This is a genomic window from Stenotrophomonas sp. WED208, from assembly GCF_040984485.1.
Taxonomy (GTDB): Bacteria; Pseudomonadota; Gammaproteobacteria; order Xanthomonadales; family Xanthomonadaceae; genus Stenotrophomonas; species Stenotrophomonas riyadhensis.
In genome coordinates this window covers 2,768,142-2,878,963 of the sequence record NZ_JAZARB010000001.1, presented here as the reverse complement: position 1 = coordinate 2,878,963, position 110,822 = coordinate 2,768,142, and the positions used below count along the sequence as shown (strand labels likewise).

At 65.7% G+C, this 110,822-nt stretch carries 116 protein-coding genes and 1 other RNA gene (2 of these 117 cut by a window edge); 70 read left to right on the top strand and 47 right to left on the bottom strand.

The annotated features are described in order from the left end of the window. From VPH47_RS12905 to VPH47_RS12880, 6 genes are all read left to right on the top strand, one after another. Positions 1-416, top strand: partial view of a succinate dehydrogenase iron-sulfur subunit gene (locus VPH47_RS12905; RefSeq protein WP_005409079.1) — the 3' portion only. It extends 370 nt beyond the left edge of the window; only the last 416 of its 786 coding nucleotides appear in the window; the start codon falls outside the window, past its left edge; the stop codon is at positions 414-416. A gap of 98 nt (positions 417-514) precedes the next feature. After that, positions 515-763, top strand: coding sequence for a succinate dehydrogenase assembly factor 2 (locus tag VPH47_RS12900; RefSeq protein WP_005409080.1), 249 nt, complete (start codon positions 515-517; stop codon positions 761-763). Further along, on the top strand, positions 714-1,163 hold the full coding sequence (locus VPH47_RS12895) for a hypothetical protein (protein WP_368850987.1): 450 nt from the start codon (positions 714-716) through the stop codon (positions 1,161-1,163). Before VPH47_RS12900 ends, VPH47_RS12895 begins: the two co-directional genes overlap by 50 nt. Positions 1,164-1,186: 23 nt before the next feature. After that, complete coding sequence (locus VPH47_RS12890) at positions 1,187-2,428, top strand: lipoprotein-releasing ABC transporter permease subunit (RefSeq protein WP_368850986.1); 1,242 nt, start codon at positions 1,187-1,189, stop codon at positions 2,426-2,428. After that, positions 2,421-3,134 carry a lipoprotein-releasing ABC transporter ATP-binding protein LolD gene (gene lolD / locus VPH47_RS12885; RefSeq protein WP_014036806.1) on the top strand — a complete coding sequence of 238 codons (714 nt, stop codon included), beginning with the start codon at positions 2,421-2,423 and terminating at the stop codon, positions 3,132-3,134. The genes VPH47_RS12890 and lolD overlap by 8 nt, the downstream gene beginning before the upstream one ends. A 204-nt stretch (positions 3,135-3,338) precedes the next feature. Further along, complete coding sequence (locus VPH47_RS12880; RefSeq protein WP_032128869.1) at positions 3,339-3,788, top strand: DUF6491 family protein; 450 nt, start codon at positions 3,339-3,341, stop codon at positions 3,786-3,788. 38 nt (positions 3,789-3,826) lie between these two features. On the opposite strand, the gene VPH47_RS12875 is transcribed toward VPH47_RS12880, so the two are convergent. From VPH47_RS12875 to ftsY, 3 genes are all read right to left on the bottom strand, one after another. Next, a complete protein-coding gene (locus VPH47_RS12875; RefSeq protein ID WP_004153160.1) occupies positions 3,827-4,096 on the bottom strand; it encodes an oxidative damage protection protein in 270 nt (89 codons plus the stop codon). 5 nt (positions 4,097-4,101) lie between these two features. Further along, positions 4,102-5,226, bottom strand: coding sequence for an A/G-specific adenine glycosylase (gene mutY, locus VPH47_RS12870; protein ID WP_110711929.1), 1,125 nt, complete (start codon positions 5,224-5,226; stop codon positions 4,102-4,104). 82 nt (positions 5,227-5,308) lie between these two features. Further along, on the bottom strand, positions 5,309-6,652 hold the full coding sequence (gene ftsY, locus VPH47_RS12865; protein WP_368850985.1) for a signal recognition particle-docking protein FtsY: 1,344 nt from the start codon (positions 6,650-6,652) through the stop codon (positions 5,309-5,311). A 129-nt stretch (positions 6,653-6,781) separates the two neighbouring features. Between ftsY and VPH47_RS12860 the strand changes: the two genes are divergently transcribed. After that, positions 6,782-7,081 carry a hypothetical protein gene (locus VPH47_RS12860; RefSeq protein WP_368850984.1) on the top strand — a complete coding sequence of 100 codons (300 nt, stop codon included), beginning with the start codon at positions 6,782-6,784 and terminating at the stop codon, positions 7,079-7,081. A gap of 181 nt (positions 7,082-7,262) precedes the next feature. Here the strand turns inward: VPH47_RS12860 and htpG are convergent, their stop codons facing one another. Then, the gene (gene htpG, locus VPH47_RS12855; RefSeq protein WP_368850983.1) at positions 7,263-9,152 is read right to left on the bottom strand and encodes a molecular chaperone HtpG; all 1,890 of its coding nucleotides are present in this window, start codon (positions 9,150-9,152) and stop codon (positions 7,263-7,265) included. A gap of 652 nt (positions 9,153-9,804) precedes the next feature. On the opposite strand from htpG, the gene rsmD reads away from it, so the two are divergent. The 6 genes from rsmD to VPH47_RS12825 all read left to right on the top strand — a co-directional run bounded on the left by rsmD (position 9,805) and on the right by VPH47_RS12825 (position 14,620). Continuing rightward, positions 9,805-10,383 (top strand): 16S rRNA (guanine(966)-N(2))-methyltransferase RsmD, encoded by a 579-nt coding sequence (gene rsmD, locus VPH47_RS12850; RefSeq protein ID WP_049423552.1) that lies wholly within the window; start codon positions 9,805-9,807, stop codon positions 10,381-10,383. A 26-nt stretch (positions 10,384-10,409) separates the two neighbouring features. Then, positions 10,410-10,919 carry a pantetheine-phosphate adenylyltransferase gene (gene coaD, locus VPH47_RS12845; protein ID WP_014036814.1) on the top strand — a complete coding sequence of 170 codons (510 nt, stop codon included), beginning with the start codon at positions 10,410-10,412 and terminating at the stop codon, positions 10,917-10,919. Between the two features lie 60 nt (positions 10,920-10,979). Beyond that, positions 10,980-11,471, top strand: coding sequence for a hypothetical protein (locus VPH47_RS12840; RefSeq protein ID WP_004153167.1), 492 nt, complete (start codon positions 10,980-10,982; stop codon positions 11,469-11,471). Positions 11,472-11,603: 132 nt separating this feature from the next. Then, positions 11,604-11,885: a YfhL family 4Fe-4S dicluster ferredoxin gene (locus tag VPH47_RS12835; RefSeq protein ID WP_004153175.1), complete on the top strand. Its 282-nt coding sequence runs from the start codon at positions 11,604-11,606 to the stop codon at positions 11,883-11,885. Then, positions 11,882-13,612, top strand: a complete 1,731-nt coding sequence (gene ggt, locus VPH47_RS12830; RefSeq protein ID WP_164162395.1) for a gamma-glutamyltransferase — start codon at positions 11,882-11,884, stop codon at positions 13,610-13,612. The genes VPH47_RS12835 and ggt overlap by 4 nt, the downstream gene beginning before the upstream one ends. A gap of 120 nt (positions 13,613-13,732) precedes the next feature. Beyond that, positions 13,733-14,620 carry an MBL fold metallo-hydrolase gene (locus VPH47_RS12825; RefSeq protein WP_110711934.1) on the top strand — a complete coding sequence of 296 codons (888 nt, stop codon included), beginning with the start codon at positions 13,733-13,735 and terminating at the stop codon, positions 14,618-14,620. An 82-nt stretch (positions 14,621-14,702) separates the two neighbouring features. Here the strand turns inward: VPH47_RS12825 and VPH47_RS12820 are convergent, their stop codons facing one another. Then, the gene (locus tag VPH47_RS12820; RefSeq protein ID WP_110711935.1) at positions 14,703-14,996 is read right to left on the bottom strand and encodes a PsiF family protein; all 294 of its coding nucleotides are present in this window, start codon (positions 14,994-14,996) and stop codon (positions 14,703-14,705) included. A gap of 125 nt (positions 14,997-15,121) precedes the next feature. Here VPH47_RS12820 and VPH47_RS12815 point away from each other — a divergent pair, with 125 nt between their 5' ends. Together VPH47_RS12815 and VPH47_RS12810 are read left to right on the top strand one after the other, a co-directional pair. Further along, positions 15,122-15,481: an ArsR/SmtB family transcription factor gene (locus VPH47_RS12815; RefSeq protein ID WP_368851590.1), complete on the top strand. Its 360-nt coding sequence runs from the start codon at positions 15,122-15,124 to the stop codon at positions 15,479-15,481. Continuing rightward, complete coding sequence (locus tag VPH47_RS12810; protein WP_368850982.1) at positions 15,462-15,941, top strand: SRPBCC family protein; 480 nt, start codon at positions 15,462-15,464, stop codon at positions 15,939-15,941. The genes VPH47_RS12815 and VPH47_RS12810 overlap by 20 nt, the downstream gene beginning before the upstream one ends. A gap of 111 nt (positions 15,942-16,052) precedes the next feature. Here the strand turns inward: VPH47_RS12810 and upp are convergent, their stop codons facing one another. Next, on the bottom strand, positions 16,053-16,685 hold the full coding sequence (gene upp / locus VPH47_RS12805; RefSeq protein WP_005409099.1) for a uracil phosphoribosyltransferase: 633 nt from the start codon (positions 16,683-16,685) through the stop codon (positions 16,053-16,055). 167 nt (positions 16,686-16,852) lie between these two features. Here upp and VPH47_RS12800 point away from each other — a divergent pair, with 167 nt between their 5' ends. From VPH47_RS12800 to VPH47_RS12775, 6 genes are all read left to right on the top strand, one after another. Next, positions 16,853-19,435, top strand: coding sequence for a TonB-dependent receptor (locus VPH47_RS12800; RefSeq protein WP_368850981.1), 2,583 nt, complete (start codon positions 16,853-16,855; stop codon positions 19,433-19,435). Further along, on the top strand, positions 19,435-20,550 hold the full coding sequence (locus tag VPH47_RS12795) for a phytase (protein WP_368850980.1): 1,116 nt from the start codon (positions 19,435-19,437) through the stop codon (positions 20,548-20,550). The genes VPH47_RS12800 and VPH47_RS12795 overlap by 1 nt, the downstream gene beginning before the upstream one ends. A gap of 14 nt (positions 20,551-20,564) precedes the next feature. Continuing rightward, on the top strand, positions 20,565-21,914 hold the full coding sequence (locus VPH47_RS12790; protein WP_368851589.1) for a metallophosphoesterase: 1,350 nt from the start codon (positions 20,565-20,567) through the stop codon (positions 21,912-21,914). A gap of 10 nt (positions 21,915-21,924) precedes the next feature. Next, positions 21,925-22,539, top strand: a complete 615-nt coding sequence (locus tag VPH47_RS12785; RefSeq protein WP_368850979.1) for an inorganic diphosphatase — start codon at positions 21,925-21,927, stop codon at positions 22,537-22,539. A gap of 89 nt (positions 22,540-22,628) precedes the next feature. Beyond that, positions 22,629-24,044, top strand: coding sequence for a deoxyribodipyrimidine photo-lyase (locus VPH47_RS12780; RefSeq protein WP_368850977.1), 1,416 nt, complete (start codon positions 22,629-22,631; stop codon positions 24,042-24,044). Positions 24,045-24,183: 139 nt separating this feature from the next. Further along, entirely contained in the window at positions 24,184-24,879 is a 696-nt protein-coding gene (locus VPH47_RS12775; protein WP_010484399.1) for an OmpA family lipoprotein, read from the top strand. Between the two features lie 177 nt (positions 24,880-25,056). Here the strand turns inward: VPH47_RS12775 and VPH47_RS12770 are convergent, their stop codons facing one another. Further along, a complete protein-coding gene (locus VPH47_RS12770; RefSeq protein ID WP_005409107.1) occupies positions 25,057-26,088 on the bottom strand; it encodes a LysR family transcriptional regulator in 1,032 nt (343 codons plus the stop codon). A gap of 147 nt (positions 26,089-26,235) precedes the next feature. Between VPH47_RS12770 and VPH47_RS12765 the strand changes: the two genes are divergently transcribed. The 6 genes from VPH47_RS12765 to VPH47_RS12740 all read left to right on the top strand — a co-directional run bounded on the left by VPH47_RS12765 (position 26,236) and on the right by VPH47_RS12740 (position 34,050). Next, a complete protein-coding gene (locus VPH47_RS12765) occupies positions 26,236-26,463 on the top strand; it encodes a hypothetical protein (protein WP_110714299.1) in 228 nt (75 codons plus the stop codon). Then, positions 26,460-27,230 (top strand): SDR family NAD(P)-dependent oxidoreductase, encoded by a 771-nt coding sequence (locus tag VPH47_RS12760; protein ID WP_368850976.1) that lies wholly within the window; start codon positions 26,460-26,462, stop codon positions 27,228-27,230. The genes VPH47_RS12765 and VPH47_RS12760 overlap by 4 nt, the downstream gene beginning before the upstream one ends. Positions 27,231-27,321: 91 nt before the next feature. After that, positions 27,322-28,548: an efflux RND transporter periplasmic adaptor subunit gene (locus VPH47_RS12755; protein ID WP_110711943.1), complete on the top strand. Its 1,227-nt coding sequence runs from the start codon at positions 27,322-27,324 to the stop codon at positions 28,546-28,548. 112 nt (positions 28,549-28,660) lie between these two features. Continuing rightward, the gene (locus VPH47_RS12750; protein WP_153855119.1) at positions 28,661-31,831 is read left to right on the top strand and encodes an efflux RND transporter permease subunit; all 3,171 of its coding nucleotides are present in this window, start codon (positions 28,661-28,663) and stop codon (positions 31,829-31,831) included. 63 nt (positions 31,832-31,894) lie between these two features. Beyond that, positions 31,895-32,632: an SDR family oxidoreductase gene (locus VPH47_RS12745; protein ID WP_110711945.1), complete on the top strand. Its 738-nt coding sequence runs from the start codon at positions 31,895-31,897 to the stop codon at positions 32,630-32,632. Continuing rightward, positions 32,626-34,050, top strand: a complete 1,425-nt coding sequence (locus tag VPH47_RS12740; protein WP_110711946.1) for an efflux transporter outer membrane subunit — start codon at positions 32,626-32,628, stop codon at positions 34,048-34,050. The genes VPH47_RS12745 and VPH47_RS12740 overlap by 7 nt, the downstream gene beginning before the upstream one ends. 78 nt (positions 34,051-34,128) lie before the next feature. On the opposite strand, the gene VPH47_RS12735 is transcribed toward VPH47_RS12740, so the two are convergent. Together VPH47_RS12735 and VPH47_RS12730 are read right to left on the bottom strand one after the other, a co-directional pair. Then, positions 34,129-34,605, bottom strand: a complete 477-nt coding sequence (locus tag VPH47_RS12735) for a hypothetical protein (RefSeq protein ID WP_368850975.1) — start codon at positions 34,603-34,605, stop codon at positions 34,129-34,131. Between the two features lie 4 nt (positions 34,606-34,609). Continuing rightward, positions 34,610-35,818, bottom strand: coding sequence for a PAAR domain-containing protein (locus VPH47_RS12730; protein ID WP_350260071.1), 1,209 nt, complete (start codon positions 35,816-35,818; stop codon positions 34,610-34,612). Positions 35,819-36,065: 247 nt separating this feature from the next. On the opposite strand from VPH47_RS12730, the gene VPH47_RS12725 reads away from it, so the two are divergent. Beyond that, on the top strand, positions 36,066-36,329 hold the full coding sequence (locus VPH47_RS12725) for a hypothetical protein (RefSeq protein ID WP_110711949.1): 264 nt from the start codon (positions 36,066-36,068) through the stop codon (positions 36,327-36,329). A gap of 19 nt (positions 36,330-36,348) precedes the next feature. On the opposite strand, the gene VPH47_RS12720 is transcribed toward VPH47_RS12725, so the two are convergent. The 7 genes from VPH47_RS12720 to VPH47_RS12690 all read right to left on the bottom strand — a co-directional run bounded on the left by VPH47_RS12720 (position 36,349) and on the right by VPH47_RS12690 (position 42,690). Next, positions 36,349-37,203, bottom strand: a complete 855-nt coding sequence (locus VPH47_RS12720) for an endonuclease/exonuclease/phosphatase family protein (protein WP_368850973.1) — start codon at positions 37,201-37,203, stop codon at positions 36,349-36,351. Between the two features lie 139 nt (positions 37,204-37,342). Further along, on the bottom strand, positions 37,343-37,588 hold the full coding sequence (locus VPH47_RS12715; RefSeq protein WP_368850972.1) for a hypothetical protein: 246 nt from the start codon (positions 37,586-37,588) through the stop codon (positions 37,343-37,345). A 25-nt stretch (positions 37,589-37,613) separates the two neighbouring features. Beyond that, on the bottom strand, positions 37,614-37,853 hold the full coding sequence (locus VPH47_RS12710; protein ID WP_368850971.1) for a hypothetical protein: 240 nt from the start codon (positions 37,851-37,853) through the stop codon (positions 37,614-37,616). An 87-nt stretch (positions 37,854-37,940) separates the two neighbouring features. Next, positions 37,941-38,645, bottom strand: coding sequence for a PA1136 family autoinducer-binding transcriptional regulator (locus VPH47_RS12705; protein WP_350260074.1), 705 nt, complete (start codon positions 38,643-38,645; stop codon positions 37,941-37,943). 5 nt (positions 38,646-38,650) lie between these two features. After that, positions 38,651-39,523 carry a glyoxalase III HchA gene (gene hchA / locus VPH47_RS12700; RefSeq protein ID WP_110711953.1) on the bottom strand — a complete coding sequence of 291 codons (873 nt, stop codon included), beginning with the start codon at positions 39,521-39,523 and terminating at the stop codon, positions 38,651-38,653. 105 nt (positions 39,524-39,628) lie between these two features. Further along, positions 39,629-40,612 carry a hypothetical protein gene (locus tag VPH47_RS12695; RefSeq protein WP_180854950.1) on the bottom strand — a complete coding sequence of 328 codons (984 nt, stop codon included), beginning with the start codon at positions 40,610-40,612 and terminating at the stop codon, positions 39,629-39,631. A 62-nt stretch (positions 40,613-40,674) separates the two neighbouring features. Further along, on the bottom strand, positions 40,675-42,690 hold the full coding sequence (locus VPH47_RS12690; protein WP_110711955.1) for a triacylglycerol lipase: 2,016 nt from the start codon (positions 42,688-42,690) through the stop codon (positions 40,675-40,677). 153 nt (positions 42,691-42,843) lie between these two features. Here VPH47_RS12690 and VPH47_RS12685 point away from each other — a divergent pair, with 153 nt between their 5' ends. The 3 genes from VPH47_RS12685 to VPH47_RS12675 all read left to right on the top strand — a co-directional run bounded on the left by VPH47_RS12685 (position 42,844) and on the right by VPH47_RS12675 (position 46,617). Then, positions 42,844-43,305 (top strand): isoprenylcysteine carboxylmethyltransferase family protein, encoded by a 462-nt coding sequence (locus VPH47_RS12685; RefSeq protein ID WP_368850970.1) that lies wholly within the window; start codon positions 42,844-42,846, stop codon positions 43,303-43,305. A gap of 392 nt (positions 43,306-43,697) precedes the next feature. Next, positions 43,698-45,602: a hypothetical protein gene (locus VPH47_RS12680; protein WP_368850969.1), complete on the top strand. Its 1,905-nt coding sequence runs from the start codon at positions 43,698-43,700 to the stop codon at positions 45,600-45,602. Positions 45,603-46,134: 532 nt separating this feature from the next. Beyond that, complete coding sequence (locus VPH47_RS12675; RefSeq protein ID WP_368850968.1) at positions 46,135-46,617, top strand: hypothetical protein; 483 nt, start codon at positions 46,135-46,137, stop codon at positions 46,615-46,617. 263 nt (positions 46,618-46,880) lie between these two features. On the opposite strand, the gene VPH47_RS12670 is transcribed toward VPH47_RS12675, so the two are convergent. The 3 genes from VPH47_RS12670 to VPH47_RS12660 form a co-directional block, all read right to left on the bottom strand. Further along, a complete protein-coding gene (locus VPH47_RS12670) occupies positions 46,881-47,099 on the bottom strand; it encodes an AlpA family transcriptional regulator (RefSeq protein ID WP_121503700.1) in 219 nt (72 codons plus the stop codon). Positions 47,100-47,162: 63 nt separating this feature from the next. After that, positions 47,163-47,420 carry a hypothetical protein gene (locus VPH47_RS12665; RefSeq protein WP_368850967.1) on the bottom strand — a complete coding sequence of 86 codons (258 nt, stop codon included), beginning with the start codon at positions 47,418-47,420 and terminating at the stop codon, positions 47,163-47,165. Further along, complete coding sequence (locus VPH47_RS12660) at positions 47,413-47,565, bottom strand: hypothetical protein (RefSeq protein ID WP_171968308.1); 153 nt, start codon at positions 47,563-47,565, stop codon at positions 47,413-47,415. Before VPH47_RS12660 ends, VPH47_RS12665 begins: the two co-directional genes overlap by 8 nt. Before the next feature lie 118 nt (positions 47,566-47,683). On the opposite strand from VPH47_RS12660, the gene VPH47_RS12655 reads away from it, so the two are divergent. Further along, positions 47,684-48,220 carry a hypothetical protein gene (locus tag VPH47_RS12655; RefSeq protein ID WP_368850966.1) on the top strand — a complete coding sequence of 179 codons (537 nt, stop codon included), beginning with the start codon at positions 47,684-47,686 and terminating at the stop codon, positions 48,218-48,220. A gap of 134 nt (positions 48,221-48,354) precedes the next feature. Here VPH47_RS12655 and VPH47_RS12650 read toward each other — a convergent pair whose 3' ends face one another. The 7 genes from VPH47_RS12650 to VPH47_RS12620 all read right to left on the bottom strand — a co-directional run bounded on the left by VPH47_RS12650 (position 48,355) and on the right by VPH47_RS12620 (position 52,595). After that, positions 48,355-48,576 carry a hypothetical protein gene (locus VPH47_RS12650; RefSeq protein ID WP_368850965.1) on the bottom strand — a complete coding sequence of 74 codons (222 nt, stop codon included), beginning with the start codon at positions 48,574-48,576 and terminating at the stop codon, positions 48,355-48,357. Then, positions 48,573-49,352, bottom strand: a complete 780-nt coding sequence (locus tag VPH47_RS12645) for a lambda exonuclease family protein (protein ID WP_368850964.1) — start codon at positions 49,350-49,352, stop codon at positions 48,573-48,575. The genes VPH47_RS12650 and VPH47_RS12645 overlap by 4 nt, the downstream gene beginning before the upstream one ends. Beyond that, the gene (locus VPH47_RS12640) at positions 49,349-50,278 is read right to left on the bottom strand and encodes a recombinase RecT (protein ID WP_368850963.1); all 930 of its coding nucleotides are present in this window, start codon (positions 50,276-50,278) and stop codon (positions 49,349-49,351) included. Before VPH47_RS12640 ends, VPH47_RS12645 begins: the two co-directional genes overlap by 4 nt. A gap of 79 nt (positions 50,279-50,357) precedes the next feature. Then, a complete protein-coding gene (locus tag VPH47_RS12635; RefSeq protein ID WP_368850962.1) occupies positions 50,358-50,507 on the bottom strand; it encodes a hypothetical protein in 150 nt (49 codons plus the stop codon). A 109-nt stretch (positions 50,508-50,616) separates the two neighbouring features. Further along, positions 50,617-50,922: a hypothetical protein gene (locus VPH47_RS12630; protein WP_368850960.1), complete on the bottom strand. Its 306-nt coding sequence runs from the start codon at positions 50,920-50,922 to the stop codon at positions 50,617-50,619. 171 nt (positions 50,923-51,093) lie between these two features. Then, complete coding sequence (locus VPH47_RS12625) at positions 51,094-51,435, bottom strand: hypothetical protein (protein WP_368850959.1); 342 nt, start codon at positions 51,433-51,435, stop codon at positions 51,094-51,096. A 437-nt stretch (positions 51,436-51,872) separates the two neighbouring features. Next, entirely contained in the window at positions 51,873-52,595 is a 723-nt protein-coding gene (locus VPH47_RS12620; protein ID WP_368851588.1) for a helix-turn-helix transcriptional regulator, read from the bottom strand. A gap of 57 nt (positions 52,596-52,652) precedes the next feature. Between VPH47_RS12620 and VPH47_RS12615 the strand changes: the two genes are divergently transcribed. After that, positions 52,653-53,744 (top strand): DnaB-like helicase C-terminal domain-containing protein, encoded by a 1,092-nt coding sequence (locus VPH47_RS12615; protein ID WP_368851587.1) that lies wholly within the window; start codon positions 52,653-52,655, stop codon positions 53,742-53,744. 515 nt (positions 53,745-54,259) lie between these two features. Here VPH47_RS12615 and VPH47_RS12610 read toward each other — a convergent pair. Further along, positions 54,260-54,442, bottom strand: coding sequence for a hypothetical protein (locus tag VPH47_RS12610; RefSeq protein WP_368850958.1), 183 nt, complete (start codon positions 54,440-54,442; stop codon positions 54,260-54,262). A gap of 173 nt (positions 54,443-54,615) precedes the next feature. Continuing rightward, a complete protein-coding gene (locus tag VPH47_RS12605; protein WP_368850957.1) occupies positions 54,616-55,086 on the bottom strand; it encodes a hypothetical protein in 471 nt (156 codons plus the stop codon). A 166-nt stretch (positions 55,087-55,252) separates the two neighbouring features. Here VPH47_RS12605 and VPH47_RS12600 point away from each other — a divergent pair, with 166 nt between their 5' ends. From VPH47_RS12600 to VPH47_RS12540, 13 genes are all read left to right on the top strand, one after another. Then, positions 55,253-56,299, top strand: coding sequence for a hypothetical protein (locus VPH47_RS12600; RefSeq protein WP_368850956.1), 1,047 nt, complete (start codon positions 55,253-55,255; stop codon positions 56,297-56,299). 289 nt (positions 56,300-56,588) lie between these two features. Then, on the top strand, positions 56,589-57,080 hold the full coding sequence (locus VPH47_RS12595) for a glycoside hydrolase family 104 protein (protein WP_368850955.1): 492 nt from the start codon (positions 56,589-56,591) through the stop codon (positions 57,078-57,080). Next, on the top strand, positions 57,077-57,394 hold the full coding sequence (locus VPH47_RS12590) for a hypothetical protein (RefSeq protein ID WP_005412901.1): 318 nt from the start codon (positions 57,077-57,079) through the stop codon (positions 57,392-57,394). The genes VPH47_RS12595 and VPH47_RS12590 overlap by 4 nt, the downstream gene beginning before the upstream one ends. Next, positions 57,391-57,633 carry a hypothetical protein gene (locus VPH47_RS12585; protein WP_368850954.1) on the top strand — a complete coding sequence of 81 codons (243 nt, stop codon included), beginning with the start codon at positions 57,391-57,393 and terminating at the stop codon, positions 57,631-57,633. Before VPH47_RS12590 ends, VPH47_RS12585 begins: the two co-directional genes overlap by 4 nt. Continuing rightward, a complete protein-coding gene (locus VPH47_RS12580) occupies positions 57,620-58,054 on the top strand; it encodes a hypothetical protein (protein ID WP_368850953.1) in 435 nt (144 codons plus the stop codon). Before VPH47_RS12585 ends, VPH47_RS12580 begins: the two co-directional genes overlap by 14 nt. Further along, positions 58,030-58,293, top strand: coding sequence for a hypothetical protein (locus VPH47_RS12575; RefSeq protein ID WP_368850952.1), 264 nt, complete (start codon positions 58,030-58,032; stop codon positions 58,291-58,293). Before VPH47_RS12580 ends, VPH47_RS12575 begins: the two co-directional genes overlap by 25 nt. After that, entirely contained in the window at positions 58,293-58,871 is a 579-nt protein-coding gene (locus tag VPH47_RS12570) for a hypothetical protein (protein ID WP_368850950.1), read from the top strand. Before VPH47_RS12575 ends, VPH47_RS12570 begins: the two co-directional genes overlap by 1 nt. Then, positions 58,871-59,365, top strand: coding sequence for a hypothetical protein (locus VPH47_RS12565; RefSeq protein WP_368850949.1), 495 nt, complete (start codon positions 58,871-58,873; stop codon positions 59,363-59,365). The genes VPH47_RS12570 and VPH47_RS12565 overlap by 1 nt, the downstream gene beginning before the upstream one ends. Beyond that, complete coding sequence (locus VPH47_RS12560; protein ID WP_368850948.1) at positions 59,362-59,964, top strand: family 16 glycoside hydrolase; 603 nt, start codon at positions 59,362-59,364, stop codon at positions 59,962-59,964. The genes VPH47_RS12565 and VPH47_RS12560 overlap by 4 nt, the downstream gene beginning before the upstream one ends. 64 nt (positions 59,965-60,028) lie before the next feature. Beyond that, positions 60,029-61,078 carry an acyltransferase family protein gene (locus tag VPH47_RS12555; protein WP_368850947.1) on the top strand — a complete coding sequence of 350 codons (1,050 nt, stop codon included), beginning with the start codon at positions 60,029-60,031 and terminating at the stop codon, positions 61,076-61,078. A 993-nt stretch (positions 61,079-62,071) separates the two neighbouring features. Continuing rightward, positions 62,072-62,686 carry a hypothetical protein gene (locus VPH47_RS12550; protein ID WP_368850946.1) on the top strand — a complete coding sequence of 205 codons (615 nt, stop codon included), beginning with the start codon at positions 62,072-62,074 and terminating at the stop codon, positions 62,684-62,686. A 156-nt stretch (positions 62,687-62,842) separates the two neighbouring features. After that, entirely contained in the window at positions 62,843-63,433 is a 591-nt protein-coding gene (locus VPH47_RS12545; RefSeq protein WP_368850945.1) for a hypothetical protein, read from the top strand. A gap of 245 nt (positions 63,434-63,678) precedes the next feature. Next, on the top strand, positions 63,679-63,990 hold the full coding sequence (locus tag VPH47_RS12540) for a hypothetical protein (RefSeq protein ID WP_368850944.1): 312 nt from the start codon (positions 63,679-63,681) through the stop codon (positions 63,988-63,990). 3 nt (positions 63,991-63,993) lie between these two features. Here VPH47_RS12540 and VPH47_RS12535 read toward each other — a convergent pair whose 3' ends face one another. Continuing rightward, entirely contained in the window at positions 63,994-65,199 is a 1,206-nt protein-coding gene (locus VPH47_RS12535; protein ID WP_368850943.1) for a tyrosine-type recombinase/integrase, read from the bottom strand. Positions 65,200-65,364: 165 nt separating this feature from the next. Further along, positions 65,365-65,718, bottom strand: a transfer-messenger RNA (tmRNA) gene (gene ssrA, locus VPH47_RS12530). A 219-nt stretch (positions 65,719-65,937) separates the two neighbouring features. Here ssrA and VPH47_RS12525 point away from each other — a divergent pair. Next, on the top strand, positions 65,938-66,510 hold the full coding sequence (locus VPH47_RS12525; RefSeq protein WP_110711985.1) for a hypothetical protein: 573 nt from the start codon (positions 65,938-65,940) through the stop codon (positions 66,508-66,510). A gap of 101 nt (positions 66,511-66,611) precedes the next feature. On the opposite strand, the gene smpB is transcribed toward VPH47_RS12525, so the two are convergent. After that, complete coding sequence (gene smpB, locus VPH47_RS12520) at positions 66,612-67,115, bottom strand: SsrA-binding protein SmpB (protein ID WP_005409231.1); 504 nt, start codon at positions 67,113-67,115, stop codon at positions 66,612-66,614. Positions 67,116-67,172: 57 nt separating this feature from the next. On the opposite strand from smpB, the gene VPH47_RS12515 reads away from it, so the two are divergent. Both VPH47_RS12515 and VPH47_RS12510 read left to right on the top strand, forming a co-directional pair. After that, the gene (locus VPH47_RS12515) at positions 67,173-67,598 is read left to right on the top strand and encodes a type II toxin-antitoxin system RatA family toxin (RefSeq protein ID WP_087922269.1); all 426 of its coding nucleotides are present in this window, start codon (positions 67,173-67,175) and stop codon (positions 67,596-67,598) included. Between the two features lie 3 nt (positions 67,599-67,601). Continuing rightward, entirely contained in the window at positions 67,602-67,859 is a 258-nt protein-coding gene (locus VPH47_RS12510; protein ID WP_368850942.1) for an RnfH family protein, read from the top strand. Positions 67,860-67,895: 36 nt separating this feature from the next. Here the strand turns inward: VPH47_RS12510 and VPH47_RS12505 are convergent, their stop codons facing one another. Beyond that, on the bottom strand, positions 67,896-68,288 hold the full coding sequence (locus tag VPH47_RS12505; RefSeq protein WP_010484453.1) for an outer membrane protein assembly factor BamE: 393 nt from the start codon (positions 68,286-68,288) through the stop codon (positions 67,896-67,898). Between the two features lie 103 nt (positions 68,289-68,391). Between VPH47_RS12505 and fur the strand changes: the two genes are divergently transcribed. Beyond that, the gene (fur, locus tag VPH47_RS12500; protein ID WP_005409235.1) at positions 68,392-68,799 is read left to right on the top strand and encodes a ferric iron uptake transcriptional regulator; all 408 of its coding nucleotides are present in this window, start codon (positions 68,392-68,394) and stop codon (positions 68,797-68,799) included. Between the two features lie 64 nt (positions 68,800-68,863). On the opposite strand, the gene VPH47_RS12495 is transcribed toward fur, so the two are convergent. Beyond that, a complete protein-coding gene (locus VPH47_RS12495; protein WP_368850941.1) occupies positions 68,864-70,129 on the bottom strand; it encodes an SGNH/GDSL hydrolase family protein in 1,266 nt (421 codons plus the stop codon). A 97-nt stretch (positions 70,130-70,226) separates the two neighbouring features. Between VPH47_RS12495 and VPH47_RS12490 the strand changes: the two genes are divergently transcribed. Next, positions 70,227-71,144 (top strand): LysR family transcriptional regulator, encoded by a 918-nt coding sequence (locus VPH47_RS12490; RefSeq protein ID WP_180847159.1) that lies wholly within the window; start codon positions 70,227-70,229, stop codon positions 71,142-71,144. A 110-nt stretch (positions 71,145-71,254) separates the two neighbouring features. Here VPH47_RS12490 and recN read toward each other — a convergent pair whose 3' ends face one another. Continuing rightward, positions 71,255-72,916 carry a DNA repair protein RecN gene (recN, locus tag VPH47_RS12485; protein WP_368850940.1) on the bottom strand — a complete coding sequence of 554 codons (1,662 nt, stop codon included), beginning with the start codon at positions 72,914-72,916 and terminating at the stop codon, positions 71,255-71,257. Between the two features lie 115 nt (positions 72,917-73,031). Between recN and hrcA the strand changes: the two genes are divergently transcribed. The 4 genes from hrcA (at position 73,032) to dnaJ (ending at position 78,062) form a co-directional block, all read left to right on the top strand. Continuing rightward, positions 73,032-74,096 carry a heat-inducible transcriptional repressor HrcA gene (hrcA, locus tag VPH47_RS12480; RefSeq protein WP_107432375.1) on the top strand — a complete coding sequence of 355 codons (1,065 nt, stop codon included), beginning with the start codon at positions 73,032-73,034 and terminating at the stop codon, positions 74,094-74,096. A 63-nt stretch (positions 74,097-74,159) separates the two neighbouring features. Next, positions 74,160-74,675 (top strand): nucleotide exchange factor GrpE, encoded by a 516-nt coding sequence (grpE, locus tag VPH47_RS12475; RefSeq protein ID WP_032128290.1) that lies wholly within the window; start codon positions 74,160-74,162, stop codon positions 74,673-74,675. 182 nt (positions 74,676-74,857) lie between these two features. After that, the gene (dnaK, locus tag VPH47_RS12470; protein ID WP_110711990.1) at positions 74,858-76,783 is read left to right on the top strand and encodes a molecular chaperone DnaK; all 1,926 of its coding nucleotides are present in this window, start codon (positions 74,858-74,860) and stop codon (positions 76,781-76,783) included. A 154-nt stretch (positions 76,784-76,937) separates the two neighbouring features. Beyond that, complete coding sequence (gene dnaJ / locus VPH47_RS12465) at positions 76,938-78,062, top strand: molecular chaperone DnaJ (protein ID WP_110711991.1); 1,125 nt, start codon at positions 76,938-76,940, stop codon at positions 78,060-78,062. Between the two features lie 100 nt (positions 78,063-78,162). Here dnaJ and VPH47_RS12460 read toward each other — a convergent pair whose 3' ends face one another. Further along, a complete protein-coding gene (locus VPH47_RS12460) occupies positions 78,163-78,960 on the bottom strand; it encodes a helix-turn-helix domain-containing protein (RefSeq protein WP_153855038.1) in 798 nt (265 codons plus the stop codon). A 72-nt stretch (positions 78,961-79,032) separates the two neighbouring features. Here VPH47_RS12460 and VPH47_RS12455 point away from each other — a divergent pair, with 72 nt between their 5' ends. The 3 genes from VPH47_RS12455 to VPH47_RS12445 all read left to right on the top strand — a co-directional run bounded on the left by VPH47_RS12455 (position 79,033) and on the right by VPH47_RS12445 (position 82,845). Continuing rightward, a complete protein-coding gene (locus tag VPH47_RS12455; RefSeq protein ID WP_180861022.1) occupies positions 79,033-80,232 on the top strand; it encodes an MFS transporter in 1,200 nt (399 codons plus the stop codon). A gap of 583 nt (positions 80,233-80,815) precedes the next feature. Continuing rightward, positions 80,816-81,724, top strand: coding sequence for a pyridoxal kinase (gene pdxY, locus VPH47_RS12450; RefSeq protein WP_164162759.1), 909 nt, complete (start codon positions 80,816-80,818; stop codon positions 81,722-81,724). After that, positions 81,721-82,845, top strand: coding sequence for a prephenate dehydrogenase (locus tag VPH47_RS12445; protein WP_368850939.1), 1,125 nt, complete (start codon positions 81,721-81,723; stop codon positions 82,843-82,845). Before pdxY ends, VPH47_RS12445 begins: the two co-directional genes overlap by 4 nt. Before the next feature lie 267 nt (positions 82,846-83,112). On the opposite strand, the gene VPH47_RS12440 is transcribed toward VPH47_RS12445, so the two are convergent. From VPH47_RS12440 to VPH47_RS12420, 5 genes are all read right to left on the bottom strand, one after another. Beyond that, the gene (locus VPH47_RS12440) at positions 83,113-83,307 is read right to left on the bottom strand and encodes a hypothetical protein (protein ID WP_049466425.1); all 195 of its coding nucleotides are present in this window, start codon (positions 83,305-83,307) and stop codon (positions 83,113-83,115) included. 69 nt (positions 83,308-83,376) lie between these two features. Then, positions 83,377-85,149 (bottom strand): ABC transporter transmembrane domain-containing protein, encoded by a 1,773-nt coding sequence (locus VPH47_RS12435; RefSeq protein ID WP_164162762.1) that lies wholly within the window; start codon positions 85,147-85,149, stop codon positions 83,377-83,379. Then, complete coding sequence (locus VPH47_RS12430; protein ID WP_110711997.1) at positions 85,142-85,738, bottom strand: YigZ family protein; 597 nt, start codon at positions 85,736-85,738, stop codon at positions 85,142-85,144. The genes VPH47_RS12435 and VPH47_RS12430 overlap by 8 nt, the downstream gene beginning before the upstream one ends. 40 nt (positions 85,739-85,778) lie before the next feature. After that, a complete protein-coding gene (locus tag VPH47_RS12425; protein WP_368850938.1) occupies positions 85,779-86,780 on the bottom strand; it encodes a hypothetical protein in 1,002 nt (333 codons plus the stop codon). Continuing rightward, entirely contained in the window at positions 86,777-87,295 is a 519-nt protein-coding gene (locus VPH47_RS12420; RefSeq protein WP_229298213.1) for an RNA polymerase sigma factor, read from the bottom strand. The genes VPH47_RS12425 and VPH47_RS12420 overlap by 4 nt, the downstream gene beginning before the upstream one ends. 247 nt (positions 87,296-87,542) lie before the next feature. On the opposite strand from VPH47_RS12420, the gene VPH47_RS12415 reads away from it, so the two are divergent. Beyond that, positions 87,543-90,386 carry an EAL domain-containing protein gene (locus VPH47_RS12415; protein ID WP_368850937.1) on the top strand — a complete coding sequence of 948 codons (2,844 nt, stop codon included), beginning with the start codon at positions 87,543-87,545 and terminating at the stop codon, positions 90,384-90,386. A 19-nt stretch (positions 90,387-90,405) separates the two neighbouring features. On the opposite strand, the gene VPH47_RS12410 is transcribed toward VPH47_RS12415, so the two are convergent. After that, complete coding sequence (locus tag VPH47_RS12410; RefSeq protein WP_010484495.1) at positions 90,406-90,999, bottom strand: TIGR00730 family Rossman fold protein; 594 nt, start codon at positions 90,997-90,999, stop codon at positions 90,406-90,408. A gap of 218 nt (positions 91,000-91,217) precedes the next feature. Continuing rightward, positions 91,218-92,714 (bottom strand): aminotransferase class III-fold pyridoxal phosphate-dependent enzyme, encoded by a 1,497-nt coding sequence (locus VPH47_RS12405; protein ID WP_368850935.1) that lies wholly within the window; start codon positions 92,712-92,714, stop codon positions 91,218-91,220. A 210-nt stretch (positions 92,715-92,924) separates the two neighbouring features. Here VPH47_RS12405 and queA point away from each other — a divergent pair, with 210 nt between their 5' ends. The 6 genes from queA to fabV all read left to right on the top strand — a co-directional run bounded on the left by queA (position 92,925) and on the right by fabV (position 100,564). Beyond that, on the top strand, positions 92,925-93,992 hold the full coding sequence (queA, locus tag VPH47_RS12400) for a tRNA preQ1(34) S-adenosylmethionine ribosyltransferase-isomerase QueA (protein WP_110712002.1): 1,068 nt from the start codon (positions 92,925-92,927) through the stop codon (positions 93,990-93,992). Between the two features lie 97 nt (positions 93,993-94,089). Further along, positions 94,090-95,220, top strand: a complete 1,131-nt coding sequence (gene tgt / locus VPH47_RS12395; RefSeq protein ID WP_329811486.1) for a tRNA guanosine(34) transglycosylase Tgt — start codon at positions 94,090-94,092, stop codon at positions 95,218-95,220. Positions 95,221-95,354: 134 nt separating this feature from the next. Then, positions 95,355-95,699, top strand: a complete 345-nt coding sequence (yajC, locus tag VPH47_RS12390; RefSeq protein WP_014036867.1) for a preprotein translocase subunit YajC — start codon at positions 95,355-95,357, stop codon at positions 95,697-95,699. 61 nt (positions 95,700-95,760) lie between these two features. Further along, positions 95,761-97,617 (top strand): protein translocase subunit SecD, encoded by a 1,857-nt coding sequence (gene secD / locus VPH47_RS12385; RefSeq protein ID WP_368850934.1) that lies wholly within the window; start codon positions 95,761-95,763, stop codon positions 97,615-97,617. Between the two features lie 15 nt (positions 97,618-97,632). After that, positions 97,633-98,613, top strand: a complete 981-nt coding sequence (gene secF, locus VPH47_RS12380) for a protein translocase subunit SecF (protein ID WP_368850933.1) — start codon at positions 97,633-97,635, stop codon at positions 98,611-98,613. Positions 98,614-99,304: 691 nt separating this feature from the next. Then, the gene (gene fabV, locus VPH47_RS12375; RefSeq protein WP_368850932.1) at positions 99,305-100,564 is read left to right on the top strand and encodes an enoyl-ACP reductase FabV; all 1,260 of its coding nucleotides are present in this window, start codon (positions 99,305-99,307) and stop codon (positions 100,562-100,564) included. 108 nt (positions 100,565-100,672) lie between these two features. Here the strand turns inward: fabV and VPH47_RS12370 are convergent, their stop codons facing one another. The 3 genes from VPH47_RS12370 to VPH47_RS12360 all read right to left on the bottom strand — a co-directional run bounded on the left by VPH47_RS12370 (position 100,673) and on the right by VPH47_RS12360 (position 104,563). Beyond that, the gene (locus VPH47_RS12370; RefSeq protein WP_164162905.1) at positions 100,673-102,742 is read right to left on the bottom strand and encodes an EAL domain-containing protein; all 2,070 of its coding nucleotides are present in this window, start codon (positions 102,740-102,742) and stop codon (positions 100,673-100,675) included. A 91-nt stretch (positions 102,743-102,833) separates the two neighbouring features. Then, positions 102,834-104,018, bottom strand: coding sequence for an NAD(P)/FAD-dependent oxidoreductase (locus tag VPH47_RS12365; RefSeq protein ID WP_164162906.1), 1,185 nt, complete (start codon positions 104,016-104,018; stop codon positions 102,834-102,836). After that, entirely contained in the window at positions 104,015-104,563 is a 549-nt protein-coding gene (locus VPH47_RS12360) for a YaeQ family protein (RefSeq protein WP_110712007.1), read from the bottom strand. Before VPH47_RS12360 ends, VPH47_RS12365 begins: the two co-directional genes overlap by 4 nt. 123 nt (positions 104,564-104,686) lie before the next feature. On the opposite strand from VPH47_RS12360, the gene VPH47_RS12355 reads away from it, so the two are divergent. Then, the gene (locus VPH47_RS12355; RefSeq protein ID WP_368850931.1) at positions 104,687-105,565 is read left to right on the top strand and encodes a pseudouridine synthase; all 879 of its coding nucleotides are present in this window, start codon (positions 104,687-104,689) and stop codon (positions 105,563-105,565) included. A 6-nt stretch (positions 105,566-105,571) separates the two neighbouring features. Here VPH47_RS12355 and VPH47_RS12350 read toward each other — a convergent pair whose 3' ends face one another. After that, positions 105,572-106,060: a YaiI/YqxD family protein gene (locus VPH47_RS12350; protein WP_368850930.1), complete on the bottom strand. Its 489-nt coding sequence runs from the start codon at positions 106,058-106,060 to the stop codon at positions 105,572-105,574. Between the two features lie 301 nt (positions 106,061-106,361). On the opposite strand from VPH47_RS12350, the gene VPH47_RS12345 reads away from it, so the two are divergent. From VPH47_RS12345 to VPH47_RS12330, 4 genes are all read left to right on the top strand, one after another. Then, the gene (locus tag VPH47_RS12345; protein WP_004153307.1) at positions 106,362-106,571 is read left to right on the top strand and encodes a cold-shock protein; all 210 of its coding nucleotides are present in this window, start codon (positions 106,362-106,364) and stop codon (positions 106,569-106,571) included. A gap of 183 nt (positions 106,572-106,754) precedes the next feature. Further along, entirely contained in the window at positions 106,755-107,444 is a 690-nt protein-coding gene (locus VPH47_RS12340) for a glutathione S-transferase (protein ID WP_153855023.1), read from the top strand. A gap of 32 nt (positions 107,445-107,476) precedes the next feature. Beyond that, positions 107,477-109,042, top strand: coding sequence for a YdiU family protein (locus VPH47_RS12335; protein WP_368850929.1), 1,566 nt, complete (start codon positions 107,477-107,479; stop codon positions 109,040-109,042). Positions 109,043-109,733: 691 nt separating this feature from the next. Further along, a complete protein-coding gene (locus tag VPH47_RS12330) occupies positions 109,734-110,270 on the top strand; it encodes an adenine phosphoribosyltransferase (RefSeq protein WP_032128313.1) in 537 nt (178 codons plus the stop codon). A 174-nt stretch (positions 110,271-110,444) separates the two neighbouring features. Here the strand turns inward: VPH47_RS12330 and dbpA are convergent, their stop codons facing one another. Further along, positions 110,445-110,822 carry the 3' end of an ATP-dependent RNA helicase DbpA gene (dbpA, locus tag VPH47_RS12325; RefSeq protein WP_121503061.1) on the bottom strand. The gene runs 999 nt beyond the window's last position, so 378 of the gene's 1,377 nt are visible here — the last part of the coding sequence; its start codon lies beyond the right edge, outside the window — the gene reads right to left on this strand; its stop codon occupies positions 110,445-110,447.

The following is a 110,822-nucleotide window of genomic DNA, read 5'->3' as shown; positions in this document are numbered from 1 at the left end:
AGGATCTGGTTCCGGACCTGACCCACTTCTACGCGCAGTACGCGTCGATCAAGCCGTGGATCCGCACCCAGACCCCGGCACCGCCGGACCGTGAGCGCCTGCAGTCGCCGGAAGACCGCAAGAAGCTGGACGGCCTGTACGAGTGCATCCTGTGCGCCTGCTGCTCGACCAGCTGCCCGAGCTACTGGTGGAACGGCGAGCGTTACCTTGGCCCGGCGATCCTGCTGCAGGCCTACCGCTGGATCATCGACTCGCGTGATGAGGACACCGGTGCGCGCCTGGACGATCTGGAAGATCCGTTCAAGCTGTACCGCTGCCACACCATCATGAACTGCGCCCGGACCTGCCCGAAGGGCCTGAACCCGGCGCTGGCGATCGCCGAGATCAAGAAGCTGATGATGGAACGCCGCGCCTGATCAGGCCCGGCTGTACCCGGTAGAGCCACGCCACGCGTGGCTTTGCCACCCCAGCAGAGCCACGCCATGCGTGGCTTTGCTGTATCTGGAGAAACACGATGGAAGAAGATGTTCTGCTGAAGAAGCTGCGCTGGCGCTGCCGCCGCGGCATGCGTGAGCTGGATCAGCTGTTCGGCCGTTACCTGGACCACGAGTGGAGCACTGCGCCGACCGAAGAGCGCGAGGTTTTCCTGTTCCTGCTCGACTGCGAGGACGATAAGTTGTGGCGCTGGTTCATGGGCTACGAGGCCTGCCCGCATGCGCACGCGATCCCCCTCATGCAGAAGATCCTCGCCCTCAAGCCTTGAGTGGCGCCCCTCGCGGTTGCAGGCCGCCTCCCAGTTGGCGGTGCTGCTGGCTGCGCCCTGGCTGCTGCGTGCATCGGATCTGCCTTCACGGCTGCTGATGCCCGCGGTGGTGCTGGCCTGGGTCATCGGGTTGGCCGAACTGGCCTGGCGCCAGCGCAGGCCACGCGTGCAGGTGCTTCTGCCGGCACCGCCCGAGCCGCTGCAGGTGGCCGGGCAGGACGCCGATGCACCCCAGCTGGTCGTGCGTGGCCCATGGCTGTTGTTGCTCTGGCGTGAGGATCGGCGCCGCCGGCGTCTGCTGTTCTGGCCGGATGTGCTCGATTCCGGGCAGCGACGTGAACTGCGACTGGCCGTGGCCGCACGTGGCGTTTCCCGTAGGCCCCGGTCGATGGCACCATAAGCTGAATTGACCGGCGTGCCTGCATGTTCAAACCCATTCCCGTGGCCATTGGCCTGCGCTACCTGCGCGCCAAGCGCCGCAACGGCTTCATCTCCTTCATCTCGATGGCATCGATCCTGGGCATCGCGCTCGGCGTCACGGTGCTGATCACCACCCTGGCGGTGATGAGCGGTTTCCAGAAGGAAATCCGCAGCCGCCTGCTGCAGATGACCGCGCACACCACCATCAGCCGCGACGGCGAGCCGATGCCGGACTGGATGCGCGTGGTCGACATCGCCCGCAAGGACCCGCGTGTGGCGGGTGCCGCGCCGTACATCGAGATCCAGTCGATGATCAGCGGCCCGCGCGTGCAGGGCGCAATCATCCAGGGCATCGATCCGGCGCTGGAGCCGAAGGTGTCGGTGATCGACAAGAAGGTCACCAAGGGCAGCTATGACAGCCTCACGCCGGGCAGCTTCAACCTGCTGCTGGGCAAGGAGCTGGCGATCTGGCTGGGCGTCGATGTCGGCGACCAGGTGCTGGTGACCTTCGCCGAAGTGCAGGGCACGCCTGCCGGTGCGGTGCCACGAATGAAACGCTTCACTGTCAGCGGCATCTTCGAGGCCGGCTACAACGAGGTCGATCGCGGCGTTGGCTTTGCCAACATGCAGGACCTGGAGCGCGTGCTGCGCAGCGACGGCGCCACCGGCGTGCGGCTGAAGCTGCACGACATGGACCGCTCGCTGGAAGTGGGCGTGGACCTGGCGCAGAGCCTTGGCGGCGCGTACCGGGTGAGTGACTGGACCCAGCAGAACGCCAACCTCTACCACTCGCTGCGCATGGAGAAGGTGGTGATGGGCATCCTGCTGTCGCTGATCATCGCCATGGGCGCGTTCAACCTGGTGTCCTCGCAGGTGATGCTGGTCACCGACAAGCAGGCCGACATCGCCATCCTGCGCACGCTGGGCTTGACCCCGGGCGGGGTGATGCAGGTGTTCATGGTGCAGGGCTCGCTGATCGGCATCTTCGGCACGCTGGCCGGCCTGATCGGCGGCATCACCCTGACCCTCAACCTGGAACGCATCCTCGGCGCCATCGAAAGCGTGTTCAGCGTCAAGCTGCTGCCGGAGGACGTCTACTACATCACCGGCCTGCCGACCGACATGCAGACCGGCGACGTGGTGGCGATCACCGTGGTCGCGCTGCTGATGAGCTTCCTGGCCACCCTGTATCCCGCCTGGCGGGCAGCACGCACCCAGCCGGCGGAGGCCCTGCGTTATGAATAAGGTCTTCAACCGCGGCGATGAAGTGATCCGTGCCGAAGCACTGGGCAAGACCTACGCCGAAGGACGCATGCAGACCCCGGTGTTCGATGGCCTGGACCTGACCGTGACCGCCGGCGAAACGGTGGCGATCATCGGTGCTTCCGGTGCCGGCAAGAGCACGCTGCTGCACCTGCTGGGTGGCCTGGACATTCCGACCGCGGGTGAGGTTTACGTGACCGGCCAGCGCATGTCAGCGCTGTCGGACACCGCGCGTGGCCTGCTGCGCAACCAGGCGCTGGGCTTCGTCTACCAGTTCCACCACCTGTTGCCTGAGTTCACCGCGCTGGAAAACGTGATGATGCCGGTGCTGCTGGCCGGCACCGCCGTGGCCGAAGCGAGCAGCCGGGCCACCACGCTGCTGGAAGCGGTTGGCCTCGGCCATCGCCTGGACCACAAGCCGGGCGAGCTGTCCGGCGGCGAACGCCAACGTGCCGCGGTGGCACGTGCGCTGGTCAATCATCCGGCCTGCGTGCTCGGCGACGAGCCGACCGGCAACCTGGATGACCGCACCGCGGGCACTGTGTTCGAGCTGATGCTGGAACTCAACCGTGCGCGTCATACCAGCCTGGTGCTGGTCACCCACGACCGCAGCCTGGCGCGGCGCCTGGACCGGGTGCTGGAGCTGCGCGAAGGGCGCCTGCACGCATTGGCCCACGCCGACGTCTGAGGCGCTGGGCCCGCTTTGGTAGAAGCCGACCTTGGTCGGCTGCTCTTGCAGGGCAAGCGCCAACCAAGGTTGGCGACTACCGGAATCCCGAGCCTTGGGCCTGCTTGGGGTGACCGCCGACCGGCTGCTGAATGGGGTACTGGCTTTCGCGCCGGCGTTGTCTGCGCAGGCGCATGATGGCGACAGTTCCCCGAGGAGATCGCCATGAAGACCCCGATCCTGATGGCCGGACTCTGCCTGGCGCTGGCCGCCTGCGCGACCACTGGCCGGCTCAGCTCTGCCGAGAAGCTTGACCTGTACCGCGCCCATGCCGGCGCGCCGCAGAACGACATGCAGTTCTTCGGCAGCCTCAATGGCTGGACCGAACTGGGTGACAGCGCACTGGCGGTGTGGACGCGTCCCAGCGAGGCCTATCTGCTGGAGCTGAGAGGCCCCTGCCAGGACCTGCCGTATGCCACCGCCATCGGCCTGACCAGCCAGATGAACCGTGTTTCGGCGCGTTTCGACAAGGTGCTGGTGCGCGACCCCACCGGCGGCCCGCGCATGCCGTGCTTCATCGACAGCATCCGCAAGCTGGACGTGAAGGCGCTACGCGCCTCCGAGCAGGAGCTGCGCCAGGCGCAGGTGCAGGAGCGCGAGGAAAGCACGAAGTAGCGTGGTAGTGCCGGCGGCTGGCCGGCATTACCTGTGTGTCAGGCTTCCGGGGTGAAGCCGGCTGGCTTTTCCGCGTCCTTCTCGAACAGGAACTTGACCAGTTCGCCTTCAAGGAACGCGCGATGCTCCGGCGTGCGCGGCGACAGGCGGTTCTCGTTGATCAGCATGGTCTGGTGCGCCAGCCACGCAGCCCAGGCCTGCTTGCCGATGTTGTTGAAGATGCGCTGGCCCAGTTCGCCGGGGTAGGGCACGAAGTCCAGGCCCTCGGCATCGCGTTGTTCGTACTGGCAGAAGACGGTTCGGGACATGGCACTCACTCGTGGTTGCGGGATTTCTTGGAGATTCGTTTCGGCGCCTTGATGGTGGCGCCGTCGAGCAGCTTGCGGATCGGTGCCGGCAGGCCCAGCGTGGGCAGCTCGTCGGCGGCAACCCAGCGCAGCGTGGGTTCTTCCACGCGCAGGCCGTGCACCTGCCGCGACAGTACCTGCAGATGCAGCCTGTAGTGGCTGAAGGTGTGCTGCAGTATTGGCAGCTCTTCGGCCTCTTCCAGCGAGCCGTCGACGTGCACGTCGAACCAGTCCTGCAGCACGCTGCCGGCATCGGCCTGCGGCAGCGTCCACAGCTGCGCCCAGATGCCGGTGTCCGGCCGCTTCTGCAGCAGCACGCGCTGCTGGGGGTCGCGCAGCAGCAGGGCCACCGCTTCCCGTTCGGGCAGGGTCTTGCTGGGCTTGGGTGTCGGCAGTTCGGTGGTGCGGCCTTCGCGGCGCGCCACGCAGTCGTCCTGCAGCGGGCAGATCACGCAGGCGGGTCTGGCACGGCTGCACACCGTCGCGCCCAGGTCCATCTGCGCCTGGGTGTAGTCAGCCATGCGCCCATTCGGCACCTGCGCCACGTGCGCCTCGGCGATCGCCCACAGCTGCTTCTCGATGGCCGGCAGCCCGGGGAAACCCTCGATGCCGTGGTAACGGCTGAGCACCCGCTTGACGTTGCCATCGAGGATCGCGAACGGGTCGTTCCAAGCCTGGCTGAGGATCGCACCGGCGGTGCTGCGGCCGATGCCGGGCAGGGCATGCAATGCATCGAAATCACGCGGCAGGTCGCCGTCGTGCAGTTCCACGCAGCGCTTCGCAGCGGCATGCAGGTTGCGTGCGCGGGCGTAGTAGCCGAGCCCGGCCCACTGCGCCATCACCGCGTCGTTGCTGGCGGCGGCGAGGTCGGGCAGGGTCGGGAAGTGCTGCAGGAACCGCTGGAAATACGGGATGACCGTACTCACCTGGGTCTGCTGCAGCATGATTTCCGACAGCCAGACCCGATAGGGGCTGCGCGGGTGCTGCCAGGGCAGGTCGTGGCGGCCGTGGTCGTCGAACCAGTGCAGCAGGCGGGCGACGAAACCGTCTTCCCGGGCAGTCTTGGCGCTGGCGTGCGGCTGGCGGGGCATTGGTGTTCCAGAGAGGCAGCCACCCGTGGGGTGGCTCTACTGGATTGCAGTAGAGCCACGCCATGCGTGGCTGCACGGTGTATCAGGCGCCCAGCGCTTCGGGCAGCAGGGCGTCGACGAAAGCTTCCGGGTCGAACACGCGCAGGTCTTCCGGGCGCTCGCCGATACCGGCGAAACGGATCGGAATGCCGAACTCGCGGGCCAGTGCGAACACCACGCCGCCCTTGGCGGTGCCGTCCAGCTTGGTCACCACCAGGCCGGTCACGTTCACTGCGGCATTGAACTGGCGCAGCTGCGACAGCGCATTCTGGCCAGTGGTGCCGTCGATCACCATCAGCACTTCGTGCGGGGCGGTGGGGTCGATCTTGCCGAGCACGCGGCGGATCTTGCCCAGTTCGTTCATCAGGCCGGATTGGGTGTGCAGGCGGCCGGCGGTATCGGCGATCAGCACCGAGGTGCCACGGGCCTTGCCGGCCTGGAGCGCGTCGAATGCCACCGAAGCGGCATCGGCGTTCTGCCCCTGCGCGACCACGGCCACGCCGTTGCGCTCGCCCCAGGCCTGCAGCTGGGCCACGGCGGCGGCGCGGAAGGTGTCGCCGGCGGCCAGCATCAGGCTGTGGCCATCGTCCTTGAAGCGCTTGGCCAGCTTGCCGATGGTGGTGGTCTTGCCGACGCCGTTGACGCCGACGGTGAGCACCACGAAGGGCTTGGCGTTGCGGTCGATCACCAGCGGCTTGGCCACCGGCTGCAGGATTGCGATCAGCTCGGCGCGCAGCGCGGCCAGCAGCGCATTGGCGTCGGCGAACTCGCGCGATTTCATGCGCTTGCGCAGGCCCTCGACCAGATCGGTGGTGGCACCCACGCCGACGTCGGCGGTGATCAGTGCGGTTTCCAGCTCGTCCAGCAGGTCGTCGTCAAGCTTGGGGTTGCGCGAGAACAGGCCACCGAAGCTGCGCGCGATGACGCTGTTGCGCAGGCGTTCGCGCCAGCCGGGCTTGCCGGCAGGCGCCGGAACGGCGTCGACCGAGGCGGCGGCAGGCAGGTCGTCGGAGACCGGCGCCGGGGTCGGTGCAGGAGCGGGTTCCGGCAGCGGGGCAGGCACCGGCTCGGTGGTTGGGGCAGCGACAGGGGCGACGTCGATCTGCGTGATCGGGGCCGGGGCCGGGGCAATGGGGGCCGGGACGGCCGGGACCACCGGAGCGGGAGCCACCGGGGTGGGTTCGACCATTACCGGGGCGACCGCTGCCGCGGGCGGCTCAGCGGGGGCAGGTGCGGCCGGCGCAGCTACCGGCGCGGGTTCCTTGTCCTCGACCGGCGCGGCCGACGGGAATGCCGCCGCCAGCTCTTCAGCCGAGTAGTGCTGGGTCTTTGGAGCCTCCGTTGCGGGGGCATCCTGGGGCTTCTTGCGGCGGAAAAAACTGAGCATTGGCAAAAGGCGCTGAAATCAGAGGGATATGCTACCACTCGGGCCTGTCGGGCCGATGTGGACTCAAGGTCGCGGCCCACCGGCCGTTAACCGGTCCGAAGGGCTGCGCGAGGCGGCCCGGAGACCGCCATGAACAACGTGATGGGATTCGCCCTCAGCGGGATGCGTGCGGCCCAGCAGGGCGTGCAGGTGGCCGCGCACAACGTGGCCAACCTGGCGACCCCGGATGCCCAGCACCTGCAGTTGCAGCGCAATGCCACCGAGCAGGGTGGGGTGCAGGCTTCGGTGACGTCCACCGGCGCCGATGCCGGCGCGCCGCTGGGTGATCTGCTGGCCGCAAAAGCCGAGGTCGTGGCCTTCGCCGCCAATGCCGCGGTGATCCGCCGCCAGGACCAGATGTTGGGTTCGCTGCTGGATCGCGAGGTCTGAGCCGCCCGGCTTTGGTGGGTGTCAACCTTGGTTGACACGCTCGCCCCCTGGTAGGTGCCAACCTTGGTTGGCACGCTTTTGGGGCGCCAACCAAGGTTGGCCTCTACCCGGGCAGCAGTGCCAACCAAGGTTGGCACCTACCAGAGCATCGCCAAGCGCTGCCCGGCACCCGATCTGTCGATCAGACCGACAGCTCCAGCAGCAGCTTGTTCAGGCGCGCCACGTAGGCACCCGGATCCTTCAGGCTGTCACCGGCGGCCAACGCAGCTTGGTCGAACAGCACCCGGCCGAGGTCGTCGAAACGCGCGCCATCGGCTTCGGCATCGAGCTTGGCGATCAGCGGGTGGCCCGGGTTGATCTCCAGCACCGGCTTGCTGTCCGGCACCTTCTGCCCGCTGGCTTCCAGGATCTGGCGCATCTGCAGGCCCAGGTCCTGTTCGCCGATGGCCAGCACCGCCGGCGAATCGGTCAGGCGGTGCGAGACGCGCACTTCGGCCACGTCGTCGCCCAGCACCGTCTTCAGGCGCTCGACCAAGCCCTGCTTGTCCTTGGCCGCCGCTTCCTGCTCCTGCTTGTCCGCCTCGCTTTCCAGCGCGCCCAGGTCGAGGTCGCCACGGGCGATGTCGACGAAGCCCTTGCCATCGAAATCGGTCAGGTAGCCCATCAGCCACTCGTCGATGCGGTCGGTCAGCAGCAGCACTTCCACGCCCTTCTTGCGGAACACTTCCAGGTGCGGGCTGTTGCGCACCTGGCTGTAGCTCTCGCCGGTCAGGTAGTAGATCTTGTCCTGGCCTTCGGTCATGCGGCCGAGGTAGTCGGCCAGCGACACGGTCTGCGCATCGCCGTCGCCACGGGTGGAGGCGAAGCGCAGCAGGCCGGCCACCTTCTCGCGGTTGTTGTAGTCCTCGGCCGGGCCTTCCTTCAGTACCTGGCCGAATTCCTTCCAGAACGTGGCGTACTGCTCCGGCTTGTCGGTGGCCAGCTTCTCCAGCATGTCCAGCGAGCGCTTGGTCAGCGCCGCCTTCATCGAATCGATGACCGGGCCGGACTGCAGGATCTCGCGCGAGACGTTCAGCGACAGGTCGTTGGAATCGACCACGCCCTTGATGAAGCGCAGGTACAGCGGCAGGAACTGCTCGGCCTGGTCCATCACGAACACGCGCTGCACGTACAGCTTCAGGCCCTTGGGCGCATCGCGGTGGTACAGGTCGAACGGTGCGCGGCCCGGCACGTACAGCAGCGAGGTGTACTCCAGCTTGCCCTCGACCTTGTTGTGGCTCCAGGCCAGCGGATCGCTGTGGTCGTGCGCCACGTGCTTGTAGAACTCGGTGTACTCGGCGTCGCTGATCTCGGTGCGCGGGCGGGTCCACAGCGCGCTGGCGCGGTTGACGGTCTCCCACTCACCGGCGGCGCCTTCTTCGCCCTCCTTCGGCATCTGGATCGGCAGGCCGATGTGGTCCGAGTACTTCTTGAGGATGCTGCGCAGGCGCCAGCCATCGGCGAAGTCGTGCTCGCCGTCCTTCAGGTGCAGCACGATGCGGGTGCCGCGCTCGGCCTTGTCGACGGTGGCGACGTCGAAATCGCCTTCGCCGCGCGAGGTCCAGCGCACGCCTTCGCCTGCAGCCAGGCCGGCGCGGCGCGAGGTCACTTCCACTTCGTCGGCGACGATGAAGGCGCTGTAGAAGCCGACGCCGAACTGGCCGATCAGCTGCGAATCCTTCTTCTGGTCGCCGGACAGCTGGCGCAGGAAGTCGCCGGTGCCGGACTTTGCAATCGTGCCGAGGTGGGCGATGGCTTCGGCGCGGCTCATGCCGATGCCGTTGTCTTCGATGGTGATGGTGTGGGCGGTGGGGTCGAAGCTGACGCGCACGCGCAGTTCGCTGTCGCCTTCCAGCAGGGCGGGCTGGGTCAGGGCCTCGAAACGCAGCTTGTCGGCGGCATCGGCGGCGTTGGAGACCAGCTCGCGCAGGAAGATTTCCTTGTTGGAATACAGCGAGTGGATCATCAGCTGCAGCAGCTGCTTGACTTCGGTCTGGAAGCCAAGGGTTTCGGTCTGGGTGGTCTCGGTCATCGATAAGGCTCCGTGTGCAATGCCGCGCCAGCGCGTGCGGCCTCGCCAAGGGGTATGGCTGATTGTCCCGAAATCAAGGGGTTGTTCTGGCAGGGCTGCGCCCTGCACCCGCAGAAGCCACAGCAACGGCCGAAGCAACAGCAACAGCGGGCATTCCGTGGGATGGCGGGGCGGTGTGGGTTGGCAGGACACGCCGTAAACCCGTCCATGGGGGCTCGATGGCGCCATCCATGGCGCCAACGGTCCTGCCAACCCACACCGCCCCGCCTTCGACAGGTTCACTCGGCTGTTGGTAGGTGTCGACCTTGGTCGACACCTCTGTCAGATATCCAAATAAATCTGGGGTCAGATCCGTTTTCCGCAGGAAAACGGATCTGACCCCAAGATGACGTTCCGACAGCTCGCAGGAAACTGTCGAAGGCGGGGTGGGTCCGGTTGAGGGGGCGTGAGCCGCATGGATGCGGCGACCGAGCTTACATGGACGTACTTGCAGCGCCCCCCTCGACCGGACCCACCCCGCCATCCCAAGGAATGCCCGCTGTTGCTGTTGCTTCGGCCGTTGCCGTGGCTTCGACGGGTGCCGGGCAAAGCCCGGCCGAACTACAATCCCGCTCATGCTGAAATTCTCGAATACCTCCCGCCGGGGGCGCCGATGAGCGGCCGTGGGGGCAATGACGGCCAGGTCCGCATCATCGGCGGGCGCTGGCGCAATACCCGCCTGCCGGTGCCGACCCTGCCGGGCCTGCGGCCCAGCAGCGACCGCGTACGCGAAACCCTGTTCAACTGGCTGATGCCCAGGCTCGGCGGGGCCCGGGTGCTGGATCTGTTCGCCGGAAGCGGCGCGCTGGGCCTGGAGGCGGTCTCGCGTGGTGCCGCCCACGCCACCCTGGTCGAGCGCGATGCCCAGCTGGGGCGTAATCTGACCGCCGCGGTGACCAAGTTGCAGGCCAGCGACCAGATCAGCGTCGTGCAGGCCGATGCCCTGCGCTGGCTGCAGGGCGCGCCCGCGCAGCAGGCCGATCTGGTCTTCATCGACCCACCGTTCGCCGATGGCCTGTGGCAGGACGTGCTGGCCCAGCTGCCCCGGCACCTGGCCGCCGATGCCTGGCTGTACCTGGAATCGCCGGCCGGCCACGTGCCGGTGCTGCCGCCGGACTGGCTGCTGCACCGCGAGGGCGGCACCCGCGAGGTGCGCTTTGCCCTGTACCGCCGCGCCACTGCTACACTTTGACCTCATCTGAACATCTGCATCCGCCCATGACCGTGGCCAACCGCCGCATCGCCGTCTATCCCGGCACGTTCGACCCGATCACCAACGGTCACATCGACCTGGTGAGCCGCGCCGCGCCGTTGTTCGAAAAGGTCGTGGTCGGCGTGGCGCAGAGCCCGTCCAAGGGCCCGGCGCTGCCGCTGGAGCAGCGCGTGCAGCTGGCGCGTGGCGCGCTGGCCCACCACGGCAATGTCGAGGTCATCGGCTTCGATACCCTGCTGGCCCATTTCGTACGCTCGGTCCAGGGCGGGGTACTGCTGCGCGGCCTGCGCGCGGTGTCCGACTTCGAGTACGAGTTCCAGATGGCCAGCATGAACCGCCACCTGATCCCCGAGGTCGAGACCCTGTTCCTGACCCCGGCCGAGCAGCACAGCTTCATTTCGTCCTCGCTTGTCCGCGAGATCGCACGCCTGGGCGGCGACGTGTCCGGTTTTGTGCCGGCCGCGGTGCTCGAAGCCCTGCGCAAGGTCCGCGAAGCGAAGTCGGCACAGTCGTAAGCCCCGCTGTACCCGCACCCCATTACGTACAACACCACGCACCATTCCGGGAGGAAACCCATGAACACCACCATGCGCGCGATGCTGATCGCTTCGTTGGCCCTGGCCTTCACCGCCTGCAAGAAGGAAGAGGCCGCTCCGGTCGACGAGGCCAAGCAGGCCCTGGTCGCTCCGTCCAAGGACGACGATGCAGGCTGGAAGAAGTACCTGCAGGAAGTGGCGATCCAGAACATGGGCAACATCACCAACAGCCCGTTCCTGTACTACCTCTCGCCGGAATCGGATCCGGACTTCCAGGCCAAGTACGAGCGCCAGACCGAGAGCGCGACCCAGGCCGTGGCCCGTGGCGTGCAGCCGGGCAACATGCTGGCCTTCGGTTCGTCGGCCTCGGGCAAGATGGCTGACATGATCCAGGCCGTGTTCAAGGACGTGTCGCCGGATTCGATGAAGGGCGTGCGCGTCGTCTTCATCGGCCAGTCGGCCGACAACGCCCGTGTGCAGGCTGCGATCCAGCCGACCGGTGCCGAGTACATTTTCGTCGAAGCCAAGTAATACCGAGCCATGGCGGCCATGCTGCGGCATGGCCCGGGCGGCGTCCTGCAAGGGCGCCGCTGATGACCTGACCGGCCCGCGCGCCCGCGCTGGCCGGTCCTTTGTCCCAGGGCGCGGGCGAGGAGTATCGCCGTGTCGCTGAAAATCAACGAGCTCTGCGTCAACTGCGACGTATGCGAGCCGGCCTGCCCGAACCAGGCCATTGCGATGGGTGAAACCATCTACGTGATCGACCCTGCGCGCTGCACCGAATGCGTGGGTCATTTCGACGAGCCACAGTGCGTGGTCGTCTGCCCGGTCGAGTGCATCGACCCGGACCCGGAGATCGTGGAAACGGAAGACCAGCTGCTGGCCAAGCTGCGCCAGCTGCAGCACGATCACCCCGAACTCTATGCGGAGCCACCATCCGAATGAAGACGTTGATCGTCCGCCGCCTGTTGCTGCTCGGCCTGCTGCTGAGTCCAATTGCCTGGGCCGACAGCCCGGCCCGTGCCGAGCGCCCCGATGGCGCGGCCATTGCCAGCGGCCACGCGCTGGCCACCCAGGCCGGCATCGATATCCTGGCGCAGGGCGGCAACGCCTTCGACGCCGCGGTGGCGGTATCGTCCACGCTGGCGGTGGTCGAGCCGATCAGTTCCGGCCTGGGCGGTGGCGGCTTCTTCCTGCTGCATGATGCGGCCACCGGCAAGGACGTGATGCTGGACGCGCGCGAGACCGCGCCGGCTGCAGCAACCCCGCAGGCCTTCCTCGACAAGCAGGGCAACCTCGACCGTGACCGCTCGGTCAACGGCGCGTGGTCGGCTGGCATTCCGGGCCTGCCCGCAGCTCTGGTCGAACTGTCGGCCAAGCATGGCAAGCTGCCGCTGTCGGCGTCGCTGCAGCCGGCGATCCGCATCGCGCGCGAAGGTTTCCCGGTGTACGACCGCATGGCCAAGGGCTATGCCTCTCGCCGAGAGGTGATGGAGCGCTATCCCGGCACGCGCGAGGTCTACCTGCGCAATGGCAAGCCGATCGCCACCGGCGACCTGTTCAAGCAGCCGGAGCTGGCACAGACGCTGGAGCGCTTGGCCGCGGGTGGCTTCGATGGCTTCTACAAGGGCCAGACCGGAAAGCTGTTGCTGGCCGGCGTGAAGCAGGCCGGCGGCAAGTGGACCGCCGAAGAGCTGGCCGGCTACCGCGTGAAGCAGCGTGAACCGATCGTGTTCAACTACAACGGCTGGAAGATCACCACCGCACCGCCGCCGTCGTCCGGTGGCATCGCGCTGGCCAGCATGCTGCAGATCCTGGAAGGCTGGGATATCAGGAAGATGGACCCGGCGCACCGCACCCATCTGGTGGTGGAATCGATGCGCCGCGCCTACCGTGACCGCACCTTCTTCCTTGGCGATCCGGACTTCGTGCAGATCCCGCAGAAGGTGCTGACCAGCAAGGACTATGCACAGGGCCTGCGGGCGACCATCCATCCGGAGAAGGCCACGCCCAGCGACCTGCTGTCGGGCAACCCGACGCCGCTGGAAGACGACGAGACCACGCACTTCTCGATCATCGATCGCGACGGCAACCGCGTCGGCGCCACCCAGACCGTCAACCTGCTGTACGGCTCGGGGCTGATTCCCAAGGGCACCGGCGTGCTGCTGAACAATGAGATGGACGACTTCGCGCTGAAGCCGGGTACGCCCAATGCGTTCGGCGTGATGGGCTATGAAGCCAATGCGCCGAAGGCGGGCAAGCGCATGCTCAGCTCGATGACGCCGACCTTCATGGAGAACGCCGACAAGGTGGTGGTGCTGGGCACCCCGGGTGGCAGCCGCATCATCACCATGGTGCTGCTGGGCATCCTCGGCTACGACGACGGCCTGGATGCGCAGCAGGTTGCCGCGCTGCCGCGCTACCACCACCAGTGGCTGCCGGACCTGATCGAAGCCGAGGACGATGCGTTCGACGCGGCGACGGTGAAGCAGCTGCAGGCGATGGGTCACAAGATCGACCTGCCCGGCGATGTCGCCGCAGGCGGCCGTGGGTCCAGTCACGTGTGGGGCAACCTGCAGACCGTGGAATGGGACCGCAAGACGAACACGCTGTTCGGCGGCAGCGATCCCCGGAACCCGGTGGGCAGCGCCCAGGTCGTACCAGCACGCTGATACGGTAGCGTCGGCCGCTGGCCGGCAATCTGGCAGATCCCTGAAACCCCGCCTTTGCCGGCGGGGTTTTCAGTTTCCTTTCTAGCGATTATTTAACGAGCCGGCGCCGATAATCGACACATGAAACTCTGGTCTATTCGTGGAAACTCGCAGCGCCTTGATGGCGGCGCGATGTTCGGCAACGCGCCGCGTGCGTTGTGGGAAAAATGGGCGGCACCTGACGAGCTCAATCGCATCGAGCTGGCCTGCCGTGCGCTGCTTGCCAGCCCGCTGGAAGGCAAGACGGTGCTGTTTGAAACCGGCATCGGTGCATTCTTCGATCCGCGCATGCGCGAGCGCTACGGCGTGCAGGAAAGCCAGCACGTGCTGATCGATTCGCTGCGCGAAGCCGGCTTCGAGCATGAAGACATTGACGTGGTGGTACTCAGCCACCTGCACTTCGATCATGCCGGTGGACTGCTGGCGGCGTGGAGCGAAGGACGCGAGCCGGAACTGCTGTTCCCCAATGCGACCTATGTGGTTGGTGCACAGCACTGGCAGCGCGCTCTGCAGCCGCACCCGCGCGATCGGGCCAGCTTCATTCCGGAGCTGCCTGGGCTGCTACAGGCCAGTGGCCGTCTGGAAGTGGTGGACGGGGAGTACTCGAAGGCGCTCGGCCGCAGCGTGCGCTTCAGCTACAGCGACGGGCATACGCCTGGGTTGATGCTGGCCGAGATCGTCGGTCACGCGCATGCCGGCGAGGGTGCGCACGGTGGCGTGGTGTTCTGTGCCGATCTGATTCCCGGGCGTTCATGGGTGCACGTGCCGATCACCATGGGCTACGACCGCAACGCCGAGCTGCTGATCGACGAGAAGCGGCAGTTCCTTGAAGACAAGCTGGCGCGCAACGTGCGGTTGTTCTTCACCCACGATCCGCAGGTGGCGCTGGCGCAGCTGGGCCGTGACGACAAGGGGCGTTTCGTGACCCTGCACGAACAGGGCGAGCTGAAGGCGCGCGCCCTCGGTTGATGAAAAGGCCGGGCAATGCCCGGCCTTCGTGTGCGGGTAGATCCACGCCATGCGTGGATGGCGTTCTACCCGGACGTGATTGCTACGACGCCTTCAGGCAGCTGCTCATGAAGGTCTTGCGCGCATCACCGGCCAGCTTCTTGGCGCCGGCGTCGGCGTTGCACTTGCGCATGCGTTCCTGCTGTGCATTGACCGGCTTGGCGTCGGCGGCATGGCCACTGAGGCAGGAGCTCTGCGCGGTCTTGTAGGCATCGCCCTTCAATCCCTTGTTCTTGGCCGAGCATTCGGCCATGCGCTGCTGCTGCGGTGTGGTGGCGTTGGCCGCCAGGGGCAGGCTGACCAGCAGGACGGCGGCCAGCAGGAAAGAGGCTTTCATCGGTGTGCTCCAAGCGGTGGCGGGTGCGCGGAGCATTCGCTTCCACACGGCAAGGCCACGTGAAGAATCGCGGTTCGGCCATGACCGCTTGCATCGGCATTCAGATCGGCGTATTACTTAGCCATATGGGTAAGTATGATCCCACCATCCAGGAAATCTTCCACGCGTTGGCCGACCCGACCCGTTGCGCGATCGTGGCCGCGCTGGGGCAGGGGCCGCGCACGGTGTCGATGCTGGCCGAGCCGTTCGAGATGGCCTTGCCCTCGCTGATGAAACATCTGGCCGTGCTGGAACGCAGCGGCGTGGTGCGCAGCCACAAGCAGGGGCGCATACGCACCTGCGAACTGGTGCCGGCGCGGCTGGGCCAGGCCGAGCAATGGCTGGCCGAACAGCGTGCCATGTGGGAGGCGCGCGCCGACCGCATGGTCGATTTCGTCGAATCCCTTCACCGACAGGAGCAGGCCCATGGCCGCAGACGCAGGTAACAACCCCGACACCGATCTGGTCATCAGCCGTGTGCTCAACGCACCGCGCGCCGCCTTGTGGCGTGCGTGGACCGACCCGGAACTGCTGCGCCAGTGGTGGTGCCCGAAGCCCTGGACAACCGAGGTGCGTGCATTCGACCTGCGCCCCGGCGGGGCCTTCCACACCTTCATGCAGGGCCCTGATGGCGGCAGCAGTGACAATCCGGGCAGCTTCCTGGAGATCGTGCCGCAGCAGCGCCTGGTGTTCACCTCGATGCTGGGCGCAGGCTGGCGGCCGCAGTCACCCTGGCTGGGCTTCACCGCCATCATCACCATGGAGGACGAGGGGCCGGGCTGCCGCTACACCGCGCGGGTGATGCATCCGGACAAGGCCCTGCGTGATCAGCATGAGCAGCTGGGCTTCTTCGACGGCTGGAACACCGTCATCGGCCAGCTGGAAGCCTTCGCAGCCGGCCTGTAGGCCGGCATCCGGGATGGGGTCAGAGCCCTTTCTGCGAAAGGGATCCGACCCCCGCGGTGTTGGGGTCAGATCCCTTTCGGCACGAAAGGGCTCTGACCCCGGTTCGGCGGTTCAGCCGACGCGGGTACCGAAGATGCGGTCGCCGGCATCGCCCAGGCCCGGCAGGATGTAACCCTTGTCGTTGAGCTGGGCATCGATGGCCGCGGTGTAGATCTCCACGTCCGGGTGCACAGCCTTGACCGCTTCGATGCCTTCCGGCGCGGCCACCAGGAAGATGCCCTTGATGCGGCGGGCACCGGCCCGCTTGAGCATGTCGATGGTGGCGATCAGGGTGCCGCCGGTGGCCAGCATCGGGTCCAGGATCAGCGCGTCGCGCTCTTCCAGGCGGCCGGTCAGGCGCTCGAAGTAGGGCACTGGCTGCAGGGTTTCCTCATCACGCTGCAGGCCGACCACGCTGACGCGTGCTGCCGGGATCAGCGACAGCACGCCGCTGAGCATGCCCAGGCCGGCGCGCAGGATCGGCACCACGGTGATCTTGGCACCGGCGATGCGCTGCACGGTGACCGGGCCGGCCCAGCCGGGCAGGGTGTGCGGCTCGGTGTCCAGGTCGGCAGTGGCCTCGTAGGCCAGCAGGGTGCCGAGCTCGTTGGCCAGTTCGCGGAAATCCTTGGTGCTGAGCGCGGCATTGCGCATCAGGCCGATCTTGTGCTGCACCAACGGGTGGCGCACTTCGACGATCTTCATGGTCGGGAAGGGGAAAAGGAGAGAGGGCGCCATTTTGCCGGATCGGCGGGCCGAACCCCAAACCGGGCCGTGGCCCTGGTACGCGAAATGTGCAGATGCATGTCATTGCCATGCAACCTTGCGGACATACCGTGCAGACCCATTCTTAACAGGAATGGGGATTCCCAGTGCATATCAAGACTCCGTTGGCCGTTGCCATCACCCTGACCCTGGCGATGGGGGCCGCAGCACCGCTGCAGGCCGCCGGGCAGCAGGCGATTGCCGCCACCGGCGCCGTGGCCGCCGATGCGGTCGATCTGGACCGCATCGAAGTGCGCGCCCAGCTCGAGGCGCAGATCCGTGCGGTCGACCTCAAGCGCAGCAGCAACGCGATCGAAGACGCGGTGTCGTCCGATGCCCTGGGCCAGTACCCGGACAAGAACGTGGCCGAGTCACTGCAGCGCCTGCCGGGCATCAGTGTGACCCGCGACCAGGGCGAAGGCCGCTACGTGGTCGTGCGCGGACTGGATGCCAACCTCAACAGCGTCAGCGTCGACGGCATCGCCATCGGCACCCCGGACAACTCCAGCCGCGCCGCACCGATGGACGTGATCCCGTCCGATTCGACCGAGCGCCTGCGCGTGGTCAAATCGCCGACCCCGGACATGCCGGGTGATGCCATCGGTGGCGCGATCCTGGTCGAGACCGCTTCGGCGTTCGATCGTGATGGCCGCAGCCTGCGCGCCAAGATCGAAGGCAGCCACCAGCAGCTTTCGGGCGAGACCAGCCCGAAGGCCGCCTTCAACTACAGCGAAGTGTTCAACAACACCTTCGGCATCGCCGCCGGCGTGAACTACCAGAAGCGGACGTTCGAATCGGACAACAGCGAAGTGGAATACGGTGATGTCAGCGGCAACAAGGATCTGACCACCACCCGTCCAGGCGAAATCACCGCGCTGAACCTGCAGAACCGCAAGTACGAGATCGAGCGCAAGCGCATCGGCGCCAACCTCAATCTCGACTGGCGCCCGAACGAGGACAGTCGCTACTACCTGCGCACGCTGTACAGCCAGTTCGACGATGCCGAAACCCGCCAGCGCGTGATCTTCAACTTCAACAACGCCGACATGATCGCCACCGGCACCGACCAGTATCGACTGGCCGGCATGCCGAAGGATTCGATCGACAAGCGCATGCGCTACCGCACCAAGGAAGAGAACACCTTTGCCGCCAGCCTCGGTGGCGAGAACACGCTGACCGACGCGGTGCTGGACTACAAGATCGGCTATACCCGCACCGAAGAACGCGTGGACGACGAGATCGAGTCGCGCTTCAAGCTCAACGGCAAGGTCTTCAATGGCACGTTGGACCAGCGCAGCCGCCTGCCCACCTACACCTTCGACAACGACCAGTGGCTGGACAACGCCAACTACAAGTTCGACCGTGTGGTGGCCAAGCCGAAGAAGGTGGACGACGAGGAGCGCAGCGCGCAGGTCAACATCCGCTTCGACGGCGACAACAGCAGCTACAAGTTCGGCCTGCTCGGACGCTGGCGCGACCGTGACGTGAACGTCGATGAGGCGTCGCTGCGCGTGGGCCCGGCGATCAAGCTCAGCGACTGGACCACCGGTTCGCCGGAACACCGCCACGGCCCGATGGGGCAGGGCATGGACTCTTCGGTGATGCGCAGCTACTGGTCGCAGCACAGTGGCGAATACAGCGCCCGTCCGCAGGACGTCGGTGGCAACGCCGCGACGTCTCTGGAAGGCGACTACACCGCGCGCGAAGACGTGTTCGCCAGCTATGCGATGGGCACCTGGGACATCGGTGCGCTGCGCGTGATCGGCGGCGTGCGTGTGGAGAACACCCGCTTCAGCGCCACCGGCAATCGCGTGGACGTGGCCAAGGACGGGCGCTCCTACACCGCGACCCGGGTCACCGCCAGCAAGAGCTACAACAACGTACTGCCGGGGCTGCACCTGCGTTACGACGCCAGCGACGACTGGGTGTTCCGCTTCGCCGCCAACAAGACGGTGGCCCGCCCGGGCTTCGGCGATGCCTCGCCGCGCATTGGCCTGGCCCGCAACGACAATGAAGTGCGCCTGGGCAACCCGGAGCTGGATCCGTACGAGTCAACCAATATCGACCTGTCGGTGGAGAAGTACATCGGCGACAGCGGCATCCTCTCGCTGGGCGTGTTCCACAAGTCGATCGACGGCTACATCGTGCAGGTCCGACAGGGCGGCACCGACGGCATCTACGACGGCCTGCCGGTGGTGACCTCGATCAATGGCGACAAGGCCAAGGTGCGCGGCGCCGAATTCAACTGGCAGCAGCAGCTGTCGTTCCTGCCGGCCGGCTGGGATGGCCTGCTGGTGGGTGCCAGCGGCACCTGGCTGGACACTGATTTCGACCCGGGCCTGGCCAAGCGCGCCGGTGAGGACTTCACCCTGCCGCGTGCCTCGAAGAACGTGTACAGCGCGCACATCGGCTATGAGAAGTACGGACTGAGCACCCGTGTGGCGGCCGTGCACCGCAGTGAGTATCTGGATACCCTTGGTGCCGGCCGTGCCTTCGATATCTTCGTTGCGTCGAACACCCAGCTCGATTTCTCGCTGGACTACAAGTTCACCCCGCGGGTGAGCATGTATTTCGAAGCACAGAACCTGCTGGACAAGCCGCTTGAGCTGTACCAGGGCACGCGCTCGCGCACCCTGCAGATGGAAGAATACGGTCGTACCTACGCGCTCGGCCTGAAGGTGGCACTGTGATGGGGCGTGGCATCACCGTCCTGGCGGTCGCGCTCGCGGCGACCCTGGCCGCCGGCTGCAGGCCGGCGACCAGCAACGATCCGGCCGTGGCCCCCACGGCAGCGAAAGCCGGGGGCGCGCGCACGGTGACCACCATCGCCGAAGCCTTCCTGTCACCGATGACCCCGGCCGACAACATCGACTCGCCGGCGGCCTGGCGCGCGCCGGACGGCGCGCTGTGGCTGATCGCCACCGCCAAGGCCACCGACAAGCTGGTGGTCTACGACGGCAGCACCGGCCAGCACCTGCGTGACGTCGGCAGCAGCGGCACCGCACCGGGGCAGTTCGACCGCCCAAACGGCATCGCGGTGATCGACGACCTGCTGTGGATCGTGGAGCGCGACAATCACCGCGTGCAGGTGCTGAGCCTGCCGAACTTCGCGCCGCTGGCGACGTTCGCTGCGGACGACCTGCGCAAGCCGTACGGGCTGTGGGTCGACCGCTGTGCCGATGGCTACAGCGTCTACGTCACCGATTCCTGGGACAACGGCGAGGATGCGCAGGGGCGTGACATCCTGCCGCCGCTGGCCGAGCTGGACAAGCGCGTACGCCAGTACCACGTGACCCGCGACGGCGCGAAGGTCGAGGCGAAGCTGGTGGCCAGCATCGGCGATACCACCGAAGCCGGTGCGCTGCGCGTGGTCGAGTCGATCTGGGGCGACCCCGAGAACGACCGACTGCTGATCGCCGAAGAGGACGAGAGCTACGCCAGCGAGTTCAAGGTCTACACCCTGGCCGGACGCTTCACCGGCACCACGTTCGGCCGCGACGTGTTCAAGGCGCAGGCCGAAGGCGTGACCCTGCGCACCTGCGGCAAGGACGGCTGGTGGATCACCACCGAGCAGGGCAAGCAACGCAGCGTGTTCCACCTGTTCGACCGGCACACGCTGAAGCCGGTCGGCGCGTTCCAGGGCAACACCGTGGCCAACACCGATGGCATCTGGATGATGCAGCAGCCCAGCACGCGCTTCCCGCACGGTGCGCTGTATGCGGTGCATGACGACCAGGGCGTGGTGGCCTTCGACTGGGAGAGCATCGCCAAGCAGCTCGCGCTGCCGCTGGAGTGTGGCGCATGAGCCGGCAGTGCGTGATGCGCGCGCTGGCGCTGGGCCTGCTGCTGGCGCTGCCGTCGCTGTCGTTTGCGGCGGCAGAGCCGAATACCCAGGTGCCGGCGGGCAGCCGCCACTACGCAGCGACGACGGTGCCGGACCGCATCGTCGCCTCGCCGGCGGTGGATCCCAGCCACGGTTTCGCCGTGGCCTGGCGTACCGATGGCAGCGTGCAGGCGCCGCTGCTGGAAATCGCCCTGGCCGGGGATTCGCCGGCCATCGAGGGCATCCGCCAGGTGCGCGCAACGACCCGCGCGCTGCAGACGGAGAACGGATTGTCGCACCATCATCGTGCCGACATCAGCGGCCTGCAGCCGGACACCCAGTACGTCTACCGCGTGCAGGGCAATGGCAGTTGGAGTGCCTGGAACCAGCTGCGTACGCTGGCCGCGGCCGACCAGCCGCTGACCCTGCTGTATTTCGGTGATACCCAGAACAAGAACGTCAGCCATGTCAGCCGCGTGGTGCGTGCCGCGCAGAAGGCTGCACCGCAGGCGCGCGTGAGCCTGTTCGCCGGTGACCTGGTCAGTGGCGGCGACAACATGGATGACAGCGAGTGGGGCGAGTGGTTTGCCGCCACCGGCTGGCTGGCGCAGGAAACGCTGGTGGCCCCGGCCATCGGCAACCACGAGTACTTCGAGGAATTCGAGGACACCCCGCAGGAGCGCCGCGTGCTGGGCCGGCACTGGCCGATGACCTTCGCGCTGCCGGGCAATGGCGCCGCCGCCGCGCAGCAGACCAGCTACTGGTTCGATGCGCAGGGCGTGCGCGTGGCGGTGGTCGATGGCACCTCGGCACTCGATCTCGGCACGGCCAAGGCGCAGGCACAGTGGCTGGACAAGGTCCTGACCGGCAACCCGCAGCCGTGGACCATCGTATTGCTGCACCAGCCGTTCTACTCGCCGCGCGAAGGGCGCGAGAACGCCGCGCTGCGTGACGTGCTGTTGCCGGTGGTACGCCGCCACAACGTCGATCTGGTGCTGCAGGGCCACGATCACACCTATGGCCGTCGTGGCGAGGGGCAGGCTGCGACGCCGCAGTACGTGGTGACCGTGGCCGGGCCGAAGCAGTACCGCCTTTCCGACGAAGCTCGCAGGACGATGGATCCGGTGGCCGAAGATACCCAGCTGTTCCAGGTGCTGAACATCGACCCGCAACACCTGCGCTATGAAGCACGTACCGTGACCGGCCGTCTCTACGATGCCTTCGAACTGCGCCGTGATGCCAAGGGTGGCAAGCAGCGCACGGAGCTGACCGAAGGCCGCATCACGCCACGCGACTGCCCGCGCGCGCAGACCGCCAAGGGTCGCGCCGACCGTTGCTGGGAATGAAGGGATGCCGATGACCACGTCCCGACGCATCCTTCCTCTCGCTGCCATCGGTGCTGCCCTGCTGCTGCTGGCCAGTGCCGTGGCCGCAGCCGATGCCGTGCTGCATCCGTTCCTGGTCGCCCAGCCGAAGCAGGCCCCGCAGGAGGTGAATCTGGCGGTGGAGATTCCGGCCGGCAGCTTCACCAAGTACGAGATCAAGGAAGACGGTCTGGTGCACGTGGATCGCTTCCAGTCGATGCCGGTGGCCTATCCGGCCAACTACGGCTCGATGCCGCGCACCCTGGCCGGTGACAACGATCCGCTGGATGCGCTGGTGCTGACCCGCGAACCCTTGCACCCAGGCGTGATCGTGCGCTTCCGGCCGATCGGTTACCTGAAGATGATCGATGGCGGCGAGCACGACGAGAAGATCATCGGCGTGCCGACCGACAAGGTCGACCCGACCTACGCCAGCATCCGTGACCTGGCGGATCTGCCGGAGGTCGAGCGCCAGCGCATCGAAGCCTTCTTCCGGGTCTACAAGGACCTGCCGGCCGGGCGCAACCCGGTGCAGCTCAACGGCTGGGGCAATGCCGCCGAAGCCCGCGCGCTGATCAGTGAAGCGATGGAGCGGTTCAAACAGTAGATCCACGCCTTACGTGGATGGCCGCCTGCGCGCATCTCCTTCACCGCCGCTGGCTATCATATCCGCCTTCCACAACGAAGGCGGTGCATGTGTCGGTAGCGTTGGTATGGTTCCGCCGCGATCTGCGGCTGCAGGACAATCCGGCCCTGCAGGCCGCGCTGGACGCGGGCCACGACGTGGTGCCGGTCTACATCCATGCGCCGCACGAGGAAGGCGAGTGGGTGCCTGGCGCGGCCTCCGATGCGTGGCGCCATCGTTCACTGGGCGCATTGGATGCCGACCTGCGCGTGCGCGGTTCGTCGCTGGTGCTGCGCAGTGGTGACAGTCTGCCGACCCTGCAGTTGCTGATCGAGCAGACCGGCGCCCAGGCGGTGTACTGGAACCGCAAGTACGAGCCGGCCACCCAGCCTCGCGACGCCACCATCAAGCGTACGCTGCGCGAGCAGGGCATCGACGCGCAGAGCTGCAATGGCAGCCTGCTGTTCGAGCCGTGGGACATCGCCACCCAGCAGGGCCAGCCGTACAAGGTGTTCACGCCGTACTGGCGCAACGTGCTCAGTCATTGGCGCCTGCCCGCGTTGCAGGCCGCGCCGAAGGCATTGGCGGCGCACACCGCCGACAGCCTCGCATTGGACGAGCTGCGGTTAGCGCCTACGCTGGACTGGGATACCGGCTTCTGGGAGCACTGGCAGCCGGGCGAGGCTGGTGCGCTGGAGGCACTTTCCGTGTTCGAGGACGGCGCGTTGCGCGGTTACCGCGAGCAGCGCGACCTACCTGATCGGGTCGGTACCTCGCGACTGTCGCCGCACCTGCATTTCGGCGAGATCGCGCCGTGGCGCATCGCCCACGCGCTGGAAGGACTGCGCAGTGCCGGCACCGACGCCGACATCGACGGCTATCTGCGCCAGCTCGGCTGGCGTGATTTCGCCTATCACCTGCTGCATCACTTCCCGAAGACGCCGATCGACAACCTCAACCCGCGCTTTGACCGTTTCCCATGGGCCACGCCGAGTGCCGTACAGCTGCACGACTGGCAGCGCGGCAACACCGGTGTGCCGATCGTCGATGCCGGCCTGCGTGAGCTTTGGCACACCGGCTACATGCACAACCGGGTGCGGATGATCGTGGCCAGCTATCTGTGCAAGCACCTGCGCGCGCACTGGTTGCATGGCGCGCGCTGGTTCTGGGACACGCTGGTCGATGCCGACCTGGCCAACAACACGATGGGCTGGCAATGGGTGGCTGGAACCGGTGCCGATGCCGCGCCGTATTTCCGCGTGTTCAATCCGGTCACCCAGGCCGAGAAGTTCGACCCCCAGGCCCGCTACATCAGCCGCTGGGTGCCCGAACTGGCGGCGCTGCCGGTGAAGGCACGCTTCGCGCCCTGGCAGCATCCGCTGCTGCTGGCGGTGCATGCCCCGGGCTATCCGCGCACCCCGTTGGTGGATCTGGCCGCCGGCCGCGATGCCGCGCTGGCTGCCTACCGGCAGTCGGGAGCAGGGTAAAGTGCGGGCTGAGTAATCCGGTCAGTTAGCTGAACGCGGCCCTGTCGGCGTGCCGGATCATCATTCCGGCATCGCATCGGGCTGTTTATTCTCTTTGCGCCCGCAAGCCGCCGGCCGATCGGAAACCAAGGAGAACCCCATGATCCGCAACACCACCCGCAACGTCGCACTGGCCCTGATGAGTGCGGCCGTCCTGTCGGCCTGCGCCACCGGCGGCTCCTATGTGCAGAGTGACCAGTATGGCAACCCGACCGAGCAGCAGAACCGCACCGGCCGCAATGCACTGATCGGCACCGCCATCGGTGTGGCCGCTGGCCTGCTGACGGGCGACAGCGCTACCGAACGCCGTCAGCACGCGCTGATCGGTGCCGGTATCGGCGCACTCAGCGGTGCCGCTGTCGGCCAGTACCAGGATCGCCAGGAACGCGCACTGCGCGAGCGCACCGCCAACACCGGCATCGATGTGCAGCGCCAGGGCGACAACATCATGCTGAACCTGCCGGATGGCATCACCTTCGACTTCGGCAAGTCGACCCTGAAGCCGCAGTTCTACGGCTCGCTCAATGGCGTCGCGGGTACCCTGCGTGACTACAACCAGACCATGATCGAAGTGGTTGGCCACACCGACAGCATCGGCAGCGACGCGGTCAACAACCGCCTGTCCAAGGAACGCGCCGACTCGGTCGCGCAGTACCTGATCGGCCAGGGCGTGCAGAGCGTGCGTATCGAAACGCTGGGCGCCGGCAAGTCGTACCCGATTGCCGACAACAGCACCGATGCCGGCCGCGCCAAGAACCGCCGCGTCGAGATCCGCGTGATTCCCCTGAAGCAGTAACGCGTAGCGTTACGGTTCCGGCGTAGCCGGAACGAAAATGCCGCCCTTGCAGGCGGCATTTTCTGTAGGTGCCGAGCTTGCTCGGCACGCCGATAGCGCTCCCGGTCGCGGCTTCTCCGAACGGCGCCGACCAAGGTCGGCATCTACCAGGAAATTGGCGCACGGCATCGTTGTGGATTACGCCGCCGAAGCCGCGACCTTCTCCAAGATGCGCTTGCCACTGCTTTCCAGCGCGGCGTCTTCCTTTTCCTTCTGCTGCTGCGCCAGCTTCGCGCCCGGGCACTGCGCCAGCATGTAGTTGGCGTCGAAGTTGAGCTTCTCGACCAGGAAGTCGACGAACGCCCGCACCTTCGGCGAGACCAGGCGGCCACCGGCGAACACGGCGTTGAAGTCCACTTCCGGCCCGGTCCAGCCAGCCAGCACACGGCGCACCATGCCCGACTCAACGAACGGCTTGGCCATCACATCGCCGGTCAACAGCAGGCCTTCGCCACACACCAGCGCACCATTGAGCGCGGACATGTCGTTGGCGGTCATCAGCGGGGTGACCGGGAAGTCACGCAGCTCGCCACCGTTCTCGCCCAACTGCCAGGTGAAGCGCGGCGAATTGCCGGTGTGGTACGGCTTGCGCATCGCCAGGATGCGATGGAACTGCAGCTCTTCCGGATGAAGCGGCTCGCCATAGCGCTCGATGTAGGCCGGGCTGGCGAACACCTGCGTGCGCAGGCTGCCGAGCTTGCGCGCCACCAGGTTGGAATCGGGCAGGGCACCCACGCGCAGGGCCAGGTCCGCCTCACCTGCAATCAGGTCCAGCTTCTCGTTGCCCATGTGCATGTCCAAGCGGATCTCTGGATACTGCGCATGGAACTGGCCCAGCAGCGGCGCAATCCAGGTGATGCCGATCGAGTAAGGCACAGTGAAGCGCAGCCAGCCGCGCGGACCGGACTGCAGCTGGCTCACCGCGCTCTCGGCTTCTTCAAGCTCGCGTGCGATGCGCTGGCAGTGCTCGTGATAGATCGAGCCGGCCTCCGTCAGGCCAAGGCGGCGGGTGGTCCGGTGCAGCAGTCGCGCACCCAGGCGGGTTTCCAGCTCCTGCACTTTGCGGCTGACCGTGGTCTTGGGCAGGCCGAGCGATTTGGCAGCGGCAATGAAGCTGCCTTGCTCGACCACTTTGACGAAGATCAGCGTCTCGTTGAGATCGTGGGACATGGTCGGGGATCCTGGACGTCGGGGATGGGACAATCGTGACAGAACGATTGGACCGGGAGCGGGATGATTATTCCCCTTAATCAGGACTAATCAAGTAAAGGTTTGAGGTCTATCGTGGCGCCATTCGTTATTTGGAGCCCGTTCGCCATGAGCCTGCGCAACATTCTTGCCCGTCTCCGGAACGCCGGCCAGAGTACCCTGGACCTGGCGATGACCGTTGAAGCCCGTCCGAGTTCCTTGGTGCACAAGGATTTCCGGGAGTTTACCGCGCCCATGCGTCAACAGCGTGGCGGTGCCATCCGCCTGGTTCCGCACAAGGGTGACCGGCTGCGTCGAATTGGGACTATCCCGGATTTGGGAGGAAATGTCCCGTGAATGGGATACTGACGCCCGAAGTTCTGGTCCTCGGTGGCACCGGTGCCGTGGGCCAGGGCGTGGTCGGCGCCCTGCTGGAGGCCGGCAGCCCGGTGCTGGTGGTCGGGCGCGATCCGGGCCGGTTGGCGGCGCTGCATGAGCAGTTCGCCGATGAGCCGGGCCTGGAAACCGTGCTGGGTTCGCTCAGTGATGATGGCTCGGCGCGGGCACTGGCCGAACGCATCGCGCATCGCCCGCGTCCGCTGGCCGCGGTGATCGCCGCAATGGGCGGCCCTTACCGTCGCGGCCGGGTGACTGACCGCACCGGCGACGAGCTGCTCGGTGCGATGCAGGCCGACCTGATGCCGCACGTGCACGCAGTGCGTCATCTGCTGCCGCTGCTGCAGGACAACGTGCATGCGCGCCGCTACGTGATGATCGGCAGTCCGGCCAATGCCAAGCCATGGGCGGGCTACGGCGAAACCTCGATCACCACTGCCGCGCTGCGTATGTACGCGCAGGTGGTGCACCAGGAAGCCCAGGCACTGGGCGTGCGCGCGCAGATGCTGGAAGTCTGCAGCCCGGTGTGCACCCCAGCCAACGCGGCCAACGCCTGCATCGAGTGGCCCAGCTCGCTGCTGGTCGGTCGCCGCGTGGTCTCGCTGCTCGATGGGTGTCGCGACAACCGCGCCATCGTCCGCTGTGACAGCAGCGATGCCGAACTGCCGCGCGGTCTCCTGCGCCTGGAAATTCCTCCGCTCTGGCGCGACACCGCAGGCGTTGCTTGACCTCGACCATGGTTGAGGTCGCAGTATGCGCCGCCGATTTTTGCAACACGTTCTCATATAGCTGTACCACCCCTCCGTACGGATGCATGCCATGACTTCCCCCAACACCACCCCACATCGTTTCGGCCATCGCATCGCGATGGTCGGCGTGTCGATCCTCGCCGCGGCCGTGCTTGCAGCCTGCAGCGGCGGCCATGCCGAAGAAGCCGGTGCACCGCCGCCGCCGCAGGTCAGTGCCGCGCCGGTACTGGTCAAGCAGGTCAGCCAATGGGACGAGTTCAGCGGCCGCGTCGAAGCGGTACAGAGCGTTGAACTGCGCCCGCGCGTGTCCGGCTACATCGACAAGGTCAACTATGTCGAAGGCCAGGAAGTGAAGAAGGGCGAAGTGCTCTTCACCATCGACGCGCGCAGCTACCAGGCCGAGTACGATCGCGCCGCCGCCGAACTCGCCCGCGCCCGCACCCAGGCGACGCTGGCCCGCAGCGAGTCCGAGCGTGCCAAGCGATTGTCCGAGCAGCAGGCGATCTCCACCGAGACCGCCGAGCAGCGTCGCGCTGCCGCCGACCAGTCCGGTGCCGCCGTGCAGGCGGCGCAGGCTGCGTTGGATGCGGCCCGCCTAAACCTGGAGTTCACCAAGGTGCGTGCACCGATCGACGGCCGCGCCGGCCGCGCGATGGTCACCGCCGGCAACCTGGTCACCGCCGGCGACAGCGCCAGCGTGCTGACCACGCTGGTCTCGCTGGATACCGTGTTCGTCTACTTCGATGCCGACGAAAGCACCTTCCTGCGCTACGCACAGATGGCGCGCAAGGGCGAGCGCCCGAGCGAGCGTGACAGCGACCTGCCGGTGAAGGTCGGCCTGTCCGGTGAAGAGGGCTACCCGCACTCCGGCAAGGTCGACTTCCTCGACAATCAGGTGGCGCGCAGCACCGGCACCATCCGTGTCCGCGCGCTGCTGGACAACGCCGACCGCCAGTTCACCCCGGGCCTGTTCGCCCGTGTGCAGCTGCTCGGCAGCGGCCAGTTCCAGGCGCTGCTGATCGACGACAAGGCCGTGCTGACCGACCAGGACCGCAAGTACGTGTACGTGGTCGACAAGGATGGCAAGGCTCAGCGCCGGGACATCCAGCTCGGCCGCACCGCCGACGGCCTGCGTATCGTCGAGCACGGCCTGGCCGCCGGCGACAAGGTGATCATCGATGGCGTGCAGAAGGTCTTCATGCCGGGCATGCCGGTGCAGGCCAAGGCCGTGGCGATGCAGCCACAGGCTGCGGCGCCGGCACCGGGCCGCGATGCCACCGCCGCCCTGAACCACTGATCCGCGTCCCCGCTTAGCTGCCGGCGCCAGCGGCAGCCTTCCCTGCCTTCGTCATCTCGGCGAGGGGCAGGGAGGCTGTTGCCCGCCGAATGCCTTTCCCAGGAATTCCTCCATGGACTTTTCCCGTTTCTTCATCGACAGGCCGATCTTCGCGGCGGTGCTGTCGATCGTGATCTTCGCCGCAGGCCTGATCACGATTCCGATCCTGCCGATCAGCGAGTACCCGGAAGTGGTGCCGCCGTCGGTGGTCGTGCGCACGGTGTATCCGGGCGCCAACCCCAAGGTCATTGCCGAGACCGTCGCCACGCCGCTTGAAGAGGCGATCAACGGCGTCGAAGGCATGATGTACCTGAAGTCGGTCGCCGGCTCGGACGGCGTGCTGCAGATGACCGTCACCTTCCGCCCGGGCACCGACCCGGACGCTGCGGCGGTGAAGGTGCAGAACCGCGTGGCGCAGGCGCAGGCGCGCCTGCCCGAGGACGTGCGCCGGCAGGGCGTGACCACGCAGAAGCAGTCACCGACCTTCCTGATGGTGGTGCACCTGACCTCGCCGCAAGGCAAGTACGACACCCTGTACCTGCGCAACTATGCCCGCCTGCACGTCAAGGATGCGCTGGCGCGCATTCCGGGCGTGGGCGACGCGCAGATCTTCGGTGGTGGCGACTACGCCATGCGCGCCTGGCTGGACCCGGACAAGGTGGCCTCGCGTGGCCTGACCGCCAGCGACGTGGTGCGTGCGATGCGCGAGCAGAACGTGCAGGTCTCGGCCGGCCAGCTCGGTGCCGAGCCACTGCCGAACAGCCAGTTCCTGACCCTGATCAACGCCCAGGGCCGCCTGAAGACCGAAAAGGAATTCGGCGACATCGTGCTCAAGAGCGGTGTGGACGGCGAGATCGTGCGCCTGTCCGACGTTGCCCGCCTGGAACTGGGCGCCGGCGACTACACCCTGCGCTCGCAGCTGGACGGCAAGAACGCGGTCGGTATCGGTATCTTCCAGTCGCCCGGTGCCAACGCGCTGGAGATCCGTGACCAGGTCATCTCGACGATGGACGAGATGCAGAAGACCATGCCGGCCGACGTGAAGTACGAAGCCGTGTATGACACCACCATCTTCGTGCGCGACTCGATCAAGGCCGTGGTCTCCACGCTGCTGGAAGCGATCGCCCTGGTGGTGCTGGTGGTGATCCTGTTCCTGCAGACCTGGCGTGCGTCGATCATTCCGCTGATCGCGGTGCCGGTGTCGGTGGTCGGTACCTTCGCCGCGCTATACCTGCTGGGCTTCTCGATCAACACGCTGAGCCTGTTCGGACTGGTGCTGGCGATCGGCATCGTGGTCGACGACGCGATCGTGGTGGTGGAGAACGTCGAGCGCAACATCGAGGAAGGCCTGTCGCCCACCGCGGCGGCCCACCAGGCCATGCGTGAGGTGTCCGGCCCGATCGTGGCGATCGCGCTGGTGCTGTGTGCCGTGTTCGTGCCGATGGCGTTCCTGTCGGGTGTCACCGGCCAGTTCTACAAGCAGTTCGCGGTCACCATCGCCATCTCCACGGTGATCTCGGCGATCAACTCGCTGACCCTGTCGCCGGCCCTGGCCGCGCGCCTGCTGAAGGCCCACGGTGCGCCGAAGGACGGCCCGAGCCGCCTGATCGACCGCCTGTTCGGCTGGGTGTTCCGTCCGTTCAACCGCTTCTTCAAGTCCAGCTCGGAGAAGTACGAGCGTGGCGTGGCCCGCATCCTCGGCCGTCGCGGTGCGGTGTTCGTGGTCTACGCGATCCTGCTGGTCGGTACCGGCGTGATCTTCAAGCTGGTGCCGCCGGGCTTCATCCCGACCCAGGACAAGCTGTACCTGATCGCCGGCGTGAAGCTGCCGGAAGGTTCGTCGATCGCGCGTACCGATGAAATGCTGCGCAAGGTTGCCAAGATCGCCCAGGAAACCGATGGCGTGGCCCACACCATCTCGTTCCCGGGTTTGAACGCGCTGCAGTTCACCAACACGCCGAACACCGGTGTGGCGTTCATTCCGCTCAAGCCGTTCGCCGAGCGCCACGGCCGCACCGCCGCGCAGATCAATGCCGAGATCAACCAGAAGATCGCCGGTCTGCAGGAAGGCTTCGCCTTCGCGATGATGCCGCCGCCGATCCTCGGCCTGGGCAACGGCAACGGCTACCAGATGTTCATCGAGGACCGTGGCAACCTGGGTTACGGCGCGCTGCAGAATGCCGTGCAGGCGATGCAGGGAACCGTTGCGCAGACCCCGGGCATGGCCTTCCCGATTTCCAGCTACCAGGCCAATGTGCCGCAGCTGGATGCCGAGGTGGACCGCGTCAAGGCCAAGGCCCAGGGCGTGCAGCTCACCGAGCTGTTCGACACGCTGCAGACCTACCTCGGTTCGGCCTACGTCAACGACTTCAACCAGTTCGGCCGTACCTGGCAGGTGATCGCCCAGGCAGATGGTCCGTTCCGCGAGACGGTCGAGGACATCGGCAAGCTGCGTACCCGCAATGACCGCGGCGAGATGGTGCCGATCGGTTCGATGGTCACCATCAAGCAGACCTTCGGCCCGGACCCGGTGCTGCGCTTCAATGGCTATCCGGCCGCGGACCTGGCCGGTGAAGCCGACCCGCGCCTGCTGTCGTCGGCCGAGGCGATGAACAAGCTGACCGAGATCGCCGGCAAGGTGCTGCCGGTGGGCATGACCACCGAATGGACCGACCTGAGCTACCAGCAGGCAACCCAGGGCAAGGCCGCCTTCATCGTGTTCCCGGTGGCGATCATGCTGGCCTTCCTGGTGCTGGCCGCGCTGTACGAGAGCTGGTCGCTGCCGCTGGCGGTGATCCTGATCGTGCCGATGACCCTGCTGTCCGCGTTGTTCGGCGTGTGGCTGACCGGAGGCGACAACAACGTGTTCGTGCAGGTCGGCCTGGTGGTGCTGATGGGCCTGGCGTGCAAGAACGCGATCCTGATCGTCGAATTCGCCAGAGAGCTGGAGATGGGCGGCAAGGGCATCGTTGAAGCTGCGCTGGAAGCCTGCCGCCTGCGTCTGCGCCCGATCGTGATGACCTCCATCGCGTTCATCGCCGGCACCGTACCGCTGGTGCTGTCGCACGGTGCGGGTGCCGAGGTGCGCTCGGTGACCGGTATCACCGTGTTCGCCGGCATGCTGGGCGTGACCCTGTTCGGCCTGTTCCTCACCCCGGTGTTCTACGTGGCCCTGCGCAAGTTCGTCACCCGCAACGGTGGTGGCCAGCTGGTGCAGCACGGCGAGCCGACCATCCACCACTGACATGGAACCCCGTCGCCGCCGGCCATTGCCGGCGGCGGCTTCCCCCTCACGAGGCAAGAATCCATGAACACCCATCAGAACAAGATCGCGCTGGTCACCGGCGCCACCCGCGGCATCGGCGCCGAGACCGTGCGCCAGCTGGCCCAGGCCGGCGTGCATACGCTGCTGGCCGGCCGCAAGCGCGAAACCGCCGTGGAGCAGGCGCTGAAGCTTCAGGCCGAGGGCCTGCCAGTGGAAGCGCTGCAGCTGGACGTCACCGATGGCGCCAGCATCGCCGAGGCTGTGCAGCAGGTGCGCGAGCGCCATGGCCGTCTCGACATCCTGGTCAACAACGCCGGTGTGCTGCTGGAAAATCCGGCGCAGCGGCCGTCCGAGCAATCGCTGGACACCTGGCGCCGCACCTTCGACACCAACGTCTATGCGCTGGTAGCGGTGACCCAGGCCTTCCTGCCGTTGCTGCAGCAGGCCAAGGCCGGCCGCATCGTGAATGTCTCCAGCATCCTCGGTTCGCAGACCCTGCATGCCGACCCGGCATCAGGCATCTACGATTTCAAGATCCCGGCCTACAACGCTTCCAAGGCCGCGGTGAACAGCTGGACCCTGGCGCTGGCACACGAACTGCGCAGCACGCAGATCAAGGTCAACACCGTGCATCCGGGCTACGTGAAAACCGACATGAACGGTGGCCACGGCGAGATCGAAATCGCCGAGGGCGCGCGCTCCAGCGTGCAGATGGCCCTGGTCGGCCACGAAGGCCCGAACGGCAGCTTCACCTACCTGGGCGAGGTGCTGCCATGGTGATCCGCACATTGGCGATGGCCGTCTCCAGCCTGGTGCTGGCAGGTTGTGTCAGCGTCGGCCCGAACTACAAGGCGCCGGTGCAGGAACCGGTGGTCCTGCAGGGCGCACAGCAGCCGGTGTTCAGCACCACCTCGCCGGTGGCGAGCTGGTGGGCGCAGTTCGATGATCCGGTGCTGGAAGAACTGGTGCACGGTGCACTGTCGGACAACCTGGACCTGCGCGTGGCCGTGGCCCGTGTCAGCCAGGCCCGCGCGGTGTTTGTCGAAAGCCGTTTCGACCAGGCCCCGCACATCACCGCCGGTGGCAGCTACGACCGCCGCAAGCAACCCGATCCGCAGCTGGGTGGGCAGCGGGTGTTCAGTGAAAGCTACCAGCTCGGTTTCGACGCGGGCTGGGAGCTGGATCTGTTCGGCCGCAAGCGCCGTGCTGCAGAAGCCGCGCGCGCCGACCTCGACGCCGAGCAGGCCAACCTGGCCGACGCACAGGTGCTGGTCGCCGCTGAGGTGGCGCGCAACTACTTCGAGCTGCGCGGCACGCAGAAGCGCATCGCCGTGGCCCAGCACACCCTGGTCAACCTGCGTGATACGCAGAAGCTGACCGAGGCACGCTGGGAACTGGGCGCCGGCAGCGAGCTGGACGTGCAGAGCAGCCGGGCTCGCCTGAAGGCGATCGAGGCCGACATTCCATTGCTGGAAGTCGCCGAGACGCAGTCGCGCAACCGACTGGCGGTGCTGCTCGGCCAGCGACCGGAAGTGCTGGCCGAGATGCTCGCGCCGCATGAGGTACCGGCGTTCGCCAAGGCATTGCCGCTGGGCGATACCCGCGAACTGCTGCGCCAGCGCGCCGACGTACGCGTGGCCGAACGTCGCCTGGCCGCTGCCACCGCACGCGTGGGCGTGGCTACCGCCGATCTGTTCCCGCGGTTGTCGCTGTCCGGCTTTGTCGGGTTCCTGGGCGGCGATGCCAGTGGCCTGGTCAATGGCAACAACAAGGCCTGGTCGCTGACGCCGTCGCTGAGCTGGGCGGCCTTTGATTTCGGCACCGTGCGCGCACGCCTGCGTGCCAGCAAGGCCGAGGCCGAGGGCGTGGCCGCACAGTACGAGCAGGCCGTGCTGCTGGCCCTGGAAGACACCGAGAACGCGCTGACCCGCTATTCCAAGCAGCAGGCGCGGCTGGCGATCGTGGTCGAGCAGGCGCAGGCGGCTCGGCGTGCCGAATCGCTGGCGCAGATCCGCTATCGCGAGGGCTCGGAGGACTTCCTGACCCTACTGGATGCGCAGCGTACGCAGTTGGCTGCGGATGATGCGTTGGCCGCGGCCGAATCCGAAGTCAACGTCAGCGTTGTCGGTGTGTACAAGGCGCTGGGTGGCTGGGGGCAGGCGCCGCAGGCGGCGCCGAGCGTCGCGGTCGCGCGCTGAGCGCAACGCTCCGCCAGTAGGCCCTGGGCCGGTACGGGCGAAATGCCGGTGCCGGCCTTCCTGTTGCAGCGATGCGGGTCAGGGGGCCTGCCGCAGCTGGCAGGCGGCAAGGTCCTTCTGGCGCTCGCGTGGGGTATCCCGCAGGGGCAGCACGTGGCGCTGCGCGCCTTCACCCACGACGCAGAACAGGCCGCGGTACCAGCGCCGTGACGGACCCTCCGGGCCGGGTACGGACGCTATCAGCACCACGCCATAGGCTTGGCCGGGCGACAGCGCGACGCTGCGCAGCGCAGGCTGCTCGTCCAGGCGCAGGCAGTGGCCCGGTGCCAGTGTCTGGCCGTCGCCGCCAAGCTCGGCGGTAGCCAGCGGTCGTTCGCGACCAGCGCTGCGCTCGAACAGCTGCAGGTGGTCCACGGTCACTGGCGCACGCTCATCGCCCACCGTCACGCAGGGCGTGCCTTGCTGATCCTTCACCTGTGCCGACGCATGACGCGAGGTCGCCGCGCCCGCAAGGGCTGGCATGCACAGCAGGGCAAGCAGGGGCAGGGTGCGCATCGGGTCATTCCTTGGTGTTGGGCAGGTTGGACGCTGCAGCCGGATCGGCCAGGAAATCGGACAGCATCGGGGCCAGTGTTGCGGCCACGTTGGAGGCTCCTACCCGTGCGGCGATGGTGGCCTGGTACGCCTCGCTGGTGAATGCTGCCACGAAGTAGTCTGCAAGGATGTCGCCCTGCTGCTCCATGTTGAAATCGCACAGGCGCTTGTCGTTCGATGGTGCGTAGTCATATTTCATGTTGGGACGGAACATGCGGACCCATTTGATGGAGTAGCCCAGCTGGTATTGCCACACATGCACCATCTCGTGGATGAACCAGTGCTGCTTGTCCACGCCCAATGCTGAATAGTCGTCCTCGTGAACGCCCTTCGGGAAGTACATCTCACCGTTGGGTGTGACCGCGGTGTTCTTGTCCTGGAACCCGAAGAACAACCAGTACCCATGGTTATGTACCTTGACCCGGGCATAGTCGACACTGGTGCCGAACACCTTGCGCGCGATGTCGATTTCTCCGGCGGTCAGGCTGCGTTCGTGGCCCTTGGCCTCGACCTCCACCACGGACTGTCCATAGGCCTCTTCGGTCGTTGCGGCGCCGTCCACCGCAAAGCTGACCTTGTCTTCGGCGCCGGTGACGCTGCTGCAGCAGGTGGCCGAACCACTGGGCTCGCGCAGCGTCGCGCGTACGATGCGCACCGCACTGTCAGTCTGCACGCGCGCGGTGGCACCGTTGCTGTCGGTGGTCCCGCTGACCTGCTCGCCGTTGTCCAGCTCCAGGGTATAGGGCACGTTTGAGAGGGGTTCCCTGGAGCGCGTCAGGAAGCGCAGTGCCTGGTCGAACAGGCCGCTTTCACGCTTGCCCATCAGGCGCGTGGCGATACCGGCCACGCTCGCGGCCTTGCCCAGTGTTGCCGCAGCCGAACCTCCCGCTGCCGCGCCACCGCCACCGCCCTGTTCGAGGAACACGTGGGTCTGTTGGCTGGACATCAGCGAGCATCCGCATGCACAGAGATCGCCGTGACGTGCGACGGGCTGTCCATCAATGATCACCGTGCTGTCGCCGGAAGCGATGCGGGTGGGGCCATGACGCTTGCAGAGCGCTGGATCGCCGATGCGCGCGACCGGCTTGCCGTCGATATCCGTCATCGGGGATCCCTGCAGCACCTGGCCGCCGCTGCTCAGGGGATCACCCAGCACAATCCAGTTTCTTGCCATCGAGCACGCTCCCTGTGAATGAAGCCGCGAATCCTTGCCGGTGCCATGCTATCGCGCAAACCGCGAACTGACATTCATGAACAGGCTCCTGCCGTGAGGCCGGTCGGCTGGCCGACACGCAATTGAGGGGGCAGAACGCTAGCGCGCCCATGAGATGTGGCAACCGTCACGGTTATGACGCATCTGACTCTGCCCTAACCTGGGCCTGCCCTGTAACTAATGGGGCAGGCCCTTGGGAGGACAAACGATGATTGATGGCAGAGGGGATACCCAACGCATGTTGTTCGGTGATCCGGGCCCGCCCGGAGCGGGGCTTTCGGTGGCCGTAGTGGTGCTGCTGGTGTTGGCGACGATGGCCGCGGCGATCGGCTTCGCGCGCCTGCCGGATCCACTGGTGGGGCTGGGGCTGATCGGCATCGCCGTGTTCCTCGCCATCGGCGCCCGCATCTGCCAGGCGCGCAACCAGCACCAGGCGCTGTACCGGTTGTTGTCGAAGCGGCCGCCGCCGTAGTGGCGGCGGCGACGCAGGTTCAGTGCGTTGGCCAGTCCAGCTCGACCACCAGCGGGAAGTGGTCCGACGGCAGCACGCCGTCGATGCGACGGTCATCGGTGAGGAAGCTGCGCGCGTGGAAGCCGCGCACCAGCACCCAGTCCAGCTGCGTGGTGGCCTTGCCGGTGAAATCGTGGAAGGTCAGACGTGGCCCCTGTGGTGCCTTCACCTGGGTGCGGGTGTCCTGCAGCGCGCGGGTGAATGCCTTGTACGTATCGCCACCCGGCTCGCTGTTGAAGTCACCGGTCAACACCACCGGCAGATCGGCCGGCAGCGTCGCCAGGCGCGTGCCGATCAGTTCGGCACCCTTCACCCGTCGCGGTTCGTCCTCGTCGCGGTAGGGCAGGTGGGTATCCATGAAATAGAAGCGACGGCCGTCATCGAGGCGCCGGAACAGGGCCCAGGTGACCATGCGCGGGTACAGGTTGCCCCAGGTGATGCTGCCGGGTACCTCCGGCGTGTCGGACAACCAGAAGTTGCCTGATTGCTCGATCGCCAGCACCTTGCTGTCGTAGAACACGCCCATGTGCTCGTCGCCGCCGCCGCCACGCCGGCCCTCGCCGAACCAGCGGTAGCCGGGCAGGTGTTCGGACAGGTAGTCGGCCTGCTCCTTCACCAGCTCCTGGGTGCCGATCACCGCCGGGTGCGCGTCGAGGATGACCTTGACCATCGCATCGCGACGGTCCGGCCAGCGCTTGCCAGGTTCGGTATCTGCCGGGGTGCGGACATTGAACGACATCACCTTCAGCGGCGCCGGTGTGGCGGCCCAGGTGGCGACAGGCAGAGCAAGCGCCAGCAGCGCGCACAGCGCAGGGCGATGGAAGCGCGACAACATCGTGGAATCCCTCCATTCCATGAAAACGGTTTCATGGAGCATGCCATGGACGATGGGGCCAGTGGTATGCCGGGACGGGCGGATGGAGGATGCCGGGCGGGCGGTGAAAGCACCGCCCGACGGATCGCGCGCGGGGCAATCAGGGATCGTAGATCATCCCGTTCTCGTCCCGGTTGTAGTGACTGGTGACTTCGCGGGTGCCATTGTCGTAGACCACGTACGACGTGCAGCGCTGGTGGAACACGTTGCCACTGATGCGGAAGGGCACGCACTCTTCCAGAACCTCGACGACTTCGGCGGCGGTTGCGGTGGTGATTGGTGCCAGCGCCGACATTGCCAGCATCACGACAAATGTACAGCCGTACAGAACCTTCTGCAGTTTCATTGCCATGCTCCTGGTCGATGATGGATTACATCAGATACGGGTTGCCGTACTCGTCGATCCAGTACTCGGTGAGGAATATCTCGCCGTCCGCATCGGGCATGGTCACGATGCAATGCTGGTGGACCCGGTAGCGTTCCACTTCAAAGGGTTCGCAGCGTGTCACGCTGCCTGGTGGGCCGATTACCCCGGCGTTGGCGTTGCCGCTCGACACCATTCCGGCGAGGGCCACGGCCAGTGCGGCCATCGAGGCCAGTTGCAGTTTCATAAGCGTCATCCTTGCTTTCTGCAATCGCGCACATGCGCATGGCGTGTGTAACACGCGAACCAGACCGCCGGAAGTGCTTGGCCGCGATCAGTCCTCGATCTCGCCGCGGCGACTGGCAGCGCGTACCGCCTGCGCGGTGGTCGCCACGCCCAGGCGCTGGCGCGCGCGGCGCAGATGATTTTCCACTGTGCGTGCGGAAAGCCCAAGCGTGGCGGCGATCTCCGCCTGCCGACGTCCGGCAGCGACCCAGCGCAGTACCTCGCGCTCTCGCGTGCTCAGTGCGCCGACCGGCAGTTCGGCGGGGGCTTCGGCCAATCGTCGCGCCGTGCGGAATGCTGCGGTCGCAACAGCCTCCAGCAGCAGGCGCGCGCGTGCGGATGCATCGACCGCGGCCCCGGCAAAGCTGATCGCACCCTCCAGACCGGTGGTGCCGAACACCGGCACCTGCAGGCCGTGCAGTCCTTCGCCACGGGGCTGCTTCACCATCTGGTAGCGTTCGCCGCGCACGCCCTGGCGCTTGCTCCAGAAGAATGGCGCGTCGCTGTCCAGCACGTGGCGATTGACCGGGCAGGCATGCAGATAGCGGGCGAGGTCGGTATCACTGCCATCGCCGAGCCAGTCGCCCTCTATCCAGTACACGCGCTGCGCGTTGCGCTCCAGCCCGGTGCCGGTGGCGAACACCAGCACGCGGTCGTAGCCGAGGGGTGCCGCGATGCTGCGCAGTACCGCGCCCACTTCGCTCAGCGAGCGGGCGCGTTCCAGCTCCAACAATGCCTGCAGCAGATCGCTCATCCGGGTCAGCGCCCGGCCAGCGCGTCGAGCAGGGTACGTGCAGCCAGCTTGCCCAGCGCGTTGCCGGCCAGTGGGCTGTCGCCGGTCAGCAGCAGGCGGTCCTGAAGCACACTGCCGTCGATGCCGTCGTTGACGATCTGCACGCCCTGCTGCGCGAGCCGCTCACCAAAGAACCACTGCAGTTGTCCCGGCATGTAGCCGATCTCCGGCGTCTGCCGGTCCATCGCATCGGGGAAGGCGCAGATGCGGTAGCCGCGGAACAGTGAACCACCATCGGCCTCGTCCACGCCAGCAGCGAGCAGTGCGGCCGGGCCGTGGCAGAGGGTGATGATGTGGCGTTGCTGTGCCATCGCCCACTGCAGGGTGGCCTTCACCGTGCGGCTTTCCGGCAGGCCGATCAATGCGCCATGGCCACCGGGGATGAATACTGCCGCGTAGTCCGAATCGGCGCCGAGGCCGGCCACCACGTCGTCCATCTGCAGCGGCTGGCGGAAGCGCGCTTCATAGCGCTCATACAGTCCACCGATCTCCTTGTCCTCGCGCGGGAACGCCCACCACTCGAACTTGACGGCGTTGCCCGACAGCGTGGCTACATCGATGTCGAAGCCGGCTTTGTCGAGGTGGTACATCGGCAGCAGCGTTTCCACGGGATGATTGCCGGTGGAGAACAGGTGGCCATTGGCGGTCGGCAGGTAGCGCTCGTCGGCGGCGATCATCAGCACCTTCCACCGACCATCCCGGCGTGCGTCCGGATAATCGGCACCGGCAAGGTTGCTCTTGGCCGATGTGAACTGCGACAGCGAGTACGGAGACGGGAAGAAGGCGTCGCGCTCGGCCGGATCGGGGCTGGGTTGGCGGCTGGGCTCTTGCGTGTTCATGCGGATCTCCTGCGGCAATGTGTGGCCAGCATAGAAGGCCCGCTGCGCACGCGCGATGAGGGAATTCCCTCAAGCGCCACGGGCTTCCGTGGCGGCGGGCAGGCCTCAGGCGGCCCCCTGTGCCGACTTCACGCAGCGGTAGGCTTCATCCAGCGCGGACAGGAACGCCTGCTGCTGCGCCGCATCCAACGTCACCGAGCGTTCGAAGGCCGTCAGGCGTTCGCTCCAGTCCGGCAGGGCGTCGTCGCTGTACAGCGACTGGTGTGCGTCCCAGCAATCAGCGGCCTTCAGCAGCATCCACGGCGCATACAGCGGCAACCGGGTACCGTCGTTGAGGATCAGCGGGCGCGTGGTCTGCGAATGTGCCAGCACAGCATGCAGGGAAGGGTCATCCTGCACCTGGCTCTTCCAGACGTGATTGTGGAGGCGCTGCTTGGTGAAATGGAGGATGGCTTCATGGTCCTCACCCGGTCCTGCGGCCCGGAGGGCATCGGTGAGCTTCAGATGCCCGCGTTCGAACAGCCAGCGCACCAGCAGGGTCGAGGCCTGCTTGAACGTGTTGTGTTCGTTGTCCGGGTCGAAATCGTGATGGCCGATGAACTGGCGGTCCTCGACCAGATTGATCTGCAGCTCCTGCACGTGCCGGTGGCGCTGATCGAACCAGAGCTTCATCTGCACATCATCAGCGAGCACTTTCTCAAAGTAGGCCGTGTCACCGAAGTCCTGCATCTGGCCGTCGAACCCGTCCAGGCACTCCTGAAGCGATGCCTCCGGTCCGACGTATCCACTCCAGAATCCCGCGGGCAGGGCAGGAGCGTTCCGAGGCCGATGGGAATACAGGGTGACCGACTTCAGATGGCTCGCCCAGCTCCCGCGCTTGGCCTCCCGCGGTGGGTAGAAGCGATCATGGATGATGTCGAAGGCAAAGTGGTACTCCATGCCATGTGCCTTGTCCCTGGCCGACTTCTGGCCCTGGTTGGCGGTGATCGTGGCAGGTGGAGATGCCAGTCCGTGCTGCGCGAACCAGGCGGCCAGCGCCGGATCGGAACCGCGCAGGCCGATCAGGCCGATGATGTCCTTGATATGCATTCCGTTGCCTTGTTCTGTTGAAATGAGGGCAGCCCACACGCTGTGGTGGCGTCCTGGTAGCGCTAGTTCGCCGCGGCACCGTGCTCCTGCATGTCCTCGTGCAGGATCCGGCGCAGTTCGACGATGGCCGGCGTGGCTTCCTGCACGCTGTGCCCGGACACGATCACCTTCTCGGACTCCGCGCGCGGCAGGTGCGAACTCCAGTAGGGCACCAGCCCATCGTCGGTCTTCTCCAGCGGGCCGTCGGCCTTGGCGCGCGCGATGATCGAGTGGTAGTGGACCTTCGGCGACATCGGCAGGTCGGCCACGGCGCGCACGAAGGGATCGTCCTTGTCCAGGTTCTGGATGCTGTTCATCTGGTAGCCGTGCTTGCCATCGTTGCGATCGATCTGACCGTCGTTGGCGATGGTGGCTACGTCTTCCAGCACGGTCAGCGGCAACCGCACCAGGCGGCCGATCCAACGGCCCAGGCGGGTGCCCGCCACATCGGTACCGCGGTGTGGCGTGGCGATGAACACCACCCTCGACACTTCCGGTTCGGGCAGGAAGGTCAGCACCGGTGCGCCCTTGGTACGCAGCAGTTCGCGCTGCGCCGGTGTCATCTGCGCCGTTGCCAGCAGGGTGTCCACCAGATGATCGCCAGAGGAGGAGATCATCAGCCGCGCGATCACGCCACCCATGCTGTGCCCGACCAGCACCATGTCATGCGAGGCCTGCGCCTTGCCGCTGGGATCGAAATGCTTGAACACCTCGGCCAGCGTATGACGCATCGCATCGTGGCTCATCGCGATGGGCATGTTGGTCGGGTAGTAGAACTGCCAGATCTGGAAATCCTGGCGGATCTCGTCGTCACGCATCAGCTCGTTGGCGACGTTGACCCAGGCCTCCGGGCTGCTGGCCAGGCCATGGATCATCAGCAGCACGCGGCGATTTGGATCGTAGGGCTGCATCATGTACAGATGCGGCGTTTCGATGCCGCCCTTGCCGCCGAACAGTGAGCGCAGCGACTGGTGGCTGAAGTTCGAGCGGGCCAGCCACAGCGCGTAGCCAGCGGTGAAGTTCGCCGCCAGCGGCACTTCCTGTCCGTGCAGGGTGACTTCGGTGACCTGGTAGGGATCGTGGATCTCCAGTTCCGGCTCGTCGTCGTGCAGCACTTCCCACAGGTTCTTTCCGGAGAAGCGCAGCAGCACTGTCATCGACGGCGAGGGCATCTCGCTCCAGCTCTGCTGGGGCGAAGCGGTGGCCTGCGCTGCAGGCGTCGTTGCCGGCGAGGCCGTGACGCTGGCCGGGTCGTCCATCACCGCTACCAGCTCGGCACCGAATCCATCGCGGCGGTGCACGCTGCGCAGCGTGCCGGTGAACGACAGTGATGCGGCGGGGACCAGTTCGGTCGGCGTACGCGTGTCCAACGGTGACGCATCGGTGGACGGCGCCAGCACGAAGGTCCAGCGGCCCAGGGTCAGGTGGCTGGCATCGTTGCGGACACGCCCGGTGGCATAGGCGTTGTACAACTGCACCGAGGCTTCCTGCACGGCCAGGTTGTAGTAGTCGCGCACCTGGGTCTGGCGGTCTTCGAAGCCACGCTGGTTGGCGGTGCGCTCGGTGAAGAACAGATAGGCATATGCCTGGCGCGCCACCTGCATCCATGCATCGAGGCGCGGCTGGAAGTCGGCGTCCAGCTCGGTGATCGCGGTCTTGGCACGGCCCGAGGTGGAGTACTCGCGCTTGGGGGCGGGCAGGGTCATCGCATACTGCAGCCAGAGCTCGGCCAGGCTCGAGCGCTTGTCCTCCTCGCGCACCACGATGGTGGCTTCCATCGCTTCGATGCAGGGCAGGCCCGGTTTGGCGCAGACGCCTTCGTCGAGGCCGGCCACGCGCAGGGTTTCCGTGGTCGCCGAGCTGAGCTTGCCGGTGGTGAGGATGTCACCGCGCTTGAGCGCGATGTACTGGCCGGGCGTGACCGAGGCGACCTGCACCGACGGTCCGAACTGGCGCAGCGTCGCGCAGCCACCGAGGGTGAGCAGCACGGTGATGATGAGGGTCGTGCGGCCGATGAAGCCCAAGCCCGTGGTTGCCATACGATCCTCCTGCGCGGTGGCGCCACTCTAGCGGTCGGCATGTCAAAGCGGAAGATACCGGGCGGTCGGTTTGTGCCTGGCAACTGCTGCCACGCAAGCGATTCAGGCAGTTCCGTGTGACACTGAGGTGAACGGAACGATGCAGGGACTGCGATGACGTGGCTTGAAACCCGGATCCCGCCGCCGCTGGTGATGCTGTGGTGTGCGGGGATCGGATGGCTGGCCAGCCGACTGTGGCCGGGTGCGGTGCTGCCCGTGCCGATGCCGGCACTGCTGGCCACCGGGGTGGTGGCCTTCGGCGTGTTGCTGAACCTGATGCCGAAGCTGGCCTTCCGTCGCGCGGGCACCACGGTCAATCCCCTGCGGCCGTCGGAGGCGAGCACGCTGGTCACGCACGGCGTGTACCGCTATACGCGCAATCCGATGTATCTGGGCCAGGCCACGGTGCTGGCAGGTGCCATGTTGCTCCTGCAGAACCCGGTCGCGTTGCTGGCCGTGCCGCTGTTCGCGCTGTACATCAACCGGTGGCAGATCATTCCGGAGGAGCGGGTGTTGTCGGCCCGCTTTCCCGAGGCATACCCGCTGTTCCGCCAGCGTGTGCGGCGCTGGCTTTAGCGCGGGTCAGGCCGCCATGAAGTGATCTGGCACTCCTCGGGTTGTCTCCCGGCTGATCACGCGTTCCGTGGATGACGCGCGCATCATCAGACAGTAATCTGCGCCCTCCCATCCAGCCTTCGAGTGCAAGCATGAAACCACCCGTCGGGAGGCTTGTACTTGCAAGCGCACTGGTACTGGTTTTCATCCTGGTTCCCATCTGGTCCCTGGTCGGTCCGGGTGTGTGGGGCTGGCATGTAAGACAGCCAGCAGCCTGGCAGGGTGCCCTGGAGGCATCAGCGCTCTTTTTCGCGTTGTATGGGGCGCTGAAATTGATCCGGGGTCCCGCTCTCTGGGCAGGTATCGCAGCTGTGTCGGCCCTGTATGCCAGGCACCATGGTGTGGATGTGGCAATGCTGGCCAGTTACATCTACCTGGAGGGCATCTTTGCCTTGGGCGGATGCCTTGTTGCCCTGGCTGGGGGTGTTAGCCAACGCGATCCCGCCCAACAGGTCATTGTCGGCATGACGGGCCTTGTGGCCTGCTCGCTTCTCCTGTGGATGGCCTCATTGTTTGGCGTGGGGAGCATGCCTGCACTCGCCGGGCTGGCCGCGCTGGTACTTGGTGGGATGTTGATCCTGCGGCGTGGACCGTGGCTGGGAGGAATGCTGCTGTCTGGCGTTCGACGTGGCGCTGGGCGTACACCGGCGGTCACGGCCTTGATCGCAACTCTGACGCTGGTGCTTTTTGCGAAGGCGTCTGTTTCCTCGGATTTTGATTCCAACTGGTATGGCCTGTCGGCCGACCGCGCATTGATCGCAAGTGGCAACATATTCCGTAGCGAAGGACTTGTAGCGCCCGTCCACTACTATCCGAAACTGATTGAGCTGCTCCAGGTCCCCTTGGCGGCCATCGGCAGCATTCCCGCCATCATCGGCTTGAGCATTGGCTGCTGGCTGGCCACCCTTGGGGTTGCGTCACAGGTCCTGCGTGAGCTGCGCGTGGGCCGCGCCTTGCGACCTCACGTTGTCGCGCTGCTTGCAACTCTGCCTGCGTTCGCCAACATTTCAATCACGGCCAAGGGCGACGCCTTGGCGGCCTTGCTGCTTGCTGTCTCGCTGTTGGCCGTGCTTCGACTCGGCAACAGAGGCGGTGTCGGTTGGCTCTGGATTGCGATGGCTGCGTCCCTGTTGGCGAGCCAGGCAAGGCTGTCCAATATTCCCTACACGCTGGCCATCGGCCTGTTGGCGATTCCCGCCTTCGTCCGGTGGCGGCGCCAGCGGTTTCACCGGGGGCAGCCGGCTGCCGCAATTGCGGGAGGGGTGTTGCTTGGCGTGATAGTGCTTGTGGGGCTGATCACCGCGCGAACATGGTGGTTGGCAGGGGTGCCTATTGTTGCGCCGAATGCCGCGCTTGATCTCTTTGCCGCCTGGGGCATGCCGCTGCAATCACCCGTAGGTCGCCTGCCGACCAGTGATCTGCTTGTCTACCTGCCTCCAGGAAAAGCCCTGTTGGCGTACCTGTTCGACCCACGGCAGTATCCGCTGCTGCAGATCCTGTGGACGGGTAATGCATGGCTTGGCCTGCCATTGGTGGCGGTGATCCTGGGTTGGCGGCGACCGGTCGCGTGGCAGCGCGCTGTTCCCGTGCTTCTGCTTGGATTGCTGTTCTTCCCGATGCTCCTGGGAAATCGCTATATCGAAGCATCGGGTGCGGATGGAAACTACTTCATCACTCCCTTGCTGGGCCTCTTGATGTTTGCTGGCTTCCTTCTCCAGCAAACACTGTGGAAGTGGCAGTCCTGCTCCGGCGTGAGCCAAGCCGTGCGTGCCTTGATCTTCTCGATCGCGGTGGCATCTGCGTTGATGTGTCTTGTGACGGGCGCGTGGGGGCCTGGCACCCGGGCCTTCGATACACGTCTTGATCGCCCAATGCTGGATACGACTGTGCGACGTGCGGCAGCCTGGCGCGACATTGGTCTGGAAAGGATGGCCCAGCGGCTCTCCCAGGAGGCGCCGCGCACGCGTGCAGTGGGCGATGTGGGCGGGGAGGGTTTCTGGCTGCCAGTACGATACGAGCCAATCGACATCATTGCGCTGACACGCCCCGGTCTGGTTGATACCCCGGAGCATACGCTGGAATTTCTGGAGGATATTGCTGTTGAGTACCTCATCGTCCGCTCACCCGGCTCGGCTGGTGGCCAGGAACGGGATCGGATTCTGCGTACTGCGGTTGATGTGCTTGCTGCGGATGGCCGAGCAACGCGCATCATGACCGAAGGACCGTACGAACTCTGGAAGGTGAGCCCGAAGCGGTGAGCGCCCGGGATGTCCGTAACAGGTCTGTGGCGAAGAACGACCAGGTGGCTGCCCCTGCGTGTTCCGGACCGTTGTGGGTATTGCACTTCACGGCAGCCGAATGGCCCTTGTAATCGTCACCGGCAATCAATCACCTGCAGGGAGCGCGCGGTAGCGCCGCGGCGCTTGAAGATCGGGTGGTCGGCGGTAGGCCTGGAATGTAGCTGTCATTGCGCAAAAGGGGATTATGTTGCTTGCGCATCTGCGGTCGCAGCATCGGTACCGATGAGGCTGCTGTTGGCATGTGGCGGGTGATTTGGCTGGAAAAGACGCGCCGGAACGCAGAAACAGCCATTTGAGGTGAGGCTCAGGATGAAGGGCCATGAGGGTGAGAGCAGGGCACGCCGGACTGTGTCGAAGGGACGAAAGCTCGTGGTGCAACTGGCCTCGAGGCTCATATTGCCGAGCCCGTCATAATTGCAGCCGGGTGGTCTGGATAGACTCAGTCGGCACGCATGACGCGTGCACTTCGCCAACTCAGAGGACGACTGTCATGTTGAAAGGATTGAAGCCGCTCGCGGCAGCAGCGCTGTGCCTGCTTGGCCTGTCAGCCTTTGCCCAAGGCGCGGCTGCCGCGCAATGGGTCGAGACTGACCGTACCGCCTATCTCAAAACCAGCTTCTTCGGCAGTTTCGCTTACCACACCTGTGATGCCAGTGGTGCCCAGATCCAGGGCTATCCGGGCAGCTGCGCCAGCGATGGGGCCAGCGGTTGGACGGCCAATTACGCGGCGTCGAGCGGCCAGGCCAACGATCAGCTGTCGGCCTGCAACCACAATCCGTTCCAGCTTGGCTCGCGCTGCTACGGCCTCGCGTATGCGATCAACGGTCAAGTCTACGCAGGCGGGCTCCCGATTGCCTGTAACGTCGGCACGCGTGCGGTGGTCACTTCGTCGAGCATGGAAACTGTGGAGATCCAGTACGAAGAGCTCGATGTGGACACCATCGAGTCGGCGCGCGAGTACGTCTGTCAGTAAAAAGGTCGCAGGATGCCGTCGTGCCCGGCGGCGTCCTGTGTTCTGCAGGAGGTGGCCGCGTTCATCGCGCTACGTGACGCCAGGGCCGGGGAAAACGAAAAAGCCGGAACCCCTTGTTTGACGAGGGATTCCGGCTTTTCGTGGATCCTTGCGGACCCGGTATTGGTGGAGGTGGGCCCTACCGCAATGTGAACGTAAGTTGTTGATGACGCAGGTGGTTGGTGCTGGTGCTCGAAATCGATACCCCCAGCAATACCCCCATCCTATGCAGCCTTGGCGGGTTCAATTCCATCCCGCTCGGCGACCCGGGCGGCCTGCCAGGCATCCACCTCAGACTCAATCCAGCCTACCGCGTTGCCGCCCAGCGGCACAGGCGCCGGGAAGGTGCCGGCGCTGATCCGGTCATAGATCGTGGTCTTGCCCAGCCCCGTGCGGCGCTTGACCTCGGGCATCTTGATGAAAACAAGCGGCTCGGTAGCCATGGTGTCCTCCTTCAGTTCGTGGCCAGCGCAGCGCGCAGCTGCTCGGTGGCGGTGTTCATGCGGTCATCCAAAATCATGGAGGCAGCCGATGCAGCGCTTGTCGGGATCTGTCTCGCCGCAGCCTCCACATGGCGATATCAGAGGCTTGAACTGGCGCATCACCTTTTCCGCCTCCGCTTTTTCGCCCCGAGCCAGCGCCATGAGCGCCAAGCCGCGTGCCTCCCAGAGGCGGCACGTTCTGAGGCTTGCCGAAGCGAGGTTCACACCTTCCAAGCTGGCCAGTTGCCGCCCGATCTCGCGGTGGTCGATAGGTTCACCCATGAGCGCACCTCCGCCAGCACCAGCGCAGCCCTGCGCGCGCGGCGCGGCATGCGCGGCTGATCGCCCACAGGGTGGCGATGCCGGCCAGGAACCCGGCCAGGGCGAACACGTGGACCATTGCAGCGGTGAGCAGCTGGTCAGCCATGGGCGTTCTCCGCCCGCTGCAGCGGCGTGGCAGAATGCGCGCCAGTCGACAGGGGGGGCAGGGAATGAGCATGTTGGATGGCGTCAGTCAGTGCTGGGTGCTTAGCAAAGGATGTGTGGTGAATTGGGACGCATGGGCCGCGGTCGGCACTGTGGCGGCGGTGTTCACTGCGGTCTTCGCGCCGACAATTCAGAGGCTTCTCGTACGGAAGAGGACGAACGCGTTGTTCGCACTGGCCTACAGGACGGACCTGTTCGCGGCGCTCGATATGGTGAAGCAGCTTCGCGCCAAGTACCCATTCGGAAATGGGAGCATCGAGGCATTCCAAGCTGAGGCCAGTCTCGTGACTGACGAGTACTTCCGAGACGAGCTCACGCGTCATGCCAATATCCTGAACGTACTGACTGTTCGGGAGGTCGATCTGACAAAATGGCAGGGCGTGGACGTTTCGCTCGCAGCTACGGTCGCCCTCGCCATTGAAACCACCAAGAACCTGCACAAGGCGTACGTCAATCTGGCAGTGGCCGGTAGAGTTGGGGGCGCAGCTGATCACTTTCACGTGGCCGAATACGTTGGGAATCTTGCCGAGTCGCATCTCGCTGATGCGAACCACGCAGTGAAGCGGGCCATCCGACCGATAGCGAAAGAAGGCTAAGCGGCCCAGGTCGGCGGTAGGTCGATCCCTCGCGCCTTCTCGCGCAGTTTTTGGCGCGCGCGCGGCGGTGGCCATACCGTTGATCAGGGGGAAGAACCGCAGCGGCAGCCGGGCGAAGCATTTGGTGCAGGTCTTCATGGCTGCTCCAGGCGCGACTTGCTGAGGTTCTCCCAGGTGAGCGGGTAGGGGCCGCGCTTCACCCGCTTGTCAGCGGTGGTCATTGAGACGCCCAGCTCGTCGGCGATCTGGCGCATGGTGTAACTCTTGCCATCCACCACGCGTGCGAACAGTGCAGCCTTGGCCCTGCCGCCGCGGATCGTGCCGCGGTGCGGGTAGACGTAGTTCAGGCCCCTCATGCGGCCTCCTGGTGATCACCAGCGCGCAGGCTCTGCTCGAACCCGACCACCATCTGCCGGAACGGCTCCAGGTCCGAACACAGCTTCGTGATGAACGCCTCGTCGCGGTCGAAGCGGCGCCACCACAGCTGCTTACCGACTGCGGACAGCGCCGGGCAGTACAGGCCGATGTGCCACCACTGCCGGCCGGTCAGCCACATGCAGCCCTGGGCCTGCTCGAACACCTCGCTCGCATCGTTGTCGATGTGGAAGGCGCGCAGCTTCTCCGGGTTGATGAAGCACTTGTATTCAGTGCCGCCATCCTCGCCGATGAAGCCGTCGGCCGAGCAGCCGTAGTCGCCGCAGTCGCTCAACACGAACCCGGCGCGCTTCACCAGCAGGCCGGACTGCACCTCATGCTCGGCGCGCGCGAAGGGTTCCAGCTCATGGCCGCGGCGCATGGCGAACGTCTCGAAGCCCTCGTCCAGCGGCTCGCCACTGATGCGCTCGATCGCCAGCCGGAAGGCGTAGTTCTTCGACGCCTCGCTGAAGTCGCCGATGGGATCACCGGCGATGGCCTTCTCGATGATGGCCGAGCGCGGCACGGCCTTGTAGCCGGCGCGCTCCATGGCGGTTTTCTCTGCCAGGCCGGACAGCACCGCGTCCACATAGGTGCGCTGCTGTTCGGTCAGCTCGCCCACGCGCGAGCGCGCGGTGGCGAACATACTGGCGGTTATGACCCCGGCGCGGGCGTTGTGCCAAGCGTCGCTGCCTTGGTCGCAGTGGATAAGCCTCATTCCACCACCTCCGCTGCGGCACGTTCTGCCTCAGCCTTCAGCGCTTCCAGTCCCGAGCCTCCGATCAGCTTGCGCTGCTGCGGAGTAAGCTTCGACCACGCCTCGCCCAGCGCTTCCAAGCCGGCCGTGGCAATGTCCTGGAGGCTTGCATACAGCGCGTTGCGCCCGTCTTCCTGTTCCTGCGTCAGCGGGGCGGGCAGCGCCTGCTGCTGAACCTGCTGGCCGGACAGCACGGCCAAGCCTTCGCCGCCATCGGTGTTCAGGTGGTGGATCGCGGTGTCCAGGCGCTCGGTCTTCGGCCAGTACTTGTAGGCGCGCTTCACGACCGTCTTTTTCGCCATCTCGCCCCAATCGGTCAGCCACGGGCAGGACTTCTGCTTCGAGATCCATGCCTTCCATGCCGACGAGCGGTCACGGATAGCGTTGATTTCCTCCACCGACATTGCGTCGGTTAGGTAGTCGCCGTCGGCGGTCTTCACCACCACGTAGACGCCGACGACCTCGCCACGGTCCTTCGCGAACGGATTGCGGATGTGGGTCGGCTGCTGGTCAATGCCGTTGAGTCCGAAGGTGTCGTTCTCGTAGACCAGCTCCGCCTGCCCCCAGCGGATCGACCCGGAGTCGATGGCCAGATCCATCAGGCCCATGTAGCTGATGTCGAGACAGATTTTTCCGTCGCGCGGGACCAGGTATGCCTGCTTCTTCGCCGGGTTCAGGCTGATGCCAATGGCCGCGATGTTGACCACGGCAGCGATGACCGACGACCGGTTCTGCATCGCGATCTTCATCGCGTAGTCGTTGCCGTACAGCGTCTGCAGGGCGAACTCGGCCTCGCGGTCGAAGTTGATGGACCGATCAGACAGCACCGAGGCAAAGGAATCCTTGGTGCCGTAGACCGAATCCTCGATGGTGACGATCTGGTTCATGGCTGCTCTGCTGGTAGGTGGAATGGATGCCGGCGACGTGGAATCCCGGCCGGCGCGGGGCCCGTGAGGGCGGGGGAATTCAGCCGCGCACGCTGCTGGTTGCTGCCCAGCGGGCTTTGGCAGCGTCGCGGTCGGTGTGGGCTTGGTGGATCTCGGCGATGCGTAGCGGCACGACGACGGCGGCGAACAGCGCGACGGCGGCCCAGGCGATGCGGTAGCGGCGGCTCACGACAGCACCGCCTGCACCAGCAGCGAGGCCAGCGCGCCCAAGCAGAACGACAGGGCATTGGCGACGACAGTGGCCACCACGTGGTGGCGCTGCTCGCGTTCGGCGGCGGTCATGCGGCACCGCCAGCGCGCATTTCACGCTCGACCTGACGGACGATCCGAGCCTGCCGGTCCAGTAGCTCGCGAAGGTCGTGCAGCAGATGCGCCGGGACCTCGACCGAGGAGACCAGGAAGTCCAACGCGCGCTCGGAGGTCACCATCACCGAGATCAGCTCGGCGGTGTCGCCCTCACGGTCATAGGTGCGCGCCAGAGAGTTGCAGGCGTCCTGGAACGCCTCTTCGGTATCCGCCGGCAGCAGGCCATCAAAGCTCCGCTGGGCGTTCCGGGCGATGTCGGTTGCAGTGTGCAGACCCATCTTCGTCTCCAAGTCCCGGCCCGGGATGGGCTGTGGTGGGGTGTTGGATGAAGATTAGGGGCGCTTATACTTAGTGTCAATAGGGGCGCTTATATTGCCCGCAGCCATACAATGAACGCGTTAAGGAGTTGGACTTAAAAGAAAAACCCCGCCGGGGCGGGGTTCATGGGGTCAGGGCTTGGCCGGTGGGGGCTGGGCCTGGGCCGGCGCCGGCGCTACGGCCTGAGTCTGCGAAGGCATCTGGATGATGATCGGAGGTGGCGGTGGTGCAGCCTGCGGTGCCTGAATCGTTACCGGTGCCTGCGGTGGCGCCGCTGGTGCCTTAGGCACTGCGTTGTTCAGCACGAACGTCATGATCGTGGTGAAGAACACAATGCCAGCAAGACCGGTGCCAACGATCCACTTGATCTGCTCGTTAAAGCCCTTGTGCATTTCCGAACGAAGTTCCGCCAAGTCCAGCTTGGTAGCCAGCGTCGGTATTACAGCCTCAAGCTCGGAAATGCGCTTTTCCATGTCAGCATCATGGGGCGGTTCATCTCCTTTTCCAAGAGCGACATCTCCGGAACTAGAGCCCGACTTCCCACTGTCATTCACAATGCTCAGCTTTGGTCTACTCATCGTCTTGATCGTCCTGTCCAGCGGGCGCCGGGTTCTCCTTGAGCCATTTGACGACGTAACCTCGGGACAGGAACCACATTGTTCCGCATACCGTGCAACTTAGACTCACTTGAGGGATGTACCCTGGCACGGGACTTAGCGGATCTAGAACCCCCTTGCTATCAACGAGCAGTGCTCCGGTGCCCAGCACTTTGTCGGTGTCGTGAAGAACCCATTCGGATTGTCCGCACCTAAGACACTCAGACTTGGCTACCTTCGCGCTGAAGTATCTCGCAAGATCTGAACCGCTTATGTAGAACATCTCTACTTCGTTTTGGTTATCTTTCTTCACGTCAGTCTGCCCATCCGCCTATCCAATGAACACGGCCAACGACCGTGATCGGTTCTCGCTTCGAGTCCATCCGCCGTGGCTTCTGCCAGTGGTGGTCGCCCTTGGGGTTGTCGCTGCTGAAGAAGACCGTGCCGTCCAGCACCATGGCCCTCTTCACGTAGTACTCGGGGTTCGCCGCGCCGTGGACCTGAATCAGGTACAGGCTGCCGTCTTGGACACGCGTGTCTGAGGTGTCGAACAGGATGGCATCCCCGTCCTCGATGGTCGGTTCCATCGAGTCGCCCTTGCCGTAGTAGATCGCCAAGGGGCGGTTGTAGATGCCGCGGCGGCGCAGGCTGGTCTTCTTGAACTTGAGGCTGTGCGTCTCGGCATACTCCTCAGCCTCAGCACCGGCGCCTAGCCCGACAGCCTGGGAGTAGCCGGTCACGTCCGTGTAGTCGTCGTCCGACGGGGCAGGGGAGTTGTACTGCTGCTCGGGCAGATCGTCGCGGATGTCCGTGTCCTCGATGCCAAGGGCGGCGCTGAAAGCCTTCAGCGTCCTGTAGTTCATGGGGATCCGCCCATTGAGGTATTGGCTCACGGCGCCCTGGGTGATCCCCAGTTCGTCTGCCATCTTCTCTTGGGTCAGCCCCAGACCCCTTGCGCGCACAGACCACTCAGCCTTCAGCTTGGCGGCTGCGGCCTCATCGCGCTTGGTGGGCTTAGCTTTTCGTGCCGTCTCCATATGAGGGACGCTAATTAATGCGTTCATACTTTGCCAGTAGCGCCACTATTGACGTGAATATCAGCGGCACTTATCTTTGCGGCATGGACATACCCACCTACCGAAAAGAGAAGGGCCTGTCTCACCCACGGCATCGGCTGTCTGTTCATCGACTACGCACAACGTATCACCGTGCCGCGCGCGGACCGGACGACCGAGGTTTCACAGGTCGCTCGCGGCATGAAGAACCTCGCCCGTGACCTGCAGATCCCAGTCATCTCGTTAGCGCAGGTGGTGAAAGGCGTCGACCAGCGGGTAGGCGACAAGCGTCCGACCGCCGGCGATCTGGCCAACAGCGACGAGCTGACCCGCGAGGCCGACCAGATCCTGATGCTGTACCGGGACGAGGTCTACATCCGCTGCGGCCAGGCGTTCCTCAACGCCTACAAGGCCGAGGCAAAGATCGAGATCAACCGGCAGATCATCGTCGGCGCCAACGGTGGCACCGGCCTGGACGCCTCGGTCACTGCAGTGTTCTACCGCGGTATCGAGCTGATCTGGGATCCGACCTTCGAGCTGCTGGACGCCAAGCTCGGCGCGATCACCTATCCCTGGACCAAGCGCTGCTACCTGCTCAACCGCAACTTCATCACCTTCCGCCCGGTGAAGGGCAACTGGATGAAGAAGCGCAAGCCGGAAAAGCTGCCGGACCGCTACGTCACCTACTACGCGCAGACCAACAAGTACGGCCTGACCAAGGTCTTGCGCCTTGCGCCATCCGTGACCTTGGGGATGTACCAGCGGCTCGGCGGAAAGGTTGGTCATCAGGACCTGCTGCCGAGCTATGCAGTTGATGCGCCCGCTGGTGCCGCCGGCAGCAGTGAGCCGACACTGCCCATGAGCAGTCTCCTGAAGATGGTTGGCTCCTCTATGAGTGCTCAGAAGGCCAATCAGCTGCTGAAATCTATCGGAGTCCTTGAGCAGCGCGAGCGCCCATCGAGCGGTAGTCGGATCAAGAAGTATTGGACCTTGACCGATGCGGGCCTGCAGTACGGGAAGAACCTCACTTCTCCCGAGAATCCCCGCGAAACACAGCCTCACTACTACGTTTCGAGTTTCGGCAATCTGATGGACCTGATACTGGGCCGTCTGCACGGGGCAGCTGCGTGATCCCGTGGGCAGCTCCGTGTCCCACCTAAGAACTTGCCTAATTTTGGTGAGGATAGGTGGTCGTGTATGTTGGTTCCGTGGGGCGAGCTTCACGTCCCCCAATCGAAAAGGAGAAGCCCCAGGGCGGCAACCCCGGGGCTTCAGTCGGAAACATCTGGAGGAGGCTTCCATGCAGCAGGCTACAGGACAGGCACTGTCTGTCAACTTTCCGGCGCACCACGGGCACTGCGACTGCTGCAGTAGGCCAGCATCGTGGCACCGGCGCGAGGCCATTCGGGGGCAGAGGTCCACCCCCGCCGGCTCGTTCCACTATCAGATCTGCTTCGAGTGCCTGGAAGAGATCGAAGCGCTTCCTGATTCGCAGCGGGAGGCCTGCTACTTGTTTGCGCTGGTCCGCCATGCCACGACTTATTCGGAAGCGTTCGGCGAGTTTCTGGCTGGATGGCTTGGGGTGGAGTGTCCCAAGGCTAGGCAGGCGGCATGAAGAGGGGTCCGCAACCCGGCCCCCTCACTATTCAAAGCCGTTTGTTGGCCAGGCGCTTGCCGGTCTCTCCGAAGGCAATGGCTGCTTTGAAAGCATGCTCTGCGATGTTCTCGTATGACTGGTTGACCTCGGTTCCAGCAATCTCCACAGCCACGGCCTCGGTGAAGATCTTTTCGGCAAGGGCTGCCACTGCTTGCGTAATTTGTCCTGACATCATCATCTCCTGAGTGGCCCGATCAATTGGCGACCAGGCTGGTTAGTAGCACCGGCCGCCCATGCGGCCGGTTTGCGTTATCAATTGAGCCCGCGAAAGGGTAACGCGTGATCCGGTCCAGGCCGCGTACGAGGTCAGCCTGAACTGATATCAAGAACCGTTCTCCTGGGGACTTAGATACTTACTGAAACGAGCGGGTCGCCGATTAGCTTTCCGCTCTTGTCGGTCATCCACAAGTGCCAGTTGTGGAATTCAACGCCCAATTCATCCCTTGGCGGGGCGGCCGAGCGACCTTGCAGTGTGTAGATCTGGATATTGGGTCCGGCGATTTGAGCGATGCCAGGTGCGCCGCCCGCGTAGACGACAGATCCTCTCTTGGCAGACGTCTTGTCGAAGGGGATAGGAAGCCCCTCTACGATGATCGAGCACGAATAGTTCTTGCTCAATCTGCAGACCATATAGCGCTCCTCAATCTCAAAGAGATCGAATGCGTTCGGCCCGTTCAGAAATAGCAGATAGTCGGTCTTCTCAAACTTGTCATCGATCGTTACGCCCAACGCGATGTTGCCTTCATGGATGACCAAGTCCCCATGGCTGATGGACAACGAGTGGGTCTGTTCAAAAGCATCAATTGGCAGATGCATCACCATCTCCTTGGTAGCCCCGGCCAATCCAGGGCCTGGCGCATCCTAGCACCAGAGGTAGGCGACTTCGGGCATATGGCCTGGCAATGAAGAGGGCGATAGTATCGGCCAGCTGGCGTCGCCGGCCCTAGGGGGCAGTCCCCTAGGCAGCGCACAGGGGGAAAGGATGACCACAAATGTTGTAGTGGCGACGTACCACGGCGTCGTTCTAGGCTGCGACTCGTTGTCCAGCATTGTTGAAAGGGCATTTTTCCCATTCCGAACGGCGGATGCTTTGGCGCGCGATGCGGATGGTGATCTGATGTTCGACGCGCAGGGTCGACTACTGCTCGCCTACGATGAAAGCAAGCTGCAACTCACGCCGACGAACATCATGGGCGGCGTCCAGAAGATGTTCATCCTTCACGAAGATCCAGACTCAAACAATATTGAGTGCTCCGTGGCGGCGACTACATCCGGCCTGGGCACGCTCAATGGTGTAGTGATCGCAGAGATTGCCGATCGGTTCCGTAGGCGTTGCCGGGCGAATCCAAATGGGTACGCATCAATCACTGATGTCGTCAGTGAGTTCCTTGAGTTTGTTAGGCCTCAATGGGAGCTGGCAGTTGGTTATGACGAAGTCGATCCAGCCGTGCGCCAAACTCTTGACGATCTCCAATTTTTGATCGCAGGGTACGGGCGTGATGATGAATACGTTAAGGTTATTCGAGTGAGCGTCGCATCCAATTCGGCAACCGAGTTGTTTGACGCATTCCCCCACTGCAGCGCAGCATGGGCAGGGCAGGCAGACTCCATTGCAAGTCTTGTTAATGGATCGAACCCGACGACGCGTTGGGCTGTCAATCGTAGCGTCATCGCGAGCTTGGAGGCTCATCGGGCTAGTGTTGTTGAATCTGTTCTCGCTCAGCTCAGAGACCAAGGCGTGGAGATCCCGGAACCTTTCGAGGCTACAATTCAGGAAGTGGTACCCGCTGAGCTTCCTTGGCTAGAGGGGAGCCCATTCTTTGACTGGGCCAACTTGCCAGTCCAATCCGCTGTTGACCTGGTCTCTACATTGGTTAACGCAGAGTCGGCAGTGCAGAAGTTTGCGATGGGTATCCCAACGGTGGGTGGCAGAACGCGGATAGGGTTGATGCGCCGTGGCATGCCATTTGCATTCCTCAATGAGCCAGAAATCATCCACCAACATGTCGGATACAACCATGATGCATAACGCACTGAACTGCGCTGCGCAGAAGGCCCCTTCGACGCATGGTGAAAGGCCCGCCAGGATTGTCGCGCCAACCTCCAATGGCCAAGTCGCCAGCAAGAAGGTCTCGGCTGAACCGAAGAAGAGCACCTTCTTCGTCTCTGCCAGCAATGGCCGAGTCGTTGTGTCGAAGACGCGGTAGGAAACGGAGCGTACGATTCGAACCTGGCCCCGCTTTTGCGGGGCTTTCTGTATCCGTTGAAGCTATTAGCCGCAGCGGCAGCATGGCCCCATCACACACGGGGGCGGCTGTATGGCGCACATCACAGCGGAAGAGGCCGGTGGCCGGAATGTCGTGGCCTTTCTTGACACGATCGCGTGGGCAGAAGGAACGGACAACGGGCGCCAGCCCACGAAGCAGAACGGCTATGACGTGCTGGTGGGCGGCGGCCTGTTCGCCGACCTCAGCAAGCATCCGGCCAAGCTCGTCCGGCTGAACTCGAAGCTGGCGTCCACCGCGGCCGGCCGCTACCAGTTCCTGTCGCGCACGTGGGGCAACCTGCAGCGGCAACTCCGGCTGCCTGACTTCGGCCCCCTCAGCCAGGACAAGGCGTGCATCGAGTTGATTCGCGGTCGTAGGGCGCTGGATTCGGTCAAGGCCGGCCAGTTCGACAAGGCCGTGGCCCTCTGTTCGAAGGAGTGGGCCAGCCTGCCGGGGGCCGGATACGGGCAGCACGAGCAGAGCCTGGAGAAGCTGCGCGCTGTCTACCAGAAGGCCGGCGGCAAAGTGGGCGGGAGCGCATGAGCATGGAAGCCCAGCCGAGCCAGGATGGCCGCACCCGCATTTCGCTCGGTCCGGTCGAGAAATGGATCGTTGGCGCCTTCGCCAGCTTCATGATCGCCGGCGGCTACTGGCTGATCAGCTCCATGCAGGCAGTGCTGACCCAGCAGCAGGTGACCAACCAGCAGATGGCGACCGTGCAGCAGCAGCTGCAGACCTTCAACACGCAGCTGGCCGATGTGCCGGCGCTGAAGCTGGAACTGGCCAAACAGGCCGTACAGGTCGAGCAGAACAAGCAGGACATCAAGGAGCTGAAGCAGCTCAGGGGGCTTAAGTGAAGGACCGATTCAACTGGCAGGGCGTGGCCGGCCGTGCCAGCACTTGGCTGGCGATCCTCTCCGCTGCTGCGACGGCCGGGCTTGGCGCCTATGCACTGATGCCCGAGCGCGCCCAGAACGCGTTCCCCGAGTGGGCGCTGATCGGCATGGGAGTGCTGGCAGTGGGGTCGGCGTTTCTGGTTCCGGTGGCCACCAGCTTCAAGCAGAAGGCGAGGGCGACGCGCCATGCTGATCCCTGACCCTCTGGCTCCCTACGCGAAGCTGATCCGCCTTGGCCTGTGGTGCCTGCTGGCCGGTGGCTTGTACGTGGCCGGCTGCCAGCGTGGCGAGGATCGCCAGGCTGCATCCGACCGGGAGCAGATCGGCGCGGTGCAGCGGCAGCTCGACGGCGCACGCGCTGAGGCGGCCGAGAACCTGCGCGCAGCCAATGCCGCCGGCCAGCTGCTGCAGGAGGTCAACCGGCAGACCCAGGCATCGATCGACGCAGCGGAGGCGGCGCGCAAGGCATCTGCAGCAGCAGCGAGCCGGGCTGAAGCGGTAGCGGCAGAAGGCCAGCGCCGGGCCACTGCGGCCGAGAAGGCGCTGCAGGCCGCCAAGACCACGCCGGCATGCCGGTCCCAACTGGAGATGGAGCTGTGCAGCTCAATTCCTTTGCTCTGATCGCCGCCATGCTTCTTGTCGGCTGCGCGCACCAGCCCGAGCGGCCGAAGCTGCCCGAGAAGGTCCATGTGACCGTGGAGAAGCTGGTCCCGGTCGATGATCGCCTGACCAAGCCGTGCCCAGCAAAGCGCGCTGAGTCGCGCACGGTGGAGGCAGTCGTGGCCGCCTACAACGCCAACCTGATCGTGCTGCAGGACTGCGACACGCGCATGGGCGAGATCCGCGCACTGGGGCGGTAATGGCAAAGCAACGCGTCCCACTACACCAGAACCCGCGCTCCTTCACCACTGTGGAGGAGGGGGCGACAAAGGGTGCTCAGGTAGGCGTCGACCTGCTTGGCCCTGACGGGACGGTGCTGCGCCCGGACCAGGTCATCAACTCGGCCACGTCCACCGATCCCAATGCCAACCGGGTGACCGTCTGGAAGCTGATCCGGGAGGTGCCTGCCAACCTGGTCAAGATCGCGGCGCTGGTCGGCAAGGGATTCGCGGTCCGGCGCGGCGACGGTGAGTGGACGCTGCGGACGCTACAGCCTGGTGGCTCAGTTGCAGTCACGAATGGCGACGGAGAGGCGGGTAATCCGGTGATCGGCCTCACCGACGATGCGCTCGCGTCACTTGACTTGGCGGATTCAGCAGTTCAACAGGTCAGGCCCGGCGCGAACATCACCGTCGACACTACCGATCCGCGGCGCCCGATCGTCTCCGCTTCCGGCGGCGGCGGCGTCCTGCCAGTGGTCACCGGCGAAATCGTGGCCGGCCAGCCGATTTTCCTCATCGCCGACGATGGCAACCTCATCTACACGGAGATCTCCTGATGGCCAGCGGCCGCCTTGCCGACTACCTTGGAAAGGGGCTGGCCTCGGCCCGGCCCGCCACGCTTACGCTGCATCCGGAGGCAGTAGGGCTCTGGTATTCGACAGACACCGGGGTAATAAGTACATGGGACGGATCTTCATGGCATGACGTCACGTCCGGAGCATCTACACGGTTGGCCATCGTCACCAAGACTGCGAGCGCAACGTTGGCCCTGACTGATGCTCTGTCCGGGCGTGACGCGCTGGTGGAGATGGACGTTGCAACAGCGAACACACTCACTGTGCCTCCGAACGGCGCCATCGCATTTGAGATCGGTACCGTGATCAACGTCCACCAGCGCGGCGCAGGTCAAACCACAATAGTGCAGGGTGCTGGCGTCACCGTTCGCACCGATGAAACCCTGAAGCTGCGTAAACAGTGGGCTACGGCTGTGCTGATCAAGCGTGGTACGGATGAGTGGGTACTGGCTGGAAGTCTGGAGGCAGCGCCGTGATCCCTGGTGTCGTTGCGGGCGGGCGCGTTCGAGGAGGGGCGATTGTGTTCAATCGCTCTTTCACTGATGGAAGTGTTGCAGGTCTGACCGGATTCGGTCCTACAGTCTCTTTCGTTTCGACAGCTGCAGGTCTCACGCTGAGCGGAACCGCCAGTAGCAACGCCGTTCGGGTCCGGTTCGATGAAATGATCGAGCTGAAGGATTTCGAAGCCGAGTACTACTTCTTGGCGCCCGAAAACGGAATTAACGGTGGTCTGATCTATAGAAACGGTCAGTGGCTTGATCCCAATGATACTTACGGGTACTTGGTAGCGGCAGAAACTGCTCAGGTAGTGTTGGGTCGAGGAACTGCAAGTGGTGTCTACACGGCAGTCGCTTCTGGCAGCATTCCGACGGTCCCTGTCGGAACAGTTCGCCGTGCACACGTCCTGATCAAAGGCGATAGACATCGCGTGTGGGTAGACGGAGTTCTGGCAATCGACTACAGAAGTACCACCTATATGAACACAGCTTCCAAGCTGGGCTTCAACCGCTTCAAGAACAATGTCACTGCCGCGAATACAATGACCTTCCGCAACTTGGTCATCAAGACGGCGTAAAGGGTTTCCCCGACCCGGGCGGACCGGGGGTATCCTGTGCCGGGGATGGGCGTCAGGGCAGGGCATGGAGAAGCTGCAGAACCTTCAGATGATGCGGGCGATCGCCGCGATCCTGGTCGTGTGGGCGCATGCCATCGACCTTGTCGCGAAGCGGCAGATCGATGCATTCCAGGTTAGTTGGGGAGCGCTCGAGAACTTCGGCGCTGTCGGCGTGGATGTGTTCTTCGTCATCAGCGGCTTCATCGTCTCGCTGACGGCTGAGCGTTCCAGGTCCGTGACGCAGTTCCTGCTTGCCCGTCTTGTCAGGATCTGGCCCCTTTATCTGATCGCCACGGTGGTGGTGTTCGCCGTGGATCCCGCGGCCAGATCCTTGGCGACGCTGGGCTGGTCGGTTGTGTTCCTTCAGGTCCCTGGGCTTCCAGCAGGCATGCCCACCCATCCACTGGGATGGAGCCTCATGTTTGAGGCCGTCTTCTACCTGATGCTTGCTGGCGCGATGTGCTGGCGATCCAAGCGACCGATGCCCGAGCGGGTGCTGATCATCGGCTCGGCGACCATTCTTGTGGCGGGGGTGTCTGGCTTCCACCAACCCATGAACATCATTGGAAACCCGATCATCATCGAGTTCCTGCTGGGCGTGGTCATCGGGTGGGTATATCGACGTCGGCCGGAGCTACCTGCGTGGGCCACGTCAGCGCTGTTCGTCGCCGGTACAGTTCTGCTGCTTTCCACCGCGATGTATGGGTTCGGATCCATCAGCGAGGCGCCGCAAACCTTGGACGCCAGCCTGTCCTGGGATCGAGTGCGGCAGTGGGGGATCCCAGCGGCGCTGCTGATCGCGTCGGCCGTGTTCAGGAAGAACGCGACTTCGGTGGCGGGCCGGCCACTGGTCTTCCTCGGGGACAGCTCCTATTCCATCTACCTGTTCTCGTTCGTGGCCCTGTTGCTCCTTGATCAAGGCTGGGACGCGTGGGCCCCGGCGTCGCCGGACGTTGCAATCCTGCTGGCCACTTCGGTGGCAGTGGTGTTTGGCGTGATCTGCTACGTGGTTCTGGAGCGCCCGCTTACTTCAGCACTTCGTACAAGAATTGCGATGCGTCTGGTCAAGGCTTAAGGGGAATGGCTAGGCAACCTGCTGCACCAGGTCCTCGCGGTTGTTCCGCGGCGTGTTCACCGCGCGGCTGACCCGGTAGGCTTCCATCGCCGGCTTCCCTACTGGCCGATGTGGTGCATCCCCTCAAGACCAGATGCCTAGCTGATGAGACAGAAAGTCGCCTGTGTGCCCGATGCAGCTGGGAGAATCTGCGGGCGGGTCTAGCCAGAAGTTGTACAGGTCGGACAAATCCCCTTCAGTGAGTGTGATTCACGCAGAACATCAAGGTTGGGCCCAAGGGTGTAATAGCCGTTCCCGTAGCCGCGAGCGTCTAATGCGCTGGGTCCGTGACGCGTGTAGGTGACACCATTGAAAGAGCGAGCGAATCCGGACTGCTCTTTTCCGAGGCACCGTGGCCGGGATTCAGCTAGATCATACGTCGAACACACGAGAGGATCTTGCGATGTCAGGAACACAGTCAAATTCTCCAGGGATACTCCGCGGGATATTTATGTCGCTGTCTTCGATAGGGCATACAACTCCATTCGGTAGTAAGTGTAAGCATGAGACTTGGAACGACCCCGAGCGCGCAAGGATAAACAAGGCGATCGGCGACCTGCCTCCGGACGTGCATGGATATGTTCAGGTTCTGGCTGATGTCAATATGGAAATGGATTTTAGGAAGCTGGTTCTGTCTCCGCATAGCGCAGACAAGCTCATCGAAAATGCCCGTGACGTTGCGATTCGCAAAAAGCCAATATCTCAGGCGCATATTGTAGAGTGCTCAACATTCATGCGTGGATTGTTCGACTCTAGAAATGACTACGGGTCCTGTGTCGCCGGTATGACGCTTCATTTCTTCGCTGCGATTAATAGGAGACAGCTCGAAATGGGGCACATAGACCCCATCTCGGAGACTTAATTGGAAGTCTTTGAATGGCGCCGCAGGCTCAGCTTCAGTGGACAGTGGTTAGGGCTCCGGCCATAGTCATGGCTGGCCAATGGACGTGCCGTATGAGCATCCTCAACGTACTGATCAGCCGTGACCAGCTTGTCGTTGCAGTGGATACGCTCGCGGAGGATGCGCTGACAGGCGCTTACTCTGCTGGTGCAAAGGTGCTCCTGATACCTCAGCACAACGTGCTGCTGGCTACGAGGGGCGGGGCCCAGTTCTTCCTGAAGATCTACGAGCTGGCTCTGCAGGCGAGCTTCCGGGCCGACTTCTCCATCGAGCAGCTTTCTGCCGAGATGGGGCCTGTAATGGACCAACTGTGGTTGAACTATGAGAAGGCGGCCGTAGAGGCTGACCTGCCTATCGAACAGCTGGGGACCGAGATTGTCCTGGGCGGCTGGTCGCCCAGAAGCGGCAGGATGATGGCCACGGCCTACGCCAAGAGCGACAGCCGGCAGGCCACTTCAGTGCAGCCGATCGGCGGCCAGTTCGCGTCACCAGGTGATCCACTCAAGGGCGTGGCGCCGAGCATGCTGCAGGTCGACTTGATGGCGGCGGGACGTCTCCAGGCAAACTACCTCAACGAGCAGATGGGCCGGCAGGTCGCTGGCGGGCGTCTGCTGATCGGGTTCCTGCAGCAGGGCCAGGCGGTCGTGAAGGACCTAGGGCCGATCTGACGATCTGGGCTAGTGGTGGGCTGGACGAATCGGCCGCACATGGCCGGATGGCAGCCCTGCAGACCGTGCCGGGGGCGTGTAGGCCACTCCTGGCGTGCTCTGTACTGTTGTTGACGGGCCGTATATGGGAGCATCCGCCGTTACAAGGGAGGATGCATGGACTGGATGGACTGGAAAGTCATCATTTCAACGCTGGTAGGCGGTTTGATCACTTTTGCCGCAACAACCGGGCAGGAGACGCTCAAGAACCGTCGAGTGCGCCGTGCTGCTGCGTTTTCTGTCGGGGCCGAGATCACTGCGGCCTTGGAGATCGTGCGAGCGAGGGAATGGCGAGAAGACATTGAATCCTGCTATGAGGACGCTTTGAATGGTGAGGTGCTACGTGTCACGATCCATTTACCCAAGGATACGATCCCGTCCTGCCGTGTGGCGCTGGCGCAAGGTACGTTGGGTGACGGGGAACTGATCGGCCATGTTTCAGCATTCGTCATGGCGGTTGACGGGTTGAAAGCTGATCTGGATCGCTTGTTCGAACATGATTTTGGTGACCCCAGGTGCCTGGTCGAGGAGAACCAGCCTGAGCGTGCAGCAAAGCTCTACAAGGAGATGATCGGATTGCTCGATGCGATAGATTCCCGCGGCAACAAAGCGATCAAGCGTGCCGTCAAGTTGCTCGGAAGGGACGGAAGTTGGATGTCGAGCCAGGCAAAACCGAAAGATAGTGAGGTTAAACCGAGCGATCCTTAACCGTTAGGATACCTGTCGCAGCTACTGCGACGGCCGGCCGTATCCTTCCGGCCATGATCTCCTCTACCTACCAAGGCTTCCGCACCGCACCGATCCCGTCTGGCTGGGTCCAGACCGGGGAGCGTTGGGATCTGTGGTAGAACGGGCGCTCAGTCGCCAATATCACTCCGGCGCCCGGCCGCGGTGTCCGGCTTCACCTGGATGCGCGAAAGATCTTCGAGACCAAGAAGGTTTTTGCCGCCAGCGTGTCTCAGGGCAAGCGCTACGCCGAACGCTGGTGCGCCGCCAGGCTGTATCCCGATTTGCCCCTTCGTGAGGCCGTCGCCCGGCTGACCGACAGCACCCCGATCCAGCCGCCGCCACTGCCGGGTCTGCCGCCGACCCGTGAGCAGCAGCAACAGGCCCGGCGCCTTGCCGAGGCTGGCGCGAAGGAGATCGAGCGGATCAAGGAAGCGCTGGAGCCGCGCCGACCGCCGAAGGAGACCAAGCCCCGCCCGAAGGACGCCCGCAAGGCGTGGATGAGGGCGGGGCTGCAGCAGCTACGGCAGGGTGTGTAGGCGTCATCCGGCCCGCAGCTTCACCACATTGCCATCGCGTAGTCCATCGAGGTAATCGGCCCAGACCTGCATCATCCGCACCCGCTCCTGCAGGTGCGATGTGCGGTTGTACGCCCGGCCGTTGGGATCCTTCACCGCGTGCGCCAGCTGGTGCTCGATGATGTCCGGGCGGAAGTGCAGGACCTCATCCAGAATGGTGCGAGCGGTCGCGCGGAAGCCGTGGCCGGTCATCATCGTGCGGTCGTAACCCATGTTGCGCAGCGCTGCGGTTACGGCGTTCTCCGACATCGGGCGTTTGGGATCGCGGGCGCCAGAGAACACCCACTTGTGCCGCCTGGTGATCGGCTTGATGTCCTCCAAGATCTGCAGCGCCTGCTTGGACAGCGGCACCAGGTGTGCAGCACGCATCTTCATCTTGCTGGCGGGGATGGTCCACACGCCAGCGTCGAGGTCGAATTCGTCCCATTCCGCATGCCGCAGTTCGCCAGGACGCAAGAACACCAGCGGTGCCAGCCGCAGCGCAGAGCGGGTGATGGCAGACCCGCTGTATGCCTCGATGGAGCGCAGCAGGCCACCCAGCTGCACGGGGTCGGTAATCGCGGCATGGTGGGCCTCCTTCGGCGGCGCAAGCGCTCCCTTCAGGTCGGCAACCGGATTTCGCTCGGCCCGGCCGGTGGCCACGGCGTACCGCATGATCTGGCCGCAGTTCTGCATGATCCGGTGCGCGGATTCGATCGCGCCGCGGTCCTCAATGCGCCGGGCCACCCGGAGGAAGTCCGGCGCGCTGAGTTCACCCACGGAGCGCGACCCGACCCACGGGAACACGTCGTTCTTCATCCAGGCTTCGACCTTCTCCGCATAGTTGGGCACCCAGGGGCGTGTGGCCAGCCACTCATTGGCGATGGTCTCGAAGCTGTCCGAGCCGAGGGCGGAGTGGGCGAGGGCGGCAGCCTTCTTCTGCGCACCCGGGTCGACCCCTCTGGCCAGCAGTCGGCGGGCTTCGTCGCGGGCCTCGCGAGCTCGAGCCAAGGAGACATCCGGGTAAAGGCCGATCGACAGCAGCTTCTCCTTGCCGGCGATGCGGTACTTCCAGCGCCAGCTGCGCGCTCCGGTCGGGGTGAGATAGAGGTACAGGCCGCCACCGTCGGTGATCTTCTGCGGCTTGTCGCTGGGCTTGGCGCGCCTGATGGCTGCGTCGGTCAGTGGCATTGGGGGTATCGCTTCAGTGGGTGCGGTCGGATACCCCTTGATATACCCCCACCGTCTCATGGATTGAAACGGATTGCCCCGGTCTGCTGCGGACAATAAAAAAGCCCGGAAACCCTTGTGATGCGGGGGTTTCCGGGCTTCTCCGGTCCTTGACGAACCGTTCGTTGGTGGAGGTGGGCGGAATTGAACCGCCGTCCGAAGGCACTCCATCCCCAGCACTACATGCTTAGCTCACCGTTGGATCTCGTCCCCGAACAGCACGGTGCGCAAAGCGCATCCGGGAACCAGCCTGTTGTGTTCTAGTGCCGGACTGACAGGCAGCCACCCAGCGCGATTCCATGATAGTGACTCTACACCGCGAGCATGGACACAAGCGGTTTCGAGGCTTAGGCCTTAAGCGGCCAGAGCGTAGTTGTCGTCGTTGGCAACTAGAGTTTTGCAGCTGGATTTACGAGGAAAGCTACCCCCTCGGCATGCGCCAGGCGACTTCACAACCCCCGTCGAAACCAATGCACCCCCGGTTTCTACAGCGCTGCAAGGTACAGGGCCATTCCCGTGTCGCCACGGTCGGGGCCTGCCCAACGGTTGCAATGCTACGGTAAAACAGCTGAACAGTCACCCCGGCAATCCGCAGTAAGTCGTAGAGCCACCGCCATAGCGGATTGGTAACGTCATTGGCACGAATTTGCGACACACTGGCGACGACCATCCGGGCCAGGACAGACACGGAGACTGTGGGTGACCGATGCAAGCCAACAACGCAGCCTGCGACAGCTGATCGGGCCGGTCGGTGCCGACTACCAGCGGCGTGCGCTGCCGCCCGGCTGGGTCTGGGCGGTGCTGGCGGTGCTGCTGGCGGCCACGTGGCTGACCGAGCTGCCGGCCACCGCCGCCGCCGCGTTGGTGGCCAGCGCGGTGGTGGTGCATTGGTCTCAGCGCGGCCGCATCCATTGGCTGGGGTGGCGCCTGCCGGGTCTGGCGGTGCTGGCGGCCCTGCTATGGGGGCCGGAAGTGCTGTCGCAGTGGTTCGAGCACGGATTGGCCGTGGTCCTGATGTCGCTGGCCAGTCTCAGTATCGGTGTGCACGTGTGGCAGTCGCGGCAGATGGCCCGACAGCTGCAGGGCGCGGCGGATTCGCTGGATGACGCCCAGTTGCTGGCGCTGCTGCCGGCTGATGCGGCCGAACTGGCCCGGAAGTGGCGGGCGGGCGATGACCGTTATGCGCCGGAACTGGCGGTGGTGATGCACCTGGCAGTGATGCACGCGGCGCTGGCGCCGCGGATGCGCAGGCAGGGCGTACTGGCGGGGTGACCTGCCTTTTGTAGCGTCGAGCCATGCTCGACTTTGGCGCTCTACAAATACCGCAAAGCAGTCGAGCATGGCTCGACTCTACATGGTCGTGTGCAGCCGCCTTATGCGTCGCGGTTCCCGCGACGCATCACACGCTGTTTCTCGATCGCCCAGTCGCGGTCCTTGGCGGCATCGCGCTTGTCGTGGGTCTGCTTGCCCTTGGCCAGCGCGACTTCGAGCTTGATCTTGTTCTTGCTCCAGTACATCGCCGTCGGCACGATCGTATAGCCATCGCGCTCGACCTTGCCGACCAGCTTGTCGATCTCGCTCCGGTGCAGCAGCAGTTTGCGCTCGCGCCGGTCATTGGCCACCACATGGGTCGAGGCCTGGATCAACGGGGTGATCTGCGCGCCGATCAGGAAGATCTCGCCGTGCTTCACATAGGCGTAGGCGTCGATGATGTTGCCGCGGCCAGCACGGATCGACTTCACCTCCCAGCCCTGCAGGGCCAGGCCGGCCTCGAAGCGCTCTTCGATGTGGTACTCGTGGCGGGCACGCTTGTTCAACGCGATGGTTTTGTTGGCCGTCGCGCTCTTTGCTTTATCCTTGCCGCTGTTCTTGCTCATTTCCGTATTGTCTCCGATTCGGGCCCGCCCGGTCGATTGCCGAAACGTCCTGTATTCATGCCTACTATCCGCCGCAGCGCCCTGGTCGAACATTCGGCCGCGCGCATGTTCGACCTGGTCAACGACGTCCAGGCCTATCCGCGCCGCTTCCGCTGGTGCTCGGCTGCCCAGATCCTGGAGCAGGGCGAGGACCGCCTGGTGGCGCGCCTGGACCTGGGCCTGGGTTCGTTCAGCACCTGGTTCCAGACCGAGAACACCCTGCAGCGCCCGCACAGCATCGATATGCAGCTGCGCGATGGCCCGTTCAAGCAGTTGCACGGTCGCTGGGAATTCCATGCGCTGGCCGAAGATGCCTGCAAGGTCACCCTCACCCTGGAATTCGAACCCAGCTCGCGCCTGCTCGGTCCGGCCCTGGCGATCGGCTTCCAGGGATTGGCCGATCGAATGGTCAATGATTTCGTCCGCGTCGCCGACGAGGCCTGAGCGATGATCGAGGTCGAGGTGGTGCTGGCCTGGCCGCAGCGGGTGCTGTCGTGCCGGTTGCAGCTGGACGAGGGCGCGACCGTGGCCGATGCCATTGCTGCTGCCGCGCTGGACGGCACTGCCGACTGCCCGGCGGCGGCCGTGCATGGCGTATTGGCACGTCCGCAGCAGGCCTTGTTGGATGGCGACCGTATCGAACTGCTACGCCCGTTGCTGGCCGACCCCAAGGATAACCGCCGGCGACGCGCGCTCGGCGGTTGATTCCCGCGACCCGTCCGCGAGGACGGGCAGGGGGCCTCAGCGGCCCTTCTTCTTCTTGTCCTTCGGCAGGTTGCGGCCGAACTGGCGCACGGTCTGCTGGGCCAGGGCCTTGTCGTTGCCCGGGAAGTAATCGCCTTCCCAGCGGGTCACGTTGTCATTGTCGAAGAACACGGTGAAGTTCTTCACCTCGGTACGGCCCAGGCGGTTCACGCGCTGGCTGGAGGTGTAGTCCCAGCGCTGGGCGTGGAACGGGTCTGGAATGGACGGGGTGCCCAGCAGCGCAGTGACCTGCTGCTTGCTCTGCCCGACCTGCAGCTTGGCCACGGCATCTTCCCGGATCAGGTTGCCCTGATAGATGGGTTGCTTGTAGATGATGCCGCACCCGGTGGTGGACAGGGCGACGGCGGCGACCAACAGGAGATTGCGCATCGGGACTGGCGGTTGGGGAAATCAAACCGATGATACACTCCCGGCGTGCCACCGCGACCCAATCCGAGGCAGCTGGCGCTAAATCGCCAATGAACGGAGACCTATGGAAACCCACGACCTGCGTAAAGTCGGCCTGAAGGTGACCCATCCGCGGATGCGGATCCTGGCGCTGCTCGAGCAGCGCAATGCCCAGCACCACATGACCGCCGAAGACATCTACCGCCAGCTGCTGGAGCACGGCGACGAGATCGGCTTGGCCACGGTGTACCGGGTGCTGACCCAGTTTGAGGCCGCCGGCCTCGTGCTCAAGCACAATTTCGAAGGCGGCCAGGCCGTCTACGAGCTGGACCGTGGCGGCCACCACGACCACATGGTCGACGTGGACAGCGGCAAGATCATCGAGTTCGAAAGCCACGAGATCGAAGAGCTGCAGCGCAAGATCGCGGCCGACCACGGCTACGAGCTGGAAGAACATTCGCTGGTGCTGTACGTGCGCAAGAAGCGCAAGTAAGCCGTTCCAGCCAGCTGGATGCGACGAAACCCCGGGCTTGCCCGGGGTTTTTCATTGGGCGGGGTCAGAGCCCTTTCCCCTGGGAAAGGGCTCTGACCCCAGGGGTTTCGGATGCACCCAGCAACACCTCCAGATCCACCGCCTCGGCCATCGCCCGGTTGCCCGCATCGCCCGGGTGCAGGTGGTCGCCTGAATCGTAGGCGGCAGCCATCCGTGACGGGTCGGACGGGTCACGCAGCGCCGCATCCAGGTCGATCACCGCATCGAATGGGCTGTCGCTGCGTAGCCAGGCATTGAGCTGTTGGCGCAGTGCTTCCTTCTCCGGCTGGTAGTAGTCGTCCAGCGGCGTGCCGGGCAGGGCGCCAGCGAACGGCGTCAGGGTGGCACCCAGGATGCGTAGACCCCGCCGATGGGCCAGTTCGGCCAGGGCGCGATTGCCGGTCTGCAGCTCGGCCAGGCTGGGCCGGGGTTGCGCGCGGGCAAAGGCGGTGCCGGGCCAGCTGATGTCGTTGATGCCGATCAGCACGATCACACTGGCCACGCCGGGCTGATCCAGCCCATCGCGCTGCAAGCGGGCCAGAACCGACTCGCCCATGCCGTCGCGCAGCAGGCGGTTGCCGGAGATGCCGGCGTTGACCACGGCTACACCGCGCGGAGCCAGGCGTACGGCCAGGTGGTCGGTCCAGCGCTGGTCCTGATCGAGGCTGGCGGTGGCGCCATCGGTAATCGAGTCGCCGATCACCACCACGCTGCGTGCGCTGTGGGCGGCCTCGACCTCGATCCCGGTCAGCAACAGGCGGGTGGTAGTGGAACTGGCCCCCTGCAGGTCGCGTGCCCGGGTCTGGTCAGCGCCGGCGATCCAACTGGTCTGGCGGCCCTCCCAATGGAAGGTCTGCAGTGGCGTCGGCCCCGGCACAAAGACACTGACCTGCAACGCCTGGCGGTCTTCCGTGGCCAGTGGCAGCGGATCGCTCAGCCGTTCCTGACCGGGCTCGATCGATACGCCGGTCTGGCCGTCGAAGCTGAGCGGCTGCGGGGTGGCACCGGCGTGTGCGGCCACGCTGGCCGCCCCGATCCGCAGTGGCTGGGTGCCGTAGGCATTGCTCAGCCGCACCCGCAGCCGGGGCCCGCCCAGGCTGATGCGAGCGGTCTGCCGGAACGTCTGGTCCTGCAGCGTGGCCGGGACCAGGGTCGGGAGCAGGAATTCGGCGCCCCAGACCGGTTGCGGGCTGGCCTGCCAGCTGGCGACCCAGTGCGGGGCCGGGGCGGCGCTGGCTGCGCTGGACAGGGCGATCAAGGTGGTCGCGGTGAGCTGGCTGAAGCGGTTCATCGGGCAATCCCGGGAGGAGGGAAGGCCATGGTGATTCTCCGTCCATCTGTGAACTAGACTGCGCATGGATAATCATCTGTGAACTGGATTCATCGCCATGGCGCGACCCGACATCAACCGATCCGGCGAACTGGAAGTGTTCGTGCGGGTGATCGAGACCGGTGGCTTCTCCGCCGCCGCACGCACCCTGGACATGACGCCGTCAGCGGTGAGCAAGCTGGTGGCCCGGCTGGAGCAGCGGCTGGGTACGCGCCTGCTGCAACGCTCCACCCGCCAGCTGCAGCTGACCCCGGAAGGCTGCGCGTTCTACGAGCGCGGCCTGCGCGTGCTGGCCGACCTGGAAGAGGCCGAGCGTTGCGCCAGCGCCCATGCCGAGCCGCGCGGGCGGCTGCGGGTCAACTCCAACGTGCCGTTCGGCCAGCATTTCCTGTTGCCGCTGCTGCCGGCATTCCTGGAGCGCAATCCGCAGGTGGGGGTGGATCTGACCTTGAACGACGAGGTGATCGACCTGCTTGAGCAGCGCACCGATGTGGCGGTGCGGGCCGGCCCGCTGAAGAGCTCCAGCCTGGTGGCGCGACGGCTGGGCGCGACGCGGATGATGATCGTGGCCGCGCCGGCCTATGCGCAGCGGCACGGCCTGCCACGCAACGCCGAGGAGCTGCAGTCGCACAACCGTCTGGACATCGGCCATGCACGGGCGATGCAGGGCTGGCCGCTGTTGCAGGACGGTCGCGAACGCATGTTGCTGCCCAGTGGCAATGCCCGCGCCAGCAACGGCAACGCGCTGCGCCAGCTGGTGCTGGGCGGGCTGGGCATGGCGCGGCTGGCGACCTACCAGGTGCAGGAGGACATCGCTGCCGGACGCCTGTTGCCGGTGCTGGAGGAGGCCAACCCCGGTGACCTGGAAGAGGTGCACGCGGTGTTCCTGGGACAGGGTGGCTATCTGCCGCTGCGGGTGCGCGCCTTCCTCGATTTCCTGGTGGAGAACGTCGATCTGACGCAGCCACGGGGGTAGTGCCGGCCGCTGGCCGGCAACCTCACGATCTTCGCCGACCCGCATCGGGTTGCCGGCCAGCGGCCGGCACTACCGCGCGGAAGCCGGGCCCATGCTCGGCTCGGGCGGTGTCAGACCTGCAGCAGCTTGCGAGCGGCGGCGCGCGCTTCCTTGCTTACTTCCACGCCGCCGAGCATGCGCGCCAGTTCTTCCTCGCGTGCCTTGCTGTCCAGCTTCTCCACTGCGCTCTGGGTCATGCCGTCCACCGGCGCCTTGCTGACCCGGTAGTGGGCATGGCCCTTGGAGGCGACCTGCGGCAGGTGGGTCACGCACAGCACCTGGCGCTTCTCGCCAAGGGCGCGCAGCTTCTGGCCGACGATGTCAGCCACCGCGCCGCCGATGCCGGAGTCGACTTCGTCGAACACCATGGTCGGTACTGCATCCAGGTCCAGCGCGGCCACTTCGATGGCCAGCGAGATGCGCGACAGTTCGCCGCCCGAGGCGACCTTGCGCAGGGCGCGCGGCGGCTGGCCGGCGTTGGCCGCCACCAGGAACTCCACCCGTTCGGCACCCTGCGGGTCGGGCTTGCCGGCGTCCTGCGGTTCCAGCTCGATCAGGAACTGGCCGCCGCCCATGCCGAGCTCGGCGATGATGCCGGTGGTGGTGGCCGACAGTTCGGCAGCGGCGCTGCGACGGCTGGCGGTCAGCACCTCGGCCTGTACGCGCCAGGCGGCGGCGGCCTTGTCGATCTCGCCGGCCAGGCGCTGCAAGCGTTCGTCGGCGCCGCGCAGCTGTTCCACTTCGGCATGCATGCGCTCGCGCTGCGCGCCCAGCTCGTCCATCGGCACGCGGTGCTTGCGGGCCAGGTCGTGCAGACGGCCGAGGCGACGCTCGTTCTCCTCGAACTGCTCCGGGTCGGCATCAAGGTCGTCGTGCACCCGGTCCAGCAGCGACAGGGCTTCGTGCAGCTGGATCGAGGCATTCTCGATCAGGCCGTCCACCTCGCCCAGGCGCGGGTCGTGTTCGATCAGGCGCGACAGCTCATGGCGCACCTGTTGCAGCAGGTCCAGCGCGGAACTGCCGTCATCGCCATTGAGCTGGTTGCTGGCCGCCTGGCAGGCGCTCAGCAGGGCGCTGGCGTGGGCCTGGCGGCGGTGGCTGGCACCGAGTGCGACGATCGACTCCGGCTCCAGGTCTTCGCGGTCCAGTTCGCGCAGCTGGTGTTCCAGGAAGCCGATCCGGTCACTCACGTCGCCCTGTTGCGACAGCGCCAGCGATTCATCGACCAGAGCCTGCCAGGCCGCAGCGGCGCGACGCACCTGGCGGCGCTCGTTCTCGTTGCCGGCATAAGCATCCAGCAGGGCCAGCTGCGACGGCCGTGCCAGCAGGGCCTGCTGTTCGTGCTGGCCGTGGATCTCCACCAGCAGCGAGGCCAGGTCGCCCAGCTGGGCCAGGGTCACCGGGCGGCCATTGATCCACGCCCGCGAACCGCCATCGGCGCGGATCACGCGGCGCAGCTGGCACTGTTCCTCGTCGTCCAGCTCGTTGTCGGCCAGCCACTGGCGCGCGGCCTGCAGCTGGTCCAGCGCGAATTCGGCGGAAAGCTCGGCGCGCGCGGCGCCATGGCGGACCACGCCGCTGTCGGCGCGCAGGCCGGACAGGAAGCCCAGCGCGTCGACCATCAGCGACTTGCCGGCGCCGGTCTCGCCTGAAACCACGGTCATGCCTGGCCCGAACTCCAGTTCGGTGGCGCGGACGACGGCGAAATCCTTGATCGAAAGATGTCTGAGCATGGGTAAGGGGGTATCAGCAGCCGCGCAACGCTAGCACGCGGGCGAGGGAGGTCCAATGACTTGCCAAGGTGATGCGCCGCCATTATCTAGTGTCCGTGTCTCACAGGTTGATTCCATGCACGGTTCTCCCGACCAGCTTGCCCCGCGTGCGCGCCATCTGCTGCGCACGCTGATTGCGCGTTACATCCAGGACGGTGAGCCGGTCGGCTCGCAGACGCTGGCGCGCGTGGCCGGCCTGGAGGTCAGCCCGGCCACCATCCGCAACATCCTCGGCGACCTGGAGGACCTGGGGCTGCTGGCCTCGCCGCACACCTCGGCCGGGCGCATCCCGACCGCGCATGGCTATCGGGTGTTCGTCGACAGCCTGCTGCAGATGCAGCCGCCGGGCGAGGGCGAGCTGGCCCGGTTGCGCCAGGAACTGGCCAGTGGCGGCAGCACCCAGGCCCTGCTCGGCAGCGCCTCGGAGCTGCTGTCGGCGATGAGCCATTTCGTCGGCGTGGTCAGCGCGCCGCGGCGCGAGCAGTTCGCGTTCCGCCAGATCGATTTCGTGGCGCTGGACGGGCGCCGGGTGCTGGCGATCCTGGTGTTTGCCGACAACGAGGTGCAGAACCGCGTCATCGAGACCCGCCAGGAGTTCGCGCCGGGCCAGCTGGAGCAGGTCGCCAACTACCTCAATGCCCATTTCGCCGGCCTGCCGATGGCCGAGATCCGCACCCGTCTGCTGCTGGAGCTGCGTGATGCCCGTTCCGAGCTGGAGCAGCTGCTGGCACACAGCATCGAACTGGCCGAGCAGGCCCTGCAGCCGGCCGCTGACGATATGCTGGTGGCCGGCCAGACCCGCCTGATGGGGGTACAGGACCTGTCCGACCTGGAGCGCCTGCGCGAGCTGTTCGAGCTGTTCTCCAGCAAGCGCGAGATCCTGCAGCTGCTGGAGCGGACCATCCAGGCCCCGGGCGTGCGCATCTTCATCGGCGAAGAGACCGGGATGATGCCGCTGCAGGGGGTCTCGCTGGTCACCGCCCCCTATACCGCCAATGGCCAGGTACTGGGCGTGCTGGGCGTGATCGGCCCCAAGCGGATGGCCTACGACCGCATGATTCCGCTGGTCCAGGCCACCGCCGATGTGCTCGGCGCGGCCTTTTCACCGGCCGGGCGCACTCCCGGAACATCCGACGCTTGAAACGCAGCATCCCGCCCACACTAGGGGGGGTGGAGGCGGAGATTGACCGCCAGGGACCCAGACATGAACCACGAACATCCAGATATCGAATCCCAGCAGACTGCCGCCGATGCGGCCGCCGCCGCCGGCGTCAACGACGAAGTGGAGCGCCTGCGCGCCGAAGTCGAGCAGATCAAGGCCGATGCGCTGCGTGAGCGCGCCGACCTCGAGAACCAGCGCAAGCGCGTTGCCCGTGACATCGAGCAGGCCCGCAAGTTCGCCAACGAGAAGCTGCTGGGCGAGCTGCTGCCGGTGTTCGACAGCCTGGATGCCGGCCTGAAGGCCGCGGGCGACGACCCGCATCCGCTGCGCGAAGGCCTGGAGCTGACCTACAAGCAGCTGCTGAAGGTCGCCGCCGACAATGGCCTGGTCCTGCTGGACCCGATCGGCCAGCCGTTCAACCCGGAACACCACCAGGCGATCAGCCAGGTGCCGACCCCGGGCGCCGCCCCGGGCAGCGTGGTGACCGTGTTCCAGAAGGGCTACCTGCTCAACGAGCGCCTGCTGCGGCCGGCGCTGGTGGTGGTGGCCGCCGATTGATCGGCCGGGCCGGGCGATGCCCGGTCCCGGTCGTGCCAGGCCATGCCTGGCAAGGTTTTCCAGGCGCTGAACACAGCGTTCGGGAGATGGCTTGAATGTTCCACGAGCCTCCCCCACATCGTATTCATCCACCGGCCGAGCGGCCGGACTGACCCCAACAAGCATCCTCAGGAGTCTCCCCCATGGGCAAGATCATTGGTATCGACCTCGGCACCACCAACTCGTGCGTGGCGATCATGGACGGCGGCAAGGCCCGCGTCATCGAGAATTCGGAAGGCGATCGCACCACCCCGTCGATCGTCGCCTACACCAAGGACGGCGAAGTCCTGGTCGGCGCCTCGGCCAAGCGCCAGGCCGTGACCAACCCGAAGAACACCTTCTATGCGGTGAAGCGCCTGATCGGCCGCAAGTTCACCGACGCCGAAGTGCAGAAGGACATCGCCCACGTCCCGTACAGCATCCTGGCCCATGACAATGGCGACGCCTGGGTGGCCACCAGCGACGGCAAGAAGATGGCCCCGCAGGAAATCTCGGCCAAGGTGCTGGAGAAGATGAAGAAGACCGCCGAGGACTTCCTCGGTGAGAAGGTCACCGAAGCGGTCATCACCGTGCCGGCCTACTTCAACGACAGCCAGCGCCAGGCGACCAAGGACGCCGGCCGTATCGCCGGCCTGGACGTCAAGCGCATCATCAACGAGCCGACCGCGGCCGCGCTGGCCTATGGCCTGGACAAGGGTGACAACAAGGATCGCAAGATCGTGGTGTACGACCTGGGCGGCGGCACCTTCGACGTCTCGGTGATCGAGATCGCCAACGTCGACGGCGAGAAGCAGTTCGAAGTGCTGGCCACCAACGGCGACACCTTCCTGGGCGGCGAAGACTTCGACAACCGCGTCATCGAGTACCTGGTTGAAGAGTTCAACAAGGACCAGGGCATCGACCTGCGCAAGGATCCGCTGGCCCTGCAGCGCCTGAAGGACGCTGCCGAGCGCGCCAAGATCGAGCTGTCCAGCGCCCAGCAGACCGAAGTGAACCTGCCGTACGTCACTGCCGATGCTTCGGGTCCGAAGCACCTGAACATCAAGCTGACCCGCGCCAAGCTGGAAGCGCTGGTGGAAGACCTGATCAAGAAGTCGATCGAGCCGTGCCGCGTCGCTCTGAATGATGCCGGCCTGCGTTCGAGCGACATCAGCGAAGTGATCCTGGTCGGTGGCCAGACCCGCATGCCGAAGGTGCAGCAGGCGGTGACCGAGTTCTTCGGCAAGGAACCGCGCAAGGACGTCAACCCGGATGAAGCTGTGGCACTGGGTGCTGCGATCCAGGGCGGCGTGCTGGGCGGCGACGTCAAGGACGTGCTGCTGCTGGACGTGACCCCGCTGTCGCTGGGCATCGAGACCATGGGTGGCGTGTTCACCAAGATCATCGAGAAGAACACCACCATCCCGACCAAGGCTTCGCAGGTGTTCTCCACCGCCGAGGACAACCAGTCGGCCGTGACCGTGCATGTGCTGCAGGGTGAGCGCGAACAGGCCCGCTTCAACAAGTCGCTGGCCAAGTTCGACCTGTCCGGCATCGAGCCGGCCCCGCGCGGCCTGCCGCAGGTGGAAGTGTCCTTCGACATCGACGCCAACGGCATCCTGCACGTGTCGGCCAAGGACAAGAAGACCAACAAGGAACAGAAGGTCGAGATCAAGGCCGGTTCGGGCCTGTCCGAGGAAGAGATCGCGCGCATGGTCGCCGACGCGGAAGCCAACCGCGAAGAAGACAAGAAGTTCCAGGAGCTGGTGCAGGCCCGCAACCAGGCCGACGCCCTGATCCACGGCACCCGCAGCGCCATCACCGAGCACGGCAGCAAGGTGGGCGGCGAAGTGATCGGCAAGGTCGAGGCGGCGCTGGCCGACCTGGAAACCGCGATGAAGGGTGACGACAAGGCACAGATCGAAGCCAAGTCGAAGGCACTGGAAGAAGCCGGCCAGTCGCTGTTCGCCGCCGCTTCGGCCGACCAGGGCGGTGCCGCCCCGGGTGCCGACGCCGGCAATGCGGGCAAGCCGCAGGATGACGTGGTGGACGCCGAGTTCACCGAAGTCAAGGACGACAAGAAGTCCTGATCCGGACCGACACGGGACGCTGGCCATCAGCGTCCCGTTGTCGCATCAGGGTCCTGACCGCCCACCGGCGTGTCGGGGCGCCCGACGCAAGAGCGGACCTGGTTCCGCTCTTCCGCTTTGACGAATCCCGACTTTCCGGAACCCGATTCACGATATGAGCAAGCGCGATTACTACGAAGTGCTGGGCGTTGCCCGCACCGCCAACGACGACGAGCTGAAGAAGGCCTACCGTCGCTGCGCGATGAAGTTCCACCCGGACCGCAACCCGGGTGATGCGGCGGCCGAAGCCTCCTTCAAGGAGTGCAAGGAAGCCTACGAAGTGCTGTCCGACGGCAACAAGCGCCGCATGTACGACAGCCATGGCCACGCCGCGTTCGAGCACGGCATGGGCGGTGGCGGTCCGGGCGGCCCGGACATGAACGATATCTTCGGCGATATCTTCGGCAACATCTTTGGCGGTGGTGGCGGTGGTCCGCGCCAGGCCCGTCGCGGCGCTGACATCGGCTACGTGATGGAACTGGACCTGGAAGAGGCCGTGCGCGGCGTCGAGCGCCGGATCGAGATCCCGACCCTGGCCGAGTGCGGCGACTGCGATGGCAGTGGCTCGGAGGACGGCAAGGTCGAGACCTGCAATGTGTGTCATGGCCGCGGCCAGGTGCGCATCCAGCGCGGCATCTTCGCCATGCAGCAGGCCTGCCACAACTGCGGCGGCCGCGGCCAGATCATCGCCAAGCCCTGCAAGACCTGCCACGGCAATGGCCGTGTCGAGGAAGACAAGGTGCTGTCGGTGAAGGTGCCGGCGGGCGTCGATACCGGCGACCGCATCCGCCTGCAGGGCGAGGGCGAGGCCGGCCCGGCCGGTACGCCGCCGGGTGACCTGTACGTGGAAGTGCGCGTGCGCGAGCATGCGATCTTCCAGCGCGATGGCGACGACCTGCACTGCGAAGTGCCGATCCGCATCTCGCAGGCGGCGCTGGGTGACACCGTGCGCGTGGCGACCCTCGGCGGCGAAGCGGAAATCCGCATCCCGGCCGAGACCCAGACCGGCAAGCTGTTCCGCCTGCGTGGCAAGGGCGTACGTTCGGTGCGCAGCCGCAGCGAGGGCGACCTGTACTGCCGTGTGGTGGTGGAGACCCCGGTCAACCTCACCAACGAACAGCGCAAGCTGCTGGAGCAGTTCGAAGCCACCTTCGTCGGTGAGGAAGCGCGCAAGCATTCGCCGAAGTCGGCCACTTTCATGGATGGCGTGAAGGGCTTCTGGGACCGGATGACGTCCTGAGTTTTTCGACGGAAGCGATGAACGATAGCGCCGGGCCATGCCCGGCGTTGTCGTTTGTGGTGCAGTAGATCCAGGCCATGCGTGGATGCCGTTCAAAGGATCAGCGGAAGAACGCCGCCGGCGTCTGCCCCAGCTGCCGCTTGAACATGCTGGTGAACGCGCTGGGGCTGTCGTAACCCATCGCCAGCGCGACATCGATGACTTTGTCGCCGACCGCCAGTCGCTCCAGGGCGGCCAGCAGCCGCGCCTGCTGCCGCCACTGCCCGAAGGTCATGCCCAGTTCGCTGGCGAAATGACGCTGGATGGTTTTCACGTCCACCTGCAGCGCCTGCGCCCAGTCCAGCAGGGTGGCGTCGTCGCCGGGATGCTTCTGGATGTGCTGGCAGATCCGCTGCAGGCGCGGGTCGGTGGGCGAGGGCAGGTGCAGCGGCAGCACGTCCATGCGGTGCAGCTCGTCCAGCAGCAGCCGCACCACGCGGCCATCCCGGCTGTCCTCTTCGTGTGCGGTCTCGATCAGGCTGGCGGCCAGCAGCAGTTCGCGCAGCAGCGGCGCTACCTGCACCGCGAACGCTTCGTCCGGCAGATGGGGCGCGAAATCCGGCTCCACGTACAGGCTGCGCATGTGCACTTCGGCAATGCAGTCCACCGCATGCGCCATGCCGGCCGGCACCCAGATCGCGCGGGTCGAGGGGACGACCCAGCGGCCGCCGTCCGCACGCACCACCATCAGTCCGGACATGGCGAACACCAGCTGGTGACGGCGATGCCGGTGGGGCGCGATGTGGGTGCCGGGTTTGTAGTGGCGGGCGCGGCAGGTCACCGGACGGTGCACCGGAACCTCGTTCCACGGCGCAGTCTCGCGGACCGGGCAGGGAGTGTCCTTTTTGCGATATGCCATGACCCGAACGCGGCAGAAGGGAGGAGGAGCCCACCGTAGCATGCGTGGCTCGCCCCCAACCTGACTGTGTCCATGTCGACCCTGGCTTCTCCCGCAACGACCTCACGCCCGGTGGCCCCCGGCGTGCTGGCCGCCATCTCCACCTCGCATGTCGTCAACGACATGATGCAGTCGCTGATCCTGGCCATCTATCCGGTGATCAAGGGCGGCTTCAATCTCAGCTTCACCCAGATCGGCCTGATCACGCTGACCTACCAGCTCACCGCCTCGATCTTCCAGCCGTTGATCGGCATGGCCACCGACCGTCGCCCAGCCCCGTACTCGCTGCCGATCGGCATGGCCTCGACCCTGTGCGGCATGCTGCTGCTCGGCTTCGCACCGAACTACGCGGTGGTGCTGATGGCTGCGGCGATGGTCGGCATTGGCTCGGCCATCTTCCATCCGGAAGCCTCGCGCATCGCGCGACTGGCCTCGGGCGGCCGTCACGGCTTCGCGCAGTCGGTGTTCCAGGTGGGTGGCAATTTCGGAACAGCGCTTGGCCCGTTGATCGCCGCCGCAGTGATCGTGCCGTATGGCCAGCACGCCGCATCGTGGTTTGCTGGCGCCGCCCTGATCGGCATCGGCCTGCTGACCTATGTCGGCCGCTGGTACGCGCTGCATCTGGGCGCGCCACGCCCCGCCAGCACGGCGGCGATGGCCCCGCGACACCCGCCGCGCACCGTGGCCAAGGTGCTGGCGATCCTGCTGGTGCTGATCTTCAGCAAGTACTTCTACATGGCCAGCATCGGCAGCTACTTCACCTTCTACCTGATCCACCACTTCGGCATTCCGGTGGCGCAGGCCCAGCTGCATCTGTTCGCGTTCCTGGTGGCGTCCGCCGCCGGCGGCTTCCTTGGTGGCCCGCTGGGTGACCGCATCGGCCGCAAGCCGATCATCTGGACCTCGATCCTGGGCGTGGCCCCGTTCGCGCTGATGCTGCCGCATGCTGATCTGCTGTGGACGACCGTGCTGGCGGTGCTGATCGGCTTCGTGCTGTCGTCGGCGTTCTCGGCGATCGTGGTGTACGCGCAGGAGATGATGCCGCACCGCATCGGCATGGTGTCCGGCCTGTTCTTTGGTTTCGCATTCGGCATGGGCGGGCTGGGCGCTGCTGTGCTGGGCCTGCTGGCGGACAAGACCAGCATCGAGTACGTCTACCAGTTGACCGCGTTCCTGCCGCTGCTCGGCATCGTGGCGGCGTGGCTGCCGCCGTCGCGGCCTGCTGCTCACTGAGGGGGTTGGGTTTGCAGGGCTTGCAGCCCTGCACCCGCAGAGGCAACGTCAACAGCAGAAGCGGGCTATCCGTGGGTTGGCGGGGTGGGTCCGGTTGCAGGGGACGCCGTAAACCCATCCCTGGGGGCTTGGCCGCGGCATCCATGCCGCGGACACCCCTGCAACCGGACCCACCCAGCCTTCGACAGTTTTCCGTGATCTGCCGGAACGGCTTACTGCTCTGGTAGGTGTCGACCTTGGTCGACACGGTAGATCCACGCCATGCGTGGATGACTCATTCGATGTCTGACAGATGTGTCGACCAAGGTCGACACCTACCAACAGCCGCGCGGAACAACAGCCGCAGTTACCAACAGCCGTGTGAACCTGTCGAAGGTGGGGCGGTGTCGGATTGCGGGGTGTCAGCGGCATGGATGCCGCTGCCAAGCCTACAAGGACGTACTTGCGGCGTCCCCGCACTCCGACACCGCCCCGCCACCCCACGGAATGCCGCTTTGGCTTCGGCCGTTGCGGTTGCCGTTGCATTGAGCAGGTGCAGGGCTGCAAGCCCTGCCGAAAACTCCCTTGGGCGTAGAATGCGGGCATGAGCGAATCCCTTGATAACCACCTGGTCCACGGCCGCCGCCAGCGGCCCGATGGTCCGTCGCCGATCGATGTCATCTCGGTCCAGTCGCAACTCGTCTACGGTCACGCCGGCAACAGCGCCGCCGTTCCGCCGATGCGCGCGCTGGGCGTGCGCGTCGCGGAAATCCCGACCGTGCTGCTCAGCAACGCGCCGTTCTACGACACCACCCGCGGCCGCGTGCTGCCCGCCGACTGGTTTGCCGACCTGCTGCTCGGCACCCACGAGCGCGGCCTGCCGCAGCGGGCGAAGATGCTGGTTTCCGGCTACTTCGGCAGCACCGCCAACGGTGCCGCCTTCGCAGACTGGCTGGACGAGATCCTGCCGGCCTGCCCGCAGTTGCGCTACTGCCTGGACCCGGTGATCGGTGACACCCATACCGGCCCCTACGTGGAACCGGGCCTGGAGGCGATCTTCGCCGAGCGATTGCTGCCTCATGCCTGGCTGGTGACCCCGAACGCCTTCGAACTGAATCGTCTGACCGGCATGCCGGCACTGGCCGAGGCCGATGCCATCGCCGCCGCGCGCACGCTGCTGGATCGCGGCCCGCACTGGGTGATCGCGCACAGCGTGGGCGGTAACCCGGGTGAGCTGGTGACCCTGGCGGTCGGTCGTGAGGAAACCTGGCGCTGGACTTCGCCGCTGCTGCCGGTGGACGTGGCCGGCACCGGTGACGTGCTGATGTCGCTGGTGGTGTCGTTCCTGTTGCGAGGTGAATCGATGCAGCAGGCGATTTCGCGTGCGATTTCCGGTACCCATGCGGCGCTGGAGGCGACTCTGGACAATGGCTACGAGGAATTCGACGTGATCGCGGCGGCGCCTGCCGCGCTGGCCGAAGGCACGCGCTTCCGTGCCGAACGCGTGGCATGAGCGGTCTGCACGAACGCACGCCGCGTACGGTCGGTATCGTCGGTAGTGCTGGCGCCTATGGGCGCTGGCTGACCCGTTTCTTCCAGCAGCACATGCAGCTGCAGGTGATCGGCCACGATCCGGCCGATCCGGACTCGCATACGCCGGAACAGCTGCTGGCGCAGGTTGACGTGCTGGTGTTCTCGGCGCCGATCCGGCATACGCCGGCGTTGATTGCCGAGTACGTGCAGCAGTCGGCAGGTCGCGAGCGGGGCAGGTTGTGGCTGGACGTGACCTCAGTGAAGGAAGCGCCGGTGCAGGCGATGCTGGGTTCGCAGGCAGAAGTGGTCGGCCTGCACCCGATGACTGCGCCACCCAAGGCGCCGACGCTGAAGGGCCGGGTGATGGTGGTCTGCGAAGCGCGGCTGCAACACTGGCAGCCATGGGTCGATACGCTGTGCACGGCGCTGCAGGCCGAGTGCGTGCGGGCCACGCCGCAGCACCACGACCAGATGATGGCGCTGGTACAGGCGATGGTGCATGCCACCCACCTGGCCCAGGCCGGTGTACTGCGCCAGTACCAGCCACAGCTGGGCGATCTGGCCGCAATGATGCCGTACCGCTCGGCGTCGTTCGAGCTGGATACGGCGATCATTTCGCGCATCCTGTCGCTGAACCCGGCGATCTACGAAGACATCCAGTTCGGCAACCCGTATGTGGCACCGATGCTGGAGCGGTTGGTTGGCCAGCTGCAGGCGCTGCAGGCGCAGGTCGGGCAGGGCGACGACCGTGCGCGTGGTGCATTCCGCGAGCAGCTGCTGTCGGCCAACCGCAGTGCCTTCGGTGAGCAGGCCGTGGCCGAGGGCAACTACACCTTTGAACGCGTGGGTTATCTGCTGGCCGACCTGACCGAGCGCAATGCGTTGTCCGTGCACCTGCCGGAGGATCGGCCAGGATCACTGCGTGAGCTGCTGAACGTGTTCGAGCAGCACCACATCAGCCTGGCCTCGATCCACTCCTCGCGGACGCCTGGCGGTGAGGTGCATTTCCGTATCGGATTCGTGGCCGGCAGCGATGCTGCAGCGATCGCCCGGGCGGCGGCCGAGGTGGACGCCAGCGGCATCGGGCGGGTACTGGGCTGAATTCATCCACAGGCGGTGTGGATGGTTCCTGAGCAAACGTGTGGATAACCGGGCGCAGCCCTTGGTGGCAAAGGCTGTCAAGATGGTTGGTCAAAAATTGACCGCGCTTTTTTGTAGGGTCGAGCCACGCTTGACTGCCCATGGCAAAAGGCGTGTCGACCAAGGTCGACACCTACCAGAGGCAAAAAAGCGTGTCGACCAAGGTCGACACCCACCAGAGCGGGGGCGATACGGAATCCAGTAGCGCCGGGCCATGCCCGGCGAACCTCAGATCGTCAGTCGCAGTTCGCCGCCGCTGGTGGTGAATTCGCGGCCATTGCGAACCAGATGACGCCCGTCATCCAGCTCGTAACGCGGCGTGGCTTCAGAGTGATGCCCGCTGCCATTCGCCTCGGGCTTGAACTCGATGATGATGTGGCTTTCGCCATTGCTGTCCACTGCAGGGAACTGACGGAACGACATCGTGCACCTCCTTCAACGGATGCTGCTGTTCGCCGCCAGCTTGGTCCCGCCGATGTTAGCCGGCCGTCATCAATCGATGAACTGCAGGCGTGCAAGTTCAGCGTACAAGCCACCTTCGGCCAGCAGTTGCGCATGCGTGCCCTCGGCGACGATACGGCCCTGGTCCATCACCACGATGCGGTCGGCCTTGAGCACGGTGGCCAGGCGGTGGGCGATGACCAGCGTGGTGCGGCCGGCCATCAGCCGCTCCAGCGCCTGCTGCACGCTGTGCTCGCTCTGCGCATCCAACGCGCTGGTGGCTTCGTCCAGCAGCAGGATCGGCGCGTCCTTGAGCAGTGCACGGGCAATTGCCACGCGCTGCTGCTGGCCGCCGGACAGGCGGGCACCGCGCTCTCCCAGTTCGCTGTCGTAGCCCTGCGGCAACGCGCGCAGGAAGCCATCGGCCTCGGCCGCTCGCGCGGCATCTTCGACTTCGGCGTCACTGGCCTGCAGGCGGCCATAGCGGATGTTGTCGCGCGCACTGGCCGCGAACAGGGTGGGCTGCTGCGGCACCAGCGCCAGCTGCGCACGCAGCTCGGCCGGGTCGACCTGGCGCACGTCGATGCCATCCACGCAGATGCGGCCATCGGCCGGGTCGTGGAAGCGCAGCAGCATCGAAAGCACGGTGCTCTTGCCCGCCCCCGACGGACCCACCAGCGCCACGGTCTCGCCCGGACGCACGTGCAGGTTGAAGTGGTCCAGCGCAGCCTGGTCCGGGCGTTGCGGATAGTGGAACACCACATCATTGAACTGGATCTCGCCGCGCATGGGCTGCGGCAACGCGTGCGGCTGTGCCGGCGCGCGGATCTCGATGTCTTCCTGCAGCAGTTCGCCGATGCGGCCCATGCCGCCGGCCGCGCGCTGCAGCTCGTTCCATACTTCGGCCAGTGCGCCCACCGAGCCGCCGCCGATCAGTGCATACAGCACGAACTGGCCCAGCGTACCGGCGCTGAGGCGGCCGTCGATGACGTCGTGCGCGCCCAGCCACAACACACCGACGATGGCGCCGAATACCAGCAGGATGGCGCTGGCGGTGACCAGTGACTGTGCGCCGATGCGGCGACGGGCGGCGCCGATGGCATCGCCGAGAGCCTTGTCGAAGCGTCCGCGCTCGTACGGCTCGCGCGCATGTGCCTGCACCGTGCGCACCGCCCCCAGGGTTTCACTGGCCAGGCTGTTGGCATCGGCGATGCGGTCCTGGCTGTTGCGTGCGACCGTGCGCAGCTTGCGCGCGCCGATGATGATCGGCAGCACCGCCAGCGGAATGCCGAGCAGCGACCATGCGGCCAGCCGCGGGCTGGTGACGAACAGCATCGCCAGGCTGCCGATGACGGTGACCGTGCTGCGCAGCGCCACGGACATGGTCGAGCCGACCACGCTGCGCAGCAGTTCGGTGTCCGCGGTCAGGCGCGAGACCAGTTCTCCGCTGCGGCTGCGGTCGTGGAAACCGGCGCCCAGCTGGATCAGGTGGGCATACAGCTGGCTGCGCAGGTCGGCCACGACCTTTTCGCCGAGCAGCGATACGAAGTAGAAGCGCGCGGCCGTACCCAGCGCCATCACCACCGCGACCAGCATCAGCAGGGCGAAAGCGCGGTTGATCTGGCCACCGCTGCTGAAACCGTGATCGATCATCTGCTTCACCGCCGGAGGCAGGCTCAGCGTGGCGGCCGAAGACACCGCCAGGGCCAGCAGCCAGGCAGTGAACAGGCCACTGTGGCGGCGCACGAACGGCCACAGCGTACGCAGGCTGCCGAGGCGGCGCAGCGGCGGGGTCGAAGCGGGAGCGTCGTCCTTGTCAGTCATCCTGGTCGTCGTCTTGTATGCGGATACGGTCACGGGTGGCGTCGCGCAGGCGGATTTTCAATGCGTCGACCTGATCGGCGGGCAATTCGACCCGCAGGCACACGCCATTGGCATCGAACTGTTCATCGCGCTTCTCGGCCCCGAAGGCGGGCAGGGCAGCATGCAAGGTGCCCAGGTCTTCAAAACCAGCCAGCAGCTGCAGGCGGGACATGGCGACCAGCGGCAGGCGTGGCGCGGTGCGCAGGCATTCGGCCGCAGCGCCGCCATAGGCGCGTACCAGGCCGCCTGCACCGAGCTTGATGCCGCCAAACCAGCGCGTCACCACCACCATCACCCGGTCGAAGCCCTGCCCATCAATGGCGGCAAGAATCGGCCGCCCAGCGGTACCCGCGGGCTCGCCATCGTCGCTGGAACGGTAGTCCTGCCCGTGCCGGTAGGCCCAGCAGTTGTGCGTGGCATCGACCACCGCGACCTGCTGCAGAAACGCCATCGCCGCTGCGGGGCCATCGATCGGCGTGGCATGGGCGATGAAACGGCTGTGCTTGATTTCCAGCGTGTGGCTGACCGGCTGGGCGAGGGTATCGGGCATTCCCACCATTCTACGGTGTTGCTGCCGATTTCCGTGGCACTCAGTCGTCCAGCAGCGGGCGCAGGTCGCGCGGCAGGCGCGATTCCGGGTACTGCTGGATGTAGCGTTCCAGACTGGCGCGGGCGAGGTCGCGCTGGCCCTGATCGCGGCGTTCGCGGATCTTTTCCAGCCATTGCCGGCGCGGCAGGCGTGCATCCGCGCTTACTTCAGCCTGCACCGCATCCGCGCTCAGGCCTGCATCGCTGTTGCGCTGCATGACGCCGGGCGCGGAACGGCGGGTCGCCTCGCGCTTCATCGAAGTGATCTCGACCCGGTCCTGCATCACGGCGGGTTCGGCGTCGACGGCGTTGGTGACTGGTGTCGCCGCCGTACGCGCCTTCAATGCGGCTGCCGGAGCCGGAGCCGGCAAGGTGGGAGCCGGTGCCGAGTACGCAACAGGGGCCGGCGGCGCAGGAGGTGTCGCGGTTGGTGGCGGCGGCAACGCTGCGAACGCGGTATCGGCGGCGGCTTCTGCGGCCATCGATGGTGCGGCCCGCACCGGCACTGGAGGCGCTTCCGCCGGGGCAGGCTGGCGCGCACGCGCGATGGCAGGTGCGGGGGTATCGGCGGCCGGGATTGCAGTCGTCTTCGGGGGCGCAAGCGGTGCGGTCGGCGCGGCGGCCGGCGCCGCAGCCGCGCTGTCGGCCGCACCGCTGTCAGCAGCCTGGTCGGCGGTGGAGAACTCGGCGGCCGCCGGTGCCGCGGCAACAGCGGTCTCACCGGCAGGAACCGGGGGCGGCTCCGGGCGCAGCTGCCAGGCAATGCCGATTGCGAAGACCATCGAGGCGGCGATACCGAACACCGCCGGCCAGCGTGGACGCGTGCGTCGCGCGCGCGCGGCGTCCGGCGAGGCGGCGGCATCGGCGGACGGAGCCTCCACGGCGGCGCGGGCCGCAGCCAGGATGGCGGCATCCAGGGCAGCTGGCGGTGCCTGTTCGGCGCGATGGCCGAGCAGGCGGGCCAGCTCGCGTTCTTCCTGCGTCAGCGGTTCGTCTCGGTTCATGCGTTCAATCCCGCACGCAGCTTGTCCATCGCATAGCGCAGCCGCGATTTCACGGTTTCCCGGCCTACGCCGGTGATCTGGCCGATCTCCTCCAGGCTCAGTTCCTGATCCAGCCGCAGTTGCAGCACTTCGCGCTGCTCCGGCGGCAGTTGTTCCATCGCCAGCTGGATGCGGCGACGCTGTTCGAATTCGGAAAGCTCCGCTTCCGGGGTCTGCCCATCCTCGATCGCGGCCAGGCGCAGATCGGCGTCGGCCGGCGCGGCGGGGCGATGGCGGGCGGCGCGCCAATGGTCGTTCAGGCGGTTGTGGGCGATGCGGAACAGCCAGGTGCTGAACGCGGCCTCGGGCTGCCAGCCGGCGCGGGCGCTGATCACCCGTTGCCAGACGTCCTGGAAGATCTCTTCGGCCAGCGCGTTGTCGCGCAGTTGCCGCAGCAGGAAGCCGAACAGGCGCTTGCGATGGCGCGCATACAGGCTTTCGAAGGCACGCAGGTCGCCACCGGCCCAGGCCAGCATCAAGGCTTCATCGGTTGGCAGTGCGCTGGCTTCCACGGCGTACAGGGTAAGGCCTGCAGGCGATGGCGCATAGCCGGTGGCGGCGGCGGGCAGGGCGAGGGTCATGGCTCGGAAGGGGCTACGGTCATCAGGAAAAACGTACGGGCGCACGATTCGGGGTTTACGGGCTTCCATTGCCCCCCGGGTGGCGCGCTATGCTCGGCGGCTCAGGGGAGGCGACGCACAGACGGCGCCAAGAGATTGTCATTTGTCCACGCATGCTGAACCGGCGGAAGAGCCACCACACGAGGCTGTGCTGAGCACGGCGCTGGTGCGCGCGTTGCATGCGCTTTTGCCGGAAACGGCCGTGGTCCGCGTCGGCTGGGACGACCCGCAGCTTGGCCGTGGCCAGGGCGGCTGGCCGTCGCCGGCAGTTGCCGGCCACGTGGCCGTGGAGCCGGGAACCGGCGATGGCCAGCACGGCTGGGAGTACGACGGTGCGCGGCTGCTGTTGTCGGTGGCCGGAGCGGCGCCTTCGCCGGCCTGGTGGGGGGTGGCCCGGCAGGCGATGGAGCTGGCGCTGCAGCGTGGCCGCCAGGCCGGCCAGATCAAGGCGCTGGAAGAGGCCGAGCGGCTGCAGCAGGCGTTGTTCCAGATTGCCGATCTGGCCGGTGCCGACCTGGAAATGCCCGAGATGCTGCGCCACGTGCATGGTGTTCTGGGCACGCTGATGTATGCGGAGAACTGCTACATCGTCGAGTACGACGACGTGCGCGACCAGATACGCTTCCTGTACTTCGCCGATCAGGTCGATGATTTCGTCGCCGATCCCACGCAGAGCCATGACGCCAGCGAGATGCCGCGCAGCCTGACCGTGGCGTTGCTGCGTCATGGCAAGCCGCTCAGTGGTCCCTCGCGCAAGCTGCTGGCGCAGGTGATGGAGCAGGAACACGACCCGCAGCGCGGCCCGGAAAGCCTGGACTGGCTGGGTGTGCCGATGCTGCGCGATGGCCGCGTATGCGGTGCCATCGTGGTTCAGAGCTATGAACAGGCGGCCCGCTATGGCGAGGCCGAGCGCGCATTGCTGGGCTTCGTTGCGCAGCACGTACAGACCGCGATGGACCGGCGCCAAGCGCAGGTGCGGCTGGAACAGCAGGTGGCGCGGCGCACCCAGGAACTGCAGCGCGCCAACCACAGCCTGCAGGACGAGGTGGCCGAGCGTCGTCGCGCCGAACAGCTGCAGACCGCCCTGTACAACATCGCCGAGATGGCAATGTCGGCCGACAGCCTGGCCCAGTTCTACGGACAGGTGCATGGGGTGGTCGGGCGCCTGCTCGACGCTCGCAATTTCTACATCGCCCTGGTGAACCCAGCCGGCAACGGCCTGGACTTCGTCTATTCGGTGGACGAACACAACGCCAGCCGCGCGCCGCGACCGTTCAGCCGTGGCCTGACCGAATACGTGGTACGCAACCGGCGCCCGCTGCTGGCTTCGCGTGGGCAGATCGACGCGTTGCTGGCCAGCGGCGAAGTGCGCGAATCCGGTACGCGCTCGCACTGCTGGCTGGGCGTGCCACTGCTGCGCGACGACGAAGTCGTTGGCGCGATCGTGGTGCAGAGCTACAGCGAGAGCAGCGCCTTCAGCGTGCATGATCAGCGTCTGCTGACCTTCGTCGCGCAGAACATCGGCACCGGGCTGGCCCGCCAGCGTGACCAGCAGCGGCTGCGCTCGGCGCATGCCGAGCTGGAGAAGCGCGTGGAAGAGCGAACCCGCGAACTGGCCGAAGTCAACGAAAAACTGCTCGGCCAGATCGGCGAGCGCCTGCGCGCCGAACAGCGCCTGACCCACCAGGCCATGCACGATGCGTTGACCGGCCTGCCCAACCGCCTGCACCTGCTGGATCGCCTGCAGGATGCGCTGGCGCTGGCCCGGCGCGAGGGCGGCCCGGTGTTCGCCGTGCTGTTCCTCGACCTGGACCGCTTCAAGCTGGTCAACGACAGCATCGGCCATGCCGCCGGCGACCGCATGCTGGTGGAAGTGGCCAAGCGCATCGTGTCGATGGCCGGCACCGAGGACGTGGTGGCCCGGCTGGGTGGCGACGAATTCGCGGTGCTGCTGCAATGCCCGCAGGGCCTGGCGCAGGCCTTGGACTTTGGCCAGCGCCTGCTGCTGGCATTGCAGGAATCGATGTGGATCGCCGGGCGCGAACTGTTCCCGTCCGGCAGCCTGGGCATCGCCTTGTGGAACCCCCGCTACCGCACCGGCGAAGAGCTGCTGCGCGATGCCGACGCTGCGATGTACCGGGCCAAGGCGCAGGGCCACGACCGCTGCGCGATATTCGACGAGGACATGCGCGAGCAGGCCATGCGCAGCCTTGATCTGGAAGCCGACCTGCGCCGTGCGATCAACAACCGCGACTTCGTGCCGTTCTACCAGCCGATCGTGCGCCTGTCCGATGGCGAGGTGGTGGGTCACGAGGCGCTGCTGCGTTGGCAGCACGAGCGCCGTGGGCTGCTGTTGCCAGGCGCGTTCCTGGAGCTGGGCGAGGAGAGCGGCCTGATCGAACAGGTCGACTGGCTGATCTACGAGCAGGTCATCGCCGGCCTGGTCGAAGGCGGGCACAGCTATGTATCGGTGAACGTGTCACCGCGCCATTTCCGCTCCGCGGAGTTCAGCGACCGCCTGTTCGGCCTGCTGGACGAGTATGGTGCGGATCCGCAGCGACTGCGCCTGGAAATCACCGAGGTGGCGCTGCTGGATGATGGTCCGCACACCCTGCGCATCCTGCAGGGCCTGCGCGAGCGCGGCATCCAGGTGCAGCTGGACGATTTCGGTACCGGCTTCTCGGCGCTGTCCTACCTGCACCGCTTCCCGATCAGTACGCTGAAGATCGACCAGAGTTTCATCGCCGGCCTGCATGGGCCGGAAGTGCAGAGCACGCGCGCGCTGGTCGAGGGCGTGCTGTCGCTGGCGCGCACGCTGGGCATCGAGACCATCGGCGAGGGCATCGAGACCGAGGCGCAGCAGCAGACGCTGCGCGAACTCGGCTGCGACTACGGCCAGGGCTATCTGCTGGGGCGGCCCGCACCGCGGGGCTGCGCGGCGGTCTGAGCCGCCGCGCAGGGAAGCATCAGCGCAGGGCCGCGCGACGCTTTTCGTCGATCCACTTCGAGGCCTGCGCCGGCTGGTAGTTCTTCATCCACTCCAGCATCGCTTCGATGTCCGAGCCGTACCACAGGTCCTGGCGCTGGTCCGGGTGCAGGAAGCGCTCTTCCACCATGCGGTCGATCATGCCGATCAGCGGGGCGTAGAAACCCTCCACGTCGAGGAACGCGCACGGCTTGTTGCCGATGCCCAGCTGGCGCCAGGTCAGCATCTCGAAGATCTCTTCCATGGTGCCGAAGCCGCCGGGCAGCGTGACGAAGCCATCGGCGAGGTCGAACATGCGCGACTTGCGCTCATGCATCGAACCGACGATCTCCAGTTCGGTCAGGCCGCGGTGGGCCACTTCCCAGTCGGCCAGCTGGCGCGGAATCACGCCGGTCACCTCGCCGCCGGCGGCGAGCACGGCATTGGCCACGGTTCCCATCAGGCCGACGTTGCCACCGCCGTACACCAGGCGCAGGCCGTCACGGGCGATGCGATCACCCAGGGCAATGGCGCGCTCGGTATAGGCCGGCTTGCTGCCAGCGTTGGAACCACAGTACACACAGATCGATTTCATGGATCTTCCTGTCTCTTGGCCGGAAACGAAAACGCCCCGTCGCCGACCGCAGGGCGGTCAGGGACGGGGTGTCTATGGAGTATGGACCTTCGCGGTTGCTGCCTGTAGAGCCGCGCTGCGCTCGGCTGTTCTTCGTTCAGTAGAGTCGAGCTTGCTCGACTATCGCGTTGCCTGAACGAAGTGCAGTCGAGCAAGCTCGACCCTACAAAGAACGAGGCTTACGCCGCGGCGGCCTGCTCGCGGCGCGGGCCTTCACGCAGGGCGCGGCCCACCAGGCCCACCAGCAGGTCCAGCTCCTCGCTGTCCATGCCGAAGTGCGGGGTGAAGCGCAGCGAGTTCTCGCCGCCGTGGATCACGTTGATGCCGTGCTGGCGCAGCCATTCTTCGGTGGAGTTGGCGCCGTAGCACTTGAACTGAGGAGCCAGCTCGCAGGAGAACAGCAGGCCGGTGCCCTGCACCTTGGTGATCAGGCCGCCCAGCTCGTTCTTCAGCTGTTCCAGCTTGCGCACGGCCTCGGCACCACGCTCGGCGATGTTGGCGCGCACCTGCGGGGTCAGCTGGGCCAGGGTGGCACAGGCCACGTCCAGCGCACGCGGGTTGCTGGTCATCGTGTTGCCATAGATGCCCTTGCGGTACAGCTGCGCGGCATGCTCGGTCACCGCCAGCACCGACAGCGGGTACTGCGCGGCGTTGAGCGCCTTGGAGTAGGTCTCCATGTCCGGCGGGTCCAGGCCTTCGAAGCCCGGGTAATCGACCACCGACAGCACGCCATGCGCGCGCAGGCCGGCCTGGATCGAGTCGAGCAGCAGCAGGCTGCCATGGGCACGGGTCAGTTCGCGGGCCACGGCATAGAACGACGGCGGCACCGAGCGGCCCGGGTCGCCTTCGCCCATCACCGGCTCCAGGAACACTGCCTCGATGAACCACTGGTTGCGCGCGGCATCCTCGAACACCTTGCGCAGGCCGGCTTCGTCGTACGGCGCCACGGTGATCACCGAATCCTCGCCACGGTAGCTGGCCAGGTGCTGCATGTAGCTCTTGCGGCTGGAATCCGAATAGAGGGCAGGGCGGTCGGTACGGCCATGGAAGCTGCCCTTGACCACCACGCGCTTGATCGCAGCACCGGCGTAGCGGGCGCCCGGGTCGGTCTGCAGCTTGGCGTTGACGTCGGCGATGCGCGCGGCCAGGCCAACGGCCTCGGAACCGGAATTCAGGCACATGAAGCGGGTGAACGGGCAGCCGCCACGGCGGTGGCCGATCTCGGCGCGCAGGGCGGTGATGAAGCGCTGCTGCGACAGGCTGGGGGTCATGATGTTGGCCATCACCTGCGGGCGGGCCATCGCCTCCAGCACGGCATCCGGGGTGTGCCCGAAGCCGAGCATGCCGTAGCCGCCGGCGTCGTACAGCACGGCGCCCTTCAGGGTGACCACCCACGGGCCGCGCGCGGCCAGTGCCACGTATGGGGTCACCGCGTCATCGGCGTAGAAATTGACGAAACCGTCCTGCATCGCGTCGATCTGCGCCTGTTCGTCCTGCGCCAGCAGCGGCCCCAGGTCGGCCTGCACGCGCGCGAATTCCTCGGCGGCGGCATCCACCGCGGCGATCAGCTGCGGATGGTTGGCGGACAGGGCGGTCAGGGTGGCATCGTCCAGGCCGGAGGTGAGGCGGGTGCCGGGCTGGTTGCGCAGGGGGGCGAGGCGTTCGATGAAGCTCATTGCAGATCTCCTGAAACAATGGGTCGCACGGGTCTTCAAAAGCAAAACGCGCGTCATCACGCGCGCTTGGGGCAGGCTCGTGCAGCGGACTTCCGGTTCGATGCTAGCACTTGTTTTTTTGCGCGATAACCCCGCAGAAACCTGCTGCATAGCAGCATTTTGCGCGACGTTCGCCGCGAAGCGCGCCGGCTCGCAGACGCTGGACGTACAATGCGCGCCATTGTCGACCTGTTGCCGCCCACCGCCTTGAAGAAGTCCGATTTCAACTACGACCTGCCGGCTGAACTGATCGCGCAGGCGCCCCTGGCCGAACGTTCCGCCAGCCGCCTGTTGCTGGTGCCGCAAGCCCCCGCCGCGTTCACCGACCTGCAGGTGCGTGACCTGCCGTCACTGCTGCAGCCTGGCGACCTGCTGGTGTTCAACGACACCCGGGTGATCCCGGCTCGGCTGTTCGGGCAGAAGGCCAGCGGCGGCCGCGTGGAGATCCTGATCGAGCGCCTGCTGGGCGCCCAGCAGGCCCGCGCGCAGGTGGGGGCCAGCAAATCGCCGAAGGCCGGCAGCCGCATCGCGTTGGACGCCGGCGGCGAAGCCGAGGTGCTGGGCCGCGATGGCGAGTTCTACGTGCTGCAGTTCCATGTGCCGGAATCACTGGAGCAGTGGCTGCTGCATGCCGGTCGCCTGCCGTTGCCGCCGTACATCCAGCGCGAGCCGGGTGTGGATGACCGCGAGCGCTACCAGACCGTGTTCGCGCGTGAAGTGGGCGCGGTGGCGGCACCGACCGCCGGCCTGCATTTCGACGAACCGCTACTTGCCGCATTGAAGGACAAGGGCGTGGACTTCGGTCACGTCACCCTGCACGTGGGTGCCGGCACCTTCCAGCCGGTGCGTGCCGATGACCTGAAGGACCACGTGATGCACCGCGAGTGGCTGAATGTCGGTGCCGAGCTGGTGCAGCAGGTGCGGCGCACGCGCGCCGCCGGCGGCCGCGTGATCGGCGTCGGCACCACCGTGGTGCGCGCGCTGGAAAGCGCGATGCGCGAGGGTGAACTGCTGCCGTTCGCCGGCGAGACGCAGATCTTCATCACCCCGGGCTACCGCATCCGCAGCGTCGACGCGATGGTGACCAACTTCCACCTGCCGGAAAGCACGTTGCTGATGATGATTTCCGCGTTCGCCGGCAAGGAGCGCGTGTTCGAGGCCTACCAGCACGCGATCGAGCAGCGCTACCGCTTCTTCAGCTACGGCGACGCGATGCTGCTGTTCCCGCAGGCGGGGTAGGGCAGCCTGGGAGGGCAGGGTCCCCTGTGGGTGCGCACCTTGGTGCGCACGCCTTCTTGGGAGACAATAGGCGACTATTTGCCTGAATGACCGCTCCATGTCCCGACTGCAGTTCCAGCTCAAGACCCGCGACGGCCGTGCCCGCCGTGGCCGCCTGACCTTCCCGCGTGGCGCGGTGGAAACGCCGGCCTTCATGCCGGTGGGGACCTATGGCTCGGTCAAGGGCATCCTGCCGGACCAGGTGCGTGCGCTGGGCGCCGAGATCATCCTCGGCAACACGTTCCACCTGTACCTGCGCCCAGGCCTGGACATCATTGCCGACCACGGCGGCCTGCACGGCTTCTGCCGCTGGGACGGCCCGATCCTGACTGACTCCGGCGGCTTCCAGGTGTTCTCGCTGGCCCACCGCCGCAAGATCACCGAGCAGGGCGTGACCTTTGCCTCGCCCACCGACGGTGCCCGCGTGTTCCTGGGCCCGGAAGAGAGCATGAAGATCCAGAAAGTGCTCGATTCGGACGTGGTGATGATCTTCGACGAGTGCACCCCGTACCCGGCTACCGAGGATGTGGCGCGCCGCTCGATGGAACTGAGCCTGCGCTGGGCCCAGCGCAGCCGCAACGCGCATGACGAGCTGGGCAACGACGCGGCCCTGTTCGGCATCGTCCAGGGCGGCGTGCACACCGACCTGCGCAGCCGCTCGGCCGAGGCCCTGCAGGCGATCGGCTTCGACGGTTACGCCATCGGTGGCCTGGCCGTGGGCGAGCCGGAGCACGAGCGCAACGCCATGCTCGACCACCTGGACCCGGAACTGCCGGGCGACCGTCCGCGCTACCTGATGGGTGTGGGCCGGCCGGAAGACCTGGTCGAGGGTGTCGCACGTGGCGTGGACATGTTCGACTGCGTGATGCCGACCCGCAACGCCCGCAACGGCCACTATTTCACCTCGTTCGGCACCGTCCGCATCCGCAATTCACAGTACGCGCGCGACATGGACCCGATCGAGCCGGGCTGTGGCTGCGTGGCCTGCACCGGCGGTTACACGCGTTCGTACCTGCGCCACCTGGACCGCTGCAACGAGATGCTGGCGCCGATGCTGGGCACCCTGCACAACCTGTTCTATTACGAAAAGCTCATGGCCGACATCCGTGCGGCGATCGAGGCGGGAACCTTCCTGGCCTTCCGTGAGTCTTTCTACGCGGCACGCGGGGCGGTAGCACCCCCCCTGTAACCCGAACACCCCCTGCCAAACGGTCCAAGGACGAACGCCCGGGGCCGTGGCATACTTCAAGGCTGACCCAGATCCGCGGTCGACACCCCGTGCCCGTGAAAGGGCCGGAGCGCCGCCCAACCAAAGGACCAACGATGAACCTGCTTGCCTTCCTGATTCCCGCCGCCCACGCCCAAGCCGCCGGCGGCCAACCGCAGGGCATGGGCCTGACCACGCTGCTGTTCCCGATCATCCTGATCGCCATCATGTACTTCCTGATGATCCGCCCGCAGATGAAGCGGCAGAAGGAACACAAGTCCATGCTGGAGAAGATCAAGCGTGGCGACGAAGTGCTGACCAATGGCGGCATCGCCGGCAAGGTCACCGACATCGGCGACAACTTCATCACCATCGAAGTGGCCGAGAACGTGCGCATCCGCGTGCAGAAGGGCGCTGTTGGCAGCGTGCTGCCGACCGGCACCCTGGATTCGGCCAAGTAAGCCACTCCCTTTCCGATGCACAACCGCGGCGCCGGGGATGGCGCCGCGCGGGACCCAAGCAATGCTCGAATTTCCACGCTGGAAGTACGTCGTCATCCTGATCGTACTGGCGCTCAGCGCGCTGTACGCGCTGCCCAACATCTACCAGAAGGACCCGGCCCTCCAGATCACCGCCAACCGTGGCGGCCAGATCGACGATGCGCTGCGCGACCGTGTGCTGGCCGACCTGAAGACGGCCGGTGTCACCACCATCGGTGTCGAGAAGGAAGGGGAAAGCCTGATTGTCCGCCTGCCGGACCTGAAGGCGCAGTCCGCTGCCAGCGACGCCCTGCGTGACACCATCGGCGAGAAGTACACCGTGGCCCTGAACCTGGCCTCGACCGTGCCGGACTGGCTTGCCAACCTCGGCGGTCGTCCGATGGTGCTGGGCCTGGACCTGCAGGGCGGCGTGCACTTCGTGCTGCAGGTCGACCAGAAGGCCGCCCTGGACAAGCGCCTGGATGCCTACACCGAAGACGTGCGCAGCACCCTGCGTGATGCGCGCATCCCGTACCAGTCGGTGGAACGCCGCGCTGACAACAGCATCGTGGCCAACCTGAGCCCGTCTGCCGGTGACGATGCCGCGCAGCGTGCCCGCGCCGCGCTGGTCAAGGCGCAGCCGACCCTCGGCTACGACGTCAGCGGCAACCGCATCACGGTGACCGTGCCGGAAACCGAGATCACCCAGATCGCCAATGGCGCCATCGAGCAGAACATCAACACCCTGCGCAACCGCGTGAACCAGCTCGGCGTGTCCGAGCCGATCATCCAGCGCCAGGGTGCCGACCGCGTGGTCGTGCAGCTGCCGGGCGTGCAGGACACCGCCGAAGCCAAGCGCATGATCGGCGCCACCGCCACCCTGGAATACCGCGCGGTGGTCGAAGGCAACGCGCAGGACGCGATCACCTCCGGCCGCATCCCGCCGGAAGCGAAGGTCTACCAGCAGCGTGACGGCCGTGGCCCGATCCTGCTGAACAAGCGCGTGATCGTGACCGGCGACCAGATGGTCGGTGCACAGGCGGTGACCGATTCGAACAGCGGTTCCCCAGCGGTCAGCGTGACGCTGAACAACGTCGGCGGCCAGCGCATGTTCGACTTCACCAGCGCCAACGTGAACAAGCCGATGGCGGTGGTCTACACCGAGCGCGTGCCGACCGTGACCGTCGTCGACGGCCAGGAAGTGCGTGGCTTCAAGGTCAACGAGGAAGTGATCTCGGTGGCCAACATCAACGGCGTGTTCGGCAAGAACTTCCAGACCACCGGCCTGCAGAAGAAGGAAGCCGAGGACCTGGCCAAGCTGCTGAAGTCGGGCTCGCTGGCCGCGCCGATGGACTTCGTCGAAGAGCGCGTGGTCGGCCCGAGCCTGGGTGCCGAGAACGTCAAGAACGGTATGCGCGCGGTGGTGTTCGCGTTCCTGTTCACCCTGGTGTTCTTCAGCGTCTACTACCGCATGTTCGGCGTGATCACCTCGATCGCGATGCTGTTCAACCTGCTGATCGTGGTGGCGGTGATGTCGCTGTTCGGCGCGACCATGACCCTGCCGGGCTTCGCCGGCCTGGCGCTGTCGGTCGGCCTGTCGGTGGACGCCAACGTGCTGATCAACGAGCGTATCCGTGAAGAGCTGCGTGCCGGCGTGCCGGGCAAGACCGCGATCGTGACCGGTTACGAGCGTGCCTCGGGCACCATCCTCGACGCCAACCTGACCGGCCTGATCGTCGGTGTGGCGCTGTTCGCATTCGGTACCGGTCCGCTGAAGGGCTTCGCGCTGACCATGATCATCGGTATTTTCGCCTCCATGTTCACCGCGATCACCGTGTCGCGTGCGCTGGCGACGCTGATCTACGGCCGCCGCAAGAAGCTCCAGAACGTGGCCATCTGACGGGACGACACGCACATGAAACTGTTTCCGCTGCACATCCTCCCGAACGACACCAAGATCGACTTCATGCGCTGGCGCCATGTCGCGATGGTCGTCACGGTCATCGTGTTCCTGGCCTCGATCGCCATCATCGGCGTCAAGGGCTTCAACTACGCCCTGGACTTCACCGGCGGCACCCTGATCGAAGCCCGCTTCGACAAGGCGGTGGACGTCGAGCAGGTCCGCACCAAGCTCGAACAGAGCGGCTTCGAAGGCGCCCAAGTGCAGAGCGTCGGTGGCAACACCGACCTGCTGATCCGCCTGGCCCCGCACGGTGAGCACGCTGCCGGTACCGGCGACGCCGCACACGAGGACAAGGCCACCGCCGCAGCCGTGGTGAAGGCCCTGTCCACCGCCGACAACCAAGCCACCGTGCTCCGCAACGAGTTCGTGGGTCCGCAGATCGGCAAGGACCTGGCGATGAATGGCCTGTACGCCACCATCTTCATGCTGGCCGGCTTCCTGATCTACATCGCGGTTCGCTTCGAGTGGAAGTTCGCGGTCACCGCCAGCATCGTGGCGATGTTCGACCTGATCGTGACGGTGGCTTACGTGTCCCTGCTGGGCCGTGAGTTCGACCTGACCGTGCTGGCCGGCCTGCTGTCGGTGATGGGCTTTGCGATCAACGATCTGATCGTGGTCTTCGACCGCGTCCGCGAGAACTTCCGCAGCCTGCGCGTGGATTCGATGGAGGTGCTGAACCGTTCGATCAACCAGACGCTGTCGCGTACGGTGATCACCGCGGTGATGTTCTTCCTGTCGGCACTTGCCCTGTACATGTACGGCGGCAGCTCGATGGAAGGCCTGGCCGAGACGCACATGATCGGTGCGGTGATCGTGGTGCTGTCCTCGATCCTGGTGGCGGTGCCGATGCTGACGATCGGTTTCCTGCGCGTCAGCAAGCAGGACCTGCTGCCGAAGGCGAAGGACGTCGAGGCCCTGGCCCGTCGCCCGTAAGCACCCGCTGCACGCAGCACACAGAGAACCCCGCGCAAGCGGGGTTTTTTGTTGGCAGGGCTTGCAGCCCTGCACCTGCTCAATGCAACGGCAACGTCAAAAGCCGGAGCTGGCTTTCTGCTGGTTGGGCGGGGCCATGTGGGTTGGCAGGACACGCCGTAAACCCGTCCTTGGGGGCTCGATGGCGCCATCCATGGCGCCAACGGTCCTGCCAACCCACATGGCCCCGCCCTAGACAGATTCCTGCGGCTGTTGGTAGGTGTCGACCTTGGTCGACACATCTGTCAGATATCGATAATCAAACTTGGATCAGATCTAGCGTGTCGACCAAGGTCGACACCTACCAGAACAGAACGCCGTACCGGCAGATCGCGGAAATCTGTCGAAGGCGGGGTGGGTCCGGTTGCGGGGGCGTGAGCGCCATGGATGGCGCGACCGAGCCTCCAGGGACGGATTCACGGCGTCCCCCGCAACCGGACCCACCCCGCCGTCTCACAGGAACCCAGCTTCTGACGTTGCTCCGGCCTCTGCGGGTGCAGGGTGCAACCCTGCAAAACAAACACCACCCTACGCCAGCGTCGGTTGTGCAATCTTCCCCCGCGCACTACGATCCTGCGGTTCGCGCGCGCAGGCGCGCGCCCGTATTCCTGCTGAGCGCCCCGCGCGCCGCATCTGCCAACCCGAGGTATCCATGGTCATCAAACCGCGCGTCCGCGGCTTCATCTGCGTCACCACCCACCCGACCGGCTGCGAGGCCGCGGTCAAGCAGCAGATCGACTACATCCGCGCACGCCCGCCGATCCAGAACGGCCCGAAGCGCGTGCTGGTGATCGGCGCCTCCACCGGCTACGGCCTGGCCGCACGCATTACTGCCGCCTTCGGCAGCGGTGCTGCGACGCTGGGCATTTTCTTCGAGCGTCCGGGCAGCGAGAGCAAGCCGGGTACCGCGGGCTGGTACAACTCGGCTGCGTTCCACAAGTACGCCGACGAAGCCGGCTTGTACGCCAAGAGCATCAACGGCGATGCCTTCTCCGATGAAGTGAAGGCGAAGACCATCGAGATGATCAAGGCCGACCTCGGCCAGGTCGACCAGGTCGTCTACAGCCTGGCCGCGCCGCGCCGCAAGCACCCGAAGACCGGCGAGATCATCAGCTCCACGCTGAAGCCGATCGGCGAGCAGATCACCCTGCGCGGCCTGGATACCGACAAGGAAGTAATCACGGAAACCACCCTGCAGCCGGCTACCCCGGAAGAGATCGCTGGCACCGTCGCGGTCATGGGTGGCGAAGACTGGCAGATGTGGATCGATGCGCTGGCTGACGCCGGCGTGCTGGCCAATGGCTGCACCACCACCGCCTTCACCTACGTGGGCGAAGAGATCACCCAGGCGATCTACTGGAATGGCTCGATCGGTGCGGCCAAGAAGGACCTGGACACCAAGGTGCTGGGCCTGCGCGAGAAGCTGGCCAAGATCGGTGGCGACGCGCGCGTGTCGGTGCTGAAGGCCGTGGTCACCCAGGCCAGCTCGGCCATTCCGACCATGCCGCTGTACCTGTCGCTGTTGTTCAAGGTAATGAAGGAAAAGGGCACCCACGAGGGCTGCATCGAACAGCTCGACGTGCTGTACGACATCCTCTACGGCGGCAAGGCCGATGGCGTGGCGGTCGATCGTCTGCGCCACGACCTGGTGGACGGTGATGGTCATGCCGTCGCGCTGGTCGATGACGAAGGCCGCCTGCGTGCCGACTACAAGGAAATGGCCGCGGACGTGCAGGGCAAGGTGGTCGCGCTGTGGCCGCAGGTGACCAACGAGAACCTGTACGAGATCAGCGATCTGGCCGGCTACAAGGCCGACTTCCTGCGCCTGTTCGGTTTTGGCGTGGAGGGCGTCGACTACGAGGCTGACGTCAATCCGGACGTGAAGATCGAAAACCTGGTCGACATGACCTGATCAACGAAGAGGCCGGCGAAAGCCGGCCTTCTCTTTGGGTGGTGCCGGCCGCTGGCCGGCAACCCCGGGTACCTGAGGCTGCCGGCCAGCGGCCGGCACTACCATCGGTCACCCGAACTCGAAGCCCATCTCCGGCAACGCCGGGCCGACGAAGTCGCCCTGCACATAGTCCACGCCGGCACTGAACAGCAGGGTCATCGAATTGGCATCGCTGACGAACTCGGCGATGGTGCGGATGCCGGCTTCCTGCGCGCGCGCGGTGATCTGGCTGATGCGATCGATGTTCTCGCGCGTGGCTGCCAGGTCGCTGGTGAAGCCACGGTCCAGCTTGAGGAACTGTGGCTGGAAGTGGGCCAGCAGCTGGAAGGAATCCAGCCCCGAGCCGAACTGCTCCAGGCCGATGCGGCAGCCCAGTGGAGCCACCTCGGCGAGGAACTGCTGCGCACTGCGCAGGTGGGTGAACACCTTCGCTTCCGGTGCGTGCAACCACAGCCGCTCGCCGGGCACGCCCTGTGCCTGCAGCTCGCGGCGCAGGGTGGCAATCATCTGCGGGTCGTCGAACGATTCCGGCGTCACTTTCACCAGCATCTGCGTGGCATGGCCCTCGCGTGCACGCTGGCCCAGCACCGCGATGGCCCGTGACACCACCCAGCGGTTGATGTCGGCCAGCAGGCCGTGCTCCTCCGCGATACCGAGGAACGCGGTCGGGCTCAGCAGTTCGCCATTGTGCTCCAGGCGCAGATACGCCTCGTACAGCTCCAGTGACTCGCCCTGCAGGTTCAGCACCGGCTGGTAGTGTAGCTGGAAGCCGTCTCCGGCCAACGCTTCACGGATTCGGGCGACCCAGCGCAGCACGCGCTCTTCCTCCACGCGGTCGGCGGCGGCCGGATCGAAGATGCGGCAGGTGTTGCCCAGTTCGGCGGCGGCCTGCGTGCATTCACTGGCGCGCGCCAGCACCTGGCCGATGCTGGCGATCTTCTCGCCCACCTGCACGCCACCGATGCTGACCGTCACTGTCGCCGAGCGCGCGCCGATGCTGAAGACGTGTGCGGCGTAGGCTTCGCGGATGCGCTCGGCCAGTGCCACGGTCTGCGCGTAGGGCCCTGCCTGCAGCACGGCGAAATTGTGTTCGCCGAAGCGGGCCAGCTGCGCGTCTTCGCCAACGACCTCTGCCAGCAGCGCGGCGAGCGCGCCGATCAGGGTGTCGGCCGACGCCAGGCCGATGTCCGGCAGCAGGCGCGCGTAGTGGTCCGGCTCGATCAGCAGCAGGCCGAACTGGCCCTCGCTGCGTCCGGCCTGGGCTACAGCGCTCTCCAGCTGCAGCATGAAGGTCGGGCGGTTGAGCAGGCCGGTGACCTGGTCGCGCTGGCGCAGGTCCTCGACCTCGCGCGCCAGCTCCGGATCGAATTCCATGCGGCGGCGGAGCACCACCTGCAGGCAGGATTCGCCCTCGTAGGTGGCGGCCGTGAATTCCATCGTCGCCGGGAACGCGCTGCCATCCTCATGACGGGCATCAAGCTGGTACTGCGGCGGCGGCGCTTCGCCACGGCTGAGGCCCTTCAGCAGCTGCTTGAAGCCTTCCACGTGCTGGGCGGCGACCATGTCCAGCAGCGAGATGCCCTCGATGTCGTCGAAATGCTCGTAACCGAACATCTCCAGATAGGCGTCGTTGGCGCGGATGTGCATGCCTTCATGTACGTAGGCGATGGGATCGCGCGAGGAGGCGATCAGCGCGTCGCAGCGGCGCTCGGTTTCGCGCATCTGCGCCTCGATGCGGCGCAGGCCGCGACGCGCCTGCAGGTCCACCCACTGGTCACGGACCACGGCGAGCAGATGCTCCGGGCGTTGGCGCAGGGCGAGGGCGCGGATGCCGTGGCTGCTGGCCTGCACCAGTTCGTCCTCGTCGATGCGCTCGGCCAGCAGCACCAGCGGAATGTCCTTGCCGCTGGCGGCGATGTGCTGGGCCACCAGCGGCAGCGGGATGCCCGGCGAGGGTGAGACCAGCACCAGGTCGATGGCCTGGCTGGCCAGCACCTGGGCCAGCTCGGCCGCATCCTGTGGGCGCCACGGGCGCACCGCGATGCCGCTGTTGCGCAGGGTGCTGACGATGGCTTCGGCATTCTCGCCGCTGTCATCGACGATCAGCAGGCGGATGGTGATGTCGTTCGCGTTCTGCATGCACTGCTCCCCAATCTGCGAATCTAGATACACGATGCGCGGCGAACCGTCCATGCGCGCACCCCTTGCGCGCGTCGAACGGCGATGTGGTTCACACCACGCCGCCGGCCGCGTGGCCGCTGGCCCAGGCCCACTGGAAGTTGTAGCCGCCCAGCCAGCCGGTCACATCCAGCACCTCGCCGACGAAATGCAGGCCGGGCACGCGCTTGGATTCCATCGTCGAGGACGAGACCTCGGCGGTATCCACGCCGCCCAGGGTGACCTCGGCGGTGCGGTAGCCCTCGGTGCCACTGGCCACCAACGGGAAGGCGCCCAGCAGCTGCGCGGCCTGGCGCAGCACTGGCTCGTCCAACTGGCGCACGGGCCGGTCGGGCAGCCAGTGTTCGCACAACCGCTGTGCCAGCCGCTTCGGCAGTACCTCGCCCAGCACCGTGCGCAGCTCGGCGGCAGGACGTTCGCGCTTCATCTGGCGCAACCACTCGCCGGCATCCTGGCCGGGCAGCAGGTCCAGCTCCAGCGCGTCGCCGGGTTGCCAGAACGAGGAGATCTGCAGGATCGCCGGGCCACTCACGCCGCGATGGGTCAGCAGCATGAAATTCTGGAAGCTCTTTCCGTTGCAGCGCGCCTCGATGGGCAGAGCGACGCCGCTGAGATCGGCCAGCCGTTCCTGGTGCTTGCCGCTGAGCGTCAGCGGCACCAGCCCGGCGCGGGTCGGCAGCACCTGGTGGCCGAACTGTCGGGCCACGTCATAGCCGAAGCCGGTGGCGCCCATGCTCGGAATCGACAGGCCGCCGGTGGCGACCACCAGCGAGGCGCAATGGAACAGGCCCTGCGTGGTGTGCACGCGGAAGCCGTCGCTGCCGTGCTCGATGCGCTGCACACTGCAGTCCGTGCGGACCTGTACGCCTGCTGCCTGGCATTCGTCCACCAGCATCTTCACGATCTGCTTGGACGAGATGTCGCAGAACAGCTGGCCCAGTTCCTTCTCGTGGTAGGCGATGCCGTGCTTGCTTACCAGCTCGATGAAGTGCCAGGGCGTGTAGCGGGCCAGCGCCGATTTGCAGAAGTGCGGGTTGGCCGACAGGAAGTTGGCCGGGGTGGTACCGGTGTTGGTGAAGTTGCAGCGGCCACCGCCGGACATCAGGATCTTCTTGCCAACCTTGTTGGCGTGGTCGATCACCTGCACCTGGCGGCCGCGCTGGCCGGCGGTGATCGCGGTCATCAGCCCGGCCGCACCGGCGCCGATGACCACCACATCGCAGCGGATCGTGCTCATGCCTTGGCGCGCTTGCGCCAGTTCGGGATCACGTCGAGCTGCATCTGGTCGTTGAGCAGCTGCACCTCGCCATCCTGGATCAGCACGCTCCAGCGCATGGCGCGCTGGATCTGCTGGCCCCAGCGCTCGACGAATTCACCGTCCAGATCAACCACTGAGAGATTGTCGAAGCGCGCCAGGCCCTTGCCCTGCTTGCCCCACCAGATCTCCGAGGCGTTGCCGCCGTAGTTGACCACCTGCACCTGACGGCTGCGGTTGCTGGCCTTGCGGATGCGCGACTCGTCCGGATGGCCCAGGTCGATCCATTGCAGGATGTCGCCGGTGTAGTCGTGTTCCCACAGATCGGGTTCGTCATCGGTGCTCAGGCCGCGGCCGAATTCGAGGCGATCGCCGGCATTGAGGGCGAAGGCGAGCAGGCGCACCATCAGGCGTTCGTCGGTCTCGGACGGATGCTGGGCCAGGGTCAGGTTGTGGGTCGCGTAGTAACCGCGATCCATGTCGCTGATCTGCAGTTCGGCCTTGCGGATGGTGGCAGTAAGAGCCATGGGGGATCCGTGGACTAAAGACGACAATGATAGAGGTTTGCTCCAGGGGTGTCCGTTGCCGGGCTGTCTGTGGCGCGTCAACGTGGCACGCTTGCACTCCTTTCCGCCGCAGGAGTGGCTCCGATGACCCTGCCCAGCCGCCTGCAGCTGCCGCCCGGCCACTGGCCCAGCCTGCTCGATGGCCTGTGCGCGCGCTTCCCGCGCATCGACCGCGTGCAATGGCAGGACCGTTTCGCCCGTGGCCGCGTGCAGGATGCGCAGGGCAGGGCACTGGCGCCGGACATGCCCTGGCAGGTGGGGCTGGAAATCCAGTACTTCCGCGAAGTTGCCGACGAGCCGGTGATTCCCTTCGCCGAGAGCATCCTGCATCTGGATGCGCACCTGCTGGTCGCCGACAAGCCGCACTTCCTGCCGGTGACGCCGGCCGGTGGCTATGTGAGCGAAACCCTGCTGGCTCGCCTGGTCGCACGCACCGGAAACACCGAGCTGGCGCCGTTGCACCGCTTGGATCGGCTGACCGCCGGCCTGGTGCTGTTCTCGACCCAGGCAGCCACGCGTGACGCGTATCAGCGGCTGTTCCGCGAGCGGCGCATCGAGAAGACCTATGAGGCGCTGGCACCGGCGCTGCCCGGGCTGGCGTTTCCGCTGCAGCGGGACAGCCGGCTGGTGCCGGGCGAACCGTTCTTCCGCATGGCCGAAGTGCCGGGAGAGCCCAATGCGCGCAGCCGGATCGAGTTGATCGAGACCGAGGGGCCGGTCTGGCGCTACCGGCTGCGGCCGGAAACCGGCCGCAAGCACCAGCTGCGCGTGCACATGGCGATGCTGGGGGCTCCGATCGTGGGTGATGACCTGTATCCGCAGCTGATGCCGCGCCTGGCCGGGGCCATCGAGCCCCCCCTGCAGCTGCTTGCACAGGGGCTGGCCTTCGATGACCCATTCAGCGGGGAACGGCGTCGGTTCAGCAGCCAGCGCCGCCTGCGACTGCCGGATCAGGACGGGTAGCGCGGTTCAGCGGGTGGAGCGCCGCGCAAGCCAGCGGTCCAGTTCGGCCGCGAACAGCTGCCGGTCACGGGGGCCCAGCGGCGGTGGGCCCCCGGTCTGCACCCCAGCGCCGCGCAGCTCTTCCATGAAATTGCGCATCGACAGCCGCTCGGCCATGTTGTTCGGGGTGTACAGCTGGCCGCGTGGGTTCAATGCCACGGCCTTCTTTTCCAGCACCAGTGCGGCCAGCGGGATGTCCTGGGTGACCACCAGGTCACCGGCGGCGACCCGCTCGACGATGGCGCTGTCGGCCACGTCCAGGCCCTGGGGCACCTGGATCGAGCGCAGCCAACGCGACGGCGGGGTGCGGATCCACTGGTTGGCAACCAGGGTCAGTTCGATCCCGACCCGTTCAGCGGCCCGGAACAGGATGTCGCGAATGACGCCAGGGCAGGCGTCCGCGTCCACCCAGATGCGGGGGAGGGCGGGTTCAGCTTGGGTTTCAGCTTCAGTCATTTACCCAGTGTAGGGTAGGAAAATCCTGAATGGGGACTCGGGCTTAGCCTCGATCAGCTGCCAGCCCTTGTCACGCCTAGCGGCCGGGGCCTGCCCATGAACGTCCGGGCTATCGCTTTTTGCAGAAAACACGCGTATCGTTCGTCCCACTGTGTTTGCTAGGGTCACCGTGAATCGTGGCCTGGTGCAGTTGATCTCACGATCCGCTCATCGATCCGCTTTACCAACGCCTGCAACTCAGTCTCGGCCCCGATACCCGGTGGCTGCGATTTTTTCAACATGTGTTTCAGGAGTTAGTCAAATGTCTGATCGTCAGACCGGCACCGTCAAGTGGTTCAACGACGCCAAGGGCTTCGGCTTCATCACCCCGGAAAGCGGCCCGGACCTGTTTGTGCACTTCCGTGCCATCCAGGGCACCGGCTTCAAGACCCTGCAGGAAGGCCAGAAGGTTACCTTCATCGCCGTCCAGGGTCAGAAGGGTATGCAGGCTGACCAGGTGCAGGCGGTCTAATCCGTCTGCTACCGTTTGGTAGCCAGAACGCCGGAAGCGAAAGCTTCCGGCGTTTTTTATTGCCTGCTGCTTTGTAGAGTCGAGCTTGCTCGACTGTCTCTGGAAAGCAGTCGAGCAAGCTCGACTCTACAAAGGGCATGCAGCTGGCGCGGTACGATGCAGGTCTTCCCAAGGATCGTCCCCATGCGCATCGTCCATCACCTGGAAAACTCCCGTTCCCTGCGCGTGCTGTGGATGCTGGAGGAGCTGGGGCTGGACTACGAACTGCGCCGTTATCCGCGCGATCCGAAGACGCTGCTGGCGCCGCCGGAACTGCGCAACGTGCATCCACTGGGCAAGTCGCCGGTACTGCAGGATGGCGAACTGGTACTGGCCGAGTCCGGCGCGATCCTCGACTACCTCGCTGACCGCTACGACACCCAGCGCCAGCTGTCGCCGTCGCCGATGCCGGCCGATGGTGCCGAGCGCATTGCCTACCGCTACTGGCTGCACTACGCCGAAGGTTCGGCGATGCCGCCGCTGCTGCTGACTCTGGTGATGGGCCGCATCCGCAACGCGCCGATGCCGTTCTTCGTACGCCCGATCGCTCGGAGCATCGCCGACAAAGCCGAGCAGGGCTTCATCGGCCCACAGCGACGCCTGCACCTGGACTGGATGGAGCGCCGCCTGGCCGAAAGTCCGTGGTTTGCCGGCGAGCGCTTCAGTGCGGCCGACATCCAGATGAGCTTCCCGATCCAGGCCGCTGCCGCGCGCGGTGGTGGCCTCGACGACAAGCCAGCGCTGCGAGGCTTCCTTAAGCGTATCGGTGAACGCCCGGCCTACCAGCGCGCCGAGGCCCACGGCGGCCACCTGCAGGCGCTCAGCGGCAATTGAGGCGGGCGGCCGTCGCCCCCATCTTCAGCGCCATGGATACCGACAGCCCCCGTTTCGACAACCGCCTGCTGCATGCCCTGCCGGGCGACCCTGAATCCGGCCCGCGCCGCCGCGAAGTGCTGGGCGCGGCCTGGTCGCCGGTGATGCCGACGCCGGTGACGGCGCCCACGCTGCTGGCCTGGGCGCCGGACGTCGCCGCGATGCTCGGCTTCGATACCGCTGAGGTCGAGAGCGAAGGTTTCGCGCGTGTATTCGGTGGCAACGCACTGTATGCAGGCATGCAGCCATGGGCCGCCAACTACGGTGGCCATCAGTTCGGCCACTGGGCCGGGCAGCTCGGCGACGGCCGGGCGATCTCGCTGGGCGAGTTGGTCGCACCGGATGGTCGCCACTGGGAGCTGCAGCTGAAGGGGGCAGGACCGACGCCGTATTCGCGCGGCGCCGATGGGCGCGCAGTGCTGCGCTCGTCGATCCGCGAATTCCTGTGCAGCGAGGCGATGCACCACCTGGGTGTGCCGACCACCCGCGCGTTGTCGCTGGTCGGTACCGGCGAGGACGTGGTGCGTGACATGTTCTATGACGGCCATCCGCGTGCCGAGCCCGGCGCCATCGTATGCCGGGTGTCGCCGTCGTTCCTGCGCTTCGGCTCGTTCGAGCTGCCGGCGTCGCGCGGGGAAACCGCGTTGCTGCAGCAGCTGGTCGATGCCTGCATCGCACGTGATTTCCCGGAACTGAAAGGGCAGGGTGAGGCGCTGTATGGCGACTGGTTTGCGCAGATCGCGGTGCGCACTGCCGAGATGATCGCGCACTGGATGCGCGTCGGCTTCGTGCATGGCGTGATGAACACCGACAACCTGTCCGTGCTCGGCCTCACGCTCGACTACGGTCCCTACGGCTGGGTCGAGGACTTCGACCCGGAGTGGACGCCGAACACCACCGACGCGCAGGGCCGCCGCTACCGCTTCGGCACTCAGCCGCAGGTGGCGTACTGGAACCTGAGCCGATTGGCGCAGGCGTTGTCGCCGTTGTTTGCCGATGTGGCACCGCTGCAGGCCGGTCTGGCGGCCTACCAGTCCACCTTCGTGGCCTGCACGCGCCGCGACGCCGCAGCCAAGCTCGGTCTGGCCGCGGCCGACGATGACGACCTGCAGCTCTACCTGCGCTGGCAGCAGCTGATGCAGGACGGTGCCATGGACATGACCCTGGCCTGGCGCGCGCTGATGCGTATCGACCCGGCGGCACCGGATGCGGCGCTGCTGGACGCGGTGTACTACGACCAGACGCGCCAGCAGGCGGTGCAGGCGCCGTTGCAGCAGTGGCTGCAGGATTACGCGGTGCGGTTGCAGGCCGATCCGTTGTCGGCCAGCGAACGCACGGCGAAGATGGCCGCGGCCAATCCGCTGTATGTGCTGCGCAACTGGCTGGCGCAGGAAGCCATCGATCGTGCAGAGCAGGGCGACCTCGGTGGCGTTCACGCACTGCAGGACGTGCTGCGCGACCCGTACACCGAGCGCGCCGGGCTGGAACACTTCGCAGGCAAGCGCCCGGCGTGGGCGGACAATCGCGCCGGCTGCTCGATGCTGTCCTGCAGTTCCTGAGGGTGGGTTTCGGCAGGGCTGCGCCCTGCACCCGCAGAGGCCACCGCGCAAGCAAAGCCAAAGCCAAAGCCAAAGCGGCTCTGGATTATTGATGGTCTGGCGGGGCGGTGTGGGGCTGCAGGACACGCCGTAAACCCCGCTCCGCGGTCCGGCCCAGCCGCTGGCGGCTGTGCGTTCGGGCGCTTGCGAAGCAGTGCTTCGCAAGCAAAGCGCCCTCACCCCTGGGGGCTCGATGGCGCCATCCATGGCGCCAACGGTCCTGCAGCCCCACACCGCCCCACCTCTGACAGATTCCCGCTGCTGTGGGTGGGTGTCGACCTTGGTCGACACGGTAGATCCACGCCATGCGTGGATGCTTTTCGTTCAATTCTCGAAATATTCGATTTCGATTGAGATTCATCCACGCATGGCGTGGATTCGCGACAGATCGCAGAAATCTGTCGAAGGCGGGGTGGGTCCGGTTGCGGGAGTGTCCGCGGCATGGATGCCGCGGCCAAGCCCCCATGGACGGGTTTACGGCGTCTCCCGCAACCGGACCCACCTCGCCATTCCACGGAATGCGGCTTTTGCTTTCGTCTTTGCTTGCGCGGTGGCCTCTGCAGGCGCCGGGCGCAGCCCGGCCGATACCCCTCAACAGGCAGGCGGCGCCCGGAACAGGTACCCTATGCCGCCATCAGATAGCCAATGTGACATGACCGACGCCATCGTCGCTCCGCAGTGGGCCTCCCGCCTGCGCGACATCGCCGACTTCCCCAAGCCCGGCATCCTGTTCAAGGACATCATGCCGCTGCTCGCCCACGGCGAGGACTTCCGCGGTGCGATCACCGCGATGGCCGACCGCTGGCGCGACCAGAAGCTGGACGCGGTGATCGGCATCGAATCGCGCGGCTTCATCCTCGGCGCCGCGATGGCGCTGGAACTGGGCGTCGGCTTCGTGCCGGTGCGCAAGCCGGGCAAGCTGCCAGGCCAGGTGCTGCGCGAGGAATACACGCTGGAATACCGCAGCGACTGCATCGAAGTGCACGCCGATGCGCTGCCGGCCGGTGCCCGCGTGGCAATCATCGACGACGTGCTGGCTACGGGTGGCACGCTGGTCGCCGCGTTGTCGCTGGTGCGCCGCCTGGGCGTTGACGTGGTCGGTGCCGGCGTGCTGGTCGAACTGGACGGTCTCGGCGGCCGCGCCCGCTGGGAAGCGGACCTGCCGCTGCACACCGAACTGGTGTTCTGATCGAAGGGTGGGTGCCAACCAAGGTTGGCATCTACCAGAGCGAATGGCCTGGAGCCGGTAGTTGCCAACCTTGGTTGGCAGCGCTTTTCGCGATTGATGCCATGGACGGGCCAACCAAGGTTGGCCACTACCAGGTCAGGTCGTTGCCAACCGAGGTTGGCAACGCTGCTTCAGTCACATCATCCGCACGCGGAAACGACGGCCCTTGATCTTGCCGGCTTCCAGCTTGGCCACGGCCTTGTTGGCCTGCTCACGCGCGATCGCCACATAGGAGCGGGTCGGGAAGATCGCGATCTTGCCGATGAACTTGCTCGACAGGCCGGCATCACCGGTCAGTGCACCGAGGATGTCGCCCGGGCGCAGCTTGTCGGTCTTGCCGCCGTCGATGCGCAGCGTGCGCATTGCGGCCTGCGGCAGTTCAGACGGGCGCGAGGTTGCCAGCGGCGTCTTCTGCCAGTCCAGCGGCTGCCCCATCTGCGCTTCGATGGCTTCGGCGCGGGTCTTCTCGCGGCCGGCCACCAGGCTGATCGCCAGGCCACTGGCACCGGCTCG

Coding starts and splice junctions, on each gene's coding strand:
- VPH47_RS12900 (WP_005409080.1), top strand. CDS start 515: ATGGAAGAAGATGTTCTGCTGAAGAAGCTGCGCTGGCGCTGCCGCCGC.
- VPH47_RS12895 (WP_368850987.1), top strand. CDS start 714: ATGCGCACGCGATCCCCCTCATGCAGAAGATCCTCGCCCTCAAGCCTT.
- VPH47_RS12890 (WP_368850986.1), top strand. CDS start 1,187: ATGTTCAAACCCATTCCCGTGGCCATTGGCCTGCGCTACCTGCGCGCC.
- lolD (WP_014036806.1), top strand. CDS start 2,421: ATGAATAAGGTCTTCAACCGCGGCGATGAAGTGATCCGTGCCGAAGCA.
- VPH47_RS12880 (WP_032128869.1), top strand. CDS start 3,339: ATGAAGACCCCGATCCTGATGGCCGGACTCTGCCTGGCGCTGGCCGCC.
- VPH47_RS12875 (WP_004153160.1), bottom strand. CDS start 4,096: ATGTCCCGAACCGTCTTCTGCCAGTACGAACAACGCGATGCCGAGGGC.
- mutY (WP_110711929.1), bottom strand. CDS start 5,226: ATGCCCCGCCAGCCGCACGCCAGCGCCAAGACTGCCCGGGAAGACGGT.
- ftsY (WP_368850985.1), bottom strand. CDS start 6,652: ATGCTCAGTTTTTTCCGCCGCAAGAAGCCCCAGGATGCCCCCGCAACG.
- VPH47_RS12860 (WP_368850984.1), top strand. CDS start 6,782: ATGAACAACGTGATGGGATTCGCCCTCAGCGGGATGCGTGCGGCCCAG.
- htpG (WP_368850983.1), bottom strand. CDS start 9,152: ATGACCGAGACCACCCAGACCGAAACCCTTGGCTTCCAGACCGAAGTC.
- rsmD (WP_049423552.1), top strand. CDS start 9,805: ATGAGCGGCCGTGGGGGCAATGACGGCCAGGTCCGCATCATCGGCGGG.
- coaD (WP_014036814.1), top strand. CDS start 10,410: ATGACCGTGGCCAACCGCCGCATCGCCGTCTATCCCGGCACGTTCGAC.
- VPH47_RS12840 (WP_004153167.1), top strand. CDS start 10,980: ATGAACACCACCATGCGCGCGATGCTGATCGCTTCGTTGGCCCTGGCC.
- ggt (WP_164162395.1), top strand. CDS start 11,882: ATGAAGACGTTGATCGTCCGCCGCCTGTTGCTGCTCGGCCTGCTGCTG.
- VPH47_RS12825 (WP_110711934.1), top strand. CDS start 13,733: ATGAAACTCTGGTCTATTCGTGGAAACTCGCAGCGCCTTGATGGCGGC.
- VPH47_RS12820 (WP_110711935.1), bottom strand. CDS start 14,996: ATGAAAGCCTCTTTCCTGCTGGCCGCCGTCCTGCTGGTCAGCCTGCCC.
- VPH47_RS12815 (WP_368851590.1), top strand. CDS start 15,122: ATGGGTAAGTATGATCCCACCATCCAGGAAATCTTCCACGCGTTGGCC.
- VPH47_RS12810 (WP_368850982.1), top strand. CDS start 15,462: ATGGCCGCAGACGCAGGTAACAACCCCGACACCGATCTGGTCATCAGC.
- upp (WP_005409099.1), bottom strand. CDS start 16,685: ATGAAGATCGTCGAAGTGCGCCACCCGTTGGTGCAGCACAAGATCGGC.
- VPH47_RS12795 (WP_368850980.1), top strand. CDS start 19,435: ATGGGGCGTGGCATCACCGTCCTGGCGGTCGCGCTCGCGGCGACCCTG.
- VPH47_RS12790 (WP_368851589.1), top strand. CDS start 20,565: ATGCGCGCGCTGGCGCTGGGCCTGCTGCTGGCGCTGCCGTCGCTGTCG.
- VPH47_RS12785 (WP_368850979.1), top strand. CDS start 21,925: ATGACCACGTCCCGACGCATCCTTCCTCTCGCTGCCATCGGTGCTGCC.
- VPH47_RS12775 (WP_010484399.1), top strand. CDS start 24,184: ATGATCCGCAACACCACCCGCAACGTCGCACTGGCCCTGATGAGTGCG.
- VPH47_RS12770 (WP_005409107.1), bottom strand. CDS start 26,088: ATGTCCCACGATCTCAACGAGACGCTGATCTTCGTCAAAGTGGTCGAG.
- VPH47_RS12765 (WP_110714299.1), top strand. CDS start 26,236: ATGAGCCTGCGCAACATTCTTGCCCGTCTCCGGAACGCCGGCCAGAGT.
- VPH47_RS12755 (WP_110711943.1), top strand. CDS start 27,322: ATGACTTCCCCCAACACCACCCCACATCGTTTCGGCCATCGCATCGCG.
- VPH47_RS12750 (WP_153855119.1), top strand. CDS start 28,661: ATGGACTTTTCCCGTTTCTTCATCGACAGGCCGATCTTCGCGGCGGTG.
- VPH47_RS12745 (WP_110711945.1), top strand. CDS start 31,895: ATGAACACCCATCAGAACAAGATCGCGCTGGTCACCGGCGCCACCCGC.
- VPH47_RS12740 (WP_110711946.1), top strand. CDS start 32,626: ATGGTGATCCGCACATTGGCGATGGCCGTCTCCAGCCTGGTGCTGGCA.
- VPH47_RS12735 (WP_368850975.1), bottom strand. CDS start 34,605: ATGCGCACCCTGCCCCTGCTTGCCCTGCTGTGCATGCCAGCCCTTGCG.
- VPH47_RS12730 (WP_350260071.1), bottom strand. CDS start 35,818: ATGGCAAGAAACTGGATTGTGCTGGGTGATCCCCTGAGCAGCGGCGGC.
- VPH47_RS12725 (WP_110711949.1), top strand. CDS start 36,066: ATGATTGATGGCAGAGGGGATACCCAACGCATGTTGTTCGGTGATCCG.
- VPH47_RS12720 (WP_368850973.1), bottom strand. CDS start 37,203: ATGTTGTCGCGCTTCCATCGCCCTGCGCTGTGCGCGCTGCTGGCGCTT.
- VPH47_RS12715 (WP_368850972.1), bottom strand. CDS start 37,588: ATGAAACTGCAGAAGGTTCTGTACGGCTGTACATTTGTCGTGATGCTG.
- VPH47_RS12710 (WP_368850971.1), bottom strand. CDS start 37,853: ATGAAACTGCAACTGGCCTCGATGGCCGCACTGGCCGTGGCCCTCGCC.
- VPH47_RS12705 (WP_350260074.1), bottom strand. CDS start 38,645: ATGAGCGATCTGCTGCAGGCATTGTTGGAGCTGGAACGCGCCCGCTCG.
- hchA (WP_110711953.1), bottom strand. CDS start 39,523: ATGAACACGCAAGAGCCCAGCCGCCAACCCAGCCCCGATCCGGCCGAG.
- VPH47_RS12695 (WP_180854950.1), bottom strand. CDS start 40,612: ATGCATATCAAGGACATCATCGGCCTGATCGGCCTGCGCGGTTCCGAT.
- VPH47_RS12690 (WP_110711955.1), bottom strand. CDS start 42,690: ATGGCAACCACGGGCTTGGGCTTCATCGGCCGCACGACCCTCATCATC.
- VPH47_RS12685 (WP_368850970.1), top strand. CDS start 42,844: ATGACGTGGCTTGAAACCCGGATCCCGCCGCCGCTGGTGATGCTGTGG.
- VPH47_RS12680 (WP_368850969.1), top strand. CDS start 43,698: ATGCTGGCCAGTTACATCTACCTGGAGGGCATCTTTGCCTTGGGCGGA.
- VPH47_RS12675 (WP_368850968.1), top strand. CDS start 46,135: ATGTTGAAAGGATTGAAGCCGCTCGCGGCAGCAGCGCTGTGCCTGCTT.
- VPH47_RS12670 (WP_121503700.1), bottom strand. CDS start 47,099: ATGGCTACCGAGCCGCTTGTTTTCATCAAGATGCCCGAGGTCAAGCGC.
- VPH47_RS12665 (WP_368850967.1), bottom strand. CDS start 47,420: ATGGGTGAACCTATCGACCACCGCGAGATCGGGCGGCAACTGGCCAGC.
- VPH47_RS12660 (WP_171968308.1), bottom strand. CDS start 47,565: ATGGCTGACCAGCTGCTCACCGCTGCAATGGTCCACGTGTTCGCCCTG.
- VPH47_RS12650 (WP_368850965.1), bottom strand. CDS start 48,576: ATGAGGGGCCTGAACTACGTCTACCCGCACCGCGGCACGATCCGCGGC.
- VPH47_RS12645 (WP_368850964.1), bottom strand. CDS start 49,352: ATGAGGCTTATCCACTGCGACCAAGGCAGCGACGCTTGGCACAACGCC.
- VPH47_RS12640 (WP_368850963.1), bottom strand. CDS start 50,278: ATGAACCAGATCGTCACCATCGAGGATTCGGTCTACGGCACCAAGGAT.
- VPH47_RS12630 (WP_368850960.1), bottom strand. CDS start 50,922: ATGGGTCTGCACACTGCAACCGACATCGCCCGGAACGCCCAGCGGAGC.
- VPH47_RS12625 (WP_368850959.1), bottom strand. CDS start 51,435: ATGGAAAAGCGCATTTCCGAGCTTGAGGCTGTAATACCGACGCTGGCT.
- VPH47_RS12620 (WP_368851588.1), bottom strand. CDS start 52,595: ATGGAGACGGCACGAAAAGCTAAGCCCACCAAGCGCGATGAGGCCGCA.
- VPH47_RS12610 (WP_368850958.1), bottom strand. CDS start 54,442: ATGTCAGGACAAATTACGCAAGCAGTGGCAGCCCTTGCCGAAAAGATC.
- VPH47_RS12605 (WP_368850957.1), bottom strand. CDS start 55,086: ATGCATCTGCCAATTGATGCTTTTGAACAGACCCACTCGTTGTCCATC.
- VPH47_RS12600 (WP_368850956.1), top strand. CDS start 55,253: ATGACCACAAATGTTGTAGTGGCGACGTACCACGGCGTCGTTCTAGGC.
- VPH47_RS12595 (WP_368850955.1), top strand. CDS start 56,589: ATGGCGCACATCACAGCGGAAGAGGCCGGTGGCCGGAATGTCGTGGCC.
- VPH47_RS12590 (WP_005412901.1), top strand. CDS start 57,077: ATGAGCATGGAAGCCCAGCCGAGCCAGGATGGCCGCACCCGCATTTCG.
- VPH47_RS12580 (WP_368850953.1), top strand. CDS start 57,620: ATGCTGATCCCTGACCCTCTGGCTCCCTACGCGAAGCTGATCCGCCTT.
- VPH47_RS12570 (WP_368850950.1), top strand. CDS start 58,293: ATGGCAAAGCAACGCGTCCCACTACACCAGAACCCGCGCTCCTTCACC.
- VPH47_RS12565 (WP_368850949.1), top strand. CDS start 58,871: ATGGCCAGCGGCCGCCTTGCCGACTACCTTGGAAAGGGGCTGGCCTCG.
- VPH47_RS12555 (WP_368850947.1), top strand. CDS start 60,029: ATGGAGAAGCTGCAGAACCTTCAGATGATGCGGGCGATCGCCGCGATC.
- VPH47_RS12550 (WP_368850946.1), top strand. CDS start 62,072: ATGAGCATCCTCAACGTACTGATCAGCCGTGACCAGCTTGTCGTTGCA.
- VPH47_RS12545 (WP_368850945.1), top strand. CDS start 62,843: ATGGACTGGATGGACTGGAAAGTCATCATTTCAACGCTGGTAGGCGGT.
- VPH47_RS12535 (WP_368850943.1), bottom strand. CDS start 65,199: ATGCCACTGACCGACGCAGCCATCAGGCGCGCCAAGCCCAGCGACAAG.
- smpB (WP_005409231.1), bottom strand. CDS start 67,115: ATGAGCAAGAACAGCGGCAAGGATAAAGCAAAGAGCGCGACGGCCAAC.
- VPH47_RS12515 (WP_087922269.1), top strand. CDS start 67,173: ATGCCTACTATCCGCCGCAGCGCCCTGGTCGAACATTCGGCCGCGCGC.
- VPH47_RS12510 (WP_368850942.1), top strand. CDS start 67,602: ATGATCGAGGTCGAGGTGGTGCTGGCCTGGCCGCAGCGGGTGCTGTCG.
- VPH47_RS12505 (WP_010484453.1), bottom strand. CDS start 68,288: ATGCGCAATCTCCTGTTGGTCGCCGCCGTCGCCCTGTCCACCACCGGG.
- fur (WP_005409235.1), top strand. CDS start 68,392: ATGGAAACCCACGACCTGCGTAAAGTCGGCCTGAAGGTGACCCATCCG.
- VPH47_RS12495 (WP_368850941.1), bottom strand. CDS start 70,129: ATGAACCGCTTCAGCCAGCTCACCGCGACCACCTTGATCGCCCTGTCC.
- VPH47_RS12490 (WP_180847159.1), top strand. CDS start 70,227: ATGGCGCGACCCGACATCAACCGATCCGGCGAACTGGAAGTGTTCGTG.
- recN (WP_368850940.1), bottom strand. CDS start 72,916: ATGCTCAGACATCTTTCGATCAAGGATTTCGCCGTCGTCCGCGCCACC.
- hrcA (WP_107432375.1), top strand. CDS start 73,032: ATGCACGGTTCTCCCGACCAGCTTGCCCCGCGTGCGCGCCATCTGCTG.
- grpE (WP_032128290.1), top strand. CDS start 74,160: ATGAACCACGAACATCCAGATATCGAATCCCAGCAGACTGCCGCCGAT.
- dnaK (WP_110711990.1), top strand. CDS start 74,858: ATGGGCAAGATCATTGGTATCGACCTCGGCACCACCAACTCGTGCGTG.
- dnaJ (WP_110711991.1), top strand. CDS start 76,938: ATGAGCAAGCGCGATTACTACGAAGTGCTGGGCGTTGCCCGCACCGCC.
- VPH47_RS12460 (WP_153855038.1), bottom strand. CDS start 78,960: ATGGCATATCGCAAAAAGGACACTCCCTGCCCGGTCCGCGAGACTGCG.
- VPH47_RS12455 (WP_180861022.1), top strand. CDS start 79,033: ATGTCGACCCTGGCTTCTCCCGCAACGACCTCACGCCCGGTGGCCCCC.
- pdxY (WP_164162759.1), top strand. CDS start 80,816: ATGAGCGAATCCCTTGATAACCACCTGGTCCACGGCCGCCGCCAGCGG.
- VPH47_RS12445 (WP_368850939.1), top strand. CDS start 81,721: ATGAGCGGTCTGCACGAACGCACGCCGCGTACGGTCGGTATCGTCGGT.
- VPH47_RS12440 (WP_049466425.1), bottom strand. CDS start 83,307: ATGTCGTTCCGTCAGTTCCCTGCAGTGGACAGCAATGGCGAAAGCCAC.
- VPH47_RS12435 (WP_164162762.1), bottom strand. CDS start 85,149: ATGACTGACAAGGACGACGCTCCCGCTTCGACCCCGCCGCTGCGCCGC.
- VPH47_RS12430 (WP_110711997.1), bottom strand. CDS start 85,738: ATGCCCGATACCCTCGCCCAGCCGGTCAGCCACACGCTGGAAATCAAG.
- VPH47_RS12425 (WP_368850938.1), bottom strand. CDS start 86,780: ATGAACCGAGACGAACCGCTGACGCAGGAAGAACGCGAGCTGGCCCGC.
- VPH47_RS12420 (WP_229298213.1), bottom strand. CDS start 87,295: ATGCTGGCCTGGGCCGGTGGCGACCTGCGTGCCTTCGAAAGCCTGTAT.
- VPH47_RS12410 (WP_010484495.1), bottom strand. CDS start 90,999: ATGAAATCGATCTGTGTGTACTGTGGTTCCAACGCTGGCAGCAAGCCG.
- VPH47_RS12405 (WP_368850935.1), bottom strand. CDS start 92,714: ATGAGCTTCATCGAACGCCTCGCCCCCCTGCGCAACCAGCCCGGCACC.
- queA (WP_110712002.1), top strand. CDS start 92,925: ATGCGCGCCATTGTCGACCTGTTGCCGCCCACCGCCTTGAAGAAGTCC.
- tgt (WP_329811486.1), top strand. CDS start 94,090: ATGTCCCGACTGCAGTTCCAGCTCAAGACCCGCGACGGCCGTGCCCGC.
- yajC (WP_014036867.1), top strand. CDS start 95,355: ATGAACCTGCTTGCCTTCCTGATTCCCGCCGCCCACGCCCAAGCCGCC.
- secD (WP_368850934.1), top strand. CDS start 95,761: ATGCTCGAATTTCCACGCTGGAAGTACGTCGTCATCCTGATCGTACTG.
- secF (WP_368850933.1), top strand. CDS start 97,633: ATGAAACTGTTTCCGCTGCACATCCTCCCGAACGACACCAAGATCGAC.
- fabV (WP_368850932.1), top strand. CDS start 99,305: ATGGTCATCAAACCGCGCGTCCGCGGCTTCATCTGCGTCACCACCCAC.
- VPH47_RS12370 (WP_164162905.1), bottom strand. CDS start 102,742: ATGCAGAACGCGAACGACATCACCATCCGCCTGCTGATCGTCGATGAC.
- VPH47_RS12365 (WP_164162906.1), bottom strand. CDS start 104,018: ATGAGCACGATCCGCTGCGATGTGGTGGTCATCGGCGCCGGTGCGGCC.
- VPH47_RS12360 (WP_110712007.1), bottom strand. CDS start 104,563: ATGGCTCTTACTGCCACCATCCGCAAGGCCGAACTGCAGATCAGCGAC.
- VPH47_RS12355 (WP_368850931.1), top strand. CDS start 104,687: ATGACCCTGCCCAGCCGCCTGCAGCTGCCGCCCGGCCACTGGCCCAGC.
- VPH47_RS12350 (WP_368850930.1), bottom strand. CDS start 106,060: ATGACTGAAGCTGAAACCCAAGCTGAACCCGCCCTCCCCCGCATCTGG.
- VPH47_RS12345 (WP_004153307.1), top strand. CDS start 106,362: ATGTCTGATCGTCAGACCGGCACCGTCAAGTGGTTCAACGACGCCAAG.
- VPH47_RS12340 (WP_153855023.1), top strand. CDS start 106,755: ATGCGCATCGTCCATCACCTGGAAAACTCCCGTTCCCTGCGCGTGCTG.
- VPH47_RS12335 (WP_368850929.1), top strand. CDS start 107,477: ATGGATACCGACAGCCCCCGTTTCGACAACCGCCTGCTGCATGCCCTG.
- VPH47_RS12330 (WP_032128313.1), top strand. CDS start 109,734: ATGACCGACGCCATCGTCGCTCCGCAGTGGGCCTCCCGCCTGCGCGAC.